At 53.6% G+C, this 115,343-nt stretch carries 97 protein-coding genes and 10 pseudogenes (2 of these 107 only partly in view); 66 read left to right on the top strand and 41 right to left on the bottom strand.

The genetic code is table 11. The annotated features are described in order from the left end of the window. Window positions 1-428 carry the 3' end of an aspartate-semialdehyde dehydrogenase gene (asd, locus tag EH207_RS15910; protein WP_137714866.1) on the top strand. Its footprint begins 676 nt before the window's first position, so only the last 428 of its 1,104 coding nucleotides appear in the window; the start codon falls outside the window, past its left edge; it ends in the stop codon at window positions 426-428. A gap of 139 nt (window positions 429-567) precedes the next feature. On the opposite strand, the gene EH207_RS15905 is transcribed toward asd, so the two are convergent. Beyond that, window positions 568-2,286, bottom strand: a complete 1,719-nt coding sequence (locus EH207_RS15905; protein WP_137714865.1) for a sensor histidine kinase — start codon at window positions 2,284-2,286, stop codon at window positions 568-570. Between the two features lie 432 nt (window positions 2,287-2,718). Here EH207_RS15905 and glgB point away from each other — a divergent pair, with 432 nt between their 5' ends. The 5 genes from glgB to glgP are packed head-to-tail and all read left to right on the top strand — an operon-like array spanning window position 2,719 to window position 12,120. Next, the gene (glgB, locus tag EH207_RS15900) at window positions 2,719-4,905 is read left to right on the top strand and encodes a 1,4-alpha-glucan branching enzyme (protein ID WP_425456715.1); all 2,187 of its coding nucleotides are present in this window, start codon (window positions 2,719-2,721) and stop codon (window positions 4,903-4,905) included. After that, a complete protein-coding gene (glgX, locus tag EH207_RS18195; RefSeq protein ID WP_175413697.1) occupies window positions 4,906-6,876 on the top strand; it encodes a glycogen debranching protein GlgX in 1,971 nt (656 codons plus the stop codon). Between the two features lie 18 nt (window positions 6,877-6,894). Next, window positions 6,895-8,172 carry a glucose-1-phosphate adenylyltransferase gene (gene glgC / locus EH207_RS18190; RefSeq protein WP_175413696.1) on the top strand — a complete coding sequence of 426 codons (1,278 nt, stop codon included), beginning with the start codon at window positions 6,895-6,897 and terminating at the stop codon, window positions 8,170-8,172. A 44-nt stretch (window positions 8,173-8,216) separates the two neighbouring features. Then, on the top strand, window positions 8,217-9,650 hold the full coding sequence (gene glgA / locus EH207_RS15890; protein ID WP_137714863.1) for a glycogen synthase GlgA: 1,434 nt from the start codon (window positions 8,217-8,219) through the stop codon (window positions 9,648-9,650). 22 nt (window positions 9,651-9,672) lie between these two features. Next, window positions 9,673-12,120 carry a glycogen phosphorylase gene (glgP, locus tag EH207_RS15885; RefSeq protein ID WP_137714862.1) on the top strand — a complete coding sequence of 816 codons (2,448 nt, stop codon included), beginning with the start codon at window positions 9,673-9,675 and terminating at the stop codon, window positions 12,118-12,120. A gap of 254 nt (window positions 12,121-12,374) precedes the next feature. On the opposite strand, the gene EH207_RS15880 is transcribed toward glgP, so the two are convergent. After that, window positions 12,375-13,244, bottom strand: coding sequence for a LysR family transcriptional regulator (locus tag EH207_RS15880; protein WP_217496104.1), 870 nt, complete (start codon window positions 13,242-13,244; stop codon window positions 12,375-12,377). A 186-nt stretch (window positions 13,245-13,430) separates the two neighbouring features. On the opposite strand from EH207_RS15880, the gene EH207_RS15875 reads away from it, so the two are divergent. Together EH207_RS15875 and EH207_RS15870 are read left to right on the top strand one after the other, a co-directional pair. Next, window positions 13,431-14,012, top strand: a complete 582-nt coding sequence (locus EH207_RS15875; RefSeq protein WP_137714860.1) for an isochorismatase family protein — start codon at window positions 13,431-13,433, stop codon at window positions 14,010-14,012. A gap of 87 nt (window positions 14,013-14,099) precedes the next feature. Beyond that, window positions 14,100-14,855: a pirin family protein gene (locus EH207_RS15870; protein WP_246048898.1), complete on the top strand. Its 756-nt coding sequence runs from the start codon at window positions 14,100-14,102 to the stop codon at window positions 14,853-14,855. Window positions 14,856-14,953: 98 nt separating this feature from the next. Here the strand turns inward: EH207_RS15870 and glpD are convergent, their stop codons facing one another. Together glpD and EH207_RS15860 are read right to left on the bottom strand one after the other, a co-directional pair. Further along, window positions 14,954-16,453: a glycerol-3-phosphate dehydrogenase gene (gene glpD, locus EH207_RS15865; protein WP_137714859.1), complete on the bottom strand. Its 1,500-nt coding sequence runs from the start codon at window positions 16,451-16,453 to the stop codon at window positions 14,954-14,956. Window positions 16,454-16,938: 485 nt separating this feature from the next. Then, window positions 16,939-17,781 (bottom strand): cysteine peptidase family C39 domain-containing protein, encoded by an 843-nt coding sequence (locus tag EH207_RS15860; protein WP_175413695.1) that lies wholly within the window; start codon window positions 17,779-17,781, stop codon window positions 16,939-16,941. Window positions 17,782-18,513: 732 nt separating this feature from the next. Here EH207_RS15860 and EH207_RS15855 point away from each other — a divergent pair. From EH207_RS15855 to EH207_RS15845, 3 genes are read left to right on the top strand one after another with little or no spacing between them, the layout of a single operon-like run. Next, window positions 18,514-20,568: an EAL domain-containing protein gene (locus tag EH207_RS15855; RefSeq protein ID WP_175413694.1), complete on the top strand. Its 2,055-nt coding sequence runs from the start codon at window positions 18,514-18,516 to the stop codon at window positions 20,566-20,568. 28 nt (window positions 20,569-20,596) lie between these two features. Further along, window positions 20,597-21,553, top strand: a complete 957-nt coding sequence (locus tag EH207_RS15850; protein ID WP_217496103.1) for an amino acid ABC transporter substrate-binding protein — start codon at window positions 20,597-20,599, stop codon at window positions 21,551-21,553. Between the two features lie 13 nt (window positions 21,554-21,566). Next, window positions 21,567-22,475 carry an amino acid ABC transporter substrate-binding protein gene (locus tag EH207_RS15845; protein WP_137714856.1) on the top strand — a complete coding sequence of 303 codons (909 nt, stop codon included), beginning with the start codon at window positions 21,567-21,569 and terminating at the stop codon, window positions 22,473-22,475. A 127-nt stretch (window positions 22,476-22,602) separates the two neighbouring features. Here the strand turns inward: EH207_RS15845 and uraH are convergent, their stop codons facing one another. Both uraH and uraD read right to left on the bottom strand, forming a co-directional pair. Next, the gene (gene uraH / locus EH207_RS15840; RefSeq protein ID WP_137714855.1) at window positions 22,603-22,938 is read right to left on the bottom strand and encodes a hydroxyisourate hydrolase; all 336 of its coding nucleotides are present in this window, start codon (window positions 22,936-22,938) and stop codon (window positions 22,603-22,605) included. Beyond that, entirely contained in the window at window positions 22,935-23,435 is a 501-nt protein-coding gene (uraD, locus tag EH207_RS15835; protein ID WP_175413693.1) for a 2-oxo-4-hydroxy-4-carboxy-5-ureidoimidazoline decarboxylase, read from the bottom strand. The genes uraH and uraD overlap by 4 nt, the downstream gene beginning before the upstream one ends. A gap of 358 nt (window positions 23,436-23,793) precedes the next feature. Here uraD and hpxO point away from each other — a divergent pair, with 358 nt between their 5' ends. From hpxO to EH207_RS15805, 6 genes are all read left to right on the top strand, one after another. Then, complete coding sequence (hpxO, locus tag EH207_RS15830) at window positions 23,794-24,951, top strand: FAD-dependent urate hydroxylase HpxO (protein WP_137715387.1); 1,158 nt, start codon at window positions 23,794-23,796, stop codon at window positions 24,949-24,951. An 85-nt stretch (window positions 24,952-25,036) separates the two neighbouring features. Then, window positions 25,037-26,461, top strand: coding sequence for a xanthine dehydrogenase small subunit (xdhA, locus tag EH207_RS15825; RefSeq protein ID WP_137714854.1), 1,425 nt, complete (start codon window positions 25,037-25,039; stop codon window positions 26,459-26,461). Then, window positions 26,454-28,814 (top strand): xanthine dehydrogenase molybdopterin binding subunit, encoded by a 2,361-nt coding sequence (xdhB, locus tag EH207_RS15820; protein ID WP_137714853.1) that lies wholly within the window; start codon window positions 26,454-26,456, stop codon window positions 28,812-28,814. Before xdhA ends, xdhB begins: the two co-directional genes overlap by 8 nt. Before the next feature lie 204 nt (window positions 28,815-29,018). Next, window positions 29,019-30,068, top strand: coding sequence for an ABC transporter substrate-binding protein (locus EH207_RS15815; protein ID WP_137714852.1), 1,050 nt, complete (start codon window positions 29,019-29,021; stop codon window positions 30,066-30,068). A gap of 39 nt (window positions 30,069-30,107) precedes the next feature. Then, complete coding sequence (locus tag EH207_RS15810; protein ID WP_137714851.1) at window positions 30,108-30,887, top strand: ABC transporter ATP-binding protein; 780 nt, start codon at window positions 30,108-30,110, stop codon at window positions 30,885-30,887. A gap of 15 nt (window positions 30,888-30,902) precedes the next feature. Continuing rightward, window positions 30,903-31,664, top strand: a complete 762-nt coding sequence (locus EH207_RS15805; RefSeq protein ID WP_137714850.1) for an ABC transporter permease — start codon at window positions 30,903-30,905, stop codon at window positions 31,662-31,664. Window positions 31,665-31,860: 196 nt separating this feature from the next. On the opposite strand, the gene EH207_RS15800 is transcribed toward EH207_RS15805, so the two are convergent. Next, window positions 31,861-32,694, bottom strand: a complete 834-nt coding sequence (locus EH207_RS15800; RefSeq protein WP_246048897.1) for an XdhC family protein — start codon at window positions 32,692-32,694, stop codon at window positions 31,861-31,863. Window positions 32,695-32,895: 201 nt separating this feature from the next. On the opposite strand from EH207_RS15800, the gene guaD reads away from it, so the two are divergent. Then, the gene (guaD, locus tag EH207_RS15795; protein ID WP_137714849.1) at window positions 32,896-34,224 is read left to right on the top strand and encodes a guanine deaminase; all 1,329 of its coding nucleotides are present in this window, start codon (window positions 32,896-32,898) and stop codon (window positions 34,222-34,224) included. A gap of 29 nt (window positions 34,225-34,253) precedes the next feature. On the opposite strand, the gene EH207_RS15790 is transcribed toward guaD, so the two are convergent. The 6 genes and pseudogenes from EH207_RS15790 to ulaA form a co-directional block, all read right to left on the bottom strand. Next, entirely contained in the window at window positions 34,254-34,943 is a 690-nt protein-coding gene (locus EH207_RS15790) for an L-ribulose-5-phosphate 4-epimerase (RefSeq protein ID WP_137714848.1), read from the bottom strand. Beyond that, window positions 34,940-35,800, bottom strand: a complete 861-nt coding sequence (locus tag EH207_RS15785; RefSeq protein ID WP_137714847.1) for an L-ribulose-5-phosphate 3-epimerase — start codon at window positions 35,798-35,800, stop codon at window positions 34,940-34,942. Before EH207_RS15785 ends, EH207_RS15790 begins: the two co-directional genes overlap by 4 nt. A 9-nt stretch (window positions 35,801-35,809) precedes the next feature. Beyond that, window positions 35,810-36,463 (bottom strand): 3-keto-L-gulonate-6-phosphate decarboxylase UlaD, encoded by a 654-nt coding sequence (locus tag EH207_RS15780; protein WP_137714846.1) that lies wholly within the window; start codon window positions 36,461-36,463, stop codon window positions 35,810-35,812. 15 nt (window positions 36,464-36,478) lie between these two features. Beyond that, window positions 36,479-36,946, bottom strand: coding sequence for a PTS ascorbate transporter subunit IIA (gene ulaC, locus EH207_RS15775; RefSeq protein WP_137714845.1), 468 nt, complete (start codon window positions 36,944-36,946; stop codon window positions 36,479-36,481). After that, entirely contained in the window at window positions 36,943-37,263 is a 321-nt protein-coding gene (gene ulaB, locus EH207_RS15770) for a PTS ascorbate transporter subunit IIB (protein WP_137714844.1), read from the bottom strand. Before ulaB ends, ulaC begins: the two co-directional genes overlap by 4 nt. Window positions 37,264-37,279: 16 nt before the next feature. Then, window positions 37,280-38,709: pseudogene (ulaA, locus tag EH207_RS15765) on the bottom strand (PTS ascorbate transporter subunit IIC). Window positions 38,710-39,138: 429 nt separating this feature from the next. Here ulaA and ulaG point away from each other — a divergent pair. From ulaG to EH207_RS15725, 8 genes and pseudogenes are all read left to right on the top strand, one after another. Beyond that, on the top strand, window positions 39,139-40,203 hold the full coding sequence (gene ulaG / locus EH207_RS15760; protein WP_137714843.1) for an L-ascorbate 6-phosphate lactonase: 1,065 nt from the start codon (window positions 39,139-39,141) through the stop codon (window positions 40,201-40,203). A gap of 138 nt (window positions 40,204-40,341) precedes the next feature. Then, window positions 40,342-41,097, top strand: a complete 756-nt coding sequence (ulaR, locus tag EH207_RS15755; protein WP_137714842.1) for an HTH-type transcriptional regulator UlaR — start codon at window positions 40,342-40,344, stop codon at window positions 41,095-41,097. Between the two features lie 360 nt (window positions 41,098-41,457). Next, entirely contained in the window at window positions 41,458-41,976 is a 519-nt protein-coding gene (locus EH207_RS15750; RefSeq protein ID WP_137712216.1) for an Hcp family type VI secretion system effector, read from the top strand. Window positions 41,977-42,135: 159 nt separating this feature from the next. Then, complete coding sequence (locus tag EH207_RS15745; protein WP_137714841.1) at window positions 42,136-43,965, top strand: type VI secretion system Vgr family protein; 1,830 nt, start codon at window positions 42,136-42,138, stop codon at window positions 43,963-43,965. 28 nt (window positions 43,966-43,993) lie between these two features. Continuing rightward, a complete protein-coding gene (locus tag EH207_RS15740; RefSeq protein WP_137714840.1) occupies window positions 43,994-44,440 on the top strand; it encodes a DUF1795 domain-containing protein in 447 nt (148 codons plus the stop codon). After that, window positions 44,433-46,850, top strand: a pseudogene (locus tag EH207_RS15735) (PAAR domain-containing protein); the annotation flags it as partial. The gene EH207_RS15740 and the pseudogene EH207_RS15735, both read left to right, overlap by 8 nt. Next, window positions 46,795-46,989, top strand: coding sequence for an HNH endonuclease (locus EH207_RS18645; protein ID WP_137714839.1), 195 nt, complete (start codon window positions 46,795-46,797; stop codon window positions 46,987-46,989). The pseudogene EH207_RS15735 and the gene EH207_RS18645, both read left to right, overlap by 56 nt. A 4-nt stretch (window positions 46,990-46,993) precedes the next feature. Next, on the top strand, window positions 46,994-47,428 hold the full coding sequence (locus EH207_RS15725; protein ID WP_137714838.1) for an SMI1/KNR4 family protein: 435 nt from the start codon (window positions 46,994-46,996) through the stop codon (window positions 47,426-47,428). 65 nt (window positions 47,429-47,493) lie between these two features. On the opposite strand, the gene EH207_RS18550 is transcribed toward EH207_RS15725, so the two are convergent. The 4 genes and pseudogenes from EH207_RS18550 to EH207_RS15705 form a co-directional block, all read right to left on the bottom strand. After that, on the bottom strand, window positions 47,494-47,652 hold the full coding sequence (locus tag EH207_RS18550; protein WP_342774133.1) for a hypothetical protein: 159 nt from the start codon (window positions 47,650-47,652) through the stop codon (window positions 47,494-47,496). A 200-nt stretch (window positions 47,653-47,852) separates the two neighbouring features. Beyond that, a pseudogene (locus EH207_RS15715) lies at window positions 47,853-48,091 on the bottom strand (helix-turn-helix domain-containing protein); the annotation flags it as partial. 40 nt (window positions 48,092-48,131) lie between these two features. Continuing rightward, window positions 48,132-48,290: pseudogene (locus tag EH207_RS15710) on the bottom strand (IS256 family transposase); the annotation flags it as partial. An 18-nt stretch (window positions 48,291-48,308) separates the two neighbouring features. After that, window positions 48,309-49,001: pseudogene (locus EH207_RS15705) on the bottom strand (IS1 family transposase). Between the two features lie 65 nt (window positions 49,002-49,066). On the opposite strand from EH207_RS15705, the gene EH207_RS15700 reads away from it, so the two are divergent. The 7 genes and pseudogenes from EH207_RS15700 to EH207_RS15670 all read left to right on the top strand — a co-directional run bounded on the left by EH207_RS15700 (window position 49,067) and on the right by EH207_RS15670 (window position 56,996). Beyond that, window positions 49,067-49,480 (top strand): hypothetical protein, encoded by a 414-nt coding sequence (locus EH207_RS15700; RefSeq protein WP_137714836.1) that lies wholly within the window; start codon window positions 49,067-49,069, stop codon window positions 49,478-49,480. A gap of 73 nt (window positions 49,481-49,553) precedes the next feature. After that, window positions 49,554-49,729, top strand: a pseudogene (locus EH207_RS18445) (IS630 family transposase); the annotation flags it as partial. Between the two features lie 160 nt (window positions 49,730-49,889). Further along, complete coding sequence (locus EH207_RS15690) at window positions 49,890-50,537, top strand: TetR/AcrR family transcriptional regulator (RefSeq protein WP_137714835.1); 648 nt, start codon at window positions 49,890-49,892, stop codon at window positions 50,535-50,537. An 872-nt stretch (window positions 50,538-51,409) separates the two neighbouring features. Further along, a complete protein-coding gene (locus EH207_RS15685; protein ID WP_137714834.1) occupies window positions 51,410-52,828 on the top strand; it encodes an NAD(P)-dependent oxidoreductase in 1,419 nt (472 codons plus the stop codon). Next, window positions 52,821-54,125 carry an NAD-dependent dihydropyrimidine dehydrogenase subunit PreA gene (preA, locus tag EH207_RS15680; RefSeq protein WP_137714833.1) on the top strand — a complete coding sequence of 435 codons (1,305 nt, stop codon included), beginning with the start codon at window positions 52,821-52,823 and terminating at the stop codon, window positions 54,123-54,125. The genes EH207_RS15685 and preA overlap by 8 nt, the downstream gene beginning before the upstream one ends. Window positions 54,126-54,197: 72 nt before the next feature. Beyond that, a complete protein-coding gene (gene hydA / locus EH207_RS15675; protein WP_137714832.1) occupies window positions 54,198-55,649 on the top strand; it encodes a dihydropyrimidinase in 1,452 nt (483 codons plus the stop codon). 60 nt (window positions 55,650-55,709) lie between these two features. Then, a complete protein-coding gene (locus EH207_RS15670; RefSeq protein WP_137714831.1) occupies window positions 55,710-56,996 on the top strand; it encodes a Zn-dependent hydrolase in 1,287 nt (428 codons plus the stop codon). A gap of 69 nt (window positions 56,997-57,065) precedes the next feature. Here the strand turns inward: EH207_RS15670 and EH207_RS15665 are convergent, their stop codons facing one another. Continuing rightward, the gene (locus EH207_RS15665; protein WP_137714830.1) at window positions 57,066-58,316 is read right to left on the bottom strand and encodes a valine--pyruvate transaminase; all 1,251 of its coding nucleotides are present in this window, start codon (window positions 58,314-58,316) and stop codon (window positions 57,066-57,068) included. Window positions 58,317-58,673: 357 nt separating this feature from the next. Between EH207_RS15665 and EH207_RS15660 the strand changes: the two genes are divergently transcribed. Beyond that, entirely contained in the window at window positions 58,674-59,882 is a 1,209-nt protein-coding gene (locus tag EH207_RS15660; protein ID WP_137714829.1) for an aldose 1-epimerase family protein, read from the top strand. A gap of 55 nt (window positions 59,883-59,937) precedes the next feature. Here the strand turns inward: EH207_RS15660 and ghrB are convergent, their stop codons facing one another. The 3 genes from ghrB to EH207_RS15645 all read right to left on the bottom strand — a co-directional run bounded on the left by ghrB (window position 59,938) and on the right by EH207_RS15645 (window position 62,787). Next, window positions 59,938-60,900, bottom strand: a complete 963-nt coding sequence (gene ghrB / locus EH207_RS15655; RefSeq protein WP_137714828.1) for a glyoxylate/hydroxypyruvate reductase GhrB — start codon at window positions 60,898-60,900, stop codon at window positions 59,938-59,940. 100 nt (window positions 60,901-61,000) lie between these two features. Further along, window positions 61,001-62,023, bottom strand: coding sequence for an ADP-ribosylglycohydrolase family protein (locus EH207_RS15650; RefSeq protein ID WP_137714827.1), 1,023 nt, complete (start codon window positions 62,021-62,023; stop codon window positions 61,001-61,003). 200 nt (window positions 62,024-62,223) lie between these two features. Continuing rightward, window positions 62,224-62,787 carry a DNA-3-methyladenine glycosylase I gene (locus EH207_RS15645; RefSeq protein WP_137714826.1) on the bottom strand — a complete coding sequence of 188 codons (564 nt, stop codon included), beginning with the start codon at window positions 62,785-62,787 and terminating at the stop codon, window positions 62,224-62,226. Between the two features lie 301 nt (window positions 62,788-63,088). Here EH207_RS15645 and EH207_RS15640 point away from each other — a divergent pair, with 301 nt between their 5' ends. The 4 genes from EH207_RS15640 (at window position 63,089) to EH207_RS15625 (ending at window position 68,723) form a co-directional block, all read left to right on the top strand. Then, window positions 63,089-63,895 (top strand): sulfite exporter TauE/SafE family protein, encoded by an 807-nt coding sequence (locus tag EH207_RS15640; protein WP_137714825.1) that lies wholly within the window; start codon window positions 63,089-63,091, stop codon window positions 63,893-63,895. 151 nt (window positions 63,896-64,046) lie between these two features. Continuing rightward, window positions 64,047-64,976: a glycine--tRNA ligase subunit alpha gene (glyQ, locus tag EH207_RS15635; protein WP_137714824.1), complete on the top strand. Its 930-nt coding sequence runs from the start codon at window positions 64,047-64,049 to the stop codon at window positions 64,974-64,976. 9 nt (window positions 64,977-64,985) lie between these two features. Beyond that, window positions 64,986-67,055: a glycine--tRNA ligase subunit beta gene (gene glyS, locus EH207_RS15630; protein WP_137714823.1), complete on the top strand. Its 2,070-nt coding sequence runs from the start codon at window positions 64,986-64,988 to the stop codon at window positions 67,053-67,055. A gap of 522 nt (window positions 67,056-67,577) precedes the next feature. Continuing rightward, window positions 67,578-68,723: an iron-containing alcohol dehydrogenase gene (locus EH207_RS15625; RefSeq protein ID WP_137714822.1), complete on the top strand. Its 1,146-nt coding sequence runs from the start codon at window positions 67,578-67,580 to the stop codon at window positions 68,721-68,723. A 66-nt stretch (window positions 68,724-68,789) separates the two neighbouring features. Here the strand turns inward: EH207_RS15625 and EH207_RS18260 are convergent, their stop codons facing one another. Beyond that, the gene (locus EH207_RS18260) at window positions 68,790-69,401 is read right to left on the bottom strand and encodes an APC family permease (protein WP_217496102.1); all 612 of its coding nucleotides are present in this window, start codon (window positions 69,399-69,401) and stop codon (window positions 68,790-68,792) included. Between the two features lie 78 nt (window positions 69,402-69,479). Further along, window positions 69,480-70,409 (bottom strand): helix-turn-helix domain-containing protein, encoded by a 930-nt coding sequence (locus EH207_RS15615; RefSeq protein WP_137714821.1) that lies wholly within the window; start codon window positions 70,407-70,409, stop codon window positions 69,480-69,482. Between the two features lie 340 nt (window positions 70,410-70,749). On the opposite strand from EH207_RS15615, the gene EH207_RS15610 reads away from it, so the two are divergent. The 5 genes from EH207_RS15610 (at window position 70,750) to EH207_RS15590 (ending at window position 76,056) form a co-directional block, all read left to right on the top strand. Further along, window positions 70,750-71,466, top strand: a complete 717-nt coding sequence (locus EH207_RS15610; RefSeq protein ID WP_246048896.1) for a DUF3053 domain-containing protein — start codon at window positions 70,750-70,752, stop codon at window positions 71,464-71,466. A 378-nt stretch (window positions 71,467-71,844) separates the two neighbouring features. Then, window positions 71,845-73,752: a PTS mannitol transporter subunit IICBA gene (locus EH207_RS15605; protein ID WP_137714820.1), complete on the top strand. Its 1,908-nt coding sequence runs from the start codon at window positions 71,845-71,847 to the stop codon at window positions 73,750-73,752. Window positions 73,753-73,817: 65 nt separating this feature from the next. After that, the gene (locus EH207_RS15600) at window positions 73,818-74,966 is read left to right on the top strand and encodes a mannitol-1-phosphate 5-dehydrogenase (protein ID WP_137715384.1); all 1,149 of its coding nucleotides are present in this window, start codon (window positions 73,818-73,820) and stop codon (window positions 74,964-74,966) included. 102 nt (window positions 74,967-75,068) lie between these two features. Then, entirely contained in the window at window positions 75,069-75,599 is a 531-nt protein-coding gene (locus EH207_RS15595) for an MltR family transcriptional regulator (RefSeq protein ID WP_137714819.1), read from the top strand. A 94-nt stretch (window positions 75,600-75,693) separates the two neighbouring features. Then, a complete protein-coding gene (locus EH207_RS15590) occupies window positions 75,694-76,056 on the top strand; it encodes a YibL family ribosome-associated protein (protein WP_137714818.1) in 363 nt (120 codons plus the stop codon). Between the two features lie 149 nt (window positions 76,057-76,205). On the opposite strand, the gene EH207_RS15585 is transcribed toward EH207_RS15590, so the two are convergent. The 3 genes from EH207_RS15585 to fdhD form a co-directional block, all read right to left on the bottom strand. Further along, on the bottom strand, window positions 76,206-78,098 hold the full coding sequence (locus EH207_RS15585) for a methyl-accepting chemotaxis protein (RefSeq protein WP_137714817.1): 1,893 nt from the start codon (window positions 78,096-78,098) through the stop codon (window positions 76,206-76,208). 345 nt (window positions 78,099-78,443) lie between these two features. After that, on the bottom strand, window positions 78,444-79,070 hold the full coding sequence (gene sodA, locus EH207_RS15580; protein WP_137714816.1) for a superoxide dismutase [Mn]: 627 nt from the start codon (window positions 79,068-79,070) through the stop codon (window positions 78,444-78,446). A gap of 300 nt (window positions 79,071-79,370) precedes the next feature. Further along, window positions 79,371-80,189, bottom strand: coding sequence for a formate dehydrogenase accessory sulfurtransferase FdhD (gene fdhD, locus EH207_RS15575; protein WP_137714815.1), 819 nt, complete (start codon window positions 80,187-80,189; stop codon window positions 79,371-79,373). 312 nt (window positions 80,190-80,501) lie between these two features. Between fdhD and exaC the strand changes: the two genes are divergently transcribed. The 3 genes from exaC to argG all read left to right on the top strand — a co-directional run bounded on the left by exaC (window position 80,502) and on the right by argG (window position 85,016). Further along, entirely contained in the window at window positions 80,502-82,037 is a 1,536-nt protein-coding gene (gene exaC / locus EH207_RS15570) for an acetaldehyde dehydrogenase ExaC (protein ID WP_137714814.1), read from the top strand. A 161-nt stretch (window positions 82,038-82,198) separates the two neighbouring features. After that, a complete protein-coding gene (locus EH207_RS15565; RefSeq protein WP_137714813.1) occupies window positions 82,199-83,191 on the top strand; it encodes an acyltransferase in 993 nt (330 codons plus the stop codon). A 478-nt stretch (window positions 83,192-83,669) separates the two neighbouring features. Continuing rightward, window positions 83,670-85,016, top strand: a complete 1,347-nt coding sequence (gene argG / locus EH207_RS15560; protein WP_137714812.1) for an argininosuccinate synthase — start codon at window positions 83,670-83,672, stop codon at window positions 85,014-85,016. 117 nt (window positions 85,017-85,133) lie between these two features. Here the strand turns inward: argG and EH207_RS15555 are convergent, their stop codons facing one another. Further along, complete coding sequence (locus EH207_RS15555; protein WP_137714811.1) at window positions 85,134-85,469, bottom strand: GlpM family protein; 336 nt, start codon at window positions 85,467-85,469, stop codon at window positions 85,134-85,136. 923 nt (window positions 85,470-86,392) lie between these two features. Here EH207_RS15555 and EH207_RS15550 point away from each other — a divergent pair. The 8 genes from EH207_RS15550 to EH207_RS15515 all read left to right on the top strand — a co-directional run bounded on the left by EH207_RS15550 (window position 86,393) and on the right by EH207_RS15515 (window position 94,660). Further along, a complete protein-coding gene (locus EH207_RS15550; protein ID WP_137714810.1) occupies window positions 86,393-87,364 on the top strand; it encodes an ABC transporter substrate-binding protein in 972 nt (323 codons plus the stop codon). Further along, the gene (locus EH207_RS15545; protein ID WP_217496101.1) at window positions 87,361-88,170 is read left to right on the top strand and encodes an ABC transporter ATP-binding protein; all 810 of its coding nucleotides are present in this window, start codon (window positions 87,361-87,363) and stop codon (window positions 88,168-88,170) included. The genes EH207_RS15550 and EH207_RS15545 overlap by 4 nt, the downstream gene beginning before the upstream one ends. Next, entirely contained in the window at window positions 88,163-88,966 is an 804-nt protein-coding gene (locus EH207_RS15540; RefSeq protein ID WP_137714809.1) for an ABC transporter permease, read from the top strand. Before EH207_RS15545 ends, EH207_RS15540 begins: the two co-directional genes overlap by 8 nt. Before the next feature lie 51 nt (window positions 88,967-89,017). Next, window positions 89,018-90,535, top strand: a complete 1,518-nt coding sequence (locus EH207_RS15535) for an amidohydrolase family protein (RefSeq protein ID WP_137714808.1) — start codon at window positions 89,018-89,020, stop codon at window positions 90,533-90,535. 46 nt (window positions 90,536-90,581) lie between these two features. Continuing rightward, window positions 90,582-91,490, top strand: a complete 909-nt coding sequence (locus EH207_RS15530) for a LysR substrate-binding domain-containing protein (protein WP_137714807.1) — start codon at window positions 90,582-90,584, stop codon at window positions 91,488-91,490. Window positions 91,491-91,606: 116 nt separating this feature from the next. Beyond that, window positions 91,607-92,539, top strand: a complete 933-nt coding sequence (locus EH207_RS15525) for an N-carbamoyl-D-amino-acid hydrolase (RefSeq protein WP_217496100.1) — start codon at window positions 91,607-91,609, stop codon at window positions 92,537-92,539. 13 nt (window positions 92,540-92,552) lie between these two features. Then, window positions 92,553-94,019 (top strand): dihydropyrimidinase, encoded by a 1,467-nt coding sequence (hydA, locus tag EH207_RS15520; protein WP_137714806.1) that lies wholly within the window; start codon window positions 92,553-92,555, stop codon window positions 94,017-94,019. After that, window positions 94,016-94,660 (top strand): aspartate/glutamate racemase family protein, encoded by a 645-nt coding sequence (locus EH207_RS15515; RefSeq protein ID WP_137714805.1) that lies wholly within the window; start codon window positions 94,016-94,018, stop codon window positions 94,658-94,660. The genes hydA (EH207_RS15520) and EH207_RS15515 overlap by 4 nt, the downstream gene beginning before the upstream one ends. A gap of 349 nt (window positions 94,661-95,009) precedes the next feature. On the opposite strand, the gene EH207_RS15510 is transcribed toward EH207_RS15515, so the two are convergent. Next, complete coding sequence (locus EH207_RS15510) at window positions 95,010-95,627, bottom strand: LysE family translocator (RefSeq protein WP_137714804.1); 618 nt, start codon at window positions 95,625-95,627, stop codon at window positions 95,010-95,012. 255 nt (window positions 95,628-95,882) lie between these two features. Between EH207_RS15510 and EH207_RS15505 the strand changes: the two are divergent. Then, window positions 95,883-96,760 (top strand): annotated as a pseudogene (locus EH207_RS15505) (LysR substrate-binding domain-containing protein). 35 nt (window positions 96,761-96,795) lie between these two features. Here the strand turns inward: EH207_RS15505 and EH207_RS15500 are convergent. Further along, window positions 96,796-97,266 (bottom strand): annotated as a pseudogene (locus EH207_RS15500) (integrase core domain-containing protein); the annotation flags it as partial. Window positions 97,267-97,360: 94 nt separating this feature from the next. Between EH207_RS15500 and istA the strand changes: the two are divergent. Continuing rightward, window positions 97,361-98,533, top strand: a complete 1,173-nt coding sequence (gene istA / locus EH207_RS15495) for an IS21 family transposase (protein ID WP_009113448.1) — start codon at window positions 97,361-97,363, stop codon at window positions 98,531-98,533. After that, entirely contained in the window at window positions 98,533-99,327 is a 795-nt protein-coding gene (gene istB, locus EH207_RS15490) for an IS21-like element helper ATPase IstB (protein ID WP_137712891.1), read from the top strand. The genes istA and istB overlap by 1 nt, the downstream gene beginning before the upstream one ends. Before the next feature lie 56 nt (window positions 99,328-99,383). On the opposite strand, the pseudogene EH207_RS15485 reads toward istB, so the two are convergent. The 4 genes and pseudogenes from EH207_RS15485 to EH207_RS18525 form a co-directional block, all read right to left on the bottom strand. Then, window positions 99,384-100,036: pseudogene (locus tag EH207_RS15485) on the bottom strand (transposase); the annotation flags it as partial. A 681-nt stretch (window positions 100,037-100,717) separates the two neighbouring features. After that, window positions 100,718-102,223: an anti-phage dCTP deaminase gene (locus tag EH207_RS15475; RefSeq protein ID WP_137714802.1), complete on the bottom strand. Its 1,506-nt coding sequence runs from the start codon at window positions 102,221-102,223 to the stop codon at window positions 100,718-100,720. A 119-nt stretch (window positions 102,224-102,342) separates the two neighbouring features. Next, entirely contained in the window at window positions 102,343-102,522 is a 180-nt protein-coding gene (locus tag EH207_RS15470) for a hypothetical protein (RefSeq protein ID WP_137714801.1), read from the bottom strand. A 547-nt stretch (window positions 102,523-103,069) separates the two neighbouring features. Next, a complete protein-coding gene (locus tag EH207_RS18525) occupies window positions 103,070-103,192 on the bottom strand; it encodes a hypothetical protein (RefSeq protein WP_281279132.1) in 123 nt (40 codons plus the stop codon). A gap of 321 nt (window positions 103,193-103,513) precedes the next feature. Here EH207_RS18525 and EH207_RS18440 point away from each other — a divergent pair. After that, window positions 103,514-103,615 (top strand): annotated as a pseudogene (locus EH207_RS18440) (integrase domain-containing protein); the annotation flags it as partial. A gap of 285 nt (window positions 103,616-103,900) precedes the next feature. Here EH207_RS18440 and EH207_RS15460 read toward each other — a convergent pair. Then, window positions 103,901-104,164, bottom strand: a complete 264-nt coding sequence (locus tag EH207_RS15460) for a helix-turn-helix domain-containing protein (RefSeq protein ID WP_137714800.1) — start codon at window positions 104,162-104,164, stop codon at window positions 103,901-103,903. Window positions 104,165-104,285: 121 nt separating this feature from the next. Between EH207_RS15460 and EH207_RS15455 the strand changes: the two genes are divergently transcribed. Continuing rightward, window positions 104,286-104,549 carry a helix-turn-helix domain-containing protein gene (locus tag EH207_RS15455; protein ID WP_095835285.1) on the top strand — a complete coding sequence of 88 codons (264 nt, stop codon included), beginning with the start codon at window positions 104,286-104,288 and terminating at the stop codon, window positions 104,547-104,549. A gap of 128 nt (window positions 104,550-104,677) precedes the next feature. Beyond that, window positions 104,678-104,929 (top strand): helix-turn-helix transcriptional regulator, encoded by a 252-nt coding sequence (locus EH207_RS15450; protein ID WP_034918379.1) that lies wholly within the window; start codon window positions 104,678-104,680, stop codon window positions 104,927-104,929. On the opposite strand, the gene EH207_RS15445 is transcribed toward EH207_RS15450, so the two are convergent. The 3 genes from EH207_RS15445 to EH207_RS15430 all read right to left on the bottom strand — a co-directional run bounded on the left by EH207_RS15445 (window position 104,911) and on the right by EH207_RS15430 (window position 108,500). Next, window positions 104,911-106,194: a tyrosine-type recombinase/integrase gene (locus EH207_RS15445; RefSeq protein ID WP_137714799.1), complete on the bottom strand. Its 1,284-nt coding sequence runs from the start codon at window positions 106,192-106,194 to the stop codon at window positions 104,911-104,913. The two genes, EH207_RS15450 and EH207_RS15445, sit on opposite strands and share 19 nt — an antisense overlap. A 236-nt stretch (window positions 106,195-106,430) precedes the next feature. Beyond that, window positions 106,431-107,294 carry a YicC/YloC family endoribonuclease gene (locus EH207_RS15440; protein ID WP_137714798.1) on the bottom strand — a complete coding sequence of 288 codons (864 nt, stop codon included), beginning with the start codon at window positions 107,292-107,294 and terminating at the stop codon, window positions 106,431-106,433. 252 nt (window positions 107,295-107,546) lie between these two features. After that, the gene (locus tag EH207_RS15430; RefSeq protein WP_137714797.1) at window positions 107,547-108,500 is read right to left on the bottom strand and encodes an isoaspartyl peptidase/L-asparaginase family protein; all 954 of its coding nucleotides are present in this window, start codon (window positions 108,498-108,500) and stop codon (window positions 107,547-107,549) included. A 263-nt stretch (window positions 108,501-108,763) separates the two neighbouring features. On the opposite strand from EH207_RS15430, the gene rph reads away from it, so the two are divergent. Next, a complete protein-coding gene (rph, locus tag EH207_RS15425; RefSeq protein ID WP_137714796.1) occupies window positions 108,764-109,480 on the top strand; it encodes a ribonuclease PH in 717 nt (238 codons plus the stop codon). Window positions 109,481-109,583: 103 nt separating this feature from the next. Beyond that, complete coding sequence (gene pyrE, locus EH207_RS15420) at window positions 109,584-110,225, top strand: orotate phosphoribosyltransferase (protein ID WP_137714795.1); 642 nt, start codon at window positions 109,584-109,586, stop codon at window positions 110,223-110,225. Between the two features lie 71 nt (window positions 110,226-110,296). Here the strand turns inward: pyrE and slmA are convergent, their stop codons facing one another. From slmA to coaBC, 3 genes are all read right to left on the bottom strand, one after another. Then, complete coding sequence (gene slmA, locus EH207_RS15415) at window positions 110,297-110,893, bottom strand: nucleoid occlusion factor SlmA (RefSeq protein ID WP_137714794.1); 597 nt, start codon at window positions 110,891-110,893, stop codon at window positions 110,297-110,299. 114 nt (window positions 110,894-111,007) lie between these two features. Next, entirely contained in the window at window positions 111,008-111,466 is a 459-nt protein-coding gene (gene dut / locus EH207_RS15410; RefSeq protein WP_137714793.1) for a dUTP diphosphatase, read from the bottom strand. Further along, window positions 111,435-112,676, bottom strand: a complete 1,242-nt coding sequence (gene coaBC, locus EH207_RS15405; protein WP_175413692.1) for a bifunctional phosphopantothenoylcysteine decarboxylase/phosphopantothenate--cysteine ligase CoaBC — start codon at window positions 112,674-112,676, stop codon at window positions 111,435-111,437. Before coaBC ends, dut begins: the two co-directional genes overlap by 32 nt. A gap of 185 nt (window positions 112,677-112,861) precedes the next feature. Here coaBC and radC point away from each other — a divergent pair, with 185 nt between their 5' ends. The 4 genes from radC (at window position 112,862) to mutM (ending at window position 115,112) form a co-directional block, all read left to right on the top strand. Continuing rightward, window positions 112,862-113,527, top strand: coding sequence for a RadC family protein (gene radC, locus EH207_RS15400; RefSeq protein WP_137714791.1), 666 nt, complete (start codon window positions 112,862-112,864; stop codon window positions 113,525-113,527). 240 nt (window positions 113,528-113,767) lie between these two features. Further along, window positions 113,768-114,004 (top strand): 50S ribosomal protein L28, encoded by a 237-nt coding sequence (rpmB, locus tag EH207_RS15395; RefSeq protein WP_137714790.1) that lies wholly within the window; start codon window positions 113,768-113,770, stop codon window positions 114,002-114,004. 11 nt (window positions 114,005-114,015) lie between these two features. After that, window positions 114,016-114,183, top strand: coding sequence for a 50S ribosomal protein L33 (rpmG, locus tag EH207_RS15390; protein WP_004392084.1), 168 nt, complete (start codon window positions 114,016-114,018; stop codon window positions 114,181-114,183). Between the two features lie 119 nt (window positions 114,184-114,302). Next, complete coding sequence (gene mutM / locus EH207_RS15385) at window positions 114,303-115,112, top strand: bifunctional DNA-formamidopyrimidine glycosylase/DNA-(apurinic or apyrimidinic site) lyase (protein ID WP_137714789.1); 810 nt, start codon at window positions 114,303-114,305, stop codon at window positions 115,110-115,112. A 137-nt stretch (window positions 115,113-115,249) separates the two neighbouring features. On the opposite strand, the gene coaD is transcribed toward mutM, so the two are convergent. Further along, window positions 115,250-115,343, bottom strand: partial view of a pantetheine-phosphate adenylyltransferase gene (coaD, locus tag EH207_RS15380; RefSeq protein ID WP_137714788.1) — the 3' end only. The gene runs 386 nt beyond the window's last position; 94 of the gene's 480 nt are visible here — the last part of the coding sequence; its start codon lies off the right edge, out of view; its stop codon occupies window positions 115,250-115,252.

The raw sequence follows: 115,343 nt of genomic DNA, 5'->3' as shown, positions 1-115,343 counted from the left end.
TGATTCCCTGGATAGATAAGCAATTGGATAACGGTCAAAGCCGCGAAGAATGGAAAGGTCAGGCGGAAACCAACAAAATTCTCGGCACCAGCCAGGCGATCCCGGTTGATGGCCTGTGCGTGCGCGTGGGCGCGCTGCGCTGCCACAGCCAGGCGTTTACCATCAAACTGAAAAAAGACGTGGCGCTGCCGGAAATCGAGCAAATGCTGGCAACCCATAACGACTGGGTGAAAGTGGTGCCGAACGATCGTGAGATCACGATGCGTGAACTGACGCCAGCCGCCGTGACCGGTACGTTGTCGACGCCGGTTGGCCGCCTGCGCAAGCTGAACATGGGGCCGGAATATCTGTCCGCCTTCACGGTGGGCGATCAACTGCTGTGGGGAGCGGCTGAACCGCTGCGCCGTATGTTGCGCATTCTGTTGTAACTGCCTTTAATCAGGCGCAATCCGGCTTACGGGTTGCGCCACGGACAATCAACGAATTCCCTTACTCCGCGCGCATTCCACCACCCGAAAGCAAGTCTGCGGCACAGCCCCGCTGAATCAACGTGTGCGCTATCGGCGGTTAGGCGGCCTTACCCATATCTTTCAGCGAGTTGCGCGGTGAAATCAGCGGTACGTGTACCTCGACACGGGTAAATTTGTCGGCTTCGCAAACCACCGTGATGCCATAGCGGTTGCCGTAGCGGGCTTTGATGCGCCGATCCACCAGATTCATACCGAGCCCGTCACCGCCATCGGGAGGCTGATACATGCCCGCGTTGTCTTCCACCGTGAGTTCCAGCGTATTGGCGAGCAGGCGTCCGCTGATATGAATATAACCACTCTCAATCATCTGGGAAATGCCGTGCTTGATGGCGTTCTCGACGATAGGTTGCAGGGAGAACGCGGGTAAACGGGCTTCCAGCAATTCATCTGGCAGGGATATCTCCACCGTCAGATGGTCGGCGAAGCGCGCTTTCTCGATCTCCAGATAAGCGTTGACGTGCTCCATCTCGTCGTTAAGCGACACTTCATCATTACTGCGTTTGAGGTTTTTGCGAAAAAAAGTCGATAGGGACAGCACCAACTTGCGCGCGTGGTCGGGATTACGGCGAATCACCGCCGATAAGGTGTTCAATGCGTTAAACAAAAAATGCGGGTTGACTTGCGCGTGAAGCAACTTGATTTCCGACTGCACCAGCAACTGTTTTTGCTGCTCGAACCGTCCGGCCAGGATCTGTGCGGAAAGCAGATGGGCGATCCCTTCTCCCAGTGTGCGATTCATACTTGAAAAGAGCTTGTTCTTGGGTTCATACAGTTTGACGGTGCCGATGACACGCTGTTCTTCGCCGCGCAGCGGGATAACCAACGTTGAACCCAGTTTGCAACCGGAGGAAATGGAACAGGTGTAAGACACCTCGTTGCCATCGGCGTAGACCACCTGATTGTTATCAATGGCCCGATGGGTATGCAATGAGGTGATCGGCGAGCCGACGATGTGGTGATCGTCGCCCAGCCCGATGAATGCCAGCAGTTTGTCGCGGTCGGTGATGGCGACGGCCCCTACCCCCAGCTCTTCATACAAAATACGCGCCACGCGCATGCTGTTTTGCTGGTTGAAGCCCTGACGTAAAGCGCCTTCGGCGCGCGCGGCGATTTTCAATGCTTTGGCGGAAAAAGCCGAGGTGTACTTCTCGAAGATCGCCCGCCTGTCGAGCAGAATACGCATAAACATGGCGGAACCGATGGTATTGGTGATCATCATTGGCAAGGCGATGTCTCTCACCAGTTCCACCGCGTTGTTAAACGGACGGGCAACCAGCAGGATAATCACCATTTGCAGGATCTCCGCCACCAGCGCGGCCAGCCCCACCACCAACGGCTGGAACAGCAGATCGATGCGATTCCGCTGCGTCAGATAACGGTGTAGCAGGCCGCCGATCAGCCCTTCGGCAATGGTCGACAGCATACAGGCCAGTGCGGTCATGCCGCCCATGGAATAGCGGTGAAGTCCACCGGTCAATCCTACCAGAAAGCCGACTGAGGGGCCGCCCAGCATGCCGCCCAGCACGGCGCCCGTCGCGCGCGTATTGGCAATGGAGTCGTCAATATGCAGGCCGAAATAGGTGCCCATGATGCAGAACACGGAGAAAACCAGATAGCACACCAGCTTGTGGGGCAAGCGGATCGTGACCTGCATCAGAGGGATGAAGAGCGGGGTTTTACTCAACAGGTAAGCGATGACCAGATAAACGCACATCTGTTGCAATAAAGAAAGAATCAGATCGATCTGACTGACCATAGGAAATCACTCTTAATAATATCCGCTTCACAACGGATTAGACCTTTCTTGCTTACGGTTGCCGTGTTGTTGAGGTTACAGCATGGCGCGAGAGATAAGACGTTGGCGATATCGCTTTTCCGGCAAACGCGAATTAATTATGTGCAATATATGCTAAAAGCACATTTGCATAATTTATTTGTATAAATATAAACAGAAAAATTCGGTGACGTCTCAGATATTTCATCGTTCTTTGGCTACGCTGAGTAATAAGTCGTTATCAAGTGAATTATTTTATACCGTAAATTATTTTTTTCACATGGCATCATGACGTTTCATTTATCAATTGACTGTTTTTATTGTTTTTTTAATTCCTGTCGAGGTGAAATATAACAGCATTACGATGACCTGTTTATAAAACATATTTATTTAATTCAAATGGTTAATCAGAGGATGGATGCCATGCCAGATTTTTCTGATGCAATCAACGCACTCATCGCCGGATATTATGCCGATCCTTTTTCACTGTTGGGAATGCATCAAACCGCTAAAGGTATAGAAGTCAGGGCGTTATTACCGGATGCTCAAAAGGTATGGGTCATCGACGCCGCTACCGGGCGAAAAATTGTTGAATTGGAACGGATTGATACGCGCGGATTTTTTTGTGGGGTGTTGCCGCGCAGAAAAAAAACCTTTCATTACCAGCTTGGCGTCACCTGGCAGGAAGAAACCTGGCTGATTGAAGATCCTTACCGCTTTGGCCCGTTGTTACAGGATTTGGATATCTGGCTGCTGGCTGAAGGCACGCACTTACGTCCCTATGAGCGTTTGGGCGCTCATCTGGAAACGCTGGATGGGGTGGCGGGGACGCGTTTTGCCGTTTGGGCGCCCAATGCGCAGCGGGTTTCGGTGGTGGGGGGATTCAATTTCTGGGACGGGCGTCGTCATCCCATGCGCTTAAGAAAGGAGAATGGCGTCTGGGAGCTGTTTCTCCCCGGCGTGACGCAGGGGCTGCTGTATAAATACGAGATGATTGACCGTCAAGGCAACGTCCGCCTGAAAGCCGATCCTTATGCATTCGAAGCGCAAATGCGCCCTGATACCGCTTCTCTGATTACCCCGTTGCCGGAAAACGTGCCCGTTAATGCCGTACGCCGTCAGGCGAATGGTTTACAGGCGCCGATTTCCATTTATGAAGTGCATCTGGGTTCCTGGCGGCGGCATGCGGATAACAATTTCTGGCTGAGCTATCAGGATCTGGCGGCACAACTGATTGCCTACGTTAAAGAGATGGGGTTTACCCATATCGAGCTGATGCCCATCAATGAACACCCCTTTGATGGCAGTTGGGGCTATCAGCCGCTCGGACTTTACGCGCCGACGCGCCGCTTTGGTACGCCCCTGGAATTCAGGCAGTTTGTCGACGCTTTTCACCAGGCGGGCATCAATGTGCTGCTGGATTGGGTGCCGGGACATTTTCCCGGCGACGAATATGGTCTGGCCCGGTTCGACGGTACGGCGCTGTACGAATACGCCGATCCCCGCGAAGGATACCACCAGGACTGGAACACCCTGATTTACAACTACGCACGTCATGAAGTACGTAACTATCTGGCGGGCAACGCCCTGTTCTGGATGGAGCGCTATGGCATTGACGGGTTGCGGGTGGACGCGGTGGCGTCAATGATTTACCGCGACTACAGCCGTACCGAAGGGGAGTGGGTGCCGAACCACTACGGTGGCAAAGAGAACCTCGAAGCGATTGCTTTCCTGCGTTACACCAACCAGATGCTGGGCCATGCCTACTCCGGCGCGGTGACCATTGCGGAAGAGTCGACGGACTATCCGGGGGTCACGCTGCCGCCGGACTGCGACGGTCTGGGGTTCCATTACAAATGGAATATGGGCTGGATGCACGACACGCTGTCTTACATGCAGCTCGATCCGATTCACCGCAAATATCACCACGATCGGCTGACATTCGGCTTGTTGTATGCCTACAGCGAAAATTTTGTCCTGCCGATTTCCCATGACGAAGTGGTGCACGGCAAGCGATCGCTGCTTGACCGTATGCCCGGCGACGTCTGGCAGAAGTTCGCCAATCTGCGCGCTTACTACGGTTTCATGTGGGCTTATCCCGGCAAAAAACTGCTGTTTATGGGCTGTGAGTTTGCCCAGGGGCGTGAATGGAATCACGACGCCAGTCTGGACTGGCATTTGCTGGACGAACCGGAAGGCTGGCACCGCGGCGTTCAGCTACTGGTCCGCGATCTCAACCACTGTTACCGCCAGCAGCCGCCGCTGTATCAACTGGATTTTCAGCCGCAGGGATTCGAGTGGCTGGTGGTGGACGATCGGGAAAACTCGGTGTTTGCCTTTGCGCGGCGCGACGAACAGGGCAATGAAGTGCTGGTGGTCAGCAATTTCACGCCCGTACCGCGCTACGGTTACCGCATCGGGGTTAACCAGCCCGGCCGCTGGCGCGAAATCATTAATACCGATTCCGGTTACTATCGCGGCACTAATCTGGGCAACGAAGGGCTGGTGGAGAGCGAACATATCGGCAGCCATCAACGCCCCCAGTCACTGTCGTTAACGCTTCCTCCCCTGGCCACGCTGTATCTGGTGAAGGAGGCTTAAATGACGGTATTGCAAGCGGGCAGGCCCGCCCCGTTGGGGTCAAGCTATGATGGCGAAGGGGTTAATTTCGCCTTGTTTTCGGCCGATGCCGAACGGGTCGAACTGTGCCTGTTCGATGAACGGCAACAGGAGCAACGGCTGGAATTAACGCATCGCAGCGGGGATATCTGGCATGGCTTTCTTCCCGGCGCGAAGCCCGGTCTGCGCTATGGGTTTCGGGTGTCGGGGCCGTTTGAGCCCGCCGCGGGGTTGCGGTTTAATCCGCATAAGCTGCTGCTTGATCCCTGTGCCCGCCTGCTGGATGGCTGGGTAGCCGATAACGATTGTCTGCACGGCGGACTTGATCGGCGTGATGAACGAGACAGCGCCGGCGTGATGGCGAAGTGTGTCGTCATCGCAGAGGATTACGACTGGCAGGACGACCGTTATCCGCAGACGCCGTGGAGCCAGACGGTAATTTATGAGGCCCATGTGCGCGGGCTGACGCAATTACACCCTGATATTCCCGAAGCCATGCGCGGCAGTTACGCGGCGCTGGGCCACCCCGTGATGATCGACTATCTGAAAACGCTGGGCGTGACGGCGCTGGAGTTATTGCCCGTTCAGCAACACGCGGATGAACCACGGCTACAGCAGAGGGGGTTGCGTAACTACTGGGGTTACAACGTGCTGCTGCCGTTCGCCGTGGATAACAGCCTGGCGGCCGGTGACGATGCGCTGAATGAATTTCGCGATACGGTAAAAGCCCTGCATAACGCGGGCATTGAAGTCATTCTCGATGTGGTGTTCAACCACAGCGCCGAACTGGATGCGGCAGGGCCGACGCTTTCCCTGCGCGGCATTGATAACCGTAGCTATTACTGGCTGACCGAACAGGGCGAATACCACAACTGGACCGGCTGCGGCAACGCGCTGCGCCTTAATCATCCCGCGGTGGCGGCCTGGGTAATGGCATGTCTGTGCTTCTGGCGTGAAGCCTGTCATGTCGACGGTTTTCGTTTTGATTTGGCGACCGTGCTGGGACGCACGCCCGATTTCAATGCTTCCGCGCCGCTACTGATCGCCATCAAAAATGACGGGCGTTTGCAAGGCTGCAAACTGATTGCCGAACCGTGGGACATCGGCAACGGGGGTTATCAATTGGGTCGGTTCCCTGCGCCGTTTGCCGAATGGAGCGATCGGTATCGTGACGATATGCGGCGCTTCTGGCTGCATGGCGATGTTTGCCTCGGCGATTTCGCCCGTCGTTTTGCCGCCTCCAGCGATATCTTCCGGCACCATGAACGCCTGCCTTATGCCTCTATCAACAAACTGACCGCGCACGACGGTTTTACGCTGCGCGATCTGGTCTGTTTTAACCATAAACACAATGACGCCAACGGTGAAGGCAACCGCGACGGCACCGACAGCAACTTCAGCAATAATCACGGGACGGAAGGGCTGGATGCCGATGAGGAGACACAGCGCCGGCGTCAGGCCAGCCAGCGGGCATTGCTGACGACGCTGCTGCTATCGCAGGGAACCCCCATGCTGCTGGCGGGTGATGAACAGGGGCACAGTCAGCAGGGTAACAACAATGCCTATTGTCAGGATAACGAACTGACCTGGCTGCACTGGGATAACGTCGATCAGGCTCTGCTCCGGTTTACCGCCGGGCTGATCCATCTGCGCCGTACCCTGCCGGCGTTACAGCAGGAAGGTTGGTGGCAGGAGGGCGACAACGTCGTTCAATGGCTGGATATCAACGGGCAACCCTTAACCCCGCAACAGTGGGAACAAGGTGAAAGGCAGTTACAAATTTTGCTTTCCGAGCGCTGGCTCTTGGTGATTAACGCCAGCGCGCACCAGGGACATTTCACCCTGCCGACAGGACAGTGGACGGTTTCGCCACCGTTTGATGAGAAGGATCACCGGATCAACAATGGGGTATGGCAAGGGAATGCGCAGGCGGTCTGTATCCTTACAAAATAAAATAAGAAGGAGTTAGCCATGGTGAGTAATGATAAAAACGATCCTCTGATGCTGGCAAGACAATTACCGCTCAAGTCTGTGGCGCTAATTCTGGCAGGGGGCCGGGGAACGCGTTTGAAAGAGCTGACGGCCAAACGCGCCAAGCCCGCCGTGCATTTCGGCGGTAAATTCCGCATCATTGATTTTGCCCTGTCCAACTGCCTCAACTCCGGCATCCGGCGTATTGGGGTGATTACCCAGTATCAATCACACACGCTGGTGCAACATATTCAACGCGGCTGGTCTTTCCTGAATGTGGAAATGAACGAGTTTATCGATCTGCTGCCCGCACAGCAGCGTAACGCCGCCGAAAACTGGTATCGCGGCACCGCCGATGCGGTCTGTCAGAATCTGGATATCATTCGCCGCTATCGGGCGGAGTATGTGGTGATACTGGCAGGCGATCATATCTACAAGATGGATTATTCGCGCATGCTGATCGACCATGTGGAAAAAGGGGCGGAATGTACCGTGGCCTGTCTGCCGGTGCCGCTGAAAGAGGCCTGCGCCTTTGGTGTTATGAGCGTGGATAAACAGCACCGTATCCTCGATTTCGCGGAAAAACCGCAGAACCCGATCCCGATGCCGGATAACCCGGATATGGCGCTGGCAAGCATGGGGATCTATGTTTTTAATGCGGACTACCTTTATCACATGTTGGAAGAGGATGTCTGCGTGACGGATTCCAACCATGATTTCGGTCAGGATCTGATCCCGAAAATTGTCGCGCAGCATTCAGCCTGGGCGCATCCTTTTACGCTTTCGTGTGTAACCTCGGGTGAGAGCGGTCATCCCTACTGGCGGGATGTCGGTACGCTGGAGGCGTACTGGCAGGCGAACCTGGATTTGGCGTCCGTGACGCCGGAGCTGGACATGTATGACCGTAACTGGCCGATTCGCTCGGCGATTGAATCATTACCGCCGGCCAAATTTGTGCAGGATCACTCCGGCAGCCACGGCATGACCATGAACTCGCTGGTTTCAGGCGGCAGCATTATTTCCGGTTCGGTGGTGACCCATTCGGTGCTGTTTCCTCGCGTCCGGGTAAATTCGTTTTGCAATATTGATTCAACACTGCTGTTGCCGGACGTCACCGTCGGGCGTTCCTGCCGCCTGCGCCGCTGCGTCATTGACCGCGCCTGCCAACTCCCGGAAGGCACGATCATTGGCGAAAACGCGGAAGAAGACAGCCGCCGTTTTTATCGCTCGGAAGAAGGGGTGGTGCTGGTGACAAGGACGATGCTGGAAAAACTGTAATAGGCGCCGTGATAAAACAGTCATAGTGACAAACAGGAGTAATGATGCGGGTATTACATGTTTGTTCAGAACTCTTTCCATTATTGAAAACCGGCGGGCTGGCGGATGTCGCCGGGGCGCTTCCTGCCGCGCAGCTTGCCGCCGGGACGGATGCCAGGGTGCTGTTGCCGGCGTTTCCCGATCTGAAAAAGGGTATCGCCAGTACGCAGGTCGTGCGTGAGCTGGATACTTTCGCCGGGCATGTCACGTTGCTGTTCGGCCAATTCAACGGGGTCGGTATTTATCTGATCGACGCGCCGGATTTGTATGGCCGTGCCGGAAGCCCTTATCACGATCCCGCTTTGCATGCCTATGGGGATAACTATTTACGCTTTGCGCTGCTGGGCTGGATGGCCTGTGAGCTGGCCTGTGGGCTGGATCATTACTGGCGGCCGGCTATCGTGCATGCCCATGACTGGCACGCGGGATTGGCCTGCGCCTACCTTGCCGCCCGCAATCGTCCGGCGAAATCGGTGTTTACCGTCCATAATCTCGCGTATCAGGGGTTGTTTGACGCCCGTCATATGGCGGAGCTTCAACTTCCGCCGGATTTTTTTCAGGTCTTCGGGCTGGAATTCCACGGACAGATCTCCTATCTCAAAGCGGGGCTGTATTACGCCGATCATGTCACTACCGTCAGCCCGACCTATGCCCATGAAATCACTTTGCCGGAATTCGGCTATGGCATGGAGGGGTTACTGAAATCCCGCGAAGAAGCAGGGCGGTTGTCCGGCATTCTCAACGGGGTGGACGATGCGATCTGGAATCCGGCGCATGATCATTTATTGATCAGCCACTACAATCGAGATGTATTGGTGAATAAAGCCGAGAATAAACGGCATCTGCAAACGGCAATGGGGCTGAAGATCAATGATAAGGCGCCGATATTCGCCATCGTCAGCCGGCTGACTAGCCAAAAAGGTCTGGATATTGCGCTGAGCGCCGTACCGGACCTGCTGGATCAAGGAGGACAACTGGTGGTGCTGGGGGCGGGCGATGCGGATTTGCAGCAGGGATTTCTGGCCGCCGCCGCAGAGTACCACGGCCAGGTCGGGGTACAGATCGGCTACCATGAGGCGTTTTCACACCGCATCATCGGCGGCGCGGACGTGATCATGGTGCCGAGCCGGTTTGAACCCTGCGGCCTGACGCAGCTCTACGGGCTGAAGTACGGCACGTTGCCGCTGGTGCGCCGGACGGGGGGGCTGGCCGATACGGTATCGGACTGTTCGCTGGAAAATCTGGCGGACGGGCTGGCGAGCGGGTTTGTATTTAACGATTGTAATGTGGGATCGCTTTCCAGAGCGATTCGCCGCGTGTTTGTGTTGTGGTCACGTCCTACACTGTGGCGTTATGTCCAGCGTCAGGCGATGGCAATGGACTTTAGCTGGAAGGTGGCCGCGCAGTCTTATCAGACGCTATATCAACGCTTGTGTTAGCACTCACTTGGGAATGAATATTATGAACTCTCCGTTTATCTATAGTTCACCAACGCTCAGTGTGGAAGCGCTGAAACATTCTATCGCTTACAAACTCATGTTCGCTATTGGCAAAGATCCGTCGATCGCCAATAAACATGACTGGTTGAACGCCACGCTGCTGGCGGTGCGCGATCGCATGGTGGAACGCTGGCTGCGCTCCAACCGGGCACAGCTTTCGCAGGATGTGCGTCAGGTTTACTACCTCTCGATGGAATTTTTACTGGGGCGAACGCTATCCAACGCGCTGCTGGCGATGGGGTTGTACGACGACCTGAAGGGCGCGCTGGACGACATGGGATTGGCGCTGGACGATTTGCTAGAGGAAGAGACTGACCCCGGTTTGGGTAACGGTGGTCTGGGCCGGTTGGCCGCCTGTTTCCTGGATTCGCTGGCGACGATGGCGCTGCCGGGACGCGGCTACGGCATTCGCTATGAATACGGCATGTTCAAGCAGAATATTGTTAACGGGCAGCAGGCTGAATCGCCGGATTACTGGCTGGAATACGGCAATGCGTGGGAATTTCCCCGTCACAGCACGCGTTACAAAGTGCGTTTTGGCGGACGTATCCAGCAAGAGGGCTCGAAAGCCCGCTGGCTGGAAACCGAGGAAGTCGTGGCCTGCGCTTACGATCAGATCATTCCCGGCTTTGATACGGACGCCACCAATACGCTGCGTCTGTGGGGCGCGCAGGCCAGTAATGAAATCAATCTGGGTAAATTTAATCAGGGTGATTATTTCGCGGCGGTGGAAGATAAAAACCACTCGGAGAACGTATCGCGGGTGCTGTACCCGGATGATTCAACCTATTCCGGGCGCGAGTTGCGTCTGCGTCAGGAGTATTTTCTGGTTTCCGCCACGGTGCAGGACATTCTCAGCCGTCACTGGATGATGCATAAAACCTACGATAATCTGGCGGAAAAATTTGCCATCCACCTCAATGATACCCATCCGGTGCTCGCCATTCCTGAGCTGATGCGGTTGCTGATCGACGAACATAAATTCAAATGGCAGGACGCGTGGCAGGTGGTGACCAAGGTTTTCTCCTATACCAACCATACGCTGATGCAGGAAGCCCTGGAAACCTGGCCGGTGGACATGCTGGGCAAGATTCTGCCGCGCCATCTGCAATTGATTTTCGAGATTAACGAAAACTTTTTGGAATATGTGCAGACGCAGGCGCCAGGTGATAACGACTTGCTCGCCAGAGTCTCCCTGATTGATGAAAACAACGGGCGCAAGGTGCGTATGGCTTGGCTGGCGGTGGTCGCCAGCCATAAAGTCAACGGCGTATCGGAACTGCACTCGGATTTAATGGTGCAGTCGTTGTTCGCCGATTTCGCCAAACTGTTCCCCGATCGCTTCTGCAACAAGACCAATGGCGTCACGCCGCGCCGCTGGCTGGCGCTGGCGAACCGCCCGCTGTCCAAACTGCTGGACGACACCATCGGACACAACTGGCGTACGGATTTAAGCCAACTGAGCGAACTCAGGCAGCACATTGACTTTCCGGCGTTCGTGCAGAAAATCCGTCAGGTCAAGTTGGACAATAAAGCGCGCCTGGCGGACTATATCGCGGAAAACCTGAATATCGTGGTTGACCCGCAAGCGCTGTTCGATGTGCAGATTAAGCGGATTCATGAATACAAGCGGCAACTGCTCAATGTGTTGCACATCATCACGCTGTATAACCGCATCAAGGATGACCCTGAGGAGGATCGCGTTCCCCGCGTGGTGATTTTTGCCGGGAAAGCGGCCTCTGCCTACTATATGGCGAAACACATTATCAACCTGATCAATGATGTCGCGGAGGTGATCAATGGCGATCCCGCGCTGCACGATCGTCTGAAAGTCGTCTTCATTCCGAACTACGGCGTCAGCCTGGCGCAGATCATCATCCCGGCGGCGGATCTGTCTGAACAGATCTCGCTAGCGGGTACGGAGGCGTCCGGCACCAGTAACATGAAGTTTGCGTTAAACGGCGCGCTGACCATCGGCACGCTGGACGGCGCCAACGTCGAAATGTTGGAACACATTGGCGAGGAGAACATGTTTATCTTTGGCAATACGGCGGACGAGGTGGAGGAACTGCGTAAAAACGGCTACAACCCGCGTCAATACTACCAAAACGATGACGAACTGCATCGGGTGTTGACGCAGATAGCGACGGGCGTATTCAGCCCCGACGATCCCAAACGTTATAGCGATCTGTTTGATTCGCTGGTGAACTTTGGTGATTACTATCAACTGCTGGCAGACTATCGCAGCTATATCGATACGCAGGATCGCGTGGACGAACTCTATCGCAACGAAGAAGAATGGGCGCGCTGTACGGTACATAACATCGCCAATATGGGCTATTTCTCTTCCGATCGCACCATTGATGAGTACGCCAAAGAAATCTGGAATATCAAGCCGATACGTCTGTAGCCATCGGTAAGCGAAGGGAGAAAAGCGCGGCCGGCATAAGCGTGTCCGCGCTTTTTGACGACCTTGTTGTGTCAAACGCGTCTGGCTTGTTCCGCCGCTTCGCGCATAAATGCGGGTGTTGCGCTGTCCATGGCCAGTTATCCCTGAGCGGCAGTGGAAGGAGATAAACACGTCGCTCATTAATCGCAACAGCGGTAAATAAGCTCGATTCCCGGTAACGGCAAAACAGGTGGACGGGGTCATCATCCTGATGATTAATCACGCCTTTCACTCAGATTTTCACGCATGAATTCAATAAAAACCTGAATCTTGGCGGGTAACAGTCGCGTTTCAGTCAGGGCATAAATCGCGACCGGGTCCGCGTCCCAATGGGGTAAAACCCTGATAAGTTTACCGTCCGATACCTCCTCGGCGACAATTTTTTCAGGTAACACCGCAATCCCTGTGCCCATTGAAGCAAGGCGGCGCATCATGCCGATGCTATTCATCTGAAAACGCCCGCTTACCCTGACACTTACGCGTTCTTCATTGCGGTGTAAGTACCAATCCATTGATTTTTCCTGACGCATAATCAGGCAATCATGGGCCGTCAGCGCATCCGGGTTTTCTGGCGCTCCGTTCATCGTCAAATAGTCAGGTGACGCATACAGGCTACAGGAAAGCGCGCCGAGTTTGCGCGCGATAAGGCCGGAATTCGGCAGGCTTCCCATGCGAATCGCTAAATCATATGGCTCCGAAACTAGGTCAACATTTCTCGGGGTTAAATCTAAATCAAAGCTGATCCCCGGATAGCGCTTCGAAAATCCCCTGATTAACGGCGCAAGTATCACCACCGCAAAATCGGCTGGAAGGGAAACCCGCAGCATACCCTGGGGTTGTGTCAGGATAGCCCCCAGTTGCTCATGCGCCAGGCGGGCTTCCTCAATAATACGCCGGCTCCGGTCATAGTAAATTTGTCCGGCTTCGGTCAGCTCGATTTTACGCGTCGTCCGGTGTAAGAGCCTGAGGCCGATATATTTTTCAAGCTCATTTATTTTTCGCGAAAGCGTCGAATTTGGCATGCCGAGCGTTTTAGCCGCGCCACGAAAACTACGCGCTTTCACGACCTCGACAAAATAGGACATGTGGTTAAGAAGTTCCATTCTTATTGTGCCATCAGTGGAATTTTCAATTTTTATTTTAGCTATTTATTCCAAAAATTGTCAGCCTATACTTTAATCATTCACAGGGTAATACAAACAATCTCCCGCGGCAGTCTGACGCATATCAGGAAGATTAACCCGATAACCATTGCCTACAGGATAAAAATTATGAGCATCGAAAAATTCACTGCTGACAACGCCGCCATGCTGTTAATTGACCATCAGGTCGGCACCATGGGCTGGGCCAAATCAATGCCGTTCGACGAGCTGAAACGCAATGCGTTGATGCTGGCAAAATCTGCCGCGATTCTGAATATGCCTGTGGTGCTGACTTCAAGCATGGAAGAGTACGCGCAGGGGCCGCTGATGGATGAACTGAAAACCATCCTGCCGAAAGAGTTTGAAGGCCGCATAAAACGTCTGGGCATCGTCAACGCCATGGACGATGCAAACTTTGCCGCCGCGGTTAAAGCCACCGGCAGAAATAAACTGATTATTGCCGGCGTGACCAACGACGTCTGTACGGTATACCCGGCGCTCACTCTCGCCGCCGCGGGTTTTGATGTGCAGGTTGTGGCTGATGGCGGCGCCTCCCCAACCAAAAAGGCCGACGACATAGCGCTGCGCCGCATGGACAAAAATGGCATTACTCTGACCACTACCAACCAGTTGATTGCTGAACTGGCAGGCAGTTGGGCTACCCCGCAGGGTGAAAAACTGGTTCAGGTATTAATGGAATCTTTCCAGTAATCCGTGAAGCGTGAAGACGGTGAGTCCGTGCCCCGGCTGTTTTACGCCTGGTGAATGAGTCCGCCTTCACCCGATAACAGCGTGACAATGATGATTAAAATTGAAAACAGCAGTAAGCACCAGCATGGCTCAGGCGGCTTCGGTATCGATATTCTTTGGCCGGGCATGGTGCAGAAATCTGATGACAGTGGGATTGGCGCAATTGGTCGGATTGACCATGCCAATGTCCGCTCCGGCACCGTGATCTCCCTGCATCCACACAAGGATGACGAAATCCTCACTTACATGCGCAAGGGCCGAATGTTGCATCTTGATACGGTCGGTAATGAAGAAGTGATATCGAATACCCGGCTGATGCTCATGAACGCCGGACATACCTTCCAGCATGAGGAGCGCATTCAGGGTGACAAAGGTGAAACAATGCAGTGCCTGCAAATCTTCGTGCGTCCCGCCGAAAGCGATCTGGCACCTCAGGTACAGTTTCATGACTTCGGTACGCCTTACAGTGAAAACCGCTGGCGAAACATCGCCGGTCCTGACAGGGCGCCGCTCATTTTCTGCGCTCAGGCATGGCTGGGAGATGCACGGCTGGACAAGGGCCACAAGCTTCAGTTGCCGCCTATTCCGGTAAGCAAGGTAACAAGGCTGCTATATGTTTTTGAGGGGGCCGCCGTCATTGGTGAAACTGAACTGAAAACAGGTGAAAGCGTCATTGTTGAAAATGATGAAGAGTACACCGTTACGGCAGAAGAAAAGAGCGATCTGGTCCTTTTCACCACCGACCCGACGGCAAAAGTATTTCGCGGCGGCATGTTCAGCGGAAATATACGGTCGACGTTCTGACACCTGCACGCCTGCGCATCATTCATGATGCGTGATATCAAAGTATGATTTGGACGCTAATATCCCTCCATTTTGAAAGATGAAGGGATATCGAATGATTAGCTGACTTTGGCCTCCTGATGACGGTAGGTATCCAGCCACTCGCTGACGCGCTGTTTCTGCGTTTCGCTCAGTTGCATACCCAGTTTTGTCCGGCGCCAAATGACATCATCCAGCGTGATGGCCCACTCTTTTTCCACCAGATAACGCAATTCCGCTTCATACAAGCCATGACCAAAATTCTCTCCCAGCGTGCCGATCCCTTTGGTGTCGGCAAGGATCATCTCGCTGTTTGAGCCGTATGTGCGGCTGTAGCGACGCGCCAGCGCTTCCGGTAGGTTAAAACGGCGGCGCAGCGCGGCGGCATAATCTTCATGCGTACCGGCGATATCCCCGCCCGGTAATACGGCGTTCTGAGTCCAGGCTTTAGTTGCGTGAGGGTAGTATTTTTGCAGTTTGTCCAGCGCATGTTCCGCCAGCTTGCGATAAGTCGTCAGCTTGCCGCCAAACACGGAAAGTAATGGCGCCTGACCGTCGTCGTCGTCCACGGAGAGTGTGTAATCACGGGTGATGGCCTGCGGAGAATCCGATTCATCATCACACAGCGGGCGGACGCCGGAATAGGTCCAGACGATATCTTCACGCGTCAGCGGTTTTTTGAAGTGATCGTTGTACACGTCCAGCAGGTAGCCAATTTCGTTATCGTCAATCTCCGTATGATGCGGATCGCCATGAAATTCCACATCGGTGGTGCCAATGATCGAGAATTCATCCTGCCACGGGATCACAAACACGATGCGATGATCTTTGTTTTGCAGAATATAGGCCTGAGGTTGGGTGTGGACTCTGGGCACCACAATGTGGCTGCCTTTGATGAGGCGAATACCGTAGGGGGATTTCAACTGTAAACCTTCATCAAAGAACTGTTTCACCCAGGGGCCGGTGGCGTTAACCAGACCTTTGGCGCGCCAGGTTAACGCCTTGCCCGTGAGCGAATCAACCGCTTCAACCACCCACAGCCCCTGCTCGCGACGGGCATTGACGACCCGGGTGCGAGTGCGGACATCACCACCGCGTTTTATGACCTCCTGCGCATTCAGCACCACCAGACGAGCATCGTCGACCCAACAGTCCGAATACTCGAATCCGCGGGTCAGTTCCGGTTTCAGCACCGATTGCGCGCCGAATTTCAACCCCTTGCTGGCGGGCAGGCTGACACGTTTGCCAATATTGTCATACATGAATAGCCCGATGCGAATCATCCAAGCCGGGCGCAGGTGCGGCTGATGGGGGAGACGAAAACGCATCGGGAAGATGATGTGCGGCGCCATTTTGAGCAGCGTCTCACGTTCGGAAAGCGCCTCGCTGACCAGTCGGAATTCATAGTGCTCAAGGTAGCGCAGGCCGCCATGAATCAGCTTGGAACTGGCGGAGGAGGTGGCGCTGGCCAGATCCTGCGCTTCCAGCAGCAAGACGGACAATCCACGCCCGGCGGCGTCCGCGGCGATGCCTGCGCCGTTAATACCGCCGCCGATGACGATCAGATCTTTGGTTTCCACGTTTCTTCCTCCACCTTCAAAATCAATAAATGTTCGTTTTCGAGCATTATGGTAATCGAAAACAAACAAATCAGCTAATGATTAACCGAATAAAAACATTTATGCGTGATGAAGATAACAATTTAATGAAGGTTATCGTTAAGGGAAGGCACGTGCTCGTTTATCACTTTTCCGTCAGCGTGCTATCGCGTTCAGATTTGGGCTGTAGGGTGGCGGATTAGGGAATTATATGGTGGATGGCCGTGTTTCGCCGACCGTTTCCAGCGTATGCACGCGCTACATTGAACAGACTGGCTGCCAGGGATAGCCTGGCAGCCAGTCCAGATGAGATCCGTTTGCTGTATTCAGTGGCGACGCCAAGTGTGATGCGGGTAGTATCACTCCCCCGCATGTTCCCGATTGGGGTGAACTTATCGATTGAACGCCTCGTCGCAACCGATTACGCTTACTCCCGCCAGTAACAATAACTGCGCTACAGGCTATCTCTACCGGTGTATCTCCAAGTAGGTTCTGCCCTCTCTTAGCTTATAGTCCGATGTTCGGTATACCGGACCTCTATTTTTCCAGTCATAAATAATCTCTTTGTCGCCATTTCTTTCGAATACGACAGCATGAGAATTTGAATTTGAGCCAAGGACGGAAACAAAGGCTAAGTCGGGAAGATCACTCCATTTACCGCTTTGAGTATAAACGGACGATTCTATGTTCATTGATTTGAGAATTTTTTTCGCTTTCTTGAAAGTCAGTCCCTCGGTGTGATCGTAATTCCCTATACTTTTCGCTTTTTCACGCGCAGTTTCATAGGATACGCCTGCCACCATCGCAATACAGGCAACCGCGCATCCTGATTCATTCCACCCTTCGCCGCGTTCAAAACGAAGCGTTGCTCCCTCCAATGGGGTCGTTGACGCGCCATAACCCGCGGAGAATTGAGATAAACTCGCGCTGGGAGGTATTCCCCCTAACCACGGCGGCGGAACGGGAAGCGAGCCAGCGTGAGCAGGGACTTTGACAACGACAACAAGCGTCCCATCCTCTAATTCTTCAAGGTGGTGGTAACCACCAGCGTAAGGCATCGGCACCCCGCCCTGATAGGGTGTGGAATCGGTTGAATGCCAATCATTGTTCACCCGTTCCGGCGAGGGATAGCGCGGCGGAGAATCCTCTCTATCAGGAAGTGCCTGACGCAAGGACTCAACATTGTAGGTATCAGTCTGGGCCGACGTATCCGAAGATGAAGCCTGATTATCAGCACTGTAGTTTGAAGATTGTTCACGCCATTGGCGATAGGCGTTAACGTCATAAAAAACCGGGTTGAAATTAAACAACTTATTTTCCTCCATGAATAAAAGTCAGCGCTTAAGTAACTGGAAACGCCTTTAAGTTCCATTCGCGAGGGGAGAGCGGGCATAATTTTTTACTGCATTCTTGCTGCATAAAGTCAAGCATCTTCAACGATCACAAATATATACCCGTCGTACTTCAAGTTGCATGTGCGGGCTTCCCTCGCTCACCCCCGTCGATTACTGGTGTAAGCGCCTGGGGATTCACCATCTCGACGCCTTCCAGCAACTCGAATAAGTGAGGGTAGAGAGGGAAACGATTTTAAATAAACCATTGTTAACTTGATTTTTAATGGTATAACAAATACAGACGTTACTATATTTAGAATATGTTAATTTTATTGTGACTATGAGCATTAGCCTTTATTTTAACGTTCTCTGATAACGATTTTTTAATCGGCCAAAACCCGTTAATTGAATATAACCACCGGGCAACCCTATTTCTGTAAAGAGTCGTCTACAAAGAGTCGTCTACAATTTATTGAAATATTGACTATTATTATTTTTTCCCAAAAACGGGTATAACCAATATATGAGTTTTGACTGATTATGCCGCGAATTCGATCAATTAAGACAGTAGATAGAACCGTGCCGGATGGTGGCGGGCATCCAGCGCGGAGCCTGCGGTTTGGGTATGGTTCCATCCTGGGTAAAATCACCTTATTTATTGTTCTAAGCATTATTTTTTCTTATGTCGTTGGGGCCGCAGCGGGCTGGATGATCGTAGACAAAAGCTCGCAGGAACAATGGCAGCGTCAGTCGCAAATGAACGCCCATATCACCAGTTATATTATTCGCAGCATTTATACTTCAATTACGGTGAATGTGAACGAGTTGGGCCATATTATCGACATCAGGACCAATCGTTTTCTTGGCGATGACGAGTACATTCTTGAGACGGGATTCAATCCTGCCGATGTATTGGCGCTGGCGGCAACCCAAACGCGCAATGAGGTCTGGCTTTTCCGCTATACGGAACAAGAGGGATTTATCAGCATAACGAATGCGGGCGGCGTTGGCGGCGGGAGTATGCTCGAAACCGAAGAGGGAAAAGCAATGGCGCCGCAGGCGCTGGAAAACGCGCTCTCCGGTTTTATCCGCATCGACAGGCAGGTGTACTTTGCCAGCATTCTTCCGGTATTAACGCCCTCCGGCCACATGCTTGGCGCGATTGTGAGCAGCATCGGCAAGAAGCAGGATCTGTATAAAATCCACAATACGCTGTTGCGCAATTCTCTATTGGCCTTGTTTGCGATATTGATCCTCACGGCCCTTATCATTGTGCTTCCCGTGAAACGATTTTTCTATTCCGTGCCTGTGCTTATTCAGGCGCTGAGCCGCATCGCGCAGAATGACACCAGTAACGTCACGCCTTTTTTGGAGCGGAATGATGAAATCGGTCGCCTGGCGGCGGCGATCGAGAAGTTGAGGCAGGCCGTGGTTGAACGGGAATATCTGCAACAGGTGAAAGAAACGGCGCAAAAAATGGAATATATGGCACACCATGACTCCCTGACCGGTTTGCCAAACCGCACCTTTTTCAGTTTGGCGCTTGACACGGCCATCGCGAAACTGAGGTCGAAGGGGGCGCATTTTAACCTGATGCTGCTCGATCTCGATCGCTTTAAGACCGTCAATGATACATTCGGTCATGCCGCCGGCGACGAGCTGTTGGCCAACGTCAGCTCACGCCTTACCGTGCTGCTTGGAACCGGCGACGTTGTCGCCAGACTGGGCGGGGATGAATTTGCCATTATCCAGCCGGTGCGCCGCAGCCAGGTGCGCGAGGGACGCCTGCTGGCCGAACAGATTCTCAAAGAGATTTCCTCGCCTTTTTATTACGGCGGCAATGAGCTGAACGTCGGCGTAAGCATTGGTATTGTCTGCGCCCCTTTATATGGCGATGAGGCTCGTGTCCTGATGGAGAACGCCGATCTCGCGCTTTATACCTCTAAAAATACCGGGCGATGTAATTACCATTTTTTTGAATGCGGCATGACCATGCCGTCCGCGTGCAATAGTTGCCATGACTGGGATATTGAAGGCGGGATCGAGCGCCAAGAATTCGAACTTTATTACCAGCCGCAGTGCCTGGCCGATCGAACCATCGTCGGTTATGAGGCGTTGATACGGTGGCATCATCCCGAACATGGGTTGTTGATGCCGGATGTGTTTATCGATCAGGCGGAAAAAACCGGGCTGATCGTCAAGCTGGGCGAATGGATTATCCGGCGCGCCTGTGCTGACGCCGCATCATATATGGATGGCCGGTCTGTATCGGTGAACGTATCGGTGGTTCAGCTTAACCGCGCCGGGCTGGTGAAGACCCTTGAACACGCATTGTCGGAAAGCGGCCTGTCGCCTTCACGTCTGGAAATTGAGGTGACGGAGTCCGTCATGCTGGATCGCAGCGTGGCTCTGTCGGTGTTGCAGGCGATCCGCGGGTTGGGGGTCGGCATCGCGCTGGATGATTTGGGAACGGGCTACGCCTCGCTTGATTGCCTCACCGATTTCCCTTTCACCAGAGTGAAGCTGGATCAGGGACTGATAGCAGGTCTGGCAGAGCGTGAAGCGAACCGGATTATCGTCAGCACGATTATCGGGCTGGTGCGGCGCCTGGGGATGGAGGCCGTGGCGGAAGGGGTGGAAACCGCCCGGCAGCGGCAATGGTTAATCAATGCCGGGTGCCAATTTATGCAAGGCGAGTTTTTAGGGAGCGCGCAACCCATTCCTCGCATAGCGTCGAACAAGGTTCGATCTGTTCAGATATGAACCATGAGGTTCGAAAGGCAAGGATGATATGCAGAGGCAAAAAAAGACGTTTTCCCGTGTTGTCGCGGACTGGCGTCGCCATTGGCGCGCTTTTGACAGGTTGAGCGTGGTGATGGCGGTCATTTGTTTGCTGCCCTGGCAACCGGCGGGAGCGGCGATCCCGCCGGACAGCGCGTTGGCAAGCATCGCGGCGACCAAAACGATAAAGCTCGGACACCGGCTGGATGAACTCCCTTTTTCTTATGTGGTGAACGGCAATGTGACGGGGTATTCGATCGATCTCTGCTTACGAATTGTCGAGGGGATCAAAACGTATCTGAAGCTGGATAAGATTCGTGTCGTGTTTGTTCCGGTGAGCACCGCCACGCGTTTTCCCCTCATTAAAAACAAGGAGATCGATCTTGAATGCGCCACGACGACCAATAGCGCCGAACGACGCAAAATGGCCGAATTTACTCTTCCTCATTTCGTGACGGCAACGCGTTTTGCGGCGAAGAAAAGCTCAGGAATAAGGCGTATCGGCGATTTAGCCGGCCATAGCGTGTCGGCATCGACCGGGACGATCAACGTCGGGCAACTGATTGCCATGAATCTTCGCATGAAACTCAATATTTCCATCGTGTTGAAAAAAACCAATGGGGAAGCGTTCGCTCTGGTCGCGAACGACAAAGCGTCGGCTTTTGTGATGGATGATATCCTGCTGGCCGGGCGGATCGCGGCCTCTCCCAACCCGGCCGATTTTATAATTTCAGAAGACGCATTAAGCCGCCCCGAGCCCTACGGCATCCTGATCCGGCCTGGCGACCTGGCCTTCAAACGCGTGGTGAATGCGCAGTTGCGCACTATTTTCACCAGTGGCGAAATCGATAAGATTTACGCCAAATGGTTTCTTTCCCCGGTTGCCCCGGACGGCATAAACCTGAATTTCCCTATGTCGCCGGAACTTAAATCATTTTTATCCGATCCGAAAGAGTATCTGGACTAAAGGAGAATGACGTATGCGTGAACATGGCAAACGCTTATGCGGTATTTTTCTCTTTCTGCTGTTCCTGTTCACCGCTACGGAAAGCGGCCCGTCACGGGCCGAACCGTTCATTCCAACGCTGGAACGGGTTCGGCAAACGGAAACCCTGCGTATTGGTTACGGTATTGCCCCGCCTTTTTCCTATGTCGGCCCTGGCGGGCGCGTCATGGGTTACTCCATCGAACTGTGTGAACGGGTCGCGTATGCGCTGCGGGCGCGGCTTGGGCTGAAGCGGATTAATATTGAATATGTCTATCGTTCCCCCAGCAACCGCGTGCAGCTACTCAATCGCGGCGACATTGATATTGAATGCGTGGCGAGCACCAACACTGCCGAGCGCCGCCGCAGCGTCGCCTTTACCCGCAGTTACTTTCTCGTCACCACTTACTATGTTTCGCTGGCTAAAAATAAGCTGCGTACGCTGGCGGATCTGCGCGGCAAGAGCGTGAGTATCGTATTGGGTACGGTGAACGTCGGTCAGATAACCCTGGTTAACCGGGAAAAGAGGCTGAATCTGTCCATTACGTCGGCCGATACGCTTCAGAAAGCGTTCGATCTGGTGAGTCAGGAAAAGGTGTCCGCTTTTGCCATGGATGACATTCTTCTCCATACCCTGATTGCCGCCTCTCCCAATCCACAGGATTATGCGCTATCCACCGAGCCGATCAGCGAACCGATGCCTTATGGTTTTATGGTGCGACGCGGTGATGACGATTTCAGAGAAGCCGTCAATACGGCGCTGCGCGATATTTTTCGCAGCGATGAAATGGAAGATATCTATTCGCGCTGGTTTACCCAGCCGCTGCCTGGCCGCGGCATCAATTTACAATTGCCGATGAGCGACAGCCTGAGAGCGCTATTTCTTACCGCCGACTCACGGTGACGGTGTGTTCAGGCCGAGTCAGGCTTTGTCGGACAAACCGTATCTCTGGACATTGCGAACAAGGTGGACATGCTGATGCCTGACCCGCGCAAGGGGGAAATAGAGTCCGACCGGTCAGCCGCGCGTTTTAACTGCCGCGGTAGGTGGACCACGACCAGGGCGAGATCAGAAACGGCAGATGGTAGTGGCCGCCGCCATCGCGCAGGGTGAATTCAATCTGCGCGACCACATACAGCGCGTCGCGCTGGCGGGCGGCGAACCAGACGCCGATATCGGCGGTCAGCCGGTAATGGCCGCCCGCCAGCGGCGTCGGCGTCAAATCGCCGATGCGCCCATCCTTATCGGTCTGCCGCTCGGTCAGGCCGCGCCAGCGACAATCCTGATATTGTTCCAGCCGGACGGTGACCCCCTCCGCCGGGAGGCCCAGCGCGGTATCCAGAATATGTGTGGTAATGGTGTTCATGGTTGTATTATCCCTTCCAGCCGTAGCAAGGTGATTTGACGCAACTGCGCCAGCGCTTCCTGAATTTCCTGTTGTTCGCTGTGCCGCAAACGCCGCTGCAATTCCTGCAAGATCTCGTCGGCGCCGCGGCCGCTCGCGCGGATTAAAAAGATCCGGCCGAAAGTGGCTTCATAGCGGGCATTGCCTGCCTGTAGCGCCAAAAGTACGTCGTCCTGCGCCGGCGTCACCCCGGCCTGTTCCTGATGCGACAGGCGAGCGTGCGCGGTCACGCCCTGTGGCTTTTCGCCGATGCGCGGGTGCGCCGACAGCGCCCGGTCCAGATCCCCGCACTGCCAGCCGGCACAGGCTTGATCCGCCGCGGCCAGCAGCGCCGCCCGATCGGGATAGGGGCGGCCGGACACCACGCGCGCCGTCCAGTCGGGCAAGGCGACGCAAGGCCACAACAACGCCGCGGCCTGCGCCGCATCAAGCTGATTAAAATGGTCGAGTGTTATCAAAATAGGTCTGCTCCTGTGTGCCGATGCCACGCGCCGCCGTGTTTGCATGCCGTAAACCTGTTGGATCGCCGTGAAGTAGTGTAGCAATTCATATGCCACGCCGAACCCGGCAGTCTATGCGCCGGCCAGTTTACGGCGTCGGATCGTCCACATGGGCATGCAACGAAAGGTTTATCATTGACGCTGAAAGCAACATTAATTTCAATTTTGGCGCAATTCCCCCGCTTTTTTGCTCAAAAATAGTGCATCCCATCTCCAGCCCATGCTGAACGCCGCGCATTTGCCTGGTCATCAAGGGGGCGTCGTGGTTGGTACGCAAATTGCTGGATTGAAAAGAGAGCATCTGATGGAGAGCGCGATGAAAGCCCTGGTGATTGGCGCGGGTATCGGCGGACTATCCGCTGCGGTGGCGCTACGCAATATCGGCATCGACTGCGAGGTGTTTGAAGCGGTGGAGGCTATCAGGCCCGCGGGCGCGGCGATATCGGTCTGGCCCAACGGCGTGAAATGTATGAACTACCTGGGAATGGGCGACATTATGCGACGCCACGGCGGGTTGATGAACGCGATGGCCTATTGCGACTACCGCAGCGGCGATGACCTGACGCGCTTTAGCCTGGCGCCGCTGATAGCGCGGGTGGGCGAACGCCCCTATCCGGTGGCGCGGGCGGAGTTACAGCAGCAAATGCTGGCGTTCTGGGGCGCATCGCGCGTGGCCTTCGGCAAGCGCCTGAATCACCTTGAGGCGGATGGCGACGGCGTGCGCGTCGGGTTCACCGATGGCAGCGAGGCGCGCGGCGATATCCTGATTGCCGCCGACGGCACCCATTCGGCGGTGCGTCCCTACGTGCTGGGTTACACCCCGGAGCGCCGCTATGCCGGCTATGTCAACTGGAACGGCCTGGTGACCGTGGATGAAACCCTTGCGCCGCCGCAGCAGTGGACTACCTTCGTCGGCGAGGGGAAGCGGGTATCGCTGATGCCGGTCGCGGGCGATCGGTTCTACTTCTTCTTTGACGTGCCGTTGCCAAAAGGGTTGGCGGAGGATCGCACCACGCTGCGCGCCGATCTGCAACGCTATTTCGCCGGTTGGGATGAGCGGGTGCAGCAGTTGATCGCCAGCCTGACGCCGCAGACCACCAACCGGATAGAGATCCACGATATCGAACCGTTTAGCCCGCTGGTCCGCGGCCGGGTGGCGCTGCTGGGCGACGCGGCGCACAGCACCACGCCGGATATCGGTCAGGGCGGCTGTGCGGCGATGGAGGATGCGGTGGTGCTGGCCATGACGCTGCAAACCCATTCGCATGGGGCGGAGGAGGCGCTGGCGCATTATCAGGCGCGGCGTCTGCCGCGGGTGACGGATCTGGTGCTGAAGGCGCGTAAACGCTGCGATATCACTCACGGCAAATCCTGGCCGCAGACTCAGGCCTGGTACGATTCGCTGTCAGGCGAAACCGGCGAGCACATCATAGCCGGTCTGTATAACACCATCGTCGGCGGTCCGCTGGGCTGACGGGGAGGTTGGGAGGGGGGATGAATGGCAAATCACCAAAGGTTGTCAGCCCTTCGGCCTGAGTGACTTTTATCCAGGAGAAGCGATGATTGAATTCTTACTTGGATCGACGTGGATCACTGAAACCTCCATCGATCCGAATACCACCGTGCTCAACTACCTGCGTCGGCAGCGTGCGCGCACCGGCACCAAAGAGGGTTGCGCGTCCGGCGACTGTGGTGCTTGTACCGTAGTGGTGGCGGAGGTGCGAGACGACCGGCTGCGTTATCGCAGCGTAAATGCCTGCCTGACGCTCTTGTCCGCGCTGCACGGCAAGCAACTGCTGACGGTGGAAGATCTGCGCCAGCAGGGACAACTGCATCCGGTGCAGCAGGCGCTGGTGAACCACCATGCCTCGCAGTGCGGCTTTTGTACGCCCGGTATCGCCATGTCGCTGTTTGCCCTGCACAAGCACCCGGAAGCGGCGGCGCGCCACAGCGAGGCGCTGAGCGGCAACCTGTGCCGCTGCACCGGCTACCGGCCGATCAGCGATGCCGCGCGTGAGTGCACCCGCGCATCGGCCGACAGCTTCAGTGAGGATGAGGCGCAAACCGTGGCCAGACTGCGGGCCATTGCGGGGCCGGCGACGCTGACCGGCACCGGGCGTCACTGTCAAATCCCCTTTACCCTGGCGCAGTTGGACGCCGCCCTTGCCGAGACGCCGGAGGCCAGGCTGATTGCCGGCGGTACCGATCTGGCGCTGGAGATTACCCAACACCGGCGCGCCATACCGCAACTGATCGATATCAGCCAGGTGGCGGAGCTGCACACGCTGGAAGCCACAGCGGACAGTCTTTTGATTGGCGCGGCGGTGACGCTGAGCGACGGTGAGACTTTTTTGCAGCCCTATTTGCCTGCGTTCGGCAAGATGCTGACCCGCTTTGCCTCGCGGCAGATCCGCAACCGCGGCACGCTGGGCGGCAACCTCGCCAATGCCTCGCCGATCGGCGACGGCGCGCCCGCGCTGCTGGCGTTGGGCGCCCGGCTGCGGCTGCGCAGCCACGGGCAGGAGCGGGAACTGCCGCTGGATCGGTTCTTTTTGAGCTACCGGCGCACCGCGCTGCGGCCGGGTGAATATATCCGTCAAATCGTCATTCCGCGCCCGACGCCGACGCAGCATCTGCTGACCGCCAAAGTGTCCAAGCGGCGGGAAGACGATATTTCCGCGGTGTTTGCCGCCTGCCTGCTGGAGTTGCGCGACGATCGGGTGGTGAGCGTGCGCCTGGCCTACGGCGGTATGGCCGCCACCCCGTCGCGGGCATTGGGCGCAGAAGCGGCGCTGCTGGGGCGGCAGATGGATGGGGCAGCGCTGGCGGACGCGGCTGACGCGTTGGCTCGGGACTTCACGCCGCTCAGCGATCTGCGCGCCAGCAGCCACTATCGTTTGCGGGTCGCGCAGAACCTGCTGCGCCGTTTTGCGCTGTCCCGCCGCCTCCCCGCTGCGCAACTGGAGATTGACGACGATGTCTGATGAAACGCCCCCGTTGCCTGAGATTGATGACCGCCAGAACCGGTTTGCCGCACCCGCCGCGGGCGGTGTCGGCGATGCTTTGCCCCATGAGAGCGCCGAACGTCACGTCAGCGGCGAGGCGTGGTATATCGACGACCGGCCGGGAACGGCCGGAACCCTGTATCTGGCGCCGCGTCTGAGTGAGCATGCTCATGCCCGCATCCTCGGCATCGATCTCGCGCCCTGCTACAGCATGCCCGGCGTTGAGAAAGTGATCACCTGGCAGGATGTGCCGGGCGAGTTGGACATCGGGCCGCTGATGCCCGGCGATCCGCTGCTGGCGCGCGACCAGGTGACTTACCTGGGACAGGTGGTGCTGGCGGTCGCCGCCGTGGATGAGGACACGGCCCACCGTGCCGCCGCCGCCGCGGTCATCCACTATCAACCGCTGCCGGCGCTGATGGATGTAGAGGAGGCGCTGGCGCGTGGCGAATTCGTCGATCTGCCGCACCAGCACCGGCGTGGCGACGCCGACGCTGCGCTGGCCGCCGCGCCGCGCCAACTGGCGGGCCGATTGCACATTGGCGGGCAGGAGCATTTTTATCTGGAAGGACAGGCGGCGATGGTGGTGCCGGAGGAAAACGGCATGATGGTGTACAGCTCGACCCAGAACCCCACCGAAGTGCAGAAGCTGGTTGCGTCGGTGCTGGGGTGGCGTCAGCATGACGTCACGGTGGACACGCGTCGTATGGGCGGCGGTTTCGGCGGCAAAGAAACCCAGGCGGCGGGGATTGCCTGCCTGTGCGCGGTGGTGGCCCGCGTTACCGGACGGCCGGCGCGTATGCGTCTCAACCGGCGCGACGACATGTTGATGACCGGCAAGCGGCATCCGTTTCTGGTGCGTTATCAGGCGGGCTACGACGATCGCGGCCTGCTGCTGGCCCTGAAGCTGGATTTGATCGCCAACTGCGGCCATTCGGCGGATCTGTCGGGATCGATTGTCGATCGCGCCATGTTCCATGCCGACAACGCCTACTACCTGAGCGATGTGATCATCACCGGCTATCGCTGTCGCACACACACCGCTTCCAACACTGCGTTCCGTGGTTTCGGCGGGCCGCAGGGGATGCTGGCCATCGAGAACATTATGGATGCCATCGCCCGCGAGCGCGGCCATGATGCGCTTGCAGTGCGCCGGCTGAACTATTACCGCGATCCGCGCCGCAACGTGACCCATTACGGCCAGCGGGTGGAAGACAACCTGCTGGAAGAGATGACCGGACAACTGTGCCGCAGCTCGCAATATGCACGGCGGCGCGCAGAGATTGACGCGTGGAACCGTACCGACCCGATACTGCGCCGCGGGCTGGCGCTGACGCCGGTCAAGTTCGGTATTTCCTTCACCGCCAGCTTTCTTAATCAGGCCGGGGCGCTGCTGCTGATGTATACCGACGGCACCCTCCAACTCAACCACGGCGGCACCGAGATGGGACAGGGGCTGCATACCAAAGTCATTCAGGTGGTGGCCAGCGTGCTGGGCACGCCGCCGGACAGCATTCGCATTATCGCCACCAGCACCGGCAAGGTGCCCAATACCTCGCCCACCGCCGCCTCGTCCGGCGCCGACCTCAACGGCAAAGCGGCGGAGCAGGCGGCGCTGACGCTGAAACAGCGGCTGGTGACGCTGCTGTGCCGCGAATACGGCCTGAGCGCCAGCGAGATCGCGTTCCACAACGGACTGGTGCGCTGCGGTGAACGGCTGATGACGCTGGCGGAGGTCGCTAAACTGGCGCATTTGCGCCAGGTGTCGCTGGCCAGCCAGGGCTACTATTCCACCCCGGAGGTGCACTATGACCGCAGTACCGCGCAGGGTAGCCCATTTTATTATTTTGCCTACGGCATGGCCTGCGCCGAAGTGGTGGTGGATACCCTGACCGGTGAATACAAGGTCACTCAGGTGGACATCCTGCATGACGTCGGGGCGTCGCTGAATCCGGCCATCGATATCGGCCAGGTGGAGGGCGGCTTTGTGCAGGGCATGGGCTGGCTGACCAGCGAGGAGCTGGTGTGGAACGCGGATGGCCGCCTGCTGACCGACGGCCCCGCCAGCTACAAAATCCCCACCTTCGGCGATCGGCCGGCGCGCTTCAATGTCAGGCTGGTGGAGCGCCGGGACAATCCGAAACAGACCGTGTTTCACTCCAAAGCGGTAGGCGAGCCGCCGTTTATGCTGGCGATTGCGGTGTGGTGCGCGCTGCGCGATGCGGTGGCCGGCCCGCAGGGGAAGGCGGTGCAATTGGATGCGCCCGCCACGCCGGAACGGGTGCTGGCCGCCATTGAGACAACGCGGGGCATCGGTTCCCCGGCAGCCTGAGCAGTGCCGGGTGGGGAGGAATCCGGTCGGTGGCGCCCTGTTTGCGCACAGGAATGCGACGACCGCTTGGCGATACGCTATCGCTTTTACCTGATTTGGCACGATTGTTTTAGCGTAAGTTTTTTTTGGAAAATTTTGTCCAATTCGTTATGAGCGGCCAGTGCTCCGCTGCCGCCATGACCCTGACAAGAGGAAAGACAAACGATGCTGTTTCCCCAGTTTCACGCGCTGTCTCAACGGTATCGCGCCGCTGCGTTCGCTGCCGTTGCCGCCCTGTGGTTGTCCGTTGACGCCGTCAGCGCCGCCGAACCGGTAAAGATCAAGTTTTCCCTTGACTGGCGGTTTGAAGGACCGTCCGCCCCGTTTCTGATGGCGCAGGCCAAAGGCTATTTCCGCGATGAAGGATTGGACGTCACCATCGACTCCGGCAACGGATCGGTCGGCGCCGTCACCCGGGTCGCCACCGGCGCCTATGATATGGCCTTTGCCGATATCAACTCGCTGATCGATCAGGTGGCTGAGCATCCCGACATGGGGATCAAGGGTGTGTATATGATCTACAATTCCACCCCCGCCGCCATTTTCGTATTAAAAAGTTCGGGCATCGCAAAACCGGAGCAACTGCGCGGCAAGACGGTGGCGGCGCCGGTGTTTGAAGCCTCGCGCAAATCCTGGCCGGCGCTGGCCAGGCAGGTCGGCATCGATGAGGATGACATTATCTGGCAAACGGTGGACCCTACCGTCAGCGCCAACATGCTGGCGCGCCGCAACGTGGACGGCATCGCCAACTTCTTTTTCACCGGTCTGCTGAATCTGGAAGCGCGTGGGCTGAAAGAGAGCGATTTGGTGATCTTTTCCTATGCCGACTACGGCGTGAACCTGTACGGCAACACGGTGATCGCCAGCAAAAACATGCTGGAAAACCAGCCAGAGGCGGTAAAAGGCTTTCTGCGCGCGCTGAACCGGGCGCTGAAGGAAACGCTGGCCGATCCGGAAGCCGCCGTGCAGTACGTTAAACAGAAGGATGCACTGGTGAACGCACCGCTGGAAACCCGCCGTCTGAAACTGGTGATCGATAAGCTGATCGTCACGCCGGAAAGCCGCCAACTGGGGTTGGGCGATGTGGACCCGGCGCGACTGCGGCAATCCGTCGCCACCATTGCTGATGCTTTCGGGCTGAAAAATACCCCGGACAGCGCGGCGCTGTTCACCCGCGACATGCTGCCCGCCGCGGCTGAACGCTCGTTGCAGTAACCCGCAGGGGTCAACCGCCATTGACGGAGAGGGGATCTGATGAGCTTCGTGAAATTTGACAATGTGAGCCTGGCTTACCAGGCCGGTGGTCAACTGGCCATTGAAAACATTAATTTCCAGATTAATGAAAACGAGTTTGTGGCGCTGGTAGGGCCGTCTGGCTGCGGTAAATCCACCTTTATGAAATTGACTTCAGGTTTGATTTCCCCCACGGAAGGCTATGTTTTTGTTGGCAATCGCGAGGTAAAAGGGCCGCAGCAAGGGGTGGGGATGGCTTTTCAGGCATCCAATCTGCTGCCGTGGCGCACCACCCTGCAAAACATCATGCTGCCGATGGAGATCATCGAGCCGTACCGCAGTACGCTGCGCCGCCAGCGGAAGAGGTATGAGGAACAGGCGCGGACGTTGCTGGCGCGCGTGGGGCTGGCGGGCTGCGAGGACAAGTACCCCTGGGAACTGTCCGGCGGCATGCAACAGCGCGCCTCCATCTGCCGGGCGCTGATCCATAAACCGCGGCTGCTGATGCTGGATGAACCGTTCGGCGCGCTGGACGCCTTCACGCGCGAAGAACTGTGGTGCATGGTACGCGATCTGTGGCAGGCGTCGCCGTTTACCGTGGTGCTGGTGACGCACGATTTGCGAGAGGCGGTATTTCTGGCTGACACGGTGTACGTGATGAGCGCCCGGCCGGGGAAAATCGTTGCCCGCCGCAGTATCGATCTGCCGCGGCCGCGGCAGATCGACGTCACCTTTACCGATGCCTTCTCAGCCCATGTGCTGACACTGCGCGGGCATATCTCCTCTGTGCGTTCTTCGTGATAAAGGCGTTTATCGATGACTCGAATTTCCCATTCCACCCTGATGAGACTGGCTCCCTGGCTGCTGCTGCTGTTCATTGTACTGTTGTGGCAGGCGATTGTGACGGCGTTTGCCGTCCCGTCGTACCTGTTTCCATCTGTTTCCCAGGTGGCGGCCGCGCTGGTGGCCGACTGGCGTCCGATCATGACCCACTCGCTGCAAACGCTGTACACCACACTGGCGGGGTTCGCGCTGTCGATTGCGGTCGGCCTGCTGCTGGGGATTGCGGTTGGCGCTTCTTCACTGATCTACCGCTCGCTGTATCCCATTCTGGTGGGGTTCAACTCGATTCCTAAAGTGGCCTTTGTGCCGGTGCTGGTGGTGTGGTTCGGCATTGGCACTCTTCCGGCCATCGCCACCGCGTTTCTGATTTCATTCTTTCCGATTGTGGTCAACGTGGCCACCGGCCTGACCACGGTGGAACCGGAATTGCAGGACGTGCTGCGTTCGATGGGGGCGTCGCGTTTCGACATTCTGAAAAAAGTCGGCCTGCCGCGTTCGCTGCCGTACTTCTTCGCGTCGCTGAAAGTGGCGATCACGCTGGCATTTGTCGGTTCGGTGATCTCGGAAACCGTGGCCTCCAATCTGGGCATCGGCTACCTGATGATGTCCGCCAGCTCCACCATGAATATGGCGCTGGTGTTCGCCGGACTGATCGTCATCGGCGCGATGGGCGTGGTGATGTATGCTCTGTTCGCATTGATCGAAAAGCGCATGACGCACTGGGCGCATCGCTAATCCGCCGCAGGCGGATGAGGTTGATGACAAAGTGCGTCGAGCGGTGAGAATGGGTAGATCGTAAAGACGCTGCAAGTACGTCCCTGTAAGCTCGGGCCGCACCATCCCTGGCGCGGGCGCTTTACTCTTCTATCCCATTCTCACCGTTCTGGTTCCGTAGATAGGTTTATCATCAGTCTGATCCGCCGCAGGCGGATCAGTTTTCGCCGGACGCTGAGTCCAGCGGAACCGCGATTTTATTGACCACGTTCATGGATTGTCCGTGGGTGCGGTTTTTCACCTGCAACAGTTCGGCCACTACGCTGATGGCAATCTCTTCCGGTGTTTCGGCGCCGATATCCAGCCCGATCGGAGAGCGCAGCCGATTGATGGTTTCTTCGGGAACGCCTTGCTTGCGCAACGCGGTTTTCAGCGTTTGCACTTTGCGTCGGCTGGCCAGCAGGCCCAGATAAGGAACCTGAGCATGGATGAGCTGGGTCAGCGCTTCCCTGTCCTGATTGTTGGTGGCGATGATCACGAAGCAGTTGTCATTAAGCCGCAATTTGTCAATGGCCGAGGTAAAGGTGTCGGCGTGAATGCGCCGACACGGGGACGGTAGTTGCGGATGGGTCAGATTGCCTTGCCAGATGTCCAGCACCGTCATGCAGAAGCCGAGAGGGGCCGCCGCCTGCGCAATGGCCCGGTTGACATGGCCGCCGCCCACCAGGATCAGCTCCGGCCGCGGTAGATGCACCGCGATATGCACCGTCATCGCGCCGCCGCAGTCCGAGCCAATCGCGCTTTCCCCGTTCCGGGCCATGCGGCCCTGAAAAACGCGCGACGCTCCCTGCGCCAGCGCTTGCAGCGCCTGCTCCCGTACCAGCCTTTCCATCATGCCCCCGCCGATGGTGCCTGTCATATTTCCCAGGTCATCCACGATCATGCCGGCGTTATGGCGCGGCGTGGAACCGCGGCTCTCGATAATCTGGATAAAAGCGAAGCTGACGTTGTTCTTTTCCAGCTCTGCCGCATGAGCAAACAGTCCCATCATTCGGGCCTCCCCCTGGTTGTCGGTTGGTTCGCAACGAAGTACGCGGGCGTACCCAAAAACAAGCAAGAGTCGTGCCTATCCGCCGCGCCGGGGGCGCTTATTTTTAATGGCGTCGGTTCTTGAATTTCCATTGTGGTATGGCAATTGCTAACTAATTGTCAACAGCTTCAATCATGAGCAGGACGATGAGAGGGGATAATCATGTCGGCGACAGACATTCAGGCTGTGCGAGGCAGCTTTTTTGATATTACCGCGTCAGCGGAAAACCCGGCGCAGATTGTCCGTCAGGCTCGTTATCTTGAAGACGGATTGCTATTGATTAAGGCGGGAAAGATCCTCAGCCTGACGCCCTGGGCCGAAGGGGAAAAACAACTTGACGATCGGCAGGCCATCATCGACTACCGCGGCAAACTCATCATGCCGGGGTTCATCGATACCCATATCCATTATCCGCAAACCGAAATCATCGGCGCTTATGGCGAACAACTGCTCGAATGGTTGCAGCGTTACACCTTTCCGGCGGAAAGCCGGTATGGTTGCCCGCATCACGCGGGGCAGATGTCGGCTTTTTTTCTTCAGCAATTGCTCAGTAACGGTACGACCACCGCGTTGGTTTTCGGCACGGTACATCCTCAGTCGGTGGATGCGCTGTTCAGTGCGGCGGAGCGGTTGGGAATGCGGTTGATCGCCGGTAAAGTGATGATGGATCGCAACGCGCCGGATGAGCTTATCGAAACGGCCGAAGACAGTTATCGGCAGACGCGGGAGTTGATCCTGCGCTGGCATAAGCGTGGCCGTCTGGGTTATGCCCTCACGCCCCGGTTCGTCCCGACATCGTCTCCCGAACTATTGTCCGTCGTCCGGCGTCTGCGTGACGCGTTTCCAGATGTCTGGGTCCACACGCACCTGAGTGAAAACCAGCAGGAAATCGCCTGGGTCAAATCCCTGTATCCTGAATATAACGGCTATCTGGACGTGTACGATCGCTACGATCTGACAGGGCGGCGCAGCGTATTCGCCCATTGCCTCCACCTTGAGGAGCACGAGTGGGATCGTCTGAGCCGCACCCGATCATCCATCGCATTTTGCCCGACCTCCAACCTGTTTTTAGGCAGCGGCCTGTTCCGGTTGCAAACCTGCTGGGACAACGCGGTGCTGATGGGCATGGGGACGGATATCGGCGCGGGCACCACCTTCAGCATGCTGAAAACCCTGGGAGAAGCCTATAAGGTGGGCCAGTTGCAGCACTATTCCCTGTCCGCCTGTGAAGCCGTTTATCACGCTACGCTCGGCGGCGCCAGAGCGCTGGATTTGGATATGCTGATCGGCAACTTCAATAGCGGCAAAGAGGCGGACTTCGTGGTGATTGATCCGGCGGTGACGCCGTTGCAGCGGCTGCGCCAGGATAATAGTCAGACCATTTTTGAACGGCTGTTTGTACTGATGACGCTGGGCGACGAGCGCAATATCGCGGCGACCTGGGTAAACGGCCAATGTGTCTGGCGGCAGGGCGACGAAGCGGCGGCATGATCCCGTTTCTGCGACGAGGTGAACGGATTTCATCGCTGCCCGTAATAGGCGTTGGGGCCGTGTTTACGGCTGAAATGTTTGTTCATCAGGTGATCGTCGATGCGATGCAGGCGTGGATTAATGGCGCTGGCAATCCACGCCATTTTCGCCACTTCCTCCAGCACCACCGCGTTGTGAACCGCTTCATCCGCATCCTTGCCCCAGCAGAAAGGACCATGCTGATAAACCACGATCCCCGGCGTGTGTAACGGGTTGCTATCGCCGAGCGTTTGGGCAATCACGTCACCGGTGTTCTTTTCATACGCTTGCTCCACTTCCCGCGGCGTTAACGGCCGGGTACAGGGGATATCGCCATAAAAGTAATCGGCGTGGGTTGTCCCCAACGCGGGGATCGCTAGCCCGGCCTGCGCCCAGGCGGTCGCGTGCGTCGAATGGGTATGAACGATGCCGCCGATTTGCGGATAGCGGTGATAGAGGGCCAGATGCGTGGCGGTATCGGATGAGGGACGGTATAGCCCCTCCACAATGTTGCCTTGCATATCCACGACCACCATGTCGTCAGCCTGCATCACCTCATAGGCGACGCCGCTGGGTTTGATGACAATGACCTCTCGCTGCCGATCGATCGCGCTGACGTTACCCCAGGTATAGGTCACCAGACCGTGGCGGGGGAGCGACATATTGGCTGCAAACACCTGCTGTTTTAACGCTTCCGTCATGCGGCTTCCTCCACGGGCAAACCGGCCTGTGCCATATGCCGCTTAACCCAATCGCGCGCGGCGGTCACCTCCCCGATGGGATCGGCTGATGTTTCACTCCACATTTCAATCAGATAAGGGCCGCGGTAGCCGCTTTCCCTGAGCGTGGCGAAGCATTGCGCGAAATCGACAACGCCGGTTCCGAACGGGACATTTTTGAAAACGCCGGGACGTGTATCCTTCACATGTACCGCAACGATATGGCCTTTCCCCGCCCGCAGCTCCATCTGGACATCGTTATCCCACGCGGACAGATTGCCGATATCAGGGTATAACTGAAACCACGGGTTATTGAGGTAATTGGCATAGCCCAGCGCTTTGCTGACGGAGTTCATCAGCGGATAGTCCATGATTTCCATCGCCAGCGTCACCTGCGCACGGCTGGCCATTTCCACCGCCAACTGCAAGCCGTGACGGAAACGCTCACGGGTGAGGCCGTTAGCCTGTTGATAGTAAACATCGTAGCCAGCGATCTGGATGACGCGAATGCCGGTATCCTGCGCCAGACGGATCGCCTTGCGCATGATGTCCAGCCCCTGATTGCGAATGTCGTCATCTTCCGAACCCAGCGGGAAGCGGCGATGAGCGCTCAGACACAGGGACGGCACCCGAACGCCGCTGACGGCGATCGCGTTTACCAGTTCCAAACGTTGCGCACGGCTCCAGTCAAGGCGCGCCAGTCGACCGTCACTTTCGTCCACCGACATTTCGACAAAATCAAAGCCCAACGCTTTCGCCAGTTGCAGACGCGCCAGCCAACTGCCATCCGGCGGCAGCGCTTTTTCATAAATACCGAGCGGAACGGCTTTCGTGAGCATGAGACGACCTTATCCCCAGAGCTGGGCGATGCTGTGTTTGAATTCCCGCGCGGCTTGCACCGGATCTGCCGCGTCACGGATGCTGCGTCCGGCAATAAACACATGAATGGGAATCCCCTTGAACAAGGGCAAATCCGCCAGCGCCAGCCCGCCGGTCACGGTCACGTTGAAGCCCATCTCCACCAGCCGCTTAATGGCGCTGATATCGGCCTCGCTCCAGTTGATACCCGCGGCCTGCGCGTCCCGGCTACGGTGATATACGACCTGCAGGATGCCGATATCCCGCCAGCTTCGCGCCTGTTCCCAGGTCCAGAAACCGGTCAGTTCAATCTGCACGTCCCCTTTGAATTCACGTGCGACCTCCAGCGCGCCGGCGGCGGTGTTGATATCCGCACAGCAGATGACGGTCACCCAGTCGGCTTTGGCTTCAAAGCACATGCGCGACAGAATTTTTCCGGCGTCGGCGATTTTGGCGTCGGCCAGCACAATCTTGTGCGGGTAAAGCGATTTCAAGTCACGTACCGCACGCAGGCCTTCCCCTACGCACAGGATGGTGCCGACTTCAATGATGTCCACCTCTTCGGCAATCAGTCTGGTGGTTTGATAAGCGTCGGCCAGCGTCTGGTTATCCAGCGCAACTTGCAACATCGGTAAATGAGGCATCAGTCAACTCCTTAATTAGCGTGTCGCCGCTTCGGTTCGGTCAAGCAAATCCAGCACATCCTGCTCGGTGCGGCAGGCGCGCAGGCGGTCAAAATTGGCTTCGTCTTCAAACAGATTCACGATTTGCATAATGCCGACCGCCTGATGGGTCTTGGCATCAACGGCCGCCATCGTGATCAGGATGTCCACCGGGTCGTTATCTTCATGATTGAAGCGCAGCGGCGTTTTCAATGTCACCAGCGCAAATCCGGTTTTTTTGACGCCCTCTTCCGGGCGACCGTGGGGCATGGCGAATCCAGGGCCAATCACAAAATAGGGGCCGAATGTCGTTACGCCATCCAGAATGGCTTGGTAGTAGCGCGGTTCGACCACATCGGCCGCGATCAGCAGATCAACCCCGATTTTTACCGCTTCCTGCCAGGTGCGGGCTTCAGCCTGAAGGCGTATAGCGTGATTTTCCGCCAGTGAATCACGTAGTTTCATGGAAGCCCCTGTTGTTTGAAATCCGCCGGAAAATGCGTCTTGATGATTTCCAGCAGTTTTGGCCCGAAGTCAGCCGAGGAGAGCATATTACGTACGCCGACCACATATTTGTTGCCGCTGACGGTGATTTCATCAGCGATGTGGGTGGAGGCGATGATGATGTCCGCCCCGCTGAGTTCGGCCTTGTATTCGCCCACCGCGCAGCTATTCAGGCTATGAGGGATTCCCTGCTCGGTCAGAAATTGGCCGACCTTCATTTTCATGATCATCGAGCTGCCTTGTCCGCAGCCGCATACCGCCAGAATTCGTACTGCCATAATGGTTCCTCCAGAATCAGTTCATGGGGGTTTCAGAAAGTTGCTTTCGCGCATCTTCTTCAGCCCGTAATGCGCGGCTGGCAAAGACCATGTAAATCACCGCAATGACGATGACGACGCCCATGAACCATAGGCCCAACGTCAGCCCCTGCATCAACGGCGGCGCCAGAATCGACCAATCCGCCATGCCCATCCATGCGCTCAGCCCGGTCAGTTTTACTGCCCAGACGCAGCCGAAGATTTCAATCATGCCCATCACCAGGCAAATTTTCAGCGCGGCGCGCCAGCCGCCAAAATAGTTGGCGAATACGCCGATGGTGGCGTTAGAGAAGAACATCGGAATGAAGCCGGGAATGATCATGATGGGGGAATCGATGCCGATCAGGACACCGACGGCGATTAACTGGCCGATGGTGCCCCACATGAATCCCCAGACCACGGCATTAGGGGCGAAGCTGTAGATTGCCGCACAGTCGATAGCCAATACCGCCCCAGGGATCAAGCGTTGCGAGATGCCGTTGAAGGCTTCGGAGAGCTCGGCAACGAACATCCTCACCCCTTGCACGATGATGAAGATAGCGACGGCAAACTGAAAGCCGGTTTGCAGGATATAAATAGACCAGTGCGTTTTCCCTGCCATCTGTTGCACGGTGTCGAGACCGAAGGAGAGCAGGATCGCGCCGAAGAATATCGTCATGATAATCGCGGTGGAGACAATGTTGTCATGGAAGATATTCAACCAGCCCGGCAGTTTCAGATTTTCTACGCTTTCTTCTTTTTTCCCCAGATAAGGCGCGAGCTTATAAGCAATCCAGGAGGCAAACTGCTGCTGGTGACCGATGGAGAAACCACTGCCGTGGGTGACCGCTTGCGTGGGTTTGTACATCATGTTTGAGGTGATGCCCCAATACAGGGAAACCAGCACGGCGCTACAGATGATGGTCGTCCACATCGAATAGCCGAGGATATAGAAGAAAACGGCGAGCAATCCGGCTTGTTGGAACATGATGTGGCCGGTGAGCATGATGGTGCGGATGCCGGTGATCCGGCGCAGCAGGACGTAAACAATGTTCAGCGCCAACGCCAGCAATACCGCATAGCCGACCCAACTGTAGGCATTGCCCATGCGATCGATGGTCGCCATCATGGAAGCGTAAGTATCCGAAATGGCGCCGCTAATCCCGTAAACCTCAGACATTTTAGCGACAACGGGTTTGAATGTATTGGTCAGAACCCCGGCGCCTGCCTGCAACAACATAAAACCGATGATCGTTTTGATGGTGCCTTTAATGATGGCGGTGGTGCTTTTACGCAGCAACAAATAACCGAGAAGCGTCACATACGCAGCAACAAATAACCGAGAAGCGTCACAATCCCCAGCAGCAGCGGGGCATTAGTCATGACCTGATTAAAGAAAATCGTGAAGATATTATAGAGGTTTTCCATAAGGGCTCCCTTCGGCTTTTAGTCATCCTGCTACGCGCCACTTTAAAAAAATGCTGGCACGGGCAGGCATTTTTTGTAGAGCGCGCTCACTCTATCAATCATTAATAATCATTAAAAGATATTTTTTGATTGTTTGTGAGAATTCTCGCAATTGTTTTTTTGATGACCCGTGTTTTCATACTGCATAACTCATTATTTAAATTTGTTATTATTATTCATGTGATTATAGTTTTTTTATGAAATTATTATGGTGCTGCTGAACGGTGCCTTATCCCCGGCCGCATGGTAAATATTATGACATAACGTGATTGTCATCATGGTGTAAGAGTGGTAATTTCTCTGAATAAAATCATATATAATCATTTTGTGATTTATTTTGATTTTGAAGTTTAATAATGCATCAACTTATCGATTATTGAGGGTGGCACAATGAGTAAAATTGAAAGCATTACCCGCGAGTCATGGGTTCTGAATACTTTCCCCGAGTGGGGAACCTGGCTGAATGAGGAAATAGAACAGGAGCAGGTGGCGCCGGGTTCGTTCGCCATGTGGTGGCTGGGCTGTACCGGCATCTGGTTGAAATCGGAGGAAAGGGCGAATCTTTGCGTGGATTTCTGGTGCGGGACGGGCAAACAAAGCCATGCCAATCCATTGATGAAGTCAGGCCACCAAATGCAGCGCATGGCGGGCGTAAGAAAATTGCAGCCCAATCTGCGCACCGCACCGTTTGTGCTTGATCCTTTCGCCATTCGTCAGATTGACGCGGTGCTGGCAACGCATGACCATAATGACCATATTGATGTGAATGTCGCTGCGGCGGTGCTGAAGAACTGTGATGTCACTGTGCCGTTTATCGGCCCGGAAAGCTGCGTGAATCTCTGGCTTGACTGGGGCGTGCCGCGCGAGCGTTGCGTGGTTGTGAAACCCGGCGACATTATTACCATCAAGGATGTTGAAATTCATGTGCTGGACGCGTTTGACCGTACGGCGTTGATTACGCTGCCCGTGGAGGAAAAGGCCTCGGGCATTTTGCCGGACGGTATGGATAAGCGTGCGGTGAACTATTTGTTCAGAACGCCGGGCGGTAGCCTCTATCACAGCGGTGATTCACATTACTCCAACTATTACGCCAAGCATGGCAATGATTACCAAATCGATGTGGCGCTGGGATCATACGGCGAGAACCCGCGCGGCATCACCGATAAGATGACCAGCGCCGATATACTGCGTATGGCCGAAGCATTGAACGCCAAGGTGGTGATTCCCTTCCATCATGATATCTGGTCGAATTTTCAGGCCGATCCGCAGGAAATTCTCATGCTGTGGGAGATGAAGAAAGATCGGCTTCAGTATGGTTTTAAGCCGTTTATCTGGCAGGTCGGCGGCAAGTTCACCTGGCCGGAGGACAAAGACAATCTGCAATACCACTACCCGCGTGGGTTTGATGATTGCTTTACCCTGGAGCCGGATTTGCCGTTCAAGTCTTTTCTCTGATATTGCAGTAAGGGGCGTAAAGCGCGCCCCTTTATCCTCTGTGTACACCACGCCATGCGTACTTTTGACAACTTATGATTCAAATTACCGACCTTGCTCACTATAATCGGCATTTAGAATCTCTTTAGAGGGGTAAGTATGACTGAATCTCAGCGCAATAATGCCATTATCAATTTTCTGCAACGACAAGGGCAACTCACCGTTGCCGATCTGATCAAGCACTTTGATGTCTCCCCAGCCACTGCAAGACGCGATATTAACAAGCTTGATGAGTCAGGGAAGTTGCGTAAAGTTCGCAATGGCGCTGAAGCGGTTAACGCGCCCCGGCCAACCTGGACGCCGCTCAATATTTATCAGGCGCAGAATCTGGATGAGAAAATGCGCATTGCTAAAGCGGCGGCGCAGCTATGCGGTTCTGGCGAAAGCGTGGTGATCAATTGTGGCTCGACCGCATTTTTACTGGGGCAGGAGATCTGCGGTAAAGACGTGCAGGTGATAACTAACTATCTGCCGCTGGCAAATTACCTAATTGAACAAGAGCATGAAAGCGTGGTTATCATGGGCGGGCAATACAATAAAAGCCAATCCATCACGTTAGCGCCACAAGAAGGCGACGCCAGCTTGTATGCCGGGCACTGGATGTTCACCAGCGGCAGAGGGTTGATGGCGGAGGGGCTGTATAAAACCGACATGCTGACCGCGATGGCGGAGCAGAAGATGCTTCGTTATGTTGGCAAACTGGCGGTAGTGGTGGACAGCAGCAAGATTGGCGAACGCGCCGGGATGTTGTTCTGCCGGCTCGATCAGATTGATGTGGTGATTACCGGCAAGCACGCCAACGCGCAGATTATCGCGCAACTGCGTGAGCAGGATGTGGAAATGATACTCGTATGATGGGTGGTCTTTGCTTATCTCTTACCCACTGAGCAAATCGCTGCTCTACCCCTGTCACTCGGGTATCAGCAACCCTCATTTTCACCGCCATAATTTATGACTAACCAAAACTTTCAGAATAAATGAAAAATCTGCGCAACTTCTTGCTCACTTTCCAGCATAAGTCACTTTTTGCGCAATGGATGCCGTTGATCTGCGCAGTCTGCGCAACTTTTTGCTCAAATTTGACTTAGGCAAAATCTGGCTTAGGTAAATTCTGTTTAAAAACAATGGAATAAAGTTTGGCATGGTCTTTGCCCTGTGAACAGTGAAGTCAAACACCTGTTCAATCAACGGGTTTTATCAACAAGGAGCAAGACCATGCCAACCCCATGCTATATCAGCATCGAAGGCAAAACCCAGGGCAATATCACCGCCGGCGCCTTCACTTCCGACTCTGTCGGCAACATCTACGTGCAGGGCCACGAAGACGAAATGCTGGTGCAGGAATTCAAACACGTGGTGACCGTCCCCACCGACCCGCAGTCCGGTCAGCCTTCCGGCCAGCGCGTCCACAAACCCTTCAAATTCACCGTCGCGCTGAACAAGGCGGTGCCGTTGATGTACAACTCCCTGGCCTCCGGCGAAATGCTGCCGACCGTCACCCTGAAGTGGTATCGCACCTCTGTCGAAGGCAAGCAGGAGCACTTCTTCTCCACCATCCTGACCGACGCCACCATCGTGGACATCGACTGCCAGATGCCGCACTGCCAGGACCCGTCCAAGCTGGACTACACCCAGTTGATTGAGGTGTCGCTGGCGTACCGCAAAATCGACTGGGAGCACACGGTGGCCGGCACGTCCGGCTCCGATGACTGGCGCGCGCCGGTCGAAGCGTAATCCTTCCTTAACCCGGACAGCGTGCCGGGTTTTTTGCTGCGCTGCGGTGTGAGCGGACTCAGACCGCAGCACAGGGGGTCATTTTCACCAGGGTAGTAGCGTGTCGCACCGGGCGGTAACGGGGCGTGCGGTAGCCGTGGCAGAGGGAGGAGGAGCAAGGTGGCGAACAGTACAGGACTACAGTTTACCGTGACGCTGGGCGCATTGCCGCAAAGCGCGTTCGCGGTGGTGGATTTCCAGTTACAGGAAAGGCTGAACCAGCCGTTCAGCCTGTCGCTGAATCTGGCGAGCGCGCAGCCGGATATTGACTTTGGCGCGGTGCTGGACCAGCCGTGCGAATTGCTGGTGTGGTACGAAGGCGAGCTGCGCCGCCGGGTGAGCGGCATCGTCAGCGCGTTCAGTCAGGGCGACACCGGCTTTCGCCGCACCCGCTATCAGGCGGAGGTGCGCCCGGCGCTGTGGCGGCTGGGGCTGCGCAGCAACGCGCGTATCTTTCAGGCAAAAAAGCCGGAGGAAATCATCGCCACGTTGCTGGAGGAAGCCGGGATAGCGGATTACGCGTTCGCGCTGCGTCACGACCATCCCCAGCGGGAGTATTGCGTACAGTACCGCGAAAGCGACCTGGGGTTTGTCGGTCGTCTGGCGGCGGAAGAGGGGATGTATTACTTCCACGAGTTTGAGGAAGGGAAACACCGGGTGGTATTCGCGGATGACGCCGGGGCGCTGGGGAAAGGGCCGGCGCTGTTCTTCAATCTGGCGACGCAGGGGCTGTCGGAAGGGGAGTATGTCAGACGCTTCCGGTATAGCGAGGCGGTGCGCACCGCCGAGGTGGAGCTTAAAGACTACAGCTTCAAGACCCCGGCGTACGGGCTGTCGCACAAGAAGCCGGGCAGCGGACTTGAGCACCAGCGTGAAAGTTACCAGCACTACGACTATCCGGGACGCTACAAACGGGACCCGAGCGGCAAAGCGTTCAGCGGTTACCGGCTGGAGGCGCTGCGGTCGGATGCGGTGGCGGGCGAGGGGGAATCGAACTGCGCGGGACTGATGCCGGGCAGCACGTTCCGGCTGACTGAGCACCCGAATGCGGGGCTGAATATCGTCTGGCAGACGGTGAGCGTGACACATACGGGGCAACAGCCGCAGGCGCTGGAAGAGGAGAGCGGGGGCGAACCGACCACGCTGAGCAACAGTTTCAGCGTGGTGAAGGGGAGCACGACCTGGCGGACGGAGATGCCGTACAAACCGATGGTGGACGGCCCGCAGATTGCGACGGTGGTGGGGCCGGCAGGGGAAGAAATCTACTGCGACGAATACGGGCGGGTGAAGCTGCAATTTCCGTGGGACAGGTATGGGGCGAACGACGACCAGAGTTCGTGCTGGGTGCGGGTAAGTCAGGGCTGGGCGGGGGGCCAGTACGGTCTGATAGCGATACCGCGTATCGGTCATGAGGTGATAGTGAGTTTTCTGGAGGGCGACCCGGACCAGCCGATAGTGACCGGGCGGACGTTTCATGCCACCAATCCCGCGCCATACCCGCTGCCGGAGAACAAGACCCGCACCTCGCTGCGTACTTCAACGCACAAAGGTTCGGGTTTCAACGAACTGCGTTTTGAAGATCAGGCCGGGCAGGAAGAGGTGTTTATTCATGCGCAGAAGGACATGAATACCGTGGTGCTGAATAACCGCACGACCCGCGTCACGGCGGACCATACCGAAAGCGTCGGCGGCAATCAGGCGGTCTCGGTGATTAAGGACCAGTTCACTGAAATTCAGGGACAGCAGAATATTGCCATCACCAAAAACCGCAGTACCGCCGTGGATGAAAACGACTCCCTGCAAGTGAAAAACAATATCGCCATCCAGTCACAGGAGGGCGACATCCTGATTAGCACCCAGGGCGGCTTTATCGGTATCAGCGCGGACGGCGTCATCAACATCAAGGGCAGCCATATCGTGGTGAATGGTCAGCAAATCGACCTGAACTAAATAACAAGAACGACAAGGATACATGGACATGTACCAGATGAACGAAGGCACGCTGGCGATCCCGGCACAATGGCGTGATGAATCCCTGCACGTTTTTGTACTGCCTGATGAAACCACCAATCTGGTGGTCAACCGCACCCCGGTCGAACCCGGTCAAACACCGGAAGCGATCTACCAGAAAACGCTGGAGCAGTTTTCCGCCCATCTGAAAGGTTATAAGGAAATGCAGGCCTGGGAACTCACGCTTGCAGGGGCATCCGCGCAGGCACTGGAGTACACTTGGCAATCACCGGAAGGTCAAATGCATCAGGTCGTGGTGATGCAGGTTCGCGGCACCTTATTACTGACCTTCACCATCACCGCTGCCGATGTGCTGAACGATGCCCGAAAAACCGAACTGCTGGCGGTGATTGAGACGTTCAGGGCTGCTGAGCCTCCTGCTGCCCCGGAGGGGACGGAGGATAGCAATGCGTGACGAAATTCTGGCCCGTATCGCGCGGGTCGGGGCGATGCATGCCGGTAACCGACCCACGCTACCGCCCGATTTACCGACACCCGGCAGCGGCTCTCCGCCGACCTCGCCGGGCAAGGCCATCAAACACCGCAGTTTTCTGGGAGCCTTGCTCGGTGCTGTCGCAGGGGCTTTGGTGGCGGCCGCGGTGTGTACCGTGGTTGCTGTTGCGGTAGCCGGCGCGGTCGCGCTGACCGGTATAACGGGAGGGGCTGGTCTGGCATTGGTTGTCGGCGCAGTCTCACTGGCAGCGCAGTTCGGAGCGGTATATGCCCTGGGCGGATTGATTTCCGGGGTAAGCAGCCGAGTCTCCGCCATGGTGGACAGCGCCTCACCGCCTGCGGGAGAGGTGAAAGGCGGCTCGCCTAATGTGTCCGTCGAAGGCAAGCCGGTCTCTCGTGCTAAAGTCGATGCCGTGGCTTGCACCAAACACAGCGGACCGCAACTGATTGCTCAGGGCAGTGAGACGGTATTTGTCAACGGCCATCCGGCCGCGCGGATAGGCGATAAAACCGTGTGCGGCGCCACCATCAAAGAAGGGGCATCGAAGGTATTCTTTGGTTCCGGGCAAGCCACCGTGCTGGAGATACAGGAGGAGTTCAGCGGCTGGCAGAAAGCGCTGCTAATTGCAGTGGAGTTTCTGGTGCCGCCGGGCCGGGGGCTATTTCGGGGTCTGGGAAAACTCTTTGCCCGCGGGCCGATGGCCGTGCTCAAAGGGATGAAGATGGGGGCTCTGCGTAGTCTGGTCGGGCTGCGTAGAGCAATACGTTGCGCCAAAAACGGCTTAAAAGAAAGCAAAGGGTTGGCGCGCGTCACGGAGTCTATTCGAGGCTTTCTGAAAGACCCGGTTTATATCGCCAGCGGCGAGGTGATTGAAAGCCGTACCGATATCGAACTGGGGCAGACCATCCCATTGATGTTCGAGCGTACCTATCGCTCCGGCAGCACACGCACCGGCCTGCTGGGACGCGGCTGGCAGGATAGTTGGAGTGAGGTGGCCACTGTCAGCTGTGATAACGGCGACACCCATGTGTTGATTACGCTGGCGCAGGGCTATGACATCGATTTCACCTTCGGGGTGGGCGCAACGGTGGTGTACTGCGCCGAATACCCCGCTTTCAAGCTGGTGAAGCGCCATAACGGTTTTCACCTGTGGAACCGCGACAGTCAGACCTGGCGCGCCTTTACCGTGGAGCAGGGTGACAGGCTGCTGCTGTCGGCGATTACCGACAACCACCGCAACCGTGTTGATTTTATCCGCGATCCCAAAGGCTACCTGCGGAAGATACAGCACAGTGACGGTATCGAACTGCTGCTGGTGTGGGGGGGCGATTTCCTGCACCAGATACAGCGTATCGACGGCGGACAGAAAACCCGGCTGGCCGAATACCGCCAGGACGAAAAAGGCCGGCTGGTCGAGGCCGACGCCGTACATGCCTACCACCTGCTCTACGAATATGATAACGACAACCGCCTGACGCGCTGGCATGACAATGACCAGACCTGGGCGCGTTACCAATATGACCATCAGGGGCGCTGCATTTACACCACCTGTGCCGATGCTTACCTGACTGCGAACTTCGAGTACCTGGCTGACCGCGTGGTGATGACCGATGGTCTGGGGCAGCGCAGCGAATACGGTTTTAACGACCTGTATCTGATGGCGTGGGAAAAATCCCCGCTCGGCCATGTGACCCGCTATGAGTATGACGATTATGGCAACCTGCTGCGGGAAATCTCGCCGGCCGGGCGCGTGGTCGAGTTTGAGTACCTGGACGACAGCGGGCTGGTCAGCACTTTTACCGATGGCAGCGGGCATCAGTGGCATTACGACTATGACGACAATGCGCGTCTGACCGGTATCACCGACCCGCTGGGACGAAACTGGACATGGCGATACGACGCGAAAGGCAACCCGCAGAGCCTGACCGGGCCGGATAGCAGCGAAGTGCGGTTTGCGTGGAACCGTTATGGTCTGTTGACCGAGGTCAGCGAACAGAGCGGACAGGTGCAGGCCAGCCTGTTCTATGACAACCGTCAGCGCCTGCTGAGCGCCACCGACGCGGAGTCTCGCACCCGGCAACTGCGCTATGACCGGCAGGACAGGCTGACCCACTGGACGCGCCCGGATGGTTCCACTTTCCGCCTCGGCTACCGCCGGGCGAGCTGGAAGCTGCCTGAGCAACTGATACGCCCGGACGACAAAGTGGAACAGCACCATTATGACAAGCACAACAATCTGTTGAGCTACGTGGACGGCAATGGCGCTGTTTGGCGGCAGAGCTGGGGCCCGTTTGATTTGCTGACCGCCCGCACGGATGCGCAGGGACGCACCTGGCGTTATGAGTACGATCGGGAGAGCCAGCAGCTTATTAGATGATTATGATCCAGTAACGAACACAGGCACTATGCAATTGGTTCAACAGGCTGCGCATAGGGGTATTCCGCATGTTGGTGGGGTAAGTCAATATCAAGAAATTACGGGATTGAAATATATTTTCAAAACATGGTGATATTATGAGAGATTTATTTTTTACAGATTATCTGCCACCAGTAACTGATGAGGAAATAGCCGAGTTAGAATCATTGATTGGTTCTGCTCTGCCTGATGAAATGATATCCGTTTATAAAAGATATAATGGTGGGCAACCTCAACCATCTTTTGTGCATGATGAAAAAAATCTTTATCCGATAAATTCATTTTATTCACTGGCCGAGATTATTGATAGTTATAATGATTTTGATGATGACGCATTGCCAAATGATTTTAAGAAACATGAATTATTACCATTCGCTTATGATCCGGGATCTGGTATGTATTCAATATCTTTAAGAAAAAGTGATTTTGGTAAAGTGTATTTCTATGTACTGCTTGAAGAAGCTGAAATTTTCGGAGTATGGCCTTCATTTAAATCATTTCTTGATTCGATAGTTGATGATCCTAATCCATAAATTACTGACATTTTATAAAAAGCCGGAAGCGATCGCAAAGATCCTTCCGGTTTTTTAATTACCGGTCAGTCACTGCCCGTAATCCCTTCCAGATCCAGCCCGCCGGGAAAGCGGTTAAGCCAGTCGGCGGCGGCGCGTTCATCGAACGGTTCCCGGCTTAATCCTTCCAGACAGTACCACAGTTCCCGAATATCCTGCACGGTGATGACGAGGCAGCCCGGCATCACGCGCAGCTTGAGCGGCAGGCCGGTGCTGAAGCCGGCTTCCTGTAGCCACTTGCCGCTGATGTTGATGGTGGGCGTGGAGGAATCGCCCTTGTTGGGGCGGAAGCCGACACGCTGATAGCGCTCCGGCTGAGAGATTTTAAAAACGGGGGGTATCTGGCGTAGAATGCGCGTCAGCCCCGCGCTAAAAATCGGTTACGTTAGTAGCTCTTTTCACGGTCAACAGGACGTATCGCCGACTCAACGCGGTGCTTCACAATCACCGCATCAATCAGCTTAATCATCGTCTCCTGCTTTGCCGGCTGGCACTGAGCCAGTGCTTTGAACCGTTTATTAATCATGTGTTCCTAATCGGTGCCTGCTCGTCATGTGAGCCTAGCAACAGGTAATCAATGCTCGTGGTAAACAACTCGGCCAGTTGAATGAGCTTGTCTGCCGGAGATTGCGCGTCCCCGACTCATACTGTCACGTTAAGAACACTACAGCGTCATCACGTTATTCAGTCGCCCGTCAAAATAAACGGCTAACTGCAACAATGTCAAATTCCAGCTCTGGATGGGCATTGTCCATTTCTCCTGTGCATTCATCAGACCCAGATGAAGCAGCTTCAACTGGCTGCTCTCATTCGGAAAAGCGCCTTAATTTTGGGTTGTGACTCAAATGCGTTGTAAGGGTGTTTCGCAATGCAAGCACCCGATGACTTTTTCATCTATTTCAAATGAACGGGAAAAGCAGATTGTTTTCCTTGCCAGACGTTTAATGTGAATGCGTAAATTAAGGTCATGCCGCTCAATTCGCTGTGTGAATATCTTACCTGTCAGGTGTTTTTCTGACGCTATTTCTCGTGTGTAGCGACCCCAGTCATTGGTGTTGATAAAACCAATATGAAAAGGTTTTAACAAATCGAGACGCTTCCGGCAGGTCTCATCCGTGCGGGGACCAAATACATGGGCAACAACCTGTTTTCTTGTCGTATCACATGCATACCAAAGCCAATGCTGCTGTTTTTTATTCTCCACGAATGACCATTACTCATCCAGTTCACAGATCAGGGTCGATAGGTTTGCCTGTTACTTGTGGCGGCGCGAGTTTTTTAGTGTGCTCATCACGGTGTTCATACTGATTTTCAGGACTCGTCCTGTATCCCTGACCCCGGAGCCATTCATCGCCATATCGACAATTTTTTCTTTTGTTCCGGGCTTACGTGCGTTGTAACGGTAGTTGATCTGGAAAGTACGGCGACAATGTTGACAATAATATCGGGGAAATCCAGCCTTTCCCGTGCCATGCTTACCAACGGTTTCTGTTTGCTGACAATATCGGCAGGCAACTTCAATAGTGACTGTCATAAAACGTATCCTTTAAAGTAAATACTTTATCAAAATAACGCTTTTGAGTCATTACCCGAAATAGGGTGTACTACGCATCACATCGCGGTGAGAGTACGAAAGAGCCCAATGATCCAGAATATGAGCATCTTCAAAGTGAACTGAATAAAGCCTTGCCATTTAAACCCGGCTACTCAGTGGCATTCAATTATATTTGGCCTGTTGGGTTGCGCACTCGGAAAAAGCCTTTTTTGCAACCGATGTGGTTAAAAATAAAACCTGCAAGACCGGTCAAAATTGGTAGCGGCGATGTTCATCTAAACTGGTTCAGACACGATCCGTGGGCTTCATTGCCGGTAGTCAAAATACTCTGCGCCAGTATTGTAACCGGCAATCTCACTTTGATGAATTCTGAAGAGAAGTATTATACGGAAATTGATTTAGAGGAATATCTCCCTTATTCTTTCTTCGGTCGGGATGAACCCACGTTAAAGAGTTAAACACAATCAGTATTTACCCGCTATCATTCAAGATTCCTGATTTTGAGCAGCAAGGAGGCCATGCTCATCTACCATGAAGATATTTATCACCACCCAGCAAAAAGCCGAATTTGGGCACCTTCACGAGACCATCCGTGATGAGCGGGTTTGTGATCGCATCAAAGCCGTCCTCCTTGCATCCGAAGGCTGGATTAGACCATGATAGTGCAGGCTCTGTGTCTTTATGAAACCTCGGTAAATCAATCGGTTGTACTATCGTGGCTTCACGTATAAAAAGCCGTCCGGCATGTCGCATAAATTCAGTGAAGAGAAACAGAAACAATTCATTGAATTTTTTGGTCGGCCCAGGGATGTGACTTGCATTTCATAAATCAGGTGATGTTGTGTGAGGCGTAGGAGGGAGGAACTGATGTTAAAACAATCGTTAACCGATGAATCCGTAAAAGGCCGCATCCGGCTCGATAATGAAGCGGCTATTCTGCTGGCGGCGGAACGCGTGTTCGCCCGCTATGGCTTTAAAGGCACCACCATGGCGCTGATTGCGGCGGAAGCGGCGCTGCCCAAGCCGAACCTGCATTACTATTTCGGCAACAAACAGAATCTCTATTTGTGCGTACTCGACGGCATTCTGAATGACTGGCTGACGCCATTGGAGCATTTTCATCCGCAGGCCGATCCGCGTACGGTGATTGAGCAATATGTCCGGCAAAAAATGGTGTTAACGTTTGAACGTCCGCACGCCTCGAAGCTGTTTGCCAACGAACTCCTGCAAGGCGCCCCGATGGTGCATGAACTTCTGCAAACACAATTGCGCGATTTGGTGACCCGCAAAGCGGCGGTGGTGGATGGCTGGATTGAACAAGGGTTACTGCTTCCGTTAGACAGTAAACACTTTTTTTTCTCTATCTGGGCGATGACGCAGACATACGCGGATTTCGACATTCAGATTGCCGCTGTGCTCGGCGATAAGGTGCATGAGTCATGCGGGCGGCAACGCGCTATCGATCATGTGCTGACCAGTGTTTTCAGAATGTGCGGTCTGGACATTAAGGCATGAGACTAAATAGTCTCGCCAAATACCAAATAAATGTCTGATTGATTTTTATCGCACGACGCCACATGTAATAAAGGAGAAACTCTTTCCGATAAAAATCAATGAAAGGGTTATTTTTGATATAAATTTGGTTATGCACAATGTTGTCGATGATGACGGAGTATTGATTCAAGCGCGTATCTCAATCAGATATGAAGAGATGATATGGACTCATCATAAAGCCTGAACCAGCGGGTATAACTGAGAAGTGGGTAAAATGATGAACCCATTATAAAATAGAGAATACAGGCATTTCCGGTATTCAGTTTTTCCCTTAAAACCTATTGCTCGAACACTCTTTTCTTTTTCAAGAATGCCTAAATAGCGCGTTTCGGCCACCATCTATTCATGGGCCATATAACTTAAGTCTTCACCTCATTCTTTCAAGAACACCTGTGCCGATACCTTTTATAGAAATCTGGCGAAACGCGTGAATTAGCCATTCGTTCCTGGTTATTCAAGGTCATTGCCAATAGTGGCTGACGTGTAGCACAAAAATAGCGCAATGGTTGAAGCGGTGAGCCTGATTTGCACCGTGATTGGTCACAATGTGTTCTTATAATTCCTATAGAATATGATTAATATTCTGTTTTTATTCTGATTTTCTATTTCCATAAAAATGGCACATAAATAGCATGGGTTAGATTGTAAATCTTAACCATATGGTCAAGATTTCGCGGGGAGTGGCGCTGCCCGCCTTTCCCTTAATCCGATGTTAGCGGGAGAACCACCATGAGTCATCGAAAGCAAAGCGGTATCGGCAACGGGTTGTGGAGTGTGTTGCCAAAGCTGTGCCCTCGAGATCCTGATTGTGCCCAGCCAAAGGAGTACGCCGTATGAAAACGTTATTACCGGTCGGCAGTGATGCGCCGGGTATTCAGGCGGGGCGGCTCAGTGATGCGGAGTATGCGGACAACTTCAGCGACAGCGCCACCCCATTGACCAAAACTCAGGCCGTTCTCGAATCTGAGCGTTGCTATTACTGCTACGACGCGCCCTGTACCCGTTTCTGCCCGGCAGACATTGACGTGCCGAGCTTTATTCACCGTATCGCACAGGATAATGTGCGCGGGGCGGCGGAGGCTATTTTGAGCGAGAACGTGCTGGGCGGCATGTGCGCCAGGGTCTGCCCGACAGAAACCTTGTGTGAACAAGCCTGCGTGCGTAATCAGCAGGATGGCAAACCGCTGCAAATCGGCCTGTTGCAGCGCTATGCCACCGACGCCTATCTCTCCAATCCCGGCCAGCCTTTATTTAGCCGAGCGTCGTCGACGGGCAAGAAAGTCGCCGTCGTCGGGGCAGGTCCGGCGGGGCTGACCGTCGCGCATCGGCTGGCGCAAAGCGGGCACCACATCGTGGTGTTCGATGCCAAAGATAAGCCCGGCGGACTGAATGAGTACGGTTTGGCAGCCTACAAGACCACCAATGATTTTGCCCAGCGCGAAATTGCCTGGCTGCTGTCGATCGGCGGCATTGAGCTACGCCTTAATCATCGTCTGGGACATGAAATTACGCTGGATACGCTGCGCACGGATTTTGACGCCGTTTTCCTCGGCATGGGATTGGGCGGGGTGAACGCGCTTGGCGTTGAAGAAACCCCGCTGGAAGGCGTGCGCGAAGCGGTCGATTTTATCGCACAACTTCGGCAGGCCGCGCATCCCGGTGAGGTTGCCATCGGTCGCAATGTGGTGGTCATCGGCGGCGGTATGACCGCCGTTGACGCCGCGGTGCAGGCGAAAAAGCTGGGGGCGCGTGACGTCACGATGGTTTACCGCCGTGGCGAACAGGATATGAAAGCGTCTCAATATGAGCAGGCATGGGCGAAAACCAATGGCGTCAACGTCCGATACTGGGCGGCGCCCCAGGCCATTGAAGGGGAGAACGGCAAAGTGAAAGCCGTGTCGTTCAGGGTTATGCAATTGCAATCCGGTGCGCTGGCGGCGACCGGGGAAACGTTTACCCTGCCCGCCGATATGGTGCTGAAGGCGATCGGACAGACCTATGACGCCAGTCCGACCGGCGCGTCGATTGCGCTGAAGGGCGGCCGTATCGCGACGGATGAAGACGGCCGCACCTCGCTGCCCGGCGTGTGGGCGGGCGGCGACTGTTGCGCGGACGGTCTGGATCTGACGGTCGATGCGGTACGTCAGGGCAAGGCGGCGGCAAAGTCCATTGATGCGATGCTGCGCCCCGCGGCCGATCAATCTGTGACTGGCAAACCTTCAATAAGCTCGCGGGAGTATTTACATGGCTGATCTCAGTAGTCATTTTTTAGGTATCAAAAGCCCTAATCCTTTCTGGCTGGCATCCGCCCCGCCCACGGATAAAGAGTACAACGTCGTACGTGCTTTTGAAGCGGGCTGGGGCGGCGTGGTCTGGAAAACGCTGGGGCAAGACCCGCACGTGGTGAACGTCAACGGGCCGCGCTACAGCACCCTTCGCACCACGGATCGGCGCATTATCGGCCTGAACAACATTGAGCTGATTACCGACCGTTCGCTGGACACCAATCTGGAGGAGATCGCCCGCGTGAAGCGCAACTGGCCTGATCGGGCCATGATTGTGTCGATCATGGTGCCCTGCGAAGAAGACGCGTGGAAATCCATTCTGCCGCTGGTGGAACAAACTGGCGCTGACGGCATTGAGCTGAATTTTGGCTGTCCGCACGGCATGAGTGAACGGGGCATGGGGGCGGCTGTCGGGCAGGTGCCGGAGTATATCGAAATGGTCACCCGCTGGTGCAAGCAGTATTGCAGTCTGCCAACCATCGTCAAACTGACGCCGAACGTCAATGATATCCGCTATCCGGCGCGAGCGGCGTTGCAGGGCGGCGCTGATGCGGTGTCGCTGATTAATACCCTCAACTCGGTGATGGGCGTGGATCTGGATCAGATGACCATCCACCCCAATACCGGCGGCAAAGGGTCGCACGGCGGCTACTGCGGCCCGGCGGTCAAGCCTATTGCGCTGAATATGGTGGCGGAAATCGCCCGGGATGCGCTGACGCGCGGCCTGCCGATGTCAGGCATCGGCGGGATATCCACCTGGCGCGATGCGGCCGAGTTTATTGCGCTGGGTTGCGGCACGGTGCAGGTTTGTACCGCCGTGATGGTGCACGGTTTTCAGATTGTGCGCGACATGGTCAGCGGCCTTGCCAATTTTATGGATGAGCATGGCTACCGCACGCTGGAGGATTTTCGCGGCCGCGCTGTCGGCAGCGTAACGGACTGGCGTTATCTGAATCTCAATCACATCGACAAGGCGGTTATCGATCAGTCGCAGTGCATTAAATGCGGGCGCTGTCATCTGGCCTGTGAAGATACCTCGCATCAGGCCATCACCAGCATGAAAAATGGCGAACGCCATTACGAAGTGAAGGAAGAAGAGTGCGTCGGCTGCAACCTGTGCGTCTCCATTTGTCCGGTGGAAAACTGCATTTCCATGCGTAGCCTGCTACCGGGAGAGGTGGATTTGCGCACCGGAAAAACCGTGAGCGGAGAATACGCCAACTGGACGACACACCCAAATAATCCGATGGCGACCACGGCCTGAAGGTCCGATGGTTTCTTTATACCCAATGTGGGCCGTTCAGCGGCTCCGATCGGTAAAATGAGGGGAAAATAGATGAGTCATAACCTGTTGATTAAAGGCGGTACGGTCGTCAATGCCGATCGGGAATTTCGTGCCGACGTATTGTGTTCGGACGGTATCATCGTCGCCGTGGGCGAGGATGCCGGACAGCAGGCGCCCGCGGGCGCCGAGGTTATTGATGCGGGTGGTCAGTATGTCATGCCGGGCGGTATCGATCCCCATACCCATATGAATTTCCCGTTTATGGGTACGGTCACGGTGGATGATTTCTACAGCGGCACGGCGGCGGGGCTGGCGGGCGGCACCACAACGATTATCGATTTTGTTATTCCCAATCCGCAGCAACCGCTGATGGAAGCGTACCGGATCTGGCGCGGCTGGGCGGAAAAGGCGGCCGCGGATTACAGTTTCCACGTCACCATTACCTGGTGGGACGAGAGCGTACACCGGGATATGGGCACGCTGGTGCGGGAAGAGGGCGTCAACAGCTTCAAGCACTTCATGGCCTATAAAAACGCCATCATGTGCGACGATGAAACGCTGATGAACAGCTTCCGCCGCTCGCTGGAACTGGGGGCGATGCCGACCGTCCACGCGGAAAACGGTGAAATGGTTTATCTGTTACAGCAGGAAATGATGAACCGCGGTATTACCGGACCGGAGGGGCATCCGCTATCGCGCCCGCCGGAAGTGGAGGGGGAAGCGGCCGGGCGCGCCATCGCCATCGCCAACGTGATGGGCGTTCCCCTTTATGTGGTTCACGTTTCCTGCGTGGAATCGGCGGAGGCGATCGCCCGCGCCCGCGCCCGCGGTCAGCGCGTCTATGGCGAGGTGCTGGCCGGGCATCTGGTGATTGATGACAGCGTGTATCGTCACCCCGATTTCAATCAGGCGGCGGCGCACGTCATGAGCCCGCCGTTTCGTGCGAAGGGTCATCAGGAAGCGCTGTGGCGCGGGCTGCAATCCGGTCAGTTGCACACTACCGCGACCGATCACTGTACGTTCTGCGCCAGCCAGAAAGCGGCGGGCAAAGACAGCTTTACCAAGATTCCCAACGGTTGCGGCGGCGTTGAGGAGCGGCTATCCGTGATCTGGGACGCGGGCGTGAACACCGGCCGGCTGACGCCCAGCGAGTTTGTCGCCATTACTTCCGCCAACACCGCACGCTTGTTCAATATTTATCCGCGCAAAGGCAGCGTTTCCGTCGGCGCGGATGCCGATCTGGTGGTATGGGACCCGCAGGGCAGTAAGACGCTCTCCGCGAAGACCCACCACTCAAAGAATGATTTCAATGTCTTTGAAGGCCGCACGGTGCGGGGCATCCCGACCTATACCGTTAGTCATGGCGTAGTGGCGTGGGCGGATGGCGATTTGCGTGCGCAGGAAGGCGCCGGGCGTTATATCAAACGTCCCGCCTTCAGCCCCGATTTCAAAGCCAGTGCGTTGCGTGCGCGCGTGCTGGCGCCCACGGCCGTACTGCGCTAACCCGTATTCTGTCTGGAAAAGACAACCCGTGACCGCGTTTCACCCAAGAGGAAAACCGCGATGAAGAGTGAAGTGTTATCTGCAACGAAAAAGGGTACTGATATTACCGAGCTGCGTGTTGATGGCGAACGTCTTTGGCAGTCGCTGATGGATCTGGCGGTGATTGGCGCGACGCCCAAAGGCGGCGTTTGCCGGCTGACGCTGACGGATCTGGATCGCCAGGGACGCGATCTCGTGGTGAGTTGGGGAAAGGCCGCCGGACTGTCGGTCGAGATCGATAAAATCGGTAATGTGTTTATGCGCCGTCCCGGTCGCAACAACGCCCTGCCGCCGGTGGTGGCGGGCAGCCACATCGATACCCAGCCGACCGGCGGAAAGTTTGACGGCAACTTTGGCGTGCTGGCCGCGCTGGAAGTGGTTCGCACGCTGAATGACAAGCAGATTGAAACCGAAGCGCCGGTGGAGGTGGTATTCTGGACCAACGAGGAAGGTTCCCGTTTTGTCCCGGTCATGATGGGATCGGGCGTGTTCGCGGGCGTATTCTCGCTGGAACACGCCTATGCCGCCGTGGACGTGGACGGCAAAAGCGTGAAGGATGAACTGGAGAAAATCGGCTATGCCGGCCCGCAGACGCCCGGAGATCACCCGATAGGCGCCTATTTTGAAGCGCACATCGAGCAGGGGCCGATACTGGAAGATCAGGATGTGACGATCGGCGTGGTGCAGGCGGTGCTGGGTATCCGCTGGTATGACTGCGTGGTGACGGGGATGGAATCCCATGCCGGCCCTACGCCGATGGCGCTGCGCAAGGATGCGTTGCAGGTTTCAACCCGCATTATGCAGGAGGTGGTGGCCATTGCCGAGCGCTTTGCGCCCCACGGACGCGGCACGGTGGGGATGGTGCAGGTGCATCCGAACAGCCGTAACGTTGTGCCGGGCAGTGTGAAATTCTCCATTGATTTGCGTAATCTGACGGATGAGCGGGTGGATGAAATGGACGCGGCGCTGAAAGCCTATATCCAGAGCGTGGTAGCGGAAACCGGGCTGGATATTCAGTTGACGCAGGTATCGCAGTACCGCGCCGCGCCATTCCACACCGCATGCAAAGACGCCGTGCGCCGCGCCGCCAATCTGCTGGGCTACTCCAATATCGACATCGTTTCCGGGGCGGGACACGACGCGGTGTACGTTTCTGAGCTGGCGCCGACGGGGATGATTTTTATTCCGTGCAAAGACGGCATCAGCCACAACGAGATTGAGTATTCCTCACCGGAACAGGTCACGGCGGGGGCGAACGTCTTGCTGCATGCGGTGCTGGAAACCGCAGGGGTAGCAAAGATCGCCTGAGATAACGGCGCGTTATAACGTACGAAACAATAGGCTGATTTTACCTGGCGCAGAAAATATTCTGCGCTCTCACCCCTGCGCCATCGCCCTCTCCACTTCCTCCGCCAAAATCGCAATCCCGCGTTCAACCTTGTCCGGCTCCGGCACGTAGTTCATTCGCAGGCACTGATGGGCGTGCGGCCATGCCTGTTCCAGACCGGGGAAGAAATAGTGGCCCGGCACCATCAGCACGCCGCGTTTTTTCAGCCGCTGATACAGCACTTCCGTCGTGACCGGCAGATCTTTGAACCACAGCCACAGGAAAATCGCCCCTTCGGGTTTGTGGATCAGACACTGTTCGGGAGAGAGGTAACGCCGGATGGTGGCGATGGTTTCGCTGACGCGCCGCTGGTAGTACGGTCGAACCACCTCGTTGGACAGCCGCAGCAAATCGCCGCGCCGGATCATTTCCAGCGCCAGCGCCGGTCCTACCGTGCCGGGAGACAGGCTGATGATGCCGTTCATGTTGGCAATGGCTGAAATGACCTTTTCATTGGCAATCACAATGCCGCAACGTGAACCGGGAAGCCCCAGTTTGGACAAGCTCATACACAGGATAATGTTGGGGTTCCACAGTGGGGTGGCCTCGCTGAAAATAATGCCGGGGAAGGGCACGCCATAGGCGTTGTCGATCAGCAGCGGAATATTGTGCTGCCGCGCCAGAATATCGAGACGCATCAGCTCGTCATCCGTCAGCACGTTGCCGGTCGGGTTGGTTGGGCGCGACACGCAGATCAGCCCCACATCGTTGCTGATCGACAGATGATTGAAATCCACATGGTACTTGAACTGTCCTTCCGGTAGCAGCGCAATTTGCGGACGCACGGACAGAAACATGTTTTCAGCCAGCCCGGAATCGGCGTAGCCGATATACTCCGGCGCCAACGGAAACAGCACTTTTCTCAGACTGCCATCGGCGTGACGGCCGGCAAACAGATTCGATAAGTAGAAAAACGCACTCTGGCTGCCATTGGTCAGCGCAATATTCTGTGGTCCGATCATCCAACCTAATTCATCCCGCAACAGCTCAGCCAACGCGTCGAGCAGCGCATTTTTCCCCTGCGGGCCGTCGTAATTACAGAGCGCATCCGTCAATTTCCCTTGTTCCAGCAGGTCCTGGCAGAGTTGTTGGAAATAGTTATCCATCGCTGGAATGTGCGCCGGGTTACCGCCCCCCAACATGATGGCTCCCGGTGTGCGGAGCCCCTCGTTAAGATCGTCCATGAGCTGGGTAATGCCAGCATGACGGGTGAATTTATTGCCGAAAAGAGAGAAGTTCATGGTTTGTCAGTGCGTGTTCCCTGTGGATGAGCGGCAACGATAGCGCTTGCGCTACCCGTGCGCAACGTGGCGTAAGATTGGCCCCCTGTGGTTTCACGGATAAACGCTGAATCGATATCATTCCTACCCGACCAATTTCCCACTCATTTTATGTTTTATGACGGGCTATCCTTACCCGTCACGTCGCAACGTTAAAAAATGCGATGATATTTAACGTAACCGTGATCTTTATCAAGAAAATTTAGCAATAACGCAATGTTTTTCCAACTGGTGATAGCTGTCACATTCTGAAATCGGGCTGATTTGTAGTCTTGCTTCTCGCAGGCTAAATCAATTCAGCCAATAAGGAAAAATGACATGAAAAAATTACTGGTGATGGGGATTGCATTGACGCTGACTTCATGGCAGTTGTCCGCCCGGACGTTCGTGCTGACGGATGCTGAAAGCAGCGTGGAGAAGGGAAACTGGCAAATCAGCAGTGACGCCATGAAGATCGCGGATCAGCGCTTCAGCATTGAGCAGACGGTTCTGCACGGCGGACGTCAGGAAGGCAGCAAAATCATTACGATTACGAGCCAGAATGGGTTGAAAATTGTACTCAGCCCCAGCCGCGGCATGGATTTGCTGCACGTGACAGGCAAAAACATTCGTCTGGGATGGGATTCGCCGGTGAATGAGGTGGTCAACCCGAATACCATCAATCTGGAAAGCCGTAACGGGGCGGGCTGGCTGGAAGGCTTTAACGAAATGATGGTGCGTTGCGGCTATGAATGGACCGGTCATCCCGTTGTGGACAACGGCATGATGTATACGCTGCATGGCCGCGCCGGGAATACGCCGGCATCGAAAGTGGTAGTGGACGTCAGTGAAAATGCGCCTTACCAGATCACGGTGCGCGGTCTGCTGAAGGAGAACAGCTTCAAGAAATCCAATCTGGAAACCTGGACCGAGCTGCGTTACGTCCCCGGCAGCGAATCATTTACGGTGCATGACGTGCTGACCAATAAAGCGGACTATGCCCGCGATTATCAGATTATCTACCACAGTAATTTCGGTACGCCGATTCTTGAAGAGGGCGCGCGGTTTATTGCGCCGGTAAAAGAAATTTCCCCCTTTAACGATTACGCCAAAGCGGGACTGAAAACGTGGCAAACGTATCAAGGCCCCACCAAAGACTTCGACGAGATGGTCTTCAACCTGACGCCGTATGCCGATAAACAGGGCAAGACGCTGGCGGCGCTGGTAAACCGCGCGGGCGACAAAGGCGTATCGATTGAGTTTGATACCCGCCAACTGCCGCTGCTCACACTGTGGAAAAACACCGATACCGTGAAGCAGGGCTATGTCACCGGCATTGAGCCGGGAACCAACTACGCCTATCCGGTGACCATTGAGCGGGAGCAAGGGCGGGTAAAACAGCTTCAGCCGGGACAAAGTACGGTTTTTGAGCTGACCTACAATTTGTTGAGCAGCGCGGACGCGGTTAAAGCGGCATCTAAAAAAGTACAGGAAATTCAGGGTGATAATAAAACAACGCTGACAGAAAAGCCGATCGCGGTTGAGTGACCTGCGCACCGTCCGGGCCCGGCGGTCATCGCCGCCGGGCCTGTTCGTCTAACGCTTATTTCAGCACCTGCGGGTTAACGCAGTTTTCTTTTACCGTACCGGTTAAGGCGGCAATCAGATTATCCACGGCACAGACCGCCATATCATAGCGAGTGTCATGAGTGGCGGAACCGATGTGAGGCACCGCCACTACGTTGGGCAGGTTTAACAGCGGTGAATCCGTCGGCAGCGGCTCTTTGACGAACACGTCCAGACCGGCGGCGCGGATCGTTCCGTTGCTGAGCGCGTCGATCAGGGCGTTTTCATCCACCACCGCGCCGCGGCCAATGTTAATCAGGATCGCGCCAGGCTTCATTTTAGCCAGTTGCTCACGGCCGATCAGGTTTTTCGTTTCCGCGGTCAGCGGCAGAGTAATGCACAGGAAATCTGATTCGGCGAGCAGCGCATCCAGATCGCAATAGCGCGCGTTAACGCGTTCTTCCGCTTGGGGATGGTGACGGCGCGCGGTGTAGAGAATCGGCATGTTGAAGCCAAAATGCGCCCGCTGCGCCACGGCCAGACCGATGCGTCCCATGCCGAGGATACCCAGGGTTTTATGATGAACGTCGGTGCCGAACCAGTCGCTGCCGATATCTCGCTGCCATTCGCCCGCCTTGACGCGTTCCGCCGCTTCCACCACCCGGCGGGCGCAGGCCAGCATCAGAGCCAGTACCATATCGGCCACGGTTTCCGTCAATACGGTCGGCGTATGCATCATGATGACGCCTTTTTTACTCATGGCATCCACATCATAGGTGTCATAACCGACGGAGATGGTGGAGACGGCGCGCAAGCGCGGCGTGTGTTGCAGAAAAGCGCTATCCACTTTACCACTAGCGCCGATAATTCCTTCCGCCTGTGCCAGTGCGGGATGATTCGCTGCGGGAAAGTTGTCAAGTTCGGTGACGGTGAAGTGTTGTTCCAGGCGGGCGCGCGGCTCATCAGGAATTTTTTTATACAGAATGACGTTAGGTTTCATCGCAAACTCCGGCAAGTCAGGGAAGTTAAGACGGAAATCATCGCGTAGCGAGCGGGATACTGCAAGTCTTACTGCCCGGCGCGTAGCATGAGCGTCATTATCACGTGTTAGCCGCTTGTTCCCGCTGCGTTCGTAATCTCAGCAGTTCACCGCTGTAATGCTCAATATCAACCTGATTGACCTCTTCCAACTGCTGCTTAAAATGCGGCGCAATACGGTCAATCCCATTTATCGCGCCGCAGATTGCGGTAGCCATAGCGCCGATGGTGTCAGTGTCCCCGCCAAGATTGGCGCACAGAATGGCACAGCGGTTAGGATCGGTTTTCGCCAGTTCGACCATCGCAATCGCGGCAGGAACGGATTCAATCGCTTCCGCCCCCGTACCAATCAGATCATAAACATTTTCTAGCGCCTGTTCCGTTCCCTTTGCCGTTCTCACTGTGCGTAACGCCAACGCGATGCGTGCCGACATGGAGGCGCTGTAACTGGTAACGCGTTTTTCCTGCGCCGTTTTTGCGACAGCGGGAAGCGCATCGCCGATCGCCAGCCAGGAGTCGCCTTCAATCCCTTTTGATACCGCCCAGGCAATAACGGTGGCGCCCGCGATGGCGACATCGGATTTATGCGTGACGCAGGAGGCGAGTTCGACATCACGAATGAAATCGTCCAGCGAATGCGCAGGTACCAGACAACCTAACGGTGAAATGCGCATGGCGGCGCCGTTCGTCAACCCATTGTTGTCCAGTTCATGAATACCGGTGCCTTGCTGTATCGCCAGTAGCGCCGGTTTGGACGTTGGCCCAAGGATGTTTTTCTCGAAAGCGTTACATGACAGCGCCCAGCGAAGAATGTGTTTCCCGATAGCGACGGGTTCGATCTTGCCTTCACCGGCGATCAGCGCATCCGCCAGAGCAAAGGCCATGGCGGTGTCGTCGGTATACTCTGCGGTTTTAAAATAACAGGCCGCCATGTTTTCTTCGGGACCGGGCAGAAACCGATCAATCCAGCCGAAATGCGCCTTGATGCGTGAGCGCGGCCATAATTCTGACGGCATACCCATCGCGTCACCCAACATCTGCCCATATAGCGCGCCCGTGATACGGTTCTTTTTGTTTAATGGCATGGAACGTCCTTAGTGAGACTAGCCGGTCTCTTCCTTTAACGGAGTCAATAAGCGTTATCTGGAAAGCCGCTGCGCATAGCGTACCATTAAGTAATACCAATGTAATACCTTTGCGGTGAAATTTTGAGCTTTATCCACGCGTGAGGAAAACGGCGTGCCGCGCGCTGTGGGCAGCATCAACGCAGGCGATTACGCGCGGATCATTTTTGGGCTTCCTGATAACAGAAGCAGTTGGCGGTATGGTCGTTCACCAGCCCGCCCGCTTGCATAAAGGCATAGCAAATGGTGGAGCCGATAAACGTGAAGCCGCGTTTTTTCAGCGCTTTTGACATGGCATCCGAGATAGCCGTTTTAGACGGCACACTGGCAGGCGATGCGGGTTGATTAATTAACGGCTTATGGTCGACAAACGACCAGATAAAATGCGAAAAGCCCTCTCCCTGATTTTCCAGCGTCAGCCAGGCGCGGGCATTGGTGATAATGGCTTCGATTTTCCCACGATGACGGATGATACCGCTGTCTTGCAGCAACACGGCCACATCGTCCCCGGTCATTTGGGCAATGCGCTCAGGATTAAACTGATGAAAGCAGCGGCGGTAATTTTCACGCTTTTTCAATACGGTAATCCACGATAATCCGGCCTGCTGGCCTTCCAGACAAAGCAGTTCAAACAGCTTCTGGCTGTCCGTACAGGGTTTGCCCCATTCATTGTCGTGATAATCCTGATAGAGAACATCCTGAGTCACCCAACCGCAACGATTCATCTGATTTTCCTTCTGTAATGGCCTGTCGGCAGGTTGTTATTTGGAGATGTTGTTGTTATTGATATACCGGTCACGTTTCAGGTTGCAAGTGCGTTGGTTGCTTTTTAGCCGGTCGCGCTTTGGGCCGTAACTCGTCGCAAGGGCGATCATGGCATTAATAATACTGTATATGCAACCAGTGTGTTGCGTGACTGTTCACAGATATGATGATAGCGGGCCCGCGTGGGGTGAGACGTCTCAGGTTCTCATGACTCAGGCGATGATATAAAAAACAAGAACAAACGATAAATTGGGGAATGGAATGGCGGTTGAGTGGATTCTGGCCTATCTAAGTTTAGGGGCCGTGGTGGGTTTTATGGCGGGGTTATTGGGGATTGGCGGCGGCGGCATCATGGTGCCGATTCTCACCGCGCTGTTTGCCGCACAGGGCGTGCAGAATGCGCATCTGGTGCATATGGCGTTGGGGACATCAATGGCGGCGATTGTGATCACCGCCATTTCCAGCCTGCGTACTCACCATCAGCATCAGGCGGTGTTATGGCCGGTCGTATTACGCATTACTCCCGCGATTCTGATTGGCACCTTCGCCGCGACCTGGCTGGCGACGCTGTTGCCGACGCGAGCGCTGGCGATCTTTTTTTCCTGTTTTATGGCGTATGTTTCCCTGCAAATGGTGCTGAATATCAAGCCCAAGCCGCAGCGCCAATTGCCCGGTACGGCGGGAATTTCACTGGCGGGCTTGGTGATTGGCAGCATTTCCGCGCTGGTGGCGATTGGCGGCGGTTCGTTGACGGTGCCGTTCCTCACCTGGTGCAACGTGCGTATTCAGCAGGCGATCGGGACATCGGCGGCGGTGGGGTTGCCTATCGCGCTGTCCGGTGCGCTCGGCTATATGATCAACGGCTGGTCGATGGCCGGACTGCCGGATTACTCCGCCGGCTACGTTTCGCTGCCGGCGGTCGTCTTGATCTCTGTCGTTAGCTACTTCACCGCACCGGTCGGCGCGCGTCTGGCGCACCGTCTGCCGGTGGCCACGTTGAAGAAAGCGTTTGCGGCGCTGCTGCTGCTGCTCAGTTTAAAGATGCTGCAAACCGTGTTTATGGGGTAATCCTCGCTATCGTGGTGATGCGGGCGCTTTCGCCCGCATGAAAAATCACCGCCGATATGCACTTGTTGCCGCATTCTGGCTGTATATCTTGCACTCAGAGGGTATACTGGCGCACTTATTGTCAATCCACTTGTATCGCTGCGAATCCAACATGCAAAAGTTTGATACCAAGACCTTCCAGGGCCTGATCCTGACATTACAGGATTATTGGGCGCGTCAGGGCTGTACCATCGTCCAACCGTTGGACATGGAAGTCGGCGCCGGCACCTCACATCCGATGACCTGTCTGCGAGCGCTCGGACCCGAACCAATGGCTACCGCTTACGTGCAGCCCTCCCGCCGTCCCACCGACGGACGCTACGGCGAAAACCCGAACCGTCTGCAACACTACTACCAGTTTCAGGTGGTGATTAAGCCTTCCCCCGATAACATTCAGGAACTTTATCTCGGCTCATTGAAAGCGCTGGGTATGGACCCGACCATTCATGACATACGCTTCGTTGAAGATAACTGGGAAAACCCGACGCTGGGTGCCTGGGGCTTGGGTTGGGAAGTGTGGCTGAACGGCATGGAAGTGACCCAGTTCACCTACTTCCAACAGGTTGGCGGCCTGGAGTGCAAGCCGGTTACCGGTGAGATCACCTACGGTTTGGAACGTCTGGCGATGTACATTCAGGGCGTGGACAGCGTTTACGATCTGGTCTGGAGCGACGGCCCGCTGGGTAAAACCACCTATGGCGATGTGTTCCATCAGAACGAAGTCGAGCAATCGACCTATAACTTTGAACACGCCGATGTCGATTTCCTGTTCAGCTGTTTTGAACAGTATGAAAAAGAAGCGCGGTATCTGCTGGCGCTGGAAAAACCGCTGCCATTACCGGCTTACGAACGCATTTTGAAAGCGGCGCACAGCTTCAACCTGCTGGATGCGCGTAAGGCGATTTCTGTTACCGAGCGCCAGCGCTACATCCTGCGTATTCGTACCCTGACCAAAGCGGTAGCGGAGGCCTATTATGCTTCCCGCGAGGCGTTGGGCTTCCCCCTGTGCAATAAAAACGTGTGCAATAAGAACGAGAGCTAAGAGGCAGCCATGACTGACAAGACTTTTCTGGTGGAAATCGGCACGGAAGAGCTGCCGCCGAAGGCGCTGCGTAATCTGGCGGAATCTTTTGCCGCCCACTTTACCGCCGAACTGGATGCCGCCGGTCTGACGCACGGTGAGGTGCGCTGGTTTGCCGCGCCGCGCCGCCTGGCGCTGAAAGTGGAGGCGTTGAGCGCTTCGCAGCCGGATCGTGAAATAGAAAAACGCGGCCCGGCGCTGGCGCAGGCATTTGGGGCGGATGGCAACCCGACGAAAGCGGCCGAAGGCTGGGCGCGCGGCTGTGGCATCACGGTTGATCAGGCGGAACGGCTGACGACTGACAAAGGCGAGTGGTTGTTGTACCGTGCGCAGGTCAAAGGCGAGCAGGCTCAGACGCTGCTGGCGGGTATGGTGAGCACGGCGCTGAGTAAGCTGCCCATTCCGAAACTGATGCGCTGGGGCGACAACGAAACCCAGTTTGTGCGTCCGGTTCATACCGTGACCCTGCTGCTGGGCGATGAACTGATCCCCGGCGCCGTGCTGGGCATTGATTCCGCCCGTACGGTCCGCGGGCACCGTTTTATGGGCGAAGCGGCGTTCACGCTCGACAATGCCGATCAATATCCGCGGATTCTGCTGGCGCGCGGCAAGGTGATGGCGGATTACGATCAACGTAAAGCCAAAATCAAAGCTGACGCCGAAGCCGCCGCCCGTCGGATTGGCGGCCGCGCCGATCTGAGCGACAGCCTGCTGGAAGAGGTCACCTCGCTGGTGGAGTGGCCGGTGGTGCTGACCGCGAAGTTTGAAGAAAAATTCCTCGCGGTGCCGTCCGAAGCGCTGGTCTATACCATGAAAGGCGACCAGAAATACTTCCCGGTCTACGACGACAACGGCAAGCTGTTGCCAAACTTCATTTTTGTCGCCAACATCGAATCCCGCGATCCGCAGCAGATTATCGCCGGTAATGAAAAAGTGGTGCGTCCGCGTCTGGCGGATGCCGAATTCTTTTTCAACACCGACCGTAAAAAACGGCTGGAGGATCATCTGCCGCGTCTGGACACCGTTCTGTTCCAGCAACAACTGGGCACGCTGCGTGATAAAACCGATCGTATCCAGGCGCTGGCGGGCTGGGTTGCCGGTCAGATTGGCGCGGATGTGAATCACGCCACCCGCGCGGGCCTGCTCTCCAAGTGCGATCTGATGACCAACATGGTGTTTGAATTCACTGACACCCAGGGCGTGATGGGGATGCACTATGCGCGTCACGATGGCGAGGCGGAGGATGTCGCCGTTGCGTTGAACGAGCAGTATCAGCCCCGTTTCGCCGGCGACGCCCTGCCGTCCTCCCCGGTCGCCTGCGCGCTGGCGATCGCCGACAAAATGGACACGCTGGCCGGGATTTTTGGCATTGGACAGCATCCTAAAGGGGATAAAGATCCGTTTGCCCTGCGCCGCGCCGCGCTGGGCGTGCTGCGTATCATCGTCGAAAAACGTTTGCCGCTTGATTTGCGGACCCTGACGGAAGAAGCCGTGCGTCTGTATGGCGAGAAGCTGACCAACGCCAGGGTGGTGGATGAAGTGATTGAGTTTATGCTCGGCCGTTTCCGCGCCTGGTATCAGGAAGAAGGCCACAGCGTGGATACCATTCAGGCTGTGCTGGCGCGTCGTCCGACCCGTCCGGCCGATTTTGATGCCAGGGTGAGAGCGGTCAGCCACTTCCGTACCCTGGATGCGGCGGCAGCGCTGGCCGCCGCCAACAAACGCGTTTCCAATATTCTGGCGAAATCCAGCGATACGCTGAAAGCAAATGTTGATGCGTCGGTATTGAAGGACGCGGCGGAAATTACGCTGGCGACGCAGGTTGTGGTGCTGACTGACAAGCTGGAACCGCTGTTTGCCGCTGGCCGTTATCAGGAAGCGCTGGCGGAGCTGGCTTCCCTGCGCGAACCGGTCGATGCGTTCTTCGAACGGGTGATGGTGATGGCGGAGGATGAACAATTGCGGATTAACCGTCTGACGTTGCTTAGCAAATTGCGTGAGTTGTTCCTGCAAGTCGCGGATATCTCGATATTACAATAATTAGTATCTTCAATAATCAAAACCCATCCTGAAGCATAAAGTTAAATATTCAGGGTGGGTTATTAACATTAACCTCTCTATTTAATAGCATCATCTTAACCCCACCCGATTATTGAATGATCCTTTCCCTGTGCGACATTCTTTTTATTTATGACGCTTTTTTAATTAAATAGCGTTCACTATCTTAAATGGCGTTATAAATCATAACATTGCATTAGTTTCCTCTGTTTTCATTTTTATTAAAACATAATCAAGGTCACAATTTCTTCTCTCCGGTCAGGCCTATACTACGTGCATGTCAGGGCGCATAAAATAAATCGGCTGCGCGTTTACTGTGTGATAAAATTGAATGCCACACAATTTGAAAGGTTAAACTCACTGTCGGCTTACTAGACGTAGCGCATAAAAATATAAAATAATCAGCCATCTTCATCTCTGATGAAAACGTTAAGACTTGTTGGTCGACTGTATCGCTATTTTATTTTTCTAAATTTAATAGTTTATTAATTACAGGAGATAATTATGAGCTCGATTAACTTTTCTATCCCGCGTGATATCACCTATGGTGAAGATGCGCTGGCGCGGCTCGCTACCCTGCGCGGACGCAAGGCGGCGATCGTGACCGGCGGCAACTCGATGAAACGGCACGGTTTTCTTGAGCGCACCCGGCAACTGCTTGAACAAGCAGGAATGGCATGCCTGATTATCGACAACGTTGAACCTAACCCTTCGGTCAGCACGGTACAGCGTGGCGCGAAAGCCATGCTGGCGTTTGAACCGGACTGGATTGTGGCGCTCGGCGGCGGCTCCGCCATTGATGCGGCAAAGGTCATGTGGTGTTTCTATGAGCATCCGCACCTGACGCTTGAAGATATTTTGCCTGTCGGCGCCATGCCTCCGCTGCGCAATAAAGCCCGGTTTGTCGCCATTCCCTCGACCAGCGGCTCCGCGTCGGAAATTACCGCTTTCTCCGTGATTACCGACACGGAAAGCCACATTAAATATCCTATTGTGGCGTCCGATATGGTGCCGGATGTTGCGATCCTCGATCCGGCGATCCCGGCGACCTGCCCGCCGCACGTCACCGCCTATTCGGGGATGGATGTGCTGACCCATGCGCTGGAGGCTTATGTTTCCACATCCGCCACATCGTTCACCGACCCCTATGCGCTGGAAGCGATCCAACTGGTGTTTGAGAATCTGGAAACCGCATATCTGTCGCCGGATAACATACAGGCGCGCTACCATATGCATAATGCTTCGGCGCTGGCGGGCATCGCCTTTACCAATGCGTCGCTGGGGATTATTCATTCGCTGGCGCATAAGTTGGGCGGTGAATTCGGCGTCACGCACGGGCTGGCCAACGCCATTCTGCTGCCCTACGTGATCCAATATAACCGTCACTGGACCAACAAATATCAGCAGATTGAAAAACGCTTTGGCTTCATCAATCTGGCCGACGCCATTCGGGATCTGAACCACCGGCTGAATATTCCCGATACGTTGCGCGAGTGTGATGAAGTGGATTTCTGTGAAGAGAAGTTCATGCAGGTGCTTGATCGCATGAGCAGCAATGCGCTGGCCGATCCTTGCACGCTGACCAACCCCGGCAATCCGAAAACGGAAGATATGAAAGAGTTGTACACCGTCGCCTATTACGGAAATTAATCAGGTGAGTATCCGCTGATTTTAACGGCCGCGCCCGGCCGTTATCGTTGCCTGTCATCCTGCCATTTATCGGCGGTCCAGAGGCCGGCGTCGATCAGAACGGCACCGCGACAACCAACTGACTGTAGACGTTGGTGCCCTTGCCGCCGGTCTGAATGCGGCGTCGGTTTCATCTTTCTTCGGCTTGTACAGGCCGAGCAGCGGGCTGACGATCAGGTGGTCGTTGACGGCCCATTCCAGATACAGATCCAGTTCGCGGGCATCCTGATTCAGCGAGTCCCGTTTGTGCGTCGTGCCGAAGTCGAAGTACAGCATGCCGACGGTCAACTGTATCGCCGTATAAGCCAGCAGAGCGACGCTCAGCCCGGCGATCCCGCTGCGTGTTCCCAGCCCTTGTGCAATGTAGGCGTAAAAAGCGCCGGCATTGACGATATAACGGCTCATCGCTATAAATCCGAAGCTGAAAATGATTAACAGCAGCCCGGCAAGAACATACACGCCGGGAACCCCGGCGCCATTGCCGGCCATAAAAGCGACGGGTAAACCCCCGACCACTCCCGTTAGCGGGGAGGCCGCGGCGATGACGAAAAAGATAATCGACCACAGTCCAAGACTGCCTTTCTGAAGCTTATGTTGCTGAGAATGAGTGTGTTGAGGATAAGTATGATGCTGTGCCATGTTCCTGTCCCTCCAGACGGTTCATGGCCAGTCTATGAATGCGTGCCGTTTTTCCGTTATCGAAATCTGGCAAACTTTTTAGTTGAGTCGATGGATGGCCTTCAACGTCTGAGACGGCAACTCACCGAACAGGCGTTTGTAATCCGCGGTAAACTGTGACAGGTGCCAGAACCCCCATTGTGAAGCGACCTCGCTGATACTTAACGGTTCATGGCGGGTCACCAGCGTCCTTTTTACGCCGTTCAGCCGCATGTTTTTGAGAAACACAGCCGGGCTTTGCCCGGTCACTATCTCAAAACAGTTCTGCAAGGTGCGCCGTGACGTGTGCGTCATCAGACACAGCTCATCCTGCGCGCTTTTGACCACGCGCTGCGCTTTTTGCAGCGAGTGCCGCACCGGGGTGTTGTGCTGGTTGGCAACATCAAAAAACGCGAACACCAGCCCTCTGAGATCGCTTTTGAAATGCTGTCTGGCCTGCCTGCCGGCCATCTGGAGCGGATGATTGATGATGCTGTTGAAGGTGGCGGTGATTTGCTGCCGGATACGCGAAGCCAGCGCGTCGTCTCTGACGGAGTAAACTGCGTTGGGCAGCTCAGTGGCAATGTCTGAGAGCAGCGAAAGCGGAATGCTCAGCACCTGTATTGCGGCGTGGTCTGGCGTCTGTAACATCAGTTCTCCGCCGTTGTAGGACCAGGTCACATCCTGCAATGTCAGGCTTTTTCCCATCCAGCGCGCTTCGTCCGGCAGCCTGTTGAATACCCCCAGACACAGCGTTTTATCACGCCCTTTTCCGCTTTGAAATACCGCCTGAGATAGCTGCTCCTCGTGAAACTGTATACCGTCAATCCAGGCTTCTTTGATATTGCCCTCAAAACGGCCTTTGGATAGTTGATCGTAACGGAGCGACCAGTCCGTCAGCAGCCGACTGTGCTGAGCCAACTCCCGAATATGCGACGCGCAGCGGAATCCATTCTGATGACTTGAACCTGAATCAGACGTGAGTTCCATAACCGAGTCCCTAAATGAAAGTGGATACCAATAGGGAGCAAGAACTGCGCCATTAAAATAGCGAAATCTGGCAGATATGCAGAGTGAATGATTTTAAACGACTATTCTGCAAAAAGAAGCCTGCCAGCGGCGGGAAAACCGTGGCCGCGTCGCGGGAACGTGCACCAGCATAGCGAGAATTGCTCATTTTTAAAGTAGTTAAGGCAAGGCGATGCTGTCTTTGCCATCAGTCTTACCTGCATCAGACACCAAGTGAACAACATCTCGGCACAGCCGGATTGATCGGACTATGCTTAAACTAAATTCGACGGTGATAGAGCATATAAAACAGGAGCATAGGATGAGAGAAATGATGGAGTATCGCACGCGTTGGTGGTGGTCCGTTTTCATCTTTTTTATCGCATTGCAGATTGCGGGCTGTGGTGACAGCGACGCCGATCAGCGTAAAGCCTTTACGGATTTTGTGCACAGCCTCCAACAGCAACAGGATAGAAAACTGCCTGAGCTGACAGAAGAGCAAAAGGAGAAATTCGGGCCTTTCGTTAACGATTACACGATCCTGACCACCTTTTCCCAGCAGTTTAATCAGGCTGTGGCAGGCAGTCTGATACCGATGATGTCAGAGGTTTCCCGTATCCGTGTCCCCAGGGATTATCTGTCTCAGCGTGACGCGCTGCGCCAGTCTATCGGCGCCATGCAGATGTTGGGACAGCATATTCAGACGGCGAAAGCGCAAGCCGATGATGCCCGCCGGGCGCTCAAACAGCCTGAAGAGCTCCAGGTCGGCTATGACCGCCTGTATAACCGCGTAGTGACGCAGCCGGTCAACATCGTGCTGCCGCTTATTCCCAGCGCGATTTCATTTGCCCAGGGCTTGATTCAGATGGGGGATTATTTGCAGGCGCAGGGCGATCAGGTGGTTTTCAATGGCAACTTGGTACAGTTTTATACGCCTCAGCAGGTGGCGCAATATAACGGGATGGTGTCGGCGTTGCCGGCGCAGCATCGGAATCTGCTTAACGGGCTAAAGGCGCTGGGCGTCGCCGCCACGCCATAGGCGCGCGCGGTTGAGAGAAAGGGATGCGGTGCGAATGAAAATAAATTGTGATGATCATCACATAAGCAAAACAAAAATTCGGCTTATAAATGTGATTAAAATCACGTTTTAGGTGCTTTAAGGACAGCAAATTTCGAATTTTTAACGCTTTTTTGTGATGCATGTCACCTGGTTGTGAGGGTGATGTGGGGGGAATGTGTGATTTTTGTCACGTTTGTGCCGGGCGGTTGCGGTAGGAAAACAGCGTGTTAGAGTCCGCGCTGCATACAGTAAATAATACTGACGGGGACGCGCATGTGTTGAATCGTTATCACATCGTCCCACGATAATTATCACGCGCTTCTTATCGCCAGCGCGTCTCAATAGGGGTGTGTTTTTATGCTTTCATCAGACATTAAGATCAAAGTGCAGAACTTTGGTCGTTTTCTGAGCAATATGGTAATGCCCAATATTGGCGCATTCATCGCCTGGGGGATTATCACCGCACTGTTTATTCCTACGGGTTGGACGCCCAACGAGACGCTGGCGAAACTCGTCGGCCCGATGATCACCTATCTGCTGCCGTTGCTAATCGGTTATACCGGCGGCCGTTTGGTCTTTGGCGAACGCGGCGGCGTGGTCGGGGCGATTACGACGATGGGCGTAATCGCCGGGACGGATATCCCGATGTTCCTCGGTGCCATGATTGTCGGTCCGTTGGGCGGCTGGGCCATTAAGCGTTTCGACGGCATGGTTGACGGCAAAATCAAAAGCGGTTTTGAAATGCTGGTCAACAACTTCTCTGCCGGTATCATCGGCATGTTGCTGGCGATCCTGGCGTTTCTGGCGATTGGCCCGCTGGTTGTGATCTTCTCTCAGGCGCTGGCCGCCGGCGTTAATCTGATGGTGCAGAATGACCTGCTGCCGCTGACCTCTATTTTCGTCGAACCGGCAAAAATTCTGTTCCTGAACAACGCCATCAATCACGGTATCTTTTCACCGCTGGGTATTCAGCAGGCCACTGAAACCGGGAAGTCCATTTTCTTCCTGATCGAAGCCAACCCAGGTCCGGGTATGGGCGTACTGATGGCCTACATGTTCTTCGGCCGAGGCAATGCGAAAGAGTCCGCGCCGGGCGCGGCGATCATCCACTTTCTCGGCGGTATCCACGAAATCTATTTCCCTTACGTGTTGATGAATCCGCGTCTGATTATTGCGGTGATTCTGGGCGGGATGACCGGCGTGTTCACCCTGAACCTGCTGGGGGGCGGTCTGGTTTCTCCGGCATCTCCGGGCTCAATTCTGGCGGTGCTGGCGATGACGCCGAAAGGCGCGTACTTTGCCAACGTTGTCGCGATCGCGGCGGCATTTGCCGTCTCTTTCTTTGTCTCCGTGATTCTGTTGAAGAGCGTAAAGCATAAGAGCGAAGACGATCTGAGCGATTCGACTCGCCGTATGCAGGAAATGAAAGCCTCTGCCAACGGGCAGGGAAGCGTGAAAGCAGGGGTTAGCGGCGACATGAGCACCGTGCGTAAAATCATCGTGGCCTGTGATGCCGGTATGGGTTCCAGCGCCATGGGCGCGGGTGTGCTGCGCAAGAAGGTGCAGGATGCCGGGCTGACCCATATTTCTGTCATCAACAGCGCCATAAATAGCTTGCCGGACGATGCCGATCTGGTCATTACCCACCGCGACCTGACCGAGCGTGCGATGCGTCATGCGCCGCAGGCTCAGCATATTTCGCTGACCAATTTTCTCGACAGTCATCTGTACAGCGATCTGACGGCCCGTTTGGTTGCCGCCCAAGATAGCGGTGCGCCGTCTGTTGGCGCGCCGGTCACCGCGACGGCCGAGCCGACGAACCTGTTCCAACTGCGTGCTGAGCATATCTTCCTCAATCAGCAGGCGGCCGATAAAGCGCAGGCGATCCGCTTCGCGGGTGAACAACTGGTGAAAGGCGGTTTTGTTAAGCCGGACTATGTCGATGCGATGCTGGAGCGTGAAAAGCTGACGTCCACCTATCTGGGCGAGTCCATCGCGGTGCCGCACGGTACGATTGAAGCGAAAAATCAGGTGCTGAAAACCGGCGTGGTTTTCTGCCAATATCCCGATGGCGTCCGTTTCGGCGATGAAGACGATGAGGTGGCTCGTCTGGTTATCGGTATCGCCGCTCGCAACAATGAACACATTCAGGTGATAACCAGCCTGACCAATGCGCTCGATGACGAAACGATAATTGAACGTCTCGCGCATACGCGCGACGTGCAGGATGTGCTCGATCTGTTGTCCGGTAAAAAGAACGCCTGATTATTTGGCTCTGCCGCCTCCGGGCGGCCTCTTTTTATCCTTCTGTTTTTAAAGGGTAACGCATGATGAAAGCATTACATTTTGGCGCCGGGAATATAGGCCGGGGATTCATTGGTAAACTGCTGGCGGATGCCGATATTGAACTGACATTTGCCGATGTCAGCCAGCCGCTGCTGGAAGCTTTGAACAGTCGTAAACGCTATCAGGTGCGTATTGTGGGAGAGCAAACGCGCCTGGATACCGTCAGTAACGTCAGTGCGGTGCACAGCGGCAGTCAGGAGGCCGCGGCGCTGATTGCCGGGGCCGATCTGGTCACCACCGCCGTTGGGCCGCAGATTCTGGAAAAAATTGCCGAAACACTCGCTCAGGGGCTGGTTAAACGTCATGCGGATGGCAATTCACGGCCGCTGAATATTATCGCCTGTGAAAATATGGTGCGCGGCACCAGCCAGCTTAAGCAACAGGTTCTGAAATTGCTGCCGGAAGTACTGCTCGCGTGGGTGGATACACACGTGGGATTCGTGGATTCCGCCGTTGACCGGATTGTTCCGCCTTCCGACGCGGGCAGCGATGATGTGCTGGCGGTCACGGTAGAAACCTTCAGTGAATGGATTGTGGATAAAACCCAGTTCTGCGGGGAACCGCCTGCGATTCCGGGCATGGAACTGACCGATAACCTGATGGCGTTTGTCGAACGTAAACTGTTTACGCTCAACACCGGCCATGCCATTACCGCCTATCTGGGGCAGTTGGCTCGCCACCAGACCATCCGTGATGCGATCCTCGATCCGGAAATTCGCGCCGTGGTCCGAGGGGCGATGGAAGAGAGCGGCGCGGTGTTGATCAAACGCTACGGTTTTGATGCCGACAAGCACGCGGCGTACATCAATAAAATCCTCAGCCGGTTTGAAAACCCCTATCTGCACGATGACGTGGAGCGGGTGGGGCGTCAGCCGCTACGTAAGCTGAGTAGGGGCGATCGCCTGATCAAACCGCTGTTGGGGACGCTGGAATATCAATTGCCCAACGACAACCTGATTATGGGTATTGCGGCGGCGATGCATTATCGTAGCGAACAGGACCCACAGGCGCGGGAACTGGCGGCGCTGTTGCGGAATCTTGGTCCGCAGGCTGCGCTGGCGCAGATTTCCGGTCTGGATGCTGACAGTGAGGTTGTTACGCAAGCCGTGAGCGTGTATAACGCCATGCAATAATTGGCTTGTCTCGGCGCCCCCCATGTTTGCCTTCTTTGCTGGTAAAGGGGACTGCCGAAGAGAATCAGGTCTATGCGCGGGTTAAGGATATGAGAAGTCGCGATGGAAGAAACACCGGCATTTGAAAATCGGGTTCTCGAAACGCTGAACTCCAGTACGACAGTGCGTAGCTTTATGCTCATGGCGGTTGACCTGCTGGCTGAGGCCGTCAGTATCCTGATGTTGCAGGTGTTTCGCAAAGATGACTATGCCGTGAAATATGCGGTTGAGCCACTGATGACGGGAACCGGGCCGCTGGGAGATCTGTCGGTGCGTCTCAAATTGATTTATGGCCTGGGGATGATCGACCGTAAAGAGTATGAGGATGCCGAATTGTTGATGGCGTTGGGCGAGGAACTTGCTCATGACCGGCATGAGTACCGTTTCACCGACGACGAGATTCTTGGACCGATTGGCGAATTGCACTGCGTTAGCGCACTGCCTTGCGCGCCTGCGCTCCCGGCGGGTGACGACCCCGCCGATCCCCTGTTGGTCAGCATGCGGCAACAGCGTTATCAGCAGATGGTGCGTTCGACGCTGGTACTGTCGCTCACTGAACTGATTTCCCAAATCGGTTCGAAAAAGGCTTTTTGATTCGTATTTATCCGGCCTTGCGCTGCACCGTCAGGCCGTTTGGTGTATGCTTGTGCCCCGCATGATTCTCCCGTTAGACAGGTTGATATAAGTGATGAAAGAGCAGGAAAAAGCAGAAATAAAACGCCTTAGCGATCAACTGGATGCGTTGACTCGTAAGCAGGTCGCGTTGCTTGCTCAGGGTGATGCCGAAGCGATAGCACTTAATCTGGAGGCATGCGAAAAGCTGTCGGCGGAAATAGAACGCCTGCGGAACGTGCGGGTTGAGAAGCTCAGTCAGGAAGCGCAAAAACTGTCTCGCTTGCCCTTCAGCCGCGCTATCACCAAAAAAGAGCAGGCCAATATGGGCGCGTTGAAGAAAAGCGTTCGCGGGTTGGTGATTGTGCATCCAATGACGGCGCTGGGCCGTGAAATGGGGCTGAAAGAGATGACGGGTTACGCGCCGAAGCCCTTTTAAACCGCTGTTCTCTCCCAGACCTCTACGGCAATCACACACCGCTATCCGGCGAAGGTCGATGCGAGAGGCGCGCAGCCCATAATTCACTGCGCGCGGTAGATAAATACTGGGATATCAAAGCAATAGCGTAAAGTGCATATCGTTTCTGATTATTGTTTATCGGCCAGTTGCGTTTGTGGCCGGGAGAAAGCGATGCTGGCTGGCGTTGTTTCATCTCGCGTATTGGATAAATGGAAGACGGAAACCGCCTGTTTCAGCAGCCTTGCCTGCTCTTCCAGCGAATCGGCCGCCGCCGAGGACTGCTCCACCAGCGCGGCGTTTTGCTGGGTGGTGCTGTCCATTTCCACGATGGCCTGATTAACCTGCTCGATACCACGGCTCTGCTCATCGGACGCAGTGGCAATTTCACCCATAATGTCATGCACTTGCGTGACTGACGTCACAATATCATGCATGGTTTTTCCGGCGTTGCCGACCAGTGAGGCGCCCTGGCTTACCTGACGGACGGACTCGGCGATCAAACCTTCGATTTCTTTCGCGGCTTGTGAACTGCGTTGCGCCAGATTACGCACTTCGCTGGCCACCACTGCGAATCCTCGGCCTGCTTCACCTGCGCGAGCGGCTTCTACCGCGGCATTCAGCGCCAGAATATTGGTCTGGAAAGCGATGCTGTTAATCACCGAGGTGATTTCCGCAATACGTTTGGAGCTTTGCTCAATGTCATTCATGGTTTTCACCACGTTGTTGACTTGCTCGCCGCCTTGCTTCGCGGTTTGGGACGCGCTGATGACCAGATTATTGGCGTGATGCGCGTTATCGGCGTTCTGTTTTACCGTGGCCGTCAGTTCTTCCATACTGGCCGCCGTCTGCTCGACCGCTGCCGCCTGCTGTTCGGTGCGTGAGGACAGATCGGTGTTACCGGCAACGATTTCGCCTGAGGCGGTTGAAATCTGGCTGACGCCAATGCGGATTTCATCAATCATGTTATGCAGATTATCATTCATTTTCGCCATGCTTCTCATCAACTGGCCCAGCTCATCGCTGCGGGCGGTCTTGATGGACATGGTGAGATCGCCGGTGGCGATACGCTCGGCCATATGCAGCGTTTGATCCAGCGGCGTGGTGATTTGGCGGGAAATAAACCAGGAAATCAGCAGCCCCAGAATCAGCGTAATCAGCGCGCTGATGGCCATTTGAATTTTAGAGGCATCGATGTCCTGCTGAGTCCACTCCAGTTGGCTGTTGAGCAACGCTTCGACTGCGTCGTTCATCTGGTTGGCGGTGACGCCCATCTGCCGGGCCATCGCCACTTCTTCCTCATAGGCAGGCATATACGCGATCGCCTTTTCTTCATAGGCGTTCACTATGCTGATAACCGGATTTAGAATTTTCTGTTGCTCAGGGGTCAGGGTTTGATATAGAGAGGTCAGCGACGATTGTGCGTCATTGATCGCGCTTTTCAGATTTTCTTCCGCCTCTTTGTCGCGTGCAAGCAGAATACCGCGCGCATGATAACGAATGGAGGTCAGCTTCTGATTAAGTTCAGAAACTAATAATTGAAGAGTTGTATTATAACCCTCAGCTTCTAATTGAGCGTCGAGCTGTTTTAGGTATTGATTGCTTTCCCAGAGGTTCCAGCTTTTTCTGATGTCATCTTTTTTATTGACGGCCGCAATATAGCTTTGCTGGATTTTCTGATATTCGGCAATAGTGGCGGTAATTCGGGAAAGCGTCGCAGCGTCATTTTCCGGCCAGTCCCATTGTTTCGCCTCAGATACCAACGTATTCATATTATTAATGTGAAGAATATTTTTCTCTATATCTTCCGGCCGGTAACCCACGCTATATAGCGCCCGGTAATACTTAGCCTGATTGATTTCTTCACGGATTTCGCTGCTTAAATTGACTTTATCAATACTTGTCTTTAATTCCTCTACGTGCATGATGCCCGCACCGGCAATGAACGCCGTCATTATTAATATCAGACAGAAACCTAACCCTAATTTTTTACCTACTTTGATATTTTCGAATTTTATCGCCATTCCATTTTTTCCAATTATTATGAACTGAATCACCCGATCTGGTAATACCTGCAATTTGCGAGTGGCATTGGCATCGTGAGATTGCCGTTTGCTAAACGATATCTTCACAAATTCACACGATAAAATTGCAAACAATTTATCGGCAACTGTCATGAAAACTTTATATTTACGTGATGATTTGAAATTGAAGAAGAGAGAAAATCGTGAGTTTGATGCGTGGGTAAATAATAAATCGGAATAACAGTAGGTTATCCCGATTTATGTCATTAAGTGGGCCCTTTATCTTTCAGATCGTCATATCCTGAAATCAATGGGCAAACACCCCTGGCGAAGCAGCGAAAAAGCCTATTTTTTCGCTTCGGCAAAACGGCTTGCCGCTTCGTCCCAGTTCACCACGTTCCAGAATGCTTTGATATAGTCCGGGCGGCGGTTCTGATATTTCAGGTAGTAGGCGTGTTCCCACACGTCCAGACCCACGATCGGGTAGCCGGACGCGCCAGAAATGGCTTCACCCATCAACGGGCTGTCCTGGTTTGCGGTAGACACCACAGCCAGTTTTCCGTCATCCTTCAGAACCAGCCACGCCCAGCCGGAGCCGAAACGGGTTGCCGCGGCCTGTTCAAATTTTTCTTTGAATGCGTCAACGCTACCAAAATCGCGCTCGATGGCGGCTTTCAGATCGCCTGCCAGCGTCGTACCCAGTTTCAGCCCTTTCCAGAACAGGCTGTGGTTTGCGTGACCGCCGGCGTTGTTACGCAAAACGGTTTTTTTCTCTGCCGGCACTTTGTCAAGTTGCGCAATCAGCGCTTCAGCGGACAGACTGGCGAACTCAGGCAGGGATTCCAGCGCTGCGTTTGCGTTATTGACGTAAGTCTGGTGGTGTTTGGTGTGATGGATTTCCATCGTTTGCTTGTCGAAGTGAGGTTCCAGCGCGTCATAGGCATAAGGCAGGGATGGCAGTGAATAACTCATGTTTAGCATCTCCATGGTAGTAGTACTGAAGTGGTAGTACCGAAAAAGCGTTAGAGGTACGCCTACTCAAGTACAGCGTTTTCCTGTACATAAAGTTTTCTCGTACCAATCAAACGGCACACACTATTGTTAGCACCGCGTAAGTATTAGGTTCATTATAGTTAATTAAATGATATTGAAAATGATTATTCTCGCCCCGGCGTCATGGGCGGCGGTTTTTTAGCCCAGAATAACAAGCGGTTATGTCATTATATCCCAGGCTAGAAACAATTTGCTCTAAGGGGGGCGGTGTCTCTTTGGTCATTCGCGCAACCGCTGAGGGTGAGTATAAATGGTGGAGCGACCCGGCCGGCTGAAGCCGGCCAGCGTCAGATTGCACCGCTCGGCGACGTCAACGGCCAGCGATGTGGCGGCGGACACGGCAAACAGGATTTCCACGCCGCACTGGGCGGATTTCTGCACCATTTCATAGCTCGCCCGGCTGGAAACCAGCACCGCCCCTTGCTGCCACGGCTGTTTTGCCCGCATGCCAAGCAGTTTATCCAACGCGACGTGGCGGCCAACGTCTTCATAACCGCCTTGCAACGCGCCATCCGGCGTAATCCAGGCGGCGGCGTGGGTGCAACCGGTTAGCCGGCCAATCTGCTGCACGTCTTTTAGCTGCGCCAGTGCGGTGTCGAGGTTACTGAGCGAGAACGTTTGAGTGAACGGCAACGGCGTAACCGGCCTGTCAATCTCGGATAGTTGCTCCACCCCGCAGACGCCGCAGCCTGTGCGCCCGTCCATTGCCCGGCGGCGCGCTTTCAGCCCGGCGAAGCGGCGGCTGGAAAGCTCGATTTGTACTTCAATGCCGTTGCATACAGGCTGGATGTCCATCCCGTAGATATCCCGCGGTGACGTAATGATGCCCTCCGAAAGCGAGAACCCCAGCGCAAACGCTTCCAGATCCTTCGGTGACGCCATCATGACAACGTGCGAAATGCCGTTGTAGACCAGCGCCACCGGCACTTCCTCCGCCAGACAATCGTTCTGCGGCTGTGACAATGCGCCTTGATGACGCACGGTGCGCCGCGATGCCCCGACAGGGACGGTAACCGCTTGTGGATGAAGGTCTTTCATCAGAAATACCCGTAAGGTAATAACTCTAAACTGTGGATGGCATTATTTCACCACCCCTTGATGGATGCGAATTTTTCTCCCCTGAATGGTGAGCCTTTACGTAAACGCATGTATGGCCGTGGCGGTACGAATAATAAAATTGTGCGTCACCTCGAAGAGTTGTCATTCTTGCCGGTTTACGCCTGTCAGAAATGTGTATCTGCATATACGCTTTGTCCATGCTCTTTTTGTTTAGCGAATTTTTTCATATTGGCTCTGTTTTCACTGCGGCACGACCGCGTACGCGCATCAAACAGCGAAAAGGAGACTGAAATGACACTAGACACTTCTACGGGCCGGTCGACCTCCGGCGATTACGGTTCCCTCAATCTGAAAAAACGCTATGACAATTTTATTGGCGGCGCCTGGGTGCCGCCTGACGGCGGGCAGTACTTCGTCAACCTGACGCCCATCACCGGCCAGCCGCTGTGTGAAGTGGCCAGTTCGACCGCTCGGGATGTCGACTATGCGCTGGATGCGGCCCATCAAGCGAAGGTGGAATGGGGCGGAATGTCCGTGCAGGCGCGCGCTTTGATCCTGAACCGCATTGCTGATCGAATGGAGCAGAACCTTGACCTGCTGGCGAATGTCGAAACCTGGGACAACGGTAAACCCATTCGTGAAACCCACGGCGCCGATGTGCCGCTGGCCATTGACCACTTCCGCTATTTCGCCGCCTGTATCCGCTCGCAGGAAGGCGCAATCAGTGAAATTGACGGCGATACCGTCGCCTACCATTTCCACGAGCCGCTCGGTGTGGTGGGGCAGATTATTCCCTGGAACTTTCCGTTGTTGATGGCCTGCTGGAAAATGGCGCCGGCGCTGGCCGCGGGAAACTGTATTGTGCTGAAGCCCGCCAAGCTGACGCCGCTGTCGGTGCTGATCCTGATGGAGCTGATTCAGGATATCCTGCCGCCGGGGGTCATTAATGTCGTTAACGGTTCGGGCAGTGAGATCGGTGAATATCTGGCGACCTCGAAACGTATCGCCAAAGTCGCGTTTACCGGTTCGACGGAAGTCGGTCAGCAAATTATGGGCTATGCCGCCCGCAACGTAACGCCAGTGACGCTGGAACTGGGGGGAAAATCGCCGAATATTTTCTTTGCTGACGTCATGGATAAAGAAGACAGTTTCTTTGACAAAGTGCTGGAAGGGTTCACGCTGTTTGCCTTCAATCAGGGTGAAGTGTGTACCTGTCCGAGCCGGGCGCTGGTGCAGGCGTCGATTTATGATCGCTTTATGGAGCGCGCCATCAAACGCGTCGAATCTATCCGCATCGGTCATCCGCTGGATAGTCAAACCATGATGGGGGCACAGGTATCCGCCGGCCAGTTGGATACGATTCTTAACTATATCGATGTTGGCAAGAAAGAAGGAGCCCGCGTGCTGACGGGGGGACAGCGTAAGGCGATGCCGGGGGATCTGGCGCAGGGGTATTATCTGGAGCCTACTATCCTGTTTGGTAAAAACAGCATGCGCATTTTCCAGGAAGAGATTTTCGGGCCCGTGCTGGCGGTGACGACTTTCAAAACGATGGACGATGCGCTGGAGATTGCCAACGACACCGAGTACGGCCTGGGGGCTGGCGTATGGAGCCGCAATGGTAATGTGGCGTATCGCATGGGCCGTGGCATTCAGGCGGGACGCGTCTGGACCAACTGTTATCATGCTTACCCGGCGCACGCGGCCTTTGGCGGTTACAAACAATCGGGTATCGGACGTGAAAACCACAAAATGATGCTGGACCATTATCAGCAGACCAAATGTCTGCTGGTGAGTTATTCCGACAACCCCCTGGGCTTGTTCTGACACAATCATGACGACGTCGCGTTTATCATCAGGCCGTTAAATATCAACGGCCTTTTTTGCGCCGGTTACACCGCTTTCCTCGGATTAAACCGATTGTTGATTGTGCCAGCCGTTAACAGACACTACTCTGTTGATTAGACGTCATATTTAAGAGGTTGTGCATGACCGGAAAGATCGGTTGGATTGATAATTTGCGGGCCGTGGCCTGTTTAATGGTCGTTCTCATTCATAGCACAACGTACCCGATTACCTCAGGCGGGACACCGGGTGAAGCGCATTGGGACGTGGCAAATATCCTGAATTCGGTTTCCCGGGTTTGCGTCCCGCTGTTTTTTATGATTTCCGGCTATTTGTTTTTTGGTGAGCGCTGTGCGCAGAAAAAACATTTCCTGAGAATAAGTCTGTGTATTCTGTTTTATAGCGCTGTCGCATTGATTTATATCGCGGCGCTGACGCCCATTAATGGCCTGAATGCACTGCGCCATGCTTTCCAGAAACCCGTTTTTTATCATTTATGGTTTTTCTACGCCATTGTGGTGATCTATCTGTTTTCTCCGCTGATTAATATCAAACCGGTTTCCGGGAAATATTTGCTCGCGTTCATCGCACTGCTGGCGATTATTGCTAATCCGAATACGGGGCGCGTTGAGTTTGCCGGGGTCAGGCTATTGCCAGTCAATCTCTATATTTACGGTGATACCTTTTATTATCTGCTGTATGCCATGCTCGGGCGTGCGTTGGGCATACTGGATATCCCGCGGAAAATGGTGCTTGCCGCAATGCTGTTATTTATTTTCTGCGTGGCGTTGATTACGTTGGGGACAAAATATCACACGCTGCGAAACGAAAACTTTACCCAGGCGTTTTATATTTACAGTGGCCCGCTGGTGTTTCTGGCTGCGGTCAGCCTGCTGGTGATAGTCAAACATTACCTGAATCACCGGGTGCTACCGGGACTTGCACTCCTCTCGCGTCATTCACTGGCAATTTATGGCTTTCACGCGCTGATCATTCACTTTATGCGCACACACGGTCTGGATTTCCCTTCCCGGCCGGTGCTGGGTATTTTCTCTGTTTTTGCGATCGCGTTACTGGGCAGTTTGTTTCTGTCGATGCTGTTACAAAAGCTGGATACACGGCGTCTGGTTTCCTGATGCGGGGTATCCGAGTTCAGACTTTGCCGCCTCGAAGAATATGATGCTGTAGCGGCGTTGTCTCAGTGGCGCAGTAAGCCCGTCAGATGGGTTATGGTGCGGCGAAACTGATTGTGAGGGTAGAGAGTAGGGTGACTTCCCCCCCAGATGCATGACACGACCTCATCACCCTAACCGCTTTCGCCGCCTAGCTTATGTAAGAAATCGCGTTATACTCGCTGGCTTGGTCGCCGATTGACCACGAATTTTTTTGCATAAACTACCGCGCGACCCTTCCTGTCCCGGTAAAAAGATGTTTAAATCATCACTCACTTATTTTGCATAAATATGCATTTTTGAGCGTGTTGATTTTGACGATACACTTTGCCTGTCCGTTTTGCGATACGCAAAGTCATCACCTCTCATCAATGTAGTGCGTAACATGATGGTATGGCTGCTAAGCTTTTAACCATAGATCTTTTGAGCAGGGATTATTTTTATGACAACGATTCTCAAGCATCTTCCGGTTGGTCAGCGTATTGGTATCGCGTTTTCGGGTGGGCTGGATACCAGCGCCGCGCTGCTTTGGATGCGTCAAAAAGGCGCGGTTCCTTATGCGTATACCGCGAATCTGGGTCAGCCGGATGAAGATGACTACGAGGAGATCCCACGCCGCGCGATGGAATACGGCGCCGAGAATGCTCGCCTGATTGACTGCCGCAAGCAACTGGTCGCTGAAGGTATTGCCGCGATTCAGTGCGGCGCTTTTCACAATACCACCGCGGGCGTCACCTATTTCAATACGACCCCGCTGGGCCGCGCCGTTACCGGTACGATGCTGGTTGCTGCGATGAAAGAAGACGGCGTCAACATCTGGGGTGATGGCAGCACCTATAAAGGTAACGACATCGAGCGTTTCTATCGCTACGGTTTGCTGACCAATGCCGAACTGAAAATCTACAAACCGTGGCTGGACACCGATTTTATTGATGAATTGGGCGGTCGTCAGGAAATGTCCGAGTTCATGGCGCAGGCAGGTTTCGGTTATAAAATGTCAGCGGAAAAAGCCTATTCCACCGATTCCAACATTCTGGGCGCGACGCATGAAGCCAAGGATCTGGAATTCCTCAACTCCAGCATTAAAATCGTCAACCCGATCATGGGCGTCAAGTTCTGGGATGAGAACGTCAAAGTCGCAGCGGAAGAAGTCACCATCCGTTTTGAGCGCGGTCACCCGGTTGCCCTGAATGGTAAAACCTTTGCCGATGACGTCGAACTGATGCTGGAAGCAAACCGTATTGGCGGACGCCACGGCTTAGGCATGAGCGATCAGATTGAAAACCGTATTATTGAAGCGAAAAGCCGCGGTATTTATGAAGCGCCGGGAATGGCGTTGCTGCATATCGCTTACGAGCGTCTGGTGACGGGCATCCATAACGAAGACACCATTGAGCAGTACCACGCGAACGGACGTCAATTGGGCCGCTTCCTGTATCAGGGGCGTTGGTTTGATTCTCAGGCTCTGATGTTGCGTGATGCTTCTCAGCGTTGGATTGCCAGCGCCATCACGGGCGAAGTGACGCTGGAACTGCGACGCGGTAACGACTACTCCATCATGAACACCGTTTCCGATAACCTGACCTATAAACCGGAACGTTTGACGATGGAAAAAGGGGATTCCGTGTTCTCGCCTGATGACCGTATCGGTCAACTGACCATGCGTAATCTGGATATCACCGATACGCGTGAAAAACTGTTCAACTATGTGGAAACCGGTTTACTGTCCGCCTCTGCCAGCGCGGGTCTGCCGCAGGTTGGTCAATTGCAGGATAAAACGGAAAAATAATTTTCGATCCTGACGGTAAGCAAGCACTCAAGGCACGTCATCGACGTGCCTTTTTTACGCGGAGGTGATCTCCAACCGCCCGCGCCCGTCGCATTACGCTAACCTGACGTTCCTCTCTTAGTGCCAGCGTTCCCAGATAACAATCAGGGCCGTGGCGGTGATACACCAGCAGGCTAAAGCGCCGGCCAGTGAATAGGATAATTTTGTGACGCCGCTAAAATACCAGAGAGACGCGAGATAGGCGAAATACGGAATGATGGCCCACATGCCGAACAATATTGTGGTGCGCAGCGCGGCGACATTACGTTCCGTCGCGACAATGTAATGGGCAATGAGGGCGAATGTAGGGAAAAGCGGAACCAGCCCGGCAATATAATAGTTCTTTGTCTTTGATAAGTAACCGATTAGCAAAACGACAGCTGCGCCTGTCAACGCCTTCAACATTAAGCCCATTGCCTTCCCCTGATAAAGCGCTTTTGGTAATAATCACAACATGGGTGGACAAATCTGTCTATCCCCATGGGAATGGGGCGGTATTATTCATATACATAAACACCCCTACCAATATGGCGATAATGACGACAAAAATAATAGATAACCTCAAAATCTAATCTCCTCCCTTCACAACGCTAAAACAACGCGATTATATCCAAAGGATTATCCCTGAGAGTAAAACAAAGAACCGAAATGATCTACAGGCATATTCATTGTAAAACAGCCGTTCTTTTTCGGGGCGGGGGATATTGCCAGTACGGATGGAAATAATAAATAATATAATGTAAATCAATATATTATGGTTGTTTCAGGTCTGGTGTCGACAAAGTCATACCCATTTGCTTTTACTACGGCAGCGTTAGAGATTCTGTGTCATTCCAGTAAGGATGGATACCCAATAGATCTCAAGAAGCGGGTTTCAGCATTTGAAAGCGGTCATCAATTCTGGACGACGGCGAATCCGCTATTTCTTGCCGGGTAACAGTGAAAAAACTCTTTGCTGATAAAGGGCTGAAAGGCTGTTATCGAAATCAGATCAACATATTGATTGATTAGTTGAAGGCTGTATTTCTGCACGTAAGCGGACTGTATTGAGGGCATTAAACTGAAATCCGAGGTAGGGGTAAATAAAGTTTCAATTTTCGGCGGTGATAAGAATAACCTCCTATTAATATAATCGGTCGCAAAACATCTTTATGGTGCAAAAAATGAAATAAACTTCATTTACAAGGCAAAAAGTCAACATGATGCACCGTTAAGGTGAAAGCCCTTAACTTAAGGTTAAAGGGTCGATATGAATAATAACTAGATATTTGTTCTATTCTATAAATAATGAAAAAGAAGCAGTAATAACCCTGACACACAGTTGGAGACACACAGATATGAAAAAAATAATTCTATCGACATTTTTTCTCATCGCGAGTCCGGTCCTGGCTTTGGATAAAGTGAAACTGCAAACAGATTGGTTGGCATCAGGCGAACATGCGGCATATTACGGTGGTTGGGCTAAAGGAATTTACCAGGAAGAAGGTCTTGATATTAGTGTCGTCAGAGGGTATGGCTCCGGTGATACGGTGCAAAAAATCGGCGCGGGTACGGCTGATTTCGGTGTTGCTGATATTGCTAACGTACTCGCTGCAAGGGCTCTGGAATCAGTACCGATAAAAGCGATCGCAAGCGTTTACACTTACTCTCCACATTCTATTTTTGTATTGAAATCATCAGGAATTAATACGTTTAAAGACCTGGAAGGCAAAAAAATCAGTATAACGCCCGGAAACTCGCATAAATTGTTCTTTCCTGAAGTGGCTAAAAACGCGGGGATCGATCCGAATAAAATTACCTGGGTGAATATGGATGGTGCGGCCATGTCGACTCAGCTATTGATGAAAAATATCGACGCGGCCCCTTTCTACAGCATTCATTGGGCTTATCAAAACGAAGCGGCAAAAAAAATGGGGCAGGAGATAAAAGTGTTACCTTTTGTTGAGGAAGGGTTCTCTATTTATTCCGCATCATTAATTGCATCCGATAAAACTATTGCAGAACGACCGGAACTGGTCAGGAAATTTTTGACTGCGACGAAAAAAGCTTTCCTGTGGGCGAAAAGTAATCCGCAAGAAGCGTGTAATTATCATCGGCAAAAAGTGCCTGAAGTTGATCAAAAGGATTGTGTGAACAGTCTTAATGCAACCCTGGCGTTTGTCTTCAATAGTTATGAAGAAAAAAATGGTTTTGGCACTTATACCCCTGAAAGACTGAAGGCAACCTGGGAAGCCGTCGCCAAGGCTCAGGAACTGGATGTTAACTGGGACCCTGCACAGGCGATTGATTCGGAGCATTTGCCGAAATGAAAAACGTTAATCAAGCCAGTATCCAGGATAAAATCGATATTCATCGTGTTTCACGCTATTTTGATTCGGCAGATGGTGAACGCACCATTGCATTAGATTCTGTCAGCATTGATATTGAAAAAAATGAATTCATTGTACTGGTTGGTCCTTCTGGATGCGGAAAGTCGACATTACTGCGAATTCTGGCTGGTTTGATTAAACCCTCAGCGGGTAAGGTGGATGTCTACAATCAACCTTTAACAGAACCGCGTGAACAATCCGGGATCGTGTTTCAGTCGGCGACGCTGCTTCCCTGGCTAACCGTACTGGAGAATATCTATTTTCCATTACGGCTTGTCGGGAAAAAAATTACTGAGGAAACGGAACATCAGGCAAAAGCATTATTGAGCGTCGCCGGACTGGAAGGATTTGAAACCAGAATGCCGAAAGAATTATCTGGCGGCATGCAACAACGCGTAGCCATTTGCAGAGCGCTGTTGAAAGATCCCGACCTGTTGTTGATGGACGAGCCTTTTGGGGCGCTGGACGCCTTGACCCGCGAAGAAATGACGCTTGAATTACTGCGCATCTGGTCGGAACGACCTAAAACGGTGGTGTTTGTTACGCATTCGGTATCAGAGGCGGTCATCCTGGCCGATCGGGTGGTGGTGATGTCGGCGAGGCCGGGGAAAATCGCCGATATTGTCCCTATTAACTTACCGAGACCGCGGGCTTTCTCAATGACGGCGCTGCCTGAGTTTACTGAAAAATCAGAAAGGATACGGCAGCAAATACTACAGCGAAAAGGGGGGAACCGTTATGATTAAGCAGCCTTCCTCAACGAAAAAGAAAAAACCATTTAATCATCAGGCCGGTATACCGATAGCCACATTTATTATTTTGCTGGTGGTATGGGAAGTGTCTGCCAGAATTTTTAATATTCCTGAGTTCATTCTTCCTTCGCCAGGTCGAATTATTGAAAGCTGTGCCGAAATCCCGGCTAATTTAGCAATGCATACGCTGGCAACATTTCGGACAATTATGCTTGGTTTTATGCTCTCTATTTTGTTGAGCTTTCCTATTGCTTTATTGATAGCCTCATCCCAATTGATGGCTAATGCAATATATCCATTGTTGATATTGACCCAGTCGATCCCTAAGGTTGCTTTAGCGCCGTTGCTGGTATTAATGCTGGGAACCAATGAACTTCCAAGAGTGGTCATTACCTTTTTAGTGGCGTTTTTTCCGCTGGTGGTATCCATGTCTACGGGACTCATGGCGGTGCCGTTGGAATTAGTTGAATTAGGAAAGAGTTGTAAGGCATCCAGCAGGCAGATACTGCTTAAGATACGGTTGCCTTATGCGATCCCCTTTATATTCAGCGGGCTTAAAGTGGCGATTACGCTTTGCGTCGTGGGGGCGGTCGTTGCCGAGTTTGTGAATGCTGACAAAGGGCTGGGTTATCTTATCGTGACGTCGACCGCGTTTTTCAAAACCCCTGTGGCCTACGGCGCCGTGGTTATCTTATCTATTATGGGGATTGTGCTTTTTCAGATTCTGGCATTACTGGAGAGAATATTTTTTCCCTGGGCGGTATCGTCTCAACAACATGATAAGCAGTGAGGAAATAAAGTGATCTCATCTCATAAATCTTTAAATAAAGAAAATGGTGAAATGATTTTCATCAAGGGCGGTGAATTGCTCAATGTTGAGACGGGAGAGCTTGAGAGAAAAGATATTCTGATTATTGACGGCATAATCGCGAATATTGTTTTGCCCGGTATGGATGTGCCGCCCCAGGCCAGGATTGTGCCTGCCGAAAACCGTATTTTGCACGCCGGATTAATCAACTCGCATACGCATGGGCATGGCAATTTGTCACGAGGGATGGGAGATCGCTGGACGCTGGAACTGCTGTTGACGGCCGGTCCCTGGATGTCCGGTCATCGCACCAACAGTGATAAATATCTGACCACGCTGATTGGCGCGGCGGAAATGCTGCTCAAAGGTTGTACGGCCTGTTATGACCTGACATACGAGTTTCCATGCCCCAGCGAAGATGGGTTGGAAGCGTCAAAAAAAGCGTATAAGGATGCGGGGATGAGGGCGGTTATTGCGCCCATGATCGCCGATTTAAGTTTCTTTGAAGCTATCCCCGGGCTGATACAGGCGCTGCCGCAAGCCTATCAGTCACAGGTTTCAGCGTTGCGTCTGGCGCCGGGCGAACAAACGTTTGCAGCGCTCGGCAGGGTTCTTAAATCATGGGGAGATGGCCACGCGGACGGGATAAAAATCGCATTAGCGCCAACCATCCCACATCACTGTTCCGATGAATTTCTGATGGCCTGTAAACAGATCGCCGGCGAGTACGGCTTACCCGTACATTCCCATGTGGCTGAGTCAAAAATCCAGGCGGTGACGGGCATGAAAAAGTATGCCGGGACGCTGACTCAGCATCTGGAGCGGCTTGGTTTAATCAGTGCTGATTTTACTGTCGCTCATGGGGTGTGGCTTGATGATGGCGATATGCAGATTTTAGGACGCCATGGCGCTTCTGTTGCGCATAATCCAGGAAGTAACATGATCCTGGGAAGTGGTTTGGCTGATGTGCGAGCTATGCTTAATGCTCAGATTAATGTGGGGATTGGGACGGATGGCTCCAACTGCTCGGATAATCAGAATATGTATGAAGCCATGCGTATGGCGTCAATGGTTTCCAATGTAAGAACGCCAGAATGGTATAACTGGCTGACGCCGGGTGAAATTTTTAAAGCCGCTACGGTGGGAAGCGCCAAAGCATTAGGATTAGAAAAGAAGATCGGTAAACTGGCGGAGGGATATTACGCGGATATTGTTTTTCTGGATAAAAACAGCATTAATTTAATTCCTATCAATAATATTATCAATTCTCTGGTTCGAACCGAAGACGGCCGCTCGGTGTGCGATGTGATGGTCGGCGGGAAGTTTGTGGTTAAAAACAAGGAACTGGTTAATATCGATATTAATAAACTGCGGTTGCAGGCTGAAAATGCCGTTGAGCGTCTGGACAAACTGAATAATAAAAATGAGTTGCTCTTCAGAGAAATTGAAAGATTAGTTGGAGAGTTCTGCGTCGGGTTGGCAAAAAAAGATTACCATATTCATCGTTATGGCTCATGTGAGCATCATGGATGCAATAGGATACAAGAATGAGAATCTAAATATGTTTCAATAATTAAAATAGCTGCGGAGTGGTTGTATGAACTTGCGCCAAATAGAAGTGTTCAAAGCCGTAATGAATACAGGAACAATAAGTGATGCTTCGCGTTTACTTCATGTTTCTGTTCCCGCGGTAAGCCGGGTACTCTCGCATACTGAAAGCCGGCTTGGATTCTTATTATTTGAACGTATAAAAGGACGATTATATCCGACAGCCGAAGGGCGACGTCTATTTATTGAGATTGAAGAAGTCTATAAAGGTGTAAAGAGAATAGAAGAGTTGTCACATGAACTTGCGGAAAGGCGTCATGGGTTTTTGAGTGTGGTAGCCAGCCCAAGTATTGGACAAACGGTATTACCCATGGCTTTAAGTGACTTTCACCAGGGAAACCCAAAAGTCAGGGTACATTTTAATTGTCTCAGTTATGATTTATTGAAAGAGCATTTATTAACCAATCAGGTCGAAATCGGTGTTTCTATATTGCCCGTTGATCACCCAAATTTACATGCAATTCCAATTGCACAAAGTCGGTTATTATGCGTTTGTCCTAAAGATCATGAGCTGGCGAAAAATAAGTACATCACACAAAGCGATTTTATTGAAAACCAATTAATCTCATATTCTCCGAATACGCCGTTTGGTGTAAAAATAACAAAATGGTTTGCAGAGGCGAATGTGGTTCCCGTTATTTCATTAGAAGTCGGTTCACCCTATAACGCGCTCTCTTTAGTTAAAATGGGGGCCGGTATCGCCATCGTGGATGAATTTACTATGGTTGGGAATCTAACAGAAGATATTGCGGTAGTTGAGCTTGCCAGCAATGAACGCATTGTCGCTGATTTGACATATCTGAGATCGACGTCAATTTCCTCTGTTGGGGCGTCTTTTGTCACAAGTCTTAAAAAGGTGTTGGTTGAGCATCACCTGATTTATCAGCAAACGAGATAGTTTAATGATATTAACATCATGTTAATACCTGAGAACACCATAGCAATGGTGGAGGGGGTAATTCCTTTTATCATGAAAAGGTATTTCGTGCTTATTATATATTAAGAGAGATTATAATGAATAAAAGAACAATGGGGCTCGCTGTTGGCCAATTGGGAGCGGTTAATTTACAGGACAGTAAAGAAAGTGTTGTTACGCGTCTGATTGTCATGATGCATGAAGCGAAAAGACGCGGCGCCGATTTTATTGTCTTTCCCGAATTAGCGCTGACTACCTTTTTCCCACGTTACTGGATGAATAACGAAACTGCGTTTCAGACGTATTTTGAAAGTTCCATGCCAAATGATGTGACTAAACCCTTGTTTGATACGGCAGTGATGCTGGGAATCGGATTTTATATTGGTTATGCGGAATTGACTGAAGATAATATTGGGTTCAATACATCAATATTAGTCGATAAAAGTGGGAAAATAATTGGTAAGTATAGAAAAATTCATTTGCCCGGGCATGACGATCATAAAGAAAATGTTCCTTTCCAGCATCTGGAAAAAAAATACTTTTCCGTGGGGGATCTGGGTTTCCGCGTATTTGACTTACTGAATGCCAAATTTGGCATGTGTATATGTAATGATCGTCGGTGGCCGGAAACCTATCGCGTTATGGCGTTACAGAGTGCTGAGATTGTGGTGCTGGGCTATAACACGCCTTCAGTCAATATTCACTGGAATGAGCCTGTGCATTTGAGGACCACAACGCATTTGATTTCACTACAGGCAAATGCCTATCAGAACGGGCTGTGGGTTGCAGCCGCGGGTAAATGTGGTTCCGAAGACGGATATCATATGATAGGCAGTTCAGCGATCGTTGCCCCAACGGGGGAAATTGTTGCAAGGACATTGACGGAAGAAGATGAAGTTATCTGTGTTCAGGCCGATCTCGGCTTGGGGGAATTGTTCAGACAACATGTTTTTAATTTTGCAAAACACCGAAGGCCCGAACATTACCAATTAATTGTTGATCGAACCGGTGCTGGCAATCCAGTCAACTAGCGCGTGGAGGATTATGATGGGCAACTATGATATGACGATTCGGAATGGAAAGATTGTCAGCGACGGAAAGATAATCAACGGCGATATTGGTATAAACAGTGGGATCATTGAGGCGATAGAACCCACGTTGCCAGCCGGTATAAAAGACATTGATGCTGCCGGTCGATGGGTCCTACCTGGGGGAATTGACAGCCATTGCCATATTGAACAACTTTCGGGAATGGGCGTTATGGCGGCTGATGATTTCTATTCTGCGACGGTTTCCGCCGCATTTGGGGGAACAACCACCGTTATTCCGTTTGCGGCACAGCACCGGGGAATGGCTATTCCAGATGTCCTCGAAGAGTACAGCCGGCGCGCAAAAGAAAAGGCGGTTATTGATTACGGGTTTCATCTTATCCTGACGGATACCGGGGATGAGAACTTATCCAGACATTTACCTGAAGCCATCAGCAACGGTATTACGTCACTCAAAGTCTACATGACTTATGATAAGCTCAAGCTAAGTGATTATGATCTTTTAGATGTCCTTCAAGTCGCCAGCGAAAACGGTGCATTAGTTATGGTGCACGCTGAAAATAACGACATTATTAAATGGCTATCTGAGCGTCTTATTAAAGGCGGATATATTTCACCAAAATATCATGCTATTGCACATGATCCTCTCGCTGAGTCTGAAGCCGCGAATCGCGCAATGACATTAGGACGAATTGTTGATACGCCGATTCTTATTGTCCACGTGGCGGGAGCCGAAACTGTCCAGGCAATCAGACTGGCGCAGCAACGGGGCGTAAACGTATTTGCCGAAAGCTGTCCGCAATACCTTTTTTTAACCGCCGCCGATTTAGACAAAGAGGGACTGGAAGGCGCTAAATTCTGTTGTTCTCCACCCCCCAGAGACGAGAATTCCCAGCAGGCGATCTGGCGAGGTTTTCAGGATGGCACATTAAATGTTTATTCATCAGACCACGCGCCTTATCGGTACGATAAATCAGGTAAGCTTCCCTACGGCGATAAAACCACATTTAAGCAAATTGCGAATGGCGTTCCCGGTCTGGAACTGCGTATGCCGTTGTTATTCAGCGAGGGGGTAATGGCAGGCAGAATAAATATACATCAATTCGTTAATTTAACGGCGACCAGCCATGCTCGCTTATATGGGTTATTACCGCATAAAGGAAAGTTACTGCCGGGATATGACGCCGACATCGCGATATGGAATGAAGATAAAACAACCAAAATAAACTATTCCTTACTGCATGATAATACCGGCTATACCCCCTATGAAGATAAAGTGATTAGAGGGTGGCCGGAGGTGGTCATTAACCGCGGGCGTATTGTGGTGAACGAGGGAAAACTCCATGTTGAAAAAGGAACCGGGAATTTTATTCGGCGAGGCCGGAGTGATTTTTCGGTTGAGAATGATGGGGCATCCAATCAGTTTATTCATGAATTTGTTAAGAAGAAGAGCGCCAAATGAATATTCCTGTTGAGTTTATCAATCCGAACTCTTCGGTGTCGGTCACAAAAATAATCGAAGATACGGTAAATGCGATGAACCTTTTGGAACCCTCTTTCACCTATTTTACCACCATGCATCAGGCGCCTGCCGGGATTATTACCCAAACGCAGTATAATCAGGCCGCGGATTTGGTCTTCGATTACATTACAGGGCAGAGAGACCGCCGGGTCTTCGTGGTTGCCTGTTTCAGCGATCCTGGCGTTTCCCGGCTGTGTAATGAAAAATCAAGGATCGTCATCGGTATTGGTGAAGCGGGGTTACGCAGCGCGATAACCAAAGGGGACAGGATAGGGGTTTTGGCTATTTCAAGCCAGTCTATACCTCGTCACCTGGACTACTGGAAGCGGTTAGGGCTGAGTAAATATATTGTGGCGGAAGAAGCCGCCGAGTTAAGTATGGCGGCATTTTCCGACAAAAATGCTTCTTTCGATAGATGCCTAACCGTGGCCAGAAGTCTGAAAGAAAAGCATGCTGCCAATGTCATTCTTCTGGGATGCGCCGGTATGTCTGATATCCGTGAAAGACTGGAGGCGGCATTGGGCATTGCGGTCGTCGACCCTGTTCAGGCAGCGGTAATGGCGCTTAAAACGCATCGCTGACAAAAAGAGGCGGTTCTGACGACGGTGGATTATCGCGTCCCGTCCGGGCGTTGGTTAAATCCTGCCGGCGGGAACAGCGGGATAACCCACCGTGTATGCAACTCGCCAATGAACACAAGGTATTGCGGAAATTAGTGAAATGGGGCGGAAATGACGCGATATTTTGCAAAGCAGCATCGACTGGCTCGATTGCTATGTTTGCAACGATATCAGCCTGAAGATGGAATACACGTTCTGAGTCGCTGGGGTGAGATTTGTCACGCGGGCCGCGATACGCGCAAGTCTGGCGACTATTCGGCAATCAGCATGCTTTCGCGGTCGATACAGGTAATTTTCATCAACCGTCCTCTTAAGCACTGGCATGGGTAAAAGCCAGGGACGCTCCCAGCGCGATCAGGGCCGCTCCAAGGATCTTGTCGACGGTGAGCTGGTGGTTCAGCAAGCGACGGCGCATGGCAGGCGCCGCGAAGAAAAGCGCGACAATGCTGAACCAGATCCAGTGCGAAATCGACATGAACAGGCCGTAGGCGAAGTTGTGACTGATTGGGCTACCTGCGTGTACCACCTGCGTATAAGTCGCGACCACGAAAAGCATTGTCTTCGGGTTGAGCGCATTAGTCAGGAAGCCCATGCGGAAGGCCGCCAACGGTGACGGCGCGGAACCGGACGTTTCTTCCAGTTTCAGTCCCCTTTGGTTGGTCAGCGATTTGAAGCCGAGGTAGATCAGATAAGAGGCCCCAAAAACCTTCATCGCAAGGAACAGTAAGGGCGAGTTGACGATGACCACGGCGATGCCCAACACCGTATACTTCACATGGACCTGCACGCCGCAGACAATACCGAACGACGAAATCAAGACGGTGCGTGAGCCAAAGGCGTAGCTGTTCCGGGTGACCATCGCGAAATCGGGGCCTGGACTGATGACCGCCAGAATGGTGATGGTGGCCGCTGCAATCTGTTCGCTCATAGGTTCAACACTCCACTGGGGTGATGTAATCTTTCTTAACGATGATTTCGCACAGATAGTGGATACGGATGCTGTCTGCGACCTGTTTCAACAGTGGCTTCGAAACGGCAGTGTCAGGCGCCGATCTTTCCATTTCTCACCTAAATAATTGTATTTTATTGGGTTATGGCGTTGTGCTAGCCCAATTATTGAGTGCTTGTGCTGGAGAAGAAAGCGATTAATCTTGAGGCAAATCTGTCAGATTTCATCGTGTATATGAAACTTCCATCACTGGCTTCATTGCGCTTTTTCGAAGCGGCAGCGCAAACCGGCAGCTTCGTGAAAGCTGCTGAAAAACTGCATGTGACGCACGGCGCCGTCAGCCGACAGGTACGGCTACTGGAGGAAGCGCTGGGCGTCGAGTTGTTCGAGCGGGGCAACCGGGCAATCTTCCTCAACCCGGTCGGGCGCTTATTGCATGCGACCACCTTCGCGATGTTCGAACAACTTGAAGGCGCTGTTTACCGTTTACAACAGGCGGCGCGGGAACAGGTGCTGGTGCTGTCCTGTGAGCCGACCATCGCCATGAAATGGCTGATCCCCCGCCTACCCTCGTTTCACCTGGCAAATCCCGATATCAACCTGCATCTGGTTACGGTAGGCGGTCCGATCGATTTCGTGCGGTCCGGGGTCGATCTGGCACTCCGCCGCGACGACTTCAACTGGTATCAGAGTGTTCACGCCGAGAAAATTTGCGATGAGTGGATGGGGCCGGTAAGCCGTGCGAAGAGGGACCGGAAGGATCAACTGAACGGGGTGCGTTTGTTGCACTCAGGAACGCGTCCCAAAGCGTGGACGACCTGGCAGCGATTATCGGGCGTTTCCACAAAGGCGGCATCAGGATCGACTACGAACACTTTTACCTGTGTATTCAGGCGGCGCTGTCCGGTCTGGGGATGGCCATGGCCTCGTTCCTGATGGTGCAGGATGAGTTGGAGAGCGGACAGTTGCATGCTTCCTACGGCTTCGTCCGCGATGGGTCCAGCTATTGCCTGCTGTCGCCTGAAGCTCTGGATCAGGACGAAAAGTGCGCACGTTTCAAGACGTGGCTGATGGCGGAGGCGGCAGCCAGCCTTTCCGCAATCGGGGGATAATCGGGCAATGCCGACGATCTGTAAATAGACCCGTTTTAGTTCCACGCACTTTTTGAGATCCCGGCCAGATGGTGTTGTAATCGGTATTCCTCCGGTGTCAGGTTGCTCAGCGATTCATGTGGACGCTCACAGTTATATTCTGAAAGCCACCGCTCTGTGATTTCTCGTACTTCGTTCAGCGTCCTGAACAGATAGAAATCGAGTATTTCAGTGCGGTATGTCCGGTTAAAGCGTTCAATAAATGCATTCTGAGTCGGTTTACCCGGTTTGATAAATTCCAGCCTCACTGCGTGCATTTCTGCCCACTCAGCCAGAGTCAGTGAAATAAATTCCGGGCCGTTATCCATGCGAAGCATCGCGGGATATCCCCGGTTTGCTGCGATCCTGTCGAGCACTCGAACCACTCGTTGGGCCGGCAGGTTCAGGTCTATTTCGATCGACAAAGCCTCGCGATTAAAATCATCGACGACATTGAATGTGCGAAAGCGACGGCCGCAAATGTCAGCGCCAGTGATATAAGACGGTAATTCACCATTTGGATTGTCCGCTCCACCCAACATGTTGTTTCCTTGAGGTTCTCACACCAGAAAGGACATCAGCATGCTGAGCAGAGAGGACTTTTACATGATAAAGCAAATGCGCCAGCAGGGTGCGTATATTGTCGATATTGCCACTCAGGTGGGTTGTTCTGAGCGAACCGTCAGACGGTACCTGAAATACCCGGAACCTCCGGCCAGAAAAACACGCCACAAAATGGCTAAACTCAGGCCGTTCATGGACTATATCGACATGCGTCTGGCAGAGAACGTCTGGAACGGCGAGGTCATCCTCGCGGAAATCAAAACGATGGGTTATACCGGCGGCCGCTCCATGTTGCGTTACTACATCCAGCCCAAACGTAAGATGCGGCCATCGAAGAAAACAGTTCGCTTCGAAACCCAGCCCGGCTACCAGCTCCAGCATGACTGGGGGGAAATTGAGGCTGAGGTTGCCGGACAACGATGCAAAGTTAGCTTCGCGGTTAACACGCTGGGGTTCTCCCGCCGCTTCCATGTCTTCGCCGCACCAAAGCAGGATGCTGAGCATACCTATGAGTCTCTGGTTCGCGCCTTCCGCTACTTCGGCGGCAGCGTGAAAACCGTGCTGGTCGATAATCAGAAAGCCGCGGTGCTGAAAAATAACAACGGGAAAGTGGTGTTCAACTCCGGGTTCCTGCTGCTGGCCGACCACTATGGCTTCCTGCCACGGGCCTGCCGCCCGCGAAGGGCCAGAACCAAAGGTAAGGTGGAACGGATGGTGAAATACCTCAAGGAGAACTTCTTCGTCCGGTACCGCCGGTTCGACAGCTTCGCCCATGTTAATCAGTTACTGGAGCAGTGGATGGCTGACGTTGCTGACCGACGGGAACTTCGCCAGTTCAGGCAGACACCGGAACAGCGCTTCACGCAGGAACAGGAGCATCTTCAGCCGTTACCGGATACTGACTTCGATACCAGCTACTTCGATATCCGCCATGTCTCCTGGGATGGCTATATCGAGGTTGGCGGAAACCGTTACAGCGTACCGGAAAGCCTTTGTGGTCAGCCGGTCTCAATACGGATCTCGCTGGATGATGAGCTGCGGATCTACAGTAATGAGCAGCAGATGGCATCGCACCGGCTCTGTTCGGCTTCATCCGGCTGGCAGACCGTGCCGGAGCATCACGCCCCGCTCTGGCAGCAGGTCAGTCAGGTGGAACATCGCCCGCTAAGTGCGTATGAGGAGCTGTTGTGATGCACGAACTGGAGGCACTGCTGGGTCGTCTGAAAATGGAACATCTGGGCTACCACGTCGAAAGCCTGCTGGAGCTGGCGGCCAAAAAAGAGCTGAACTACCGCGAGTTCCTGTGTATGGCGCTGCAACAGGAATGGAACGGGAGACATCAGCGAGGTATGGAGTCTCGGCTAAAACAGGCACGGTTCCCGTGGGTCAAAACGCTGGAGCAGTTCGACTTCGGCTTCCAGCCAGGTATAGATCGTAAGATCGTCCGGGAACTGGCCGGGCTGGCGTTCGTGGAGCGCAGCGAGAACGTGATCCTGCTGGGGCCGCCAGGTGTGGGTAAAACCCACCTGGCAGTAGCACTCGGGGTAAAAGCGGCTGATGCTGGTCACCGGGTGCTGTTCATGCCACTGGATAAGCTGATCGCCACACTTATGAAGGCAAAGCAGGAAAACCGGCTGGAAAAACAGCTACAGCAGCTTGGTTACGCCCGGGTGCTGATACTGGATGAGATAGGCTATCTGCCAATGACCCGCGAGGAGGCCAGTCTGTTCTTCCGGTTGCTGAACCGTCGGTATGAGAAAGCAAGTATCGTACTGACGTCAAATAAAGGGTTCGCCGACTGGGGAGAGATGTTCGGCGATAACGTGCTGGCAACGGCAATCCTGGATCGGCTGCTACACCACTCAACCACACTGAACATCAAAGGAGAAAGCTACCGGTTAAAGGAAAAACGCAAAGCCGGAGTGCTGGCAAAAAACGCCACGCCAATCAGTGATGATGAAATGGCGGAAAGTGGGCAACATTAATGACCAATAGCGGACATTAAAAATGGCGAAAAACGGCCAACAATCCTGGCGTTGACACAAATCAGCGCGTCATGCATGAAATCAACAGACCAGCTCTGGTTCAGAGCTTCAGGTGTGGTCAGCGGCGATGGGTTACGTACCGGCAGACGCTGTTTGCCTTTGCGACGAAAATTCAGTTTCAGCAGACAGTAAATACGGTGGATCCGTTTATGGTTCCACTGGTATCCCTGCCGCCGCAGAACCTGAAACAGCTTCGGGAAGCCGTATCGTGGATATCTTTCCGCAGCCGTCTGCAATGCGAAAATAACGGGTTCGTCACGCGTGTTGTCCGGACGGTAATGGAAAACCGTTCTGCTCAGGTTCATGCTCCTGCAGGCCTGACGGATACTCAGTCCGAACGTTGTTATCAGGTGCGTCACCAGCTCACGCTTAAAGGCTGGCTTCAGAGCTTTTTTTCGATAACATCTTTCAATGCCCGATTCTCAAGACTGAGGTCGGCAAACATCTGCTTGAGCCGACGGTTCTCGTCCTCAAGATCCTTTATTTTTTTAATATCAGATGCTTCCATGCCACCGTATTTAGACTTCCAGTTGTAATAAGTGGCTTCAGAGATTCCGGCCTCGCGGCAGACATCTTTCACTGTTCGTCCAGCTTCAACTGACTTAATCACCGTGATGATCTGATGCTCAGTAAAACGGGCTTTACGCATAGCGATCTCCTTCGTTGGCAAAATGAGTATGCCGGAAGATCTCTAAATGTGAATGGCACGATTATGCGGGATACTTACAGATCCTTGTCGAGCCGTTGCCCCCCTCTCTGGGGTAACTCGTCAGCCCCCGTCAATAGCCCCCTGCGTGAAAAACTGAGCAGCACATGGGTTATAAAACCAACATTTTGGCTTGTAAAGCGAGGGTACTACCCAATGTACTACCCACCTGGCAGTGGATTTCGCTGGATTCGGGTAGTACAGAGTAGACGTTGATGGCAACAAAAACGCCCTGAAAACAGAGCGTGTGGCAGTCGGTGGAACAGGGTGGAAATTATTCGATATTTTGGATCTGTTTATTGAATATGAAATAAAGGTATTGAAAATTAGTTTGTTAGTATGATTTTGTCTATGATTGCGGCGGTTTACTACCCGATGTACTACCCGTTTGGGGTAGGCGTAATTGGGGGAGAGTGGGGTAATCGTGGTATTTCAAAACCATCCAACAAAAAAAACGATAGCATTTTTTATCATGTCTCGATGTTCCTGAACACTCGTAACTTCCGGGAAAGTTGAGGTCTGACAGATCCTTGCCATTTCTTGGTGCATCACTCAAGATTTTCATGAAGAGGTACGCTTATATTAGAGGGTACATAGATTAATGATAATTCTTAATCTGTCAGATTATAAATTAAATTTCCCTCTGACATTATGGATTACTTTTGATTCGTAATCTGCGTAACTATCAAGATATTGAGTATCAACATGATATGATTCCTCAATACTATATGTAATCGGTTTGCCTTGACTATCTTTCCTTTTTCTATTGTAGCCAAAGAACTTCGCATATCTTTTCGGAGCTACACCTTCAAAATTCTCAAATAAAACTTTATCAGGGGAAGGACTTTGATCAGACTGACAAATAGTATCTTCATGTAACTGTAAAGCCAGACTCTTTTCATATGGTTCAATATAAACTACACGCTTTAATCCTGCCGCTACGATATGACGAGCGCATACATGGCAAGGGTAAGTTGTGCAATATAAAGTATTTCCTGTTGTTCCTATATTTGTATTTCGAGCTAAAGAAACAATAGCATCCATTTCTGCATGGACTGCTCTAGAGTACTCAATTAAATATTTTGCTTTTGTTTCTTTCATTATTGCTTCAGCAAGTTGTGCTGAATCTTGCAATTTGAATTTCTGTAAGATATTTGTGATTTCCTTTTTTAGTAACGCCTTATGTTTGTCATTGTGACAACCGTTCTTATTAAAGCACCTTCTATCTTTTTTGCTTTCTGATGTGTAAAGACCGCCACCATATTGGGGAACATCATTTCTTCCAGTTGCAATTATATTTCCAGACACATCCATTATTGAAGCGCCTACTTGACGTGATAGACATGCAGAGCCTAAGGATGCAGAATATGCGGCATACATGCCCGATTCATCCTTGGACGGAGTGATATTATTTGCACTGTGTATCAAGTCAATGAATCTTTGTACCGATTTCTTCATAACCTCAGTATCAAGGTTTTTAATAAAATAATCGGCTAATTGTAGTGTTTCTTCGACTTGTTGTCCGAATTTGTTTAATGATTTTCTATCCCTTTCAATGATCTTTTGAACATTATCCTCGTTAATTCCTTCATCTTTTAAGTTTTGTATGCGTTCAGCTACGGTTCGTAGTAATCCTACCAAATAGAAGTTATTTTTATATACTTGATTTAGAAGTTCTACCTCTGAAGGGTGTTTTATTTGATCGATAATATAGGCCGTCTTTTTTGTGTTTTTAGTTAGTTCAGGGCTGTCTTTACCATACATTTGTTCTCGAAGTGTCTGAATGCTTAATATTGCTAGCTCAGCGCAGATGAAGTTTTTATGCTTTTCTCTAAGACTATCACCTAAATCTTGTAACTTATTATACCTTTGGAAGTTGTTAAGAGTTGATGTGCTAACTTTTGTAAATTCAGAAATTAAGTCACTTACCCTAATATGCTCAACGTGATAACCATTTTGTTTGAGACATAAAATAGTTTGCTCTTTTAGAGTTTTTATACCAGATCCAATTGCACCACAGAGACCAATGATAAGTTCTTGAGAACGCCGGCCTTTAATATCATTGATACTATCGGAGTTGTCTTTCCCTTCCCATTCGACAGGAATAATATTCTCTGCTGAGTTTGCCATATATATTTATGCTCCAGATATTAAAAATAATAAAATTAGATAATTTTTGGTGTTGTTTTTAAAGGATAGGAAATGAAAGATACATGTCAATAAAATGATTTATTAATATAATTATTACTCTACCAAGTGATTTTTGAAGATGCTAATAAAACCTTCTGTCGAGCTTTAGCTTGTGAAATGGCCTTTCTACGTTCAGCTAAGTTTTCTACCTTATTATTTAAAGATTGATAGTTATCACTAGGCTCATCATGTCCCATGATCTTTTTTTGTTTTTCTGCCATCTTTAATAAGTAAGTCATTAACTTTTCCTTAGCGTCTCGTAAGAACCGCACGATTATACTTACATCCCACTTTTTTTCAATCAGTACAATAATTCTTTACTCTAGAAAATGGAATTTATCAAGTTGGTCATGTAAAAATTTTCAATTATTCTATATATAGTGTTAATTATAGTGTATGTCCACTGCATGTAGTGGTGTGGTAATTGTTCAAAATAGCTGCGCTGAATAGTGATCCACTTTTGGTCAGCGCTTGTGAGGTAACGTGTTAACCTCTTGCTATGTAAAATCTGGCGCAGTAAATTGTCAGTGTTACACCGCTGCTGCAAGCAGCATCCCATGTTGCCACGACCTTCAAGGCAACGCGCAGGACCAACCTGTGTGGTCGACTCCCAACCCGTGCCGCTACCAGTTTGCGGGTGATCGCTGTGGCGATGGTAGCAACCTTATCCCAATGCCTTAGGGCTGCATCCCGTTTGTTCTTTGTGAAGCAACTGCTTTTTGCATACGCACTGATGCGTACAACACCCTTTATAGCTGGCGCAACCGTCTGCGGCCTTTTGCGGCCTCAGCGAATGCATCCATGAGGCAGCGGCGTCACTTCATACGGCGTAAAGCCGTTGTAAGTGACGCCGCGAACGGACTCTGCGCCAGCCCTTACGCCACAGCGCTTTCCGACGCGACCTGTCATCTGACGCACATTTTCTGCGTCAATTCTTATCAACCCACTTATCAGAGGAGGACTGAACCGATACCTGAGGCAGGCTTTCAGCCTGAGGGGATTATCCTGCTGATGCAGGCGGCTGCACCGAGTGCATAACCGATATCCCCGTCATACCTCAACCGCTGCCGCTCCGGCGCGCAGGTATTGTTCAGTGCGGCACGATAAATCCGTGCCGTGAATTGCCGTGCGCCGGAGAACAGAGGTTATTGAGGATGGGGGGATACCATACGTCACGATTAAGCCGGGAGATGCAGACGCTGGCCCGACAGGCCGACGGCAGCCATACCCGGTTTCAGCAACCGGGAAGCCTACGCGCTGGTGTCGATGGATTTAGGGCATGGTGACGGGAGTGGACGGTATGTGCAGCAAGTCTATGGCAGAACGGCGTAGGCCCTTTCCTCTGGCTGGCCCATCAGTTCACGTTCTTCAGGCAACTCCGCCAGCCAGGGGAAAAGATCAGATTGGCGCTGAGGTGGGGAATTAAGTGTTACCAAGGTGGTACTGGTGGGGGAACCCGGCCCAAAAAAGCCGGGTTCCCCCACTATCCACGTATATAACGGAGTCAGGTGGGGGGAATGACCAAAAACCGCATGCTGACGGGGTTGAGCGCCAGATCGCCGTTTACTGGTGGGGGAAAACATGGCCCGTTTGCAAGTCGGGCGAAAATGGGGGAAGTCAGGCGGATTTTTTTCTGATCTGCTTGTGGCGTTCAATCAGGTTGCCTTCTTCATCGAAGTAGCGGCTCGGCCAGATCTCCGACGGATGAATACCTAATGCCTCCGCGATCAGAAATTCGCCTTTCGGCCACGGGCGGTTAAGCATGCTCGCCAGCGTTGAAGAGCTTAATCCTGCCTGTCGGGATACCGCTGCCATCGTTATCTTTTTCTTGTGTAACGAGGCAATTATGTCTGCCGGATGCATATCAATTTTGTTAGTCATACTCCCTCCTTGCTCGTAGAGACAGAATAATTTTTCAACATCAATACTAAGTAATACTTAGTACATTTTCAACAGGCAGACATGAAAATCACCGCTGGTTATCCAGTCGGTCGGGATTCTCATGCTGCCATATCGTTTGAAGGAAGCCAGATTAAAAGCCGGTTTATCGCAGCAGCAGCTTGGTGTGCTCGCCGGTATCGATGAGGCGACGGCCAGCGCACGGATGAATCAGTATGAGCGCGGCGTGCATACTCCTGATTTTGAACTGGTGTGCAGGTTAGCCGCTGTGTTGAATACCCCTGCCAGTTATTTTTACACCGTTGAAGATGATTTAGCGGAAATCATCCTTACTTACGCCCGCCAGAAAAATACCGACGCTTTTTAAATCTCCCCTTTCTGGATTTAAGCAATAAAAACGCGTAGTTGAGAAAGTATTACTAAGTAATACTTAGTATATTTTCAATAGGTTAGCGTGAAAACTACGGCTTACATATCGTGTAAGTCGGGATCCTCATGCTGCCACATCGTTTAAAAGAAGCCAGACTAAGAGCGGGCCTGTCGCAACAGCGGCTTGGGGTTCTGGCGGGTATTGATGAAGCCACGGCCAGCGCGCGGATGAACCAATATGAGCGCGGTGTGCATACGCCTGATTTTGATCTTGCCTGCCGACTGGCGGCGGTGCTTGATGTTCCTGCCTGCTATTTTTATACCGTCGAAGACGATCTTGCCGAAATCATTCTGAATTATCACCCTACGAAAAAATAGCGCTTGTCTACGTTATTGCTCTGTTCGTTCGAAACGCTGTGCAGCTCGTTGTTCGCAATAATCGGCTTAACGAGGTCTGCCAGTTTACAATGCGCTTCCCGCCGTTCCTCAAAGTAATCATACCGATCGTAAATGCCTTCAACGCCTTTCAGCTTATGATTAAGGCACCGTTCGGCGACATAGCCCGGAATGCCTAACGCGGCCAGCAGGCTGCGGCAGGTGCGGCGCAGGTCGTGTACGGTGAACGGTTCAAGTTCACCCATGCGATTGGGCGGCTGAATTTTTCTTCCCGGTTCGCGGCCGAAAAGTTTGGCGATCGCCCGGTTGAGGGTATCGCTGCCCATATGCGGCGAACCGCTGGCCCGGCGGTTGGGGAATACATACGCTGAACCGCAGGCGCGTATCTTCAACTCCCGCAGCCATTCCAGCGTCAGCGGGGGCAAAGGAATGACAATAGCGACGCCCGATTTGCTCCTTGCCGCAGGCAATTCCCACGTTGCGTCTTCGAGGGAAAATTCATCCCATTGGGCTTCGATCAGTTCGCTTTTGCGTACGCCAAGCACGATCAGTAATGCGCAAGCCAGATAGTTATCGCGAGTGAAGCTGTCGCTCTGGCGGCGGAATACCTGAAAAACCTGCGTCAACTCTTCCAGACTCAACGCCCGGTCGCGGCTTTTTTCAATGCCGCCCGCATCATCCACCTTGAACGCCGCCGCCGGGTTATGGACAAGAAGCCCAAGTTTTATGCCGTGATTAAACAGTTGTTTCAGGTACATCAGCGCATCGTTGGCGGTGCAGGGCCTGCCGCTGGCGGTGATTTGCTGGATGATGGCGCGTATGTCCAGCGGTGTGACCTTGCCTAACGCCAGCTCGCCAATGTGTGGCGCGATCTCTCTGGCGAAGATCCGCTGTGGGATATGCGGGTGCTTAAGGCGTCGCACCAAGTCCTGTTTCCAGTCGTTAAACAGATCGTTGACGGTATGGATTCTGGCGGGGTGATTGCGTTTACGTTCGGCGATGGGATCGTCGCCTTTCCTGACCTTCCTGCGGGCGTCTTCGGCCTGAGAGCGGGCTTCCGCCAGCGACAGATCGGACGGTTTGCCCAGCGTGAGCGAACGGCGTTTGGCGTTCAGGGTATAGCGCAGCATCCAGTAAGGTTCGCCGCGCTGCGGCAACATAAGGTATAGTCCCTGACCGTCGTTGTATCGTCCGGGACGGCTTGCTTTCAGGATGGACTGTATGGTTTTAACGGTCAGATTTCCCATGTCCTGCCTCCCTAAGGTATCCCGCCAGCGCCCGTCAATCGTGGCCTGAGCGAAAAAGTGGGTAGTACATAGGTTATAAAACCAACATTTTGGCTTGTAAAGTGATTGTACTACCCAATGTACTACCCACTCGGCAGTGGATTTCGGTGGATTCGGGTAGTACGCAGTAGATGTTGATAGCAACAAAAACGCCCTGAAAACAGAGCGTTGTGGCAGTCGGTGGAGCAGGGTGGACGTTATTCGATATTTTGGATCTGCTCCCGCATCTGCTCGATCAATACTTTCAGTTCAATGGCGGAGGCGGTGACGTCGGCATTAATGGATTTAGAGGCCAGCGTGTTGGATTCGCGGTTGAATTCCTGCATCATGAAATCCAGACGGCGGCCGACGGCTTCTTCTTTTTTCAGGATTTTGTGGGTTTCCGCTACGTGGGCTTCCAGCCTGTCCAGTTCTTCCGCGACATCAACGCGTTGCGCCATTATCACCAACTCCTGTTCCAGCCGGTTATTTTCCAACTGAACCTGCGCCTCTTCCAGCTTGCTGAGTAGGCGTTCACGCTGCCATTGCAGAATGTTCGGCATGTGGGATCGGACTTTGGCGACTTCGGCGCTGACGCCAGCCAGACGCTGTTCAATTAGCGCTTTCAGCGCACTGCCTTCGCTTTCCCGTGCGGTGATAAAGTCATCCAACGCACGATCCAACCCCTGTAACAGCGCCGCACTGATGGCATCCAGATCCTGTTCTTCCGCAGCCATCACGCCTGGCCAACGCAGAATATCGACCGGGTTGATTTCCCCCTCGTCGCTTTGCATTTTTACCCAATTAGCGGCGCTGACCAGTTGTTTGGCGAGGTTTTCATTCAAAATCAGCGAACTTTGCGCCCGTGGGTCCGGATCGAAACGCAGGTTACATTCAATTTTACCGCGGGTTAATCGGGTGCGGATACGATCGCGAATAACAGGTTCCAGGCTGCGGAATTGTTCTGGTAAACGGATGTAGGTTTCCAGATAGCGTTGGTTAACAGAACGCAGTTCCCAGGCTGCGCTTCCCCAGTCACCCCTGATTTCTCGCCGGGCGTAAGCGGTCATGCTGCGAATCATTGATGCATACCTGTAGAGCAAATGATGAGAAGATTATAGCGTTGAGTCCTGGGACAAGGTAGGACAAAATCCGGCCCCCTTGCCTTAAGCCGCCGGGAAACCGCCTTCTGGGTGGCGAATAGGGGCCTCTAATGGGCTGTGGTGCGCATCGGCTGCTGGTTTACGCGGTATGCAGCACCTGCCCGAGCGGGTACTGCAACGGCATCATCAGCAGGTTGTTGTAGCATAACCACGCCAGTGAAACCGGGCGGTTCACCGGTAAATCGCCACGACAGGCCGGTTACCTACATAGCCGTAGCCGCGGTACATCCCTTCACTGTTGAACGGCAGCGTAATATTGCCATGGCGATCGATCGCGATTAACCCGCCGCGGCCCTCCAACTGCGCCAGCTTCTCCATCACCACCCGATTGCCGGCCTGTTCCAGCGTCAGTCCGGCGTAGTCCATCAGTGCCGAGACATCGTAGGCGGCGACGGTGCGCATAAAGATTTCTCCCGTTCCGGTACAGGACACGGCCACCGTCCGGTTGTTGGCGTAACAGCCCGCGCCGATGATCGGGCTATCGCCCACGCGTCCGGCTTGTTTATTGGTCATGCCGCCAGTTGAGGTCGCCGCCGCCAGATTGCCTTCGCCGTCCAGCGCCACCGCGCCTACGGTACCAAACTTGCGGTCGGGATTGATGGGGTCGCCGTTAGCCTGATCGTCGTGATCCAGCAGAACCCCGCCTGCGCCGATTTGCGCGTTGCGCCATTGTTGGCGGCGTTCTTCGGTTGAGAAAAATGCCGGTTCGACCATGTCAAGTCCATGCAGGCGGGCAAAGGCTTCTGCGCCCTCTGCGGTAAACATCACATGCTGGCTCTGTTCCAGCACGGTTCTGGCTGCCAAAACAGGATTGCGGATATGGCTGACGCAACTGACGGCTCCCGCATCCAGCGAGCGGCCATCCATGATGCTGGCATCCAGTTCGTGAGTTTCATTGTGGGTGAACACGGCGCCGCGTCCGGCATTGAATAGCGGGCACTCTTCCAGCAGCCGAACGGCTTCGGTTACCGCGTCCAGTGCGCTGCCGTGTTGCACCAGGATTTTTTGACCGCTGGCGACAATGTCGGACAATGCTGCCAGGTAGCGCTGCTCTTTTGATGCGCTCATCGCCGAGCGAGTTAATGCCCCGGCACCGCCATGGATCACAATCACGGGTTTGGTCATGCTATTCATTCTCCTTTCAGTCGGTCAGAACGCCGAATCAGTGCGATGGTAAACGGTTCGATCTCATTACCGGGCGGGGTGCTGAGAAGCGTATTTCATCATGCCTCATCGCTGACGAATACTTTTTCATGAGTCGGGTATAGCCTGAGGTTATACCCGAAAGGGGGGATGAATTTAATCGGGCGCTGTAAGGCAAGATAGGCATTGCGCCGCCGAAGCCGTATAATGCGCGCCAGTTAACCTTTACCCGCCGGAGATGAGCCATGCGCCCTACAGGCCGAGATGCACAGCAAGTACGCCCCCTCAAATTAACCCGTCATTACACGAAACATGCCGAAGGATCGGTTCTGGTCGAATTTGGCGATACCAAGGTTTTATGTAATGCCACGGTGGAAGAGGGCGTGCCACGCTTTCTGAAAGGGCAGGGACAGGGCTGGGTGACCGCCGAGTATGGCATGCTGCCGCGCGCGACGCATAGCCGCAATGCGCGGGAAGCGGCCAGAGGCAAACAGGGCGGGCGGACGCTGGAGATTCAGCGCCTGATTGCCCGTTCCCTGCGTGCGGCTCTCGATCTCAAAGCCCTGGGCGAATACACCATTACGCTGGATTGCGACGTGCTGCAAGCGGATGGCGGCACACGAACCGCCTCCATCACCGGCGCTTGCGTGGCGCTGGCCGATGCGCTGAATCAGATGGTCGCCAGCGGCAAACTGAAGAAAAATCCGCTGAAAGGCATGGTGGCGGCGGTATCTGTCGGTATCGTCAACGGTGAAGCCGTGTGCGATCTGGAATATGTAGAAGATTCCGCGGCGGAAACCGATATGAATGTGGTCATGACCGAAGACGGCCGCATGATTGAAGTGCAGGGCACCGCGGAAGGTGAACCGTTCACCCACGAAGAGCTCTTGTCCTTGCTGGGACTGGCTCGCAAGGGGATCGCGAGCATCATTCAGGCTCAGAAGGCGGCGCTGGTCGATTGATTTTGAAGCGACTCAACGGTCGCTTTTTTTATGGTCCGCCTTTGAGTCACTTGACCAATGTGAACGAAAAATCCAGTAACCCGCAAAACGAGGAGATGCAGTAATGAAAGCCTATCAGCGCCAGTTTATCGAATTTGCGCTCAGTAAACAGGTATTGAAATTTGGTGAGTTTACTCTGAAGTCAGGACGTATCAGCCCTTATTTCTTTAATGCCGGTTTGTTTAATACCGGGCGCGACCTGGCGTTGCTGGGGCGCTTTTATGCGGAAGCGCTGGTAGATTCGGGCATTGAATTCGATCTGTTGTTCGGGCCGGCTTACAAAGGTATTCCGATTGCCACCACCACCGCCGTGGCGCTGGCGGAACACCATGAGTGCGATATGCCTTACTGCTTTAATCGTAAAGAGGCCAAAGATCATGGCGAAGGCGGCAGTCTGGTCGGCAGTCCGTTACAAGGACGCGTGATGTTGGTGGACGATGTGATTACTGCTGGCACCGCAATTCGCGAATCGATGGAAATCATTGCGGCTCATGGCGCGACATTGGCCGGGATTATGATTGCATTGGATCGCCAGGAACGTGGGCGTAGCGAGATTTCGGCTATTCAGGAAGTTGAACGTGACTATCAGTGTAAAGTGATTTCCATCATTACGTTGAAAGACCTGATCGCGTATCTGGCGGAAAAGCCGGAAATGACCGCATATCTGGCGGCGGTGAAAGAATATCGTGATCAATACGGTATTTAAGTAATGGCCTGACGGCCTGCGGATGGTTCCGCCAGACGCTTCTGGCGGGAATACATATACAGAAAAGAAGGTTAGTACAATTGCGCGGCAAGCAGAGGCCAGCGTGTATCAAATTCCTGGGTCGGGCGATAGCGGAACTCGGAACGAATATAACGTGAAAGCATGCCTTCACAAAATGCCAGCAACTGACTGGCCAGCAGCGTTTCGTCATGTTGAAAGCCTTTACCATCGCGCAACTTGTGCTCGCGTAAAACCTGACGCAACTGTGACTCGATACGCTCGAACAGTTGATTGATACGCCCCTGCAAACGATCCTGCTCAAACATCAGCGCGTGGCCGGTCATGATACGAGTCAAACCCGGATTACGTTCTGCAAAACCTAGAATAAGCAATAAAATCAAACGCAGGCGGTTAAAAGTATCTTTCTCATCTTGCAGAATCAGATTGATGCGAGTGGTCAAGCTGTCCTCGATAAATTCGATAAGACTGTCAAACATGCGTGTTTTACTGGGAAAGTGCCGATAAAGCGCCGCTTCGGATACCCCAACGTTGGCAGCCAGTTTCGCCGTGGTGATACGTTGGCTGCCGTCGCTGGATTCCAGCATCTGCGCCAGCGCCTGCAAAATTTCCTCGCGGCGATTCCTTTTCGTATTTTCTTTTCCTGCCATGTATGAAAAAACCCTTGCTAAAGATTTGACTGACAAAAAGCAACTCGCGCCACAGTCGCGATAATACGCTGTGGCTTATATGGGTATATTAACGTAACGGGAGGCCAGGGCGTGTCAGTTGCGACCGGAATGGCCGAAACCGCCTTCTCCACGTTCGCTGCCAACGAAATCCTCGACCAGATTAAATTCGGTCTGAACGACAGGAACGAAAACCATCTGCGCGATACGTTCGCCCGGTTCTATGGTGAATGTCTGTTGACCACGGTTCCAGACGGAAACCATCAACTGCCCCTGGTAGTCAGAGTCAATCAGGCCGACCAGATTCCCTAACACCACGCCATGCTTATGCCCGAGCCCGGAGCGAGGCAGGACCATGGCCGCCAGATTGGTATCGGCAATATGAATCGCCAGCCCGGTGGGGATCAGCGTGGTTTCGCCGGCTTTTAATTCAACCGCCTGATCCAGACAGGCACGCAAATCCAGCCCGGCGGAGCCCGGCGTTGCATAGGTTGGCAAGGGGAATTGCTGACCAATACGCGGGTCAATAATCTTTACGTCGATTTTTTTCATCATAACGGCTAACAATCTCGTCGATTAAGTTTTGGCCAAGAAGAAGCTTGTCGCATTGTGGTAACCGCTTGTCGCCGTCTTGCCAGAAAAGATGTAATGCATTGGTTTCACTATTAAAACCATGCCCGGAAAGGGAGACGTCATTCGCGCAGATCAGATCCAGTTTTTTGCGCGCCAGCTTTTGCCGGGCGTATTCTTCCACATTCTGGGTTTCTGCGGCAAACCCGACGACATAAGGGCGGTTTTCATCCAGCGCGGCGACATCAGCGATGATATCGGGATTTTTTATCATGGTGACAGTAATTTCATTGCCCTGCTTTTTGATTTTTTTGTCGGCGACGAACTTGGGGCGATAGTCCGCTACGGCGGCACAACCGATAACGATGTGCTGTTGTGGCGCTTCGCTCATCACGGTCTGATGCATATCCAGCGCGCTGCTGACATCAATCCGCTTCACGCCGCCCGGCGTCGCCAGCGCCACCGGACCAGTCACCAGCGTGACGTTTGCCCCTCTGGACGCTGCGGCCTGTGCAATGGCAAATCCCATTTTCCCTGAGCTGTGATTACTGATAAAACGCACCGGATCGAGCGCTTCCTGCGTCGGGCCTGCGGTAACCATAATATTCAAATGTTGCAGATCGTGGATGGCAGTGAAATGGCGCCGCGTTCGTTCAACGATTTCCAACGGATCAATCATTCGGCCGGGGCCAATATCACCACAGGCCTGGCTGCCGCTATCCGGCCCCCAGAGCATACAACCACGCTCTGTAAGCGTGCGCAGATTATCCTGTGTCGGCGCGGCGCGGTACATCTGCTGATTCATCGCCGGAGCAACGGCAATCGGCGCCGCGGTCGCGAGGCAGAGGGTGGTCAGCAGATCATTGGCCATGCCCGCGGCCAAACGCGCGATCAAATCGGCGGTGGCGGGCGCAAGAATCACCAAATCCGCCCATTTTCCCAACTCAATATGGCCCATTGAGGCTTCGGCGGCGGGATCGAGCAGGTCGTCGGAAACCGGGTAGCCAGTTACGGCCTGTAACGTCAGAGGGGCGATAAAGGCTTTAGCGGCTGGCGTCATGACTGCGCGAACATCGGCGCCGCAGTCGCGCAGACGTCTTACCAGTTCAGGACATTTGTAAGCCGCAATGCCGCCGCTGATACCGAGCACGATTCGTTTGCCGGAAACAGGCTGGCTGGAAAGTTCCGTCATCATCATGGTCCGATTGAAAATCGAAAGAGGGGTTATTTTACCATAACCTTGGCGCTGTAGAGGAGTCTTAAGCGGCCACGCGCTTTTAAGGATGAAAAATTGCGTCGTGCTTCGCAACCTGCTCCGTTCCCTGTCGTTCCTCAATACGTGACCTGTCATGATACCTGTCTGCCAGGTGAGGAGGGCTGATGGACTGGGACAATGGGCTGGCGCCGCGGGAGAAACTGCTGAGTTTAGGTGCTGAAGCGCTGACGGACGCAGAACTGCTGGCGATTTTTTTACGGACCGGGTTACCCGGCGTACATGTGATGCAGCTTGCCGAGCGTTTGCTCGCGGAATTTGGTTCTCTTCATCAACTGCTGTCGGCCGATCATGCGACATTCTGTATGACAAAAGGGATTGGGCTGTCAAAATATGCACAGTTGAAAGCCGTGGCGGAGCTGTCGCGTCGATTATTTTCGTCTCGCCTGGCGAAAGAGGATGCGATGCTGAGTCCTGAAATTACCGGACAATACCTGCAATTATTGTTGGCGCGCCAGGAAAGGGAGGTTTTCTTGGTCATGTTTCTGGATAATCAGCATCGAGTTATTCGTCATCAGGAGATGTTTGCCGGTACGATTAACAGCGTGGAAGTTCACCCGAGGGAAATTGTGCGTGAAGCCTTGAAAGCCAACGCCGCCGCGCTGATTCTGGCGCATAATCATCCATCCGGGAAGGCTGAGCCCAGTCAGGCTGACCGTATGATCACCGAGCAAATCATCAAAGCTTGTCTGTTACTGGATATTCGCGTGCTTGACCATCTGGTCATTGGACGCGGTGAATTCGTTTCTTTTGCCGAGCGCGGATGGATTTAACCACTATTTCCACGATCCCCCGGGATCTTTTTTAGTTGTTCGGGACTTGAGCACTTACGCTTCAAAGCGTATACTACGCCACCTTTGAGAATCTTGGGTGTGGCGTTAAGAGCCTATCTCAGCAGGTTTGCCCTGATGACAGAGTCTTTTCAGTGAAGTTGCTGAGATGGGCTCTAGAGCCTGACGAGGCGGTTACATCCTATACGAAGCTCGAGCTGATTTGATTTTTGGAGAATAGACATGTCCCGAGTCTGCCAAGTTACTGGCAAGCGTCCGGTGACCGGTAATAACCGTTCCCACGCACTGAATGCGACCAAACGCCGTTTTCTGCCGAACCTGCATTCACACCGTTTCTGGGTTGAAGCTGAAAAGCGCTTTGTAACGCTGCGCGTATCCGCTAAAGGTATGCGCGTTATTGATAAGAAGGGTATTGAGACGGTTCTGGCCGATCTGCGTGCCCGTGGTGAAAAGTATTAAGGAACTGAATCATGGCTAAGGGTGTTCGCGAGAAGATCAAGCTGGTTTCTTCTGCTGGTACTGGTCACTTCTATACCACCACGAAGAACAAGCGCACGAAGCCGGAAAAACTGGAACTGAAGAAATTTGATCCAGTCGTCCGTCAACATGTGATCTATAAAGAAGCTAAAATCAAATAATTTTAGTTGATTGCCAAAAACCCGGCTAAGGTCGGGTTTTTTTATGTCGGTCTGTTTATCCCTGTCGTTGTTGGTGCGTTTTTATGCTAACGCAACCCGTGTTTTTCAGGAGACGCGTCATGCCCGAACTGCCAGAGGTTGAAACCAGTCGCCGGGGAATCTCTCCCTATCTTGTTGGTCATACGATCCTTTACGCCGAGGTGCGTAATACCCGCTTGCGCTGGCCGGTTTCCAGCGAAATCTTATCGCTTAGCGATCAGGTTGTTCTGGGCGTCCATCGACGCGCCAAATATCTGCTGATTGAATTAACCGCCGGGTGGATCATTGTGCATCTCGGCATGTCTGGCAGCCTGCGTATCCTGTCTGAGTACATCCCGCCGGAGAAGCATGATCATGTCGATTTGGTGATGGACAGCGGCAAGGTTCTTCGCTATACGGACCCCAGGCGTTTCGGTGCCTGGTTATGGACGGACAACCTTGAAGAAAGCGCTGTGCTTGCGCATCTAGGGCCGGAACCGTTGAGCGAGGCGTTTTCGGGTGATTACCTGCATCAGCGGTCGCGAGGGAAAAAGACACGGGTTAAACAGTGGATTATGGATAATAAAGTGGTGGTTGGCGTGGGGAATATCTATGCCAGTGAGTCACTGTTTATGGCGGGCATCAGACCGGACAGGATGATAGGTTCGTTAAGTGAAACAGAAGCGCATTTACTGGCTGATACCATCAAACGGGTGTTGCTGCGCTCGATTGAACAAGGCGGGACGACGCTGCGTGATTTTCTTCAGTCCGATGGAAAACCGGGATATTTTGCGCAGGCGCTACAGGTCTACGGGCGTGCAGGAGAGGGGTGCCGGATGTGCGGAACGCCGATAGAAATGGCAAAGCATGGGCAACGTAGCACGTTCTTTTGTCGGGTTTGCCAGCGATGATTCGTGTTGTAACCTAACGATCGTCCGACGGAAGGCCAACTGACAGGTAATCGTACACATTGCGTATCAACCGATACGTTGTTAAATAAATCAAAGCAAGAAAAATTCAATCGGCATGCGAATCGTTGCTGAATTCGTTAACGGAGTTTATCCGTTAATGCCTTTGCAATAGGCGCGGGCAAAAAATGAGAAACATCGCCGCCATGACGAGCCACTTCCTTGACCAGAGAA

Origin of the sequence: Brenneria rubrifaciens, assembly GCF_005484945.1 — a bacterium.
GTDB lineage: Bacteria > Pseudomonadota > Gammaproteobacteria > Enterobacterales > Enterobacteriaceae > Brenneria > Brenneria rubrifaciens.
Note: the sequence above shows the minus strand (reverse complement) of the source record. Positions and strands in the feature narration are given on the sequence as shown.

What these genes read in the sequence shown, in the direction of transcription:
- EH207_RS15610 (WP_246048896.1), top strand. Translation starts at nt 70,750, where the DNA reads ATGAGAGAAATGATGGAGTATCGCACGCGTTGGTGGTGGTCCGTTTTC.
- glgX (WP_175413697.1), top strand. Translation starts at nt 4,906, where the DNA reads ATGACGGTATTGCAAGCGGGCAGGCCCGCCCCGTTGGGGTCAAGCTAT.
- EH207_RS15785 (WP_137714847.1), bottom strand. Translation starts at nt 35,800, where the DNA reads ATGCTCACGAAAGCCGTTCCGCTCGGTATTTATGAAAAAGCGCTGCCG.
- EH207_RS15515 (WP_137714805.1), top strand. Translation starts at nt 94,016, where the DNA reads ATGAATATTCCTGTTGAGTTTATCAATCCGAACTCTTCGGTGTCGGTC.
- EH207_RS15445 (WP_137714799.1), bottom strand. Translation starts at nt 106,194, where the DNA reads ATGGGAAATCTGACCGTTAAAACCATACAGTCCATCCTGAAAGCAAGC.
- rpmB (WP_137714790.1), top strand. Translation starts at nt 113,768, where the DNA reads ATGTCCCGAGTCTGCCAAGTTACTGGCAAGCGTCCGGTGACCGGTAAT.
- EH207_RS15790 (WP_137714848.1), bottom strand. Translation starts at nt 34,943, where the DNA reads ATGACGGAAGCGTTAAAACAGCAGGTGTTTGCAGCCAATATGTCGCTC.
- EH207_RS15780 (WP_137714846.1), bottom strand. Translation starts at nt 36,463, where the DNA reads ATGCCTCATTTACCGATGTTGCAAGTTGCGCTGGATAACCAGACGCTG.
- rph (WP_137714796.1), top strand. Translation starts at nt 108,764, where the DNA reads ATGCGCCCTACAGGCCGAGATGCACAGCAAGTACGCCCCCTCAAATTA.
- EH207_RS15640 (WP_137714825.1), top strand. Translation starts at nt 63,089, where the DNA reads ATGGCGGTTGAGTGGATTCTGGCCTATCTAAGTTTAGGGGCCGTGGTG.
- EH207_RS15650 (WP_137714827.1), bottom strand. Translation starts at nt 62,023, where the DNA reads ATGCCATTAAACAAAAAGAACCGTATCACGGGCGCGCTATATGGGCAG.
- EH207_RS15470 (WP_137714801.1), bottom strand. Translation starts at nt 102,522, where the DNA reads ATGACTTACTTATTAAAGATGGCAGAAAAACAAAAAAAGATCATGGGA.
- EH207_RS15450 (WP_034918379.1), top strand. Translation starts at nt 104,678, where the DNA reads ATGCTGCCACATCGTTTAAAAGAAGCCAGACTAAGAGCGGGCCTGTCG.
- ulaB (WP_137714844.1), bottom strand. Translation starts at nt 37,263, where the DNA reads ATGGCAGTACGAATTCTGGCGGTATGCGGCTGCGGACAAGGCAGCTCG.
- mutM (WP_137714789.1), top strand. Translation starts at nt 114,303, where the DNA reads ATGCCCGAACTGCCAGAGGTTGAAACCAGTCGCCGGGGAATCTCTCCC.
- EH207_RS15565 (WP_137714813.1), top strand. Translation starts at nt 82,199, where the DNA reads ATGACCGGAAAGATCGGTTGGATTGATAATTTGCGGGCCGTGGCCTGT.
- EH207_RS15690 (WP_137714835.1), top strand. Translation starts at nt 49,890, where the DNA reads ATGTTAAAACAATCGTTAACCGATGAATCCGTAAAAGGCCGCATCCGG.
- EH207_RS18260 (WP_217496102.1), bottom strand. Translation starts at nt 69,401, where the DNA reads ATGGCACAGCATCATACTTATCCTCAACACACTCATTCTCAGCAACAT.
- glyS (WP_137714823.1), top strand. Translation starts at nt 64,986, where the DNA reads ATGACTGACAAGACTTTTCTGGTGGAAATCGGCACGGAAGAGCTGCCG.
- EH207_RS15525 (WP_217496100.1), top strand. Translation starts at nt 91,607, where the DNA reads ATGAATAAAAGAACAATGGGGCTCGCTGTTGGCCAATTGGGAGCGGTT.
- EH207_RS15805 (WP_137714850.1), top strand. Translation starts at nt 30,903, where the DNA reads ATGACTCGAATTTCCCATTCCACCCTGATGAGACTGGCTCCCTGGCTG.
- rpmG (WP_004392084.1), top strand. Translation starts at nt 114,016, where the DNA reads ATGGCTAAGGGTGTTCGCGAGAAGATCAAGCTGGTTTCTTCTGCTGGT.
- slmA (WP_137714794.1), bottom strand. Translation starts at nt 110,893, where the DNA reads ATGGCAGGAAAAGAAAATACGAAAAGGAATCGCCGCGAGGAAATTTTG.
- xdhB (WP_137714853.1), top strand. Translation starts at nt 26,454, where the DNA reads ATGTCTGATGAAACGCCCCCGTTGCCTGAGATTGATGACCGCCAGAAC.
- EH207_RS15875 (WP_137714860.1), top strand. Translation starts at nt 13,431, where the DNA reads ATGAGCATCGAAAAATTCACTGCTGACAACGCCGCCATGCTGTTAATT.
- coaBC (WP_175413692.1), bottom strand. Translation starts at nt 112,676, where the DNA reads ATGATGACGGAACTTTCCAGCCAGCCTGTTTCCGGCAAACGAATCGTG.
- glgC (WP_175413696.1), top strand. Translation starts at nt 6,895, where the DNA reads ATGGTGAGTAATGATAAAAACGATCCTCTGATGCTGGCAAGACAATTA.
- glyQ (WP_137714824.1), top strand. Translation starts at nt 64,047, where the DNA reads ATGCAAAAGTTTGATACCAAGACCTTCCAGGGCCTGATCCTGACATTA.
- hydA (WP_137714832.1), top strand. Translation starts at nt 54,198, where the DNA reads ATGAGTCATAACCTGTTGATTAAAGGCGGTACGGTCGTCAATGCCGAT.
- EH207_RS15555 (WP_137714811.1), bottom strand. Translation starts at nt 85,469, where the DNA reads ATGGGCTTAATGTTGAAGGCGTTGACAGGCGCAGCTGTCGTTTTGCTA.
- dut (WP_137714793.1), bottom strand. Translation starts at nt 111,466, where the DNA reads ATGATGAAAAAAATCGACGTAAAGATTATTGACCCGCGTATTGGTCAG.
- EH207_RS15660 (WP_137714829.1), top strand. Translation starts at nt 58,674, where the DNA reads ATGAAAAAATTACTGGTGATGGGGATTGCATTGACGCTGACTTCATGG.
- exaC (WP_137714814.1), top strand. Translation starts at nt 80,502, where the DNA reads ATGACACTAGACACTTCTACGGGCCGGTCGACCTCCGGCGATTACGGT.
- sodA (WP_137714816.1), bottom strand. Translation starts at nt 79,070, where the DNA reads ATGAGTTATTCACTGCCATCCCTGCCTTATGCCTATGACGCGCTGGAA.
- EH207_RS15595 (WP_137714819.1), top strand. Translation starts at nt 75,069, where the DNA reads ATGGAAGAAACACCGGCATTTGAAAATCGGGTTCTCGAAACGCTGAAC.
- EH207_RS15535 (WP_137714808.1), top strand. Translation starts at nt 89,018, where the DNA reads ATGATTTTCATCAAGGGCGGTGAATTGCTCAATGTTGAGACGGGAGAG.
- EH207_RS15460 (WP_137714800.1), bottom strand. Translation starts at nt 104,164, where the DNA reads ATGACTAACAAAATTGATATGCATCCGGCAGACATAATTGCCTCGTTA.
- glgB (WP_425456715.1), top strand. Translation starts at nt 2,719, where the DNA reads ATGGATGCCATGCCAGATTTTTCTGATGCAATCAACGCACTCATCGCC.
- EH207_RS15725 (WP_137714838.1), top strand. Translation starts at nt 46,994, where the DNA reads ATGAGAGATTTATTTTTTACAGATTATCTGCCACCAGTAACTGATGAG.
- guaD (WP_137714849.1), top strand. Translation starts at nt 32,896, where the DNA reads ATGTCGGCGACAGACATTCAGGCTGTGCGAGGCAGCTTTTTTGATATT.
- EH207_RS15750 (WP_137712216.1), top strand. Translation starts at nt 41,458, where the DNA reads ATGCCAACCCCATGCTATATCAGCATCGAAGGCAAAACCCAGGGCAAT.
- ghrB (WP_137714828.1), bottom strand. Translation starts at nt 60,900, where the DNA reads ATGAAACCTAACGTCATTCTGTATAAAAAAATTCCTGATGAGCCGCGC.
- EH207_RS15800 (WP_246048897.1), bottom strand. Translation starts at nt 32,694, where the DNA reads ATGATGGGACTGTTTGCTCATGCGGCAGAGCTGGAAAAGAACAACGTC.
- EH207_RS15455 (WP_095835285.1), top strand. Translation starts at nt 104,286, where the DNA reads ATGCTGCCATATCGTTTGAAGGAAGCCAGATTAAAAGCCGGTTTATCG.
- EH207_RS15855 (WP_175413694.1), top strand. Translation starts at nt 18,514, where the DNA reads ATGATCGTAGACAAAAGCTCGCAGGAACAATGGCAGCGTCAGTCGCAA.
- EH207_RS15880 (WP_217496104.1), bottom strand. Translation starts at nt 13,244, where the DNA reads ATGTCCTATTTTGTCGAGGTCGTGAAAGCGCGTAGTTTTCGTGGCGCG.
- ulaC (WP_137714845.1), bottom strand. Translation starts at nt 36,946, where the DNA reads ATGAAACTACGTGATTCACTGGCGGAAAATCACGCTATACGCCTTCAG.
- glgA (WP_137714863.1), top strand. Translation starts at nt 8,217, where the DNA reads ATGCGGGTATTACATGTTTGTTCAGAACTCTTTCCATTATTGAAAACC.
- ulaR (WP_137714842.1), top strand. Translation starts at nt 40,342, where the DNA reads ATGACTGAATCTCAGCGCAATAATGCCATTATCAATTTTCTGCAACGA.
- EH207_RS15510 (WP_137714804.1), bottom strand. Translation starts at nt 95,627, where the DNA reads ATGAGCGAACAGATTGCAGCGGCCACCATCACCATTCTGGCGGTCATC.
- EH207_RS15475 (WP_137714802.1), bottom strand. Translation starts at nt 102,223, where the DNA reads ATGGCAAACTCAGCAGAGAATATTATTCCTGTCGAATGGGAAGGGAAA.
- ulaG (WP_137714843.1), top strand. Translation starts at nt 39,139, where the DNA reads ATGAGTAAAATTGAAAGCATTACCCGCGAGTCATGGGTTCTGAATACT.
- radC (WP_137714791.1), top strand. Translation starts at nt 112,862, where the DNA reads ATGGACTGGGACAATGGGCTGGCGCCGCGGGAGAAACTGCTGAGTTTA.
- uraH (WP_137714855.1), bottom strand. Translation starts at nt 22,938, where the DNA reads ATGAACACCATTACCACACATATTCTGGATACCGCGCTGGGCCTCCCG.
- EH207_RS15600 (WP_137715384.1), top strand. Translation starts at nt 73,818, where the DNA reads ATGAAAGCATTACATTTTGGCGCCGGGAATATAGGCCGGGGATTCATT.
- EH207_RS15590 (WP_137714818.1), top strand. Translation starts at nt 75,694, where the DNA reads ATGAAAGAGCAGGAAAAAGCAGAAATAAAACGCCTTAGCGATCAACTG.
- EH207_RS15815 (WP_137714852.1), top strand. Translation starts at nt 29,019, where the DNA reads ATGCTGTTTCCCCAGTTTCACGCGCTGTCTCAACGGTATCGCGCCGCT.
- EH207_RS15625 (WP_137714822.1), top strand. Translation starts at nt 67,578, where the DNA reads ATGAGCTCGATTAACTTTTCTATCCCGCGTGATATCACCTATGGTGAA.
- EH207_RS15545 (WP_217496101.1), top strand. Translation starts at nt 87,361, where the DNA reads ATGAAAAACGTTAATCAAGCCAGTATCCAGGATAAAATCGATATTCAT.
- istB (WP_137712891.1), top strand. Translation starts at nt 98,533, where the DNA reads ATGCACGAACTGGAGGCACTGCTGGGTCGTCTGAAAATGGAACATCTG.
- EH207_RS18550 (WP_342774133.1), bottom strand. Translation starts at nt 47,652, where the DNA reads ATGCCGGGCTGCCTCGTCATCACCGTGCAGGATATTCGGGAACTGTGG.
- EH207_RS15850 (WP_217496103.1), top strand. Translation starts at nt 20,597, where the DNA reads ATGCAGAGGCAAAAAAAGACGTTTTCCCGTGTTGTCGCGGACTGGCGT.
- glgP (WP_137714862.1), top strand. Translation starts at nt 9,673, where the DNA reads ATGAACTCTCCGTTTATCTATAGTTCACCAACGCTCAGTGTGGAAGCG.
- hpxO (WP_137715387.1), top strand. Translation starts at nt 23,794, where the DNA reads ATGAAAGCCCTGGTGATTGGCGCGGGTATCGGCGGACTATCCGCTGCG.
- EH207_RS18525 (WP_281279132.1), bottom strand. Translation starts at nt 103,192, where the DNA reads ATGACAGGTCGCGTCGGAAAGCGCTGTGGCGTAAGGGCTGGCGCAGAG.
- EH207_RS18645 (WP_137714839.1), top strand. Translation starts at nt 46,795, where the DNA reads ATGCGCAGGGACGCACCTGGCGTTATGAGTACGATCGGGAGAGCCAGC.
- EH207_RS15550 (WP_137714810.1), top strand. Translation starts at nt 86,393, where the DNA reads ATGAAAAAAATAATTCTATCGACATTTTTTCTCATCGCGAGTCCGGTC.
- preA (WP_137714833.1), top strand. Translation starts at nt 52,821, where the DNA reads ATGGCTGATCTCAGTAGTCATTTTTTAGGTATCAAAAGCCCTAATCCT.
- EH207_RS15615 (WP_137714821.1), bottom strand. Translation starts at nt 70,409, where the DNA reads ATGGAACTCACGTCTGATTCAGGTTCAAGTCATCAGAATGGATTCCGC.
- EH207_RS15845 (WP_137714856.1), top strand. Translation starts at nt 21,567, where the DNA reads ATGCGTGAACATGGCAAACGCTTATGCGGTATTTTTCTCTTTCTGCTG.
- EH207_RS15905 (WP_137714865.1), bottom strand. Translation starts at nt 2,286, where the DNA reads ATGGTCAGTCAGATCGATCTGATTCTTTCTTTATTGCAACAGATGTGC.
- hydA (WP_137714806.1), top strand. Translation starts at nt 92,553, where the DNA reads ATGATGGGCAACTATGATATGACGATTCGGAATGGAAAGATTGTCAGC.
- EH207_RS15430 (WP_137714797.1), bottom strand. Translation starts at nt 108,500, where the DNA reads ATGACCAAACCCGTGATTGTGATCCATGGCGGTGCCGGGGCATTAACT.
- EH207_RS15685 (WP_137714834.1), top strand. Translation starts at nt 51,410, where the DNA reads ATGAAAACGTTATTACCGGTCGGCAGTGATGCGCCGGGTATTCAGGCG.
- EH207_RS15665 (WP_137714830.1), bottom strand. Translation starts at nt 58,316, where the DNA reads ATGAACTTCTCTCTTTTCGGCAATAAATTCACCCGTCATGCTGGCATT.
- fdhD (WP_137714815.1), bottom strand. Translation starts at nt 80,189, where the DNA reads ATGAAAGACCTTCATCCACAAGCGGTTACCGTCCCTGTCGGGGCATCG.
- pyrE (WP_137714795.1), top strand. Translation starts at nt 109,584, where the DNA reads ATGAAAGCCTATCAGCGCCAGTTTATCGAATTTGCGCTCAGTAAACAG.
- EH207_RS15645 (WP_137714826.1), bottom strand. Translation starts at nt 62,787, where the DNA reads ATGAATCGTTGCGGTTGGGTGACTCAGGATGTTCTCTATCAGGATTAT.
- istA (WP_009113448.1), top strand. Translation starts at nt 97,361, where the DNA reads ATGCTGAGCAGAGAGGACTTTTACATGATAAAGCAAATGCGCCAGCAG.
- EH207_RS15740 (WP_137714840.1), top strand. Translation starts at nt 43,994, where the DNA reads ATGTACCAGATGAACGAAGGCACGCTGGCGATCCCGGCACAATGGCGT.
- xdhA (WP_137714854.1), top strand. Translation starts at nt 25,037, where the DNA reads ATGATTGAATTCTTACTTGGATCGACGTGGATCACTGAAACCTCCATC.
- EH207_RS15440 (WP_137714798.1), bottom strand. Translation starts at nt 107,294, where the DNA reads ATGATTCGCAGCATGACCGCTTACGCCCGGCGAGAAATCAGGGGTGAC.
- EH207_RS15540 (WP_137714809.1), top strand. Translation starts at nt 88,163, where the DNA reads ATGATTAAGCAGCCTTCCTCAACGAAAAAGAAAAAACCATTTAATCAT.
- EH207_RS15530 (WP_137714807.1), top strand. Translation starts at nt 90,582, where the DNA reads ATGAACTTGCGCCAAATAGAAGTGTTCAAAGCCGTAATGAATACAGGA.
- EH207_RS15670 (WP_137714831.1), top strand. Translation starts at nt 55,710, where the DNA reads ATGAAGAGTGAAGTGTTATCTGCAACGAAAAAGGGTACTGATATTACC.
- EH207_RS15810 (WP_137714851.1), top strand. Translation starts at nt 30,108, where the DNA reads ATGAGCTTCGTGAAATTTGACAATGTGAGCCTGGCTTACCAGGCCGGT.
- EH207_RS15585 (WP_137714817.1), bottom strand. Translation starts at nt 78,098, where the DNA reads ATGGCGATAAAATTCGAAAATATCAAAGTAGGTAAAAAATTAGGGTTA.
- EH207_RS15605 (WP_137714820.1), top strand. Translation starts at nt 71,845, where the DNA reads ATGCTTTCATCAGACATTAAGATCAAAGTGCAGAACTTTGGTCGTTTT.
- argG (WP_137714812.1), top strand. Translation starts at nt 83,670, where the DNA reads ATGACAACGATTCTCAAGCATCTTCCGGTTGGTCAGCGTATTGGTATC.
- EH207_RS15870 (WP_246048898.1), top strand. Translation starts at nt 14,100, where the DNA reads ATGATGATTAAAATTGAAAACAGCAGTAAGCACCAGCATGGCTCAGGC.